The sequence below is a fragment of the Bacillus sp. AK031 genome (genome assembly GCF_053903065.1).
Window position 1 is genome coordinate 1950644 of the sequence record NZ_CP096424.1, and the last position, 115343, is coordinate 2065986.

General features: G+C 37.2%; 116 protein-coding genes and 4 pseudogenes (1 of these 120 cut by a window edge). 101 read left to right on the forward strand and 19 right to left on the reverse strand.

Translation table 11 applies throughout. From position 1 onward, the window contains the following. The first annotated feature begins 18 nt into the window (after positions 1 to 18). The 3 genes from M1E09_RS09925 (at position 19) to M1E09_RS09935 (ending at position 2600) form a co-directional block, all read left to right on the forward strand. On the forward strand, positions 19 to 897 hold the full coding sequence (locus tag M1E09_RS09925) for a carbohydrate ABC transporter permease (RefSeq protein WP_456274668.1): 879 nt from the start codon (positions 19 to 21) through the stop codon (positions 895 to 897). An 18-nt stretch (positions 898 to 915) separates the two neighbouring features. Continuing rightward, positions 916 to 1821: a carbohydrate ABC transporter permease gene (locus M1E09_RS09930; RefSeq protein ID WP_456274669.1), complete on the forward strand. Its 906-nt coding sequence runs from the start codon at positions 916 to 918 to the stop codon at positions 1819 to 1821. 509 nt (positions 1822 to 2330) lie between these two features. Beyond that, positions 2331 to 2600, forward strand: a complete 270-nt coding sequence (locus tag M1E09_RS09935) for a hypothetical protein (protein WP_456274670.1) — start codon at positions 2331 to 2333, stop codon at positions 2598 to 2600. A gap of 640 nt (positions 2601 to 3240) precedes the next feature. On the opposite strand, the gene M1E09_RS09940 is transcribed toward M1E09_RS09935, so the two are convergent. Both M1E09_RS09940 and M1E09_RS09945 read right to left on the reverse strand, forming a co-directional pair. Beyond that, positions 3241 to 4002: a DUF3891 family protein gene (locus M1E09_RS09940; protein ID WP_456274671.1), complete on the reverse strand. Its 762-nt coding sequence runs from the start codon at positions 4000 to 4002 to the stop codon at positions 3241 to 3243. A 60-nt stretch (positions 4003 to 4062) separates the two neighbouring features. After that, a complete protein-coding gene (locus M1E09_RS09945; protein WP_456274672.1) occupies positions 4063 to 4296 on the reverse strand; it encodes a hypothetical protein in 234 nt (77 codons plus the stop codon). A 148-nt stretch (positions 4297 to 4444) separates the two neighbouring features. On the opposite strand from M1E09_RS09945, the gene M1E09_RS09950 reads away from it, so the two are divergent. After that, the gene (locus M1E09_RS09950) at positions 4445 to 5089 is read left to right on the forward strand and encodes a uridine kinase family protein (protein WP_456274673.1); all 645 of its coding nucleotides are present in this window, start codon (positions 4445 to 4447) and stop codon (positions 5087 to 5089) included. Positions 5090 to 5162: 73 nt separating this feature from the next. On the opposite strand, the gene M1E09_RS09955 is transcribed toward M1E09_RS09950, so the two are convergent. Beyond that, a complete protein-coding gene (locus tag M1E09_RS09955; RefSeq protein ID WP_456274674.1) occupies positions 5163 to 5558 on the reverse strand; it encodes a hypothetical protein in 396 nt (131 codons plus the stop codon). Between the two features lie 189 nt (positions 5559 to 5747). Between M1E09_RS09955 and M1E09_RS09960 the strand changes: the two genes are divergently transcribed. The 3 genes from M1E09_RS09960 to M1E09_RS09970 all read left to right on the forward strand — a co-directional run bounded on the left by M1E09_RS09960 (position 5748) and on the right by M1E09_RS09970 (position 7497). Continuing rightward, complete coding sequence (locus M1E09_RS09960; protein WP_456274675.1) at positions 5748 to 6224, forward strand: SRPBCC family protein; 477 nt, start codon at positions 5748 to 5750, stop codon at positions 6222 to 6224. Positions 6225 to 6240: 16 nt separating this feature from the next. Continuing rightward, entirely contained in the window at positions 6241 to 6948 is a 708-nt protein-coding gene (locus tag M1E09_RS09965) for a DNA alkylation repair protein (protein ID WP_456274676.1), read from the forward strand. 153 nt (positions 6949 to 7101) lie between these two features. Then, positions 7102 to 7497: a VOC family protein gene (locus M1E09_RS09970; protein ID WP_456274677.1), complete on the forward strand. Its 396-nt coding sequence runs from the start codon at positions 7102 to 7104 to the stop codon at positions 7495 to 7497. 77 nt (positions 7498 to 7574) lie between these two features. On the opposite strand, the gene M1E09_RS09975 is transcribed toward M1E09_RS09970, so the two are convergent. Then, positions 7575 to 8177 carry a TetR/AcrR family transcriptional regulator gene (locus M1E09_RS09975; protein ID WP_456274678.1) on the reverse strand — a complete coding sequence of 201 codons (603 nt, stop codon included), beginning with the start codon at positions 8175 to 8177 and terminating at the stop codon, positions 7575 to 7577. A 196-nt stretch (positions 8178 to 8373) separates the two neighbouring features. Between M1E09_RS09975 and M1E09_RS09980 the strand changes: the two genes are divergently transcribed. The 4 genes and pseudogenes from M1E09_RS09980 to M1E09_RS09995 all read left to right on the forward strand — a co-directional run bounded on the left by M1E09_RS09980 (position 8374) and on the right by M1E09_RS09995 (position 10858). Further along, positions 8374 to 9132, forward strand: coding sequence for an SDR family oxidoreductase (locus M1E09_RS09980; RefSeq protein ID WP_456274679.1), 759 nt, complete (start codon positions 8374 to 8376; stop codon positions 9130 to 9132). A gap of 150 nt (positions 9133 to 9282) precedes the next feature. Then, on the forward strand, positions 9283 to 9465 hold the full coding sequence (locus M1E09_RS09985) for an SE1832 family protein (RefSeq protein ID WP_456274680.1): 183 nt from the start codon (positions 9283 to 9285) through the stop codon (positions 9463 to 9465). Between the two features lie 278 nt (positions 9466 to 9743). After that, a complete protein-coding gene (locus M1E09_RS09990; RefSeq protein ID WP_456274681.1) occupies positions 9744 to 10220 on the forward strand; it encodes a hypothetical protein in 477 nt (158 codons plus the stop codon). A gap of 13 nt (positions 10221 to 10233) precedes the next feature. Next, positions 10234 to 10858: pseudogene (locus M1E09_RS09995) on the forward strand (YdcF family protein). Between the two features lie 56 nt (positions 10859 to 10914). Here the strand turns inward: M1E09_RS09995 and M1E09_RS10000 are convergent. Further along, complete coding sequence (locus M1E09_RS10000; protein ID WP_456274682.1) at positions 10915 to 11445, reverse strand: hypothetical protein; 531 nt, start codon at positions 11443 to 11445, stop codon at positions 10915 to 10917. Between the two features lie 765 nt (positions 11446 to 12210). On the opposite strand from M1E09_RS10000, the gene M1E09_RS10005 reads away from it, so the two are divergent. The 3 genes from M1E09_RS10005 to M1E09_RS10015 are packed head-to-tail and all read left to right on the forward strand — an operon-like array spanning position 12211 to position 14093. Then, positions 12211 to 12825, forward strand: coding sequence for a TetR/AcrR family transcriptional regulator (locus M1E09_RS10005; protein WP_456274683.1), 615 nt, complete (start codon positions 12211 to 12213; stop codon positions 12823 to 12825). A 54-nt stretch (positions 12826 to 12879) separates the two neighbouring features. Next, a complete protein-coding gene (locus M1E09_RS10010) occupies positions 12880 to 13290 on the forward strand; it encodes a Spx/MgsR family RNA polymerase-binding regulatory protein (protein ID WP_456274684.1) in 411 nt (136 codons plus the stop codon). Positions 13291 to 13346: 56 nt separating this feature from the next. Further along, the gene (locus M1E09_RS10015) at positions 13347 to 14093 is read left to right on the forward strand and encodes a GTP pyrophosphokinase (protein WP_456274685.1); all 747 of its coding nucleotides are present in this window, start codon (positions 13347 to 13349) and stop codon (positions 14091 to 14093) included. A 94-nt stretch (positions 14094 to 14187) separates the two neighbouring features. Here M1E09_RS10015 and M1E09_RS10020 read toward each other — a convergent pair whose 3' ends face one another. Together M1E09_RS10020 and M1E09_RS10025 are read right to left on the reverse strand one after the other, a co-directional pair. Further along, positions 14188 to 14823 carry a pentapeptide repeat-containing protein gene (locus M1E09_RS10020; protein ID WP_456274686.1) on the reverse strand — a complete coding sequence of 212 codons (636 nt, stop codon included), beginning with the start codon at positions 14821 to 14823 and terminating at the stop codon, positions 14188 to 14190. A gap of 225 nt (positions 14824 to 15048) precedes the next feature. Beyond that, a complete protein-coding gene (locus tag M1E09_RS10025) occupies positions 15049 to 15222 on the reverse strand; it encodes a hypothetical protein (RefSeq protein ID WP_456274687.1) in 174 nt (57 codons plus the stop codon). Between the two features lie 232 nt (positions 15223 to 15454). Here M1E09_RS10025 and M1E09_RS10030 point away from each other — a divergent pair. The 5 genes and pseudogenes from M1E09_RS10030 to M1E09_RS10050 form a co-directional block, all read left to right on the forward strand. After that, positions 15455 to 15631, forward strand: a pseudogene (locus M1E09_RS10030) (DUF1648 domain-containing protein); the annotation flags it as partial. A gap of 32 nt (positions 15632 to 15663) precedes the next feature. Further along, a complete protein-coding gene (locus M1E09_RS10035) occupies positions 15664 to 15816 on the forward strand; it encodes a hypothetical protein (protein WP_456274688.1) in 153 nt (50 codons plus the stop codon). Next, complete coding sequence (locus M1E09_RS10040; protein WP_456274689.1) at positions 15813 to 16223, forward strand: sensor histidine kinase; 411 nt, start codon at positions 15813 to 15815, stop codon at positions 16221 to 16223. Before M1E09_RS10035 ends, M1E09_RS10040 begins: the two co-directional genes overlap by 4 nt. Before the next feature lie 531 nt (positions 16224 to 16754). Continuing rightward, positions 16755 to 17093: a hypothetical protein gene (locus tag M1E09_RS10045; protein ID WP_456274690.1), complete on the forward strand. Its 339-nt coding sequence runs from the start codon at positions 16755 to 16757 to the stop codon at positions 17091 to 17093. Positions 17094 to 17320: 227 nt separating this feature from the next. Continuing rightward, positions 17321 to 17413 carry a hypothetical protein gene (locus M1E09_RS10050; protein ID WP_456274959.1) on the forward strand — a complete coding sequence of 31 codons (93 nt, stop codon included), beginning with the start codon at positions 17321 to 17323 and terminating at the stop codon, positions 17411 to 17413. Between the two features lie 171 nt (positions 17414 to 17584). Here M1E09_RS10050 and M1E09_RS10055 read toward each other — a convergent pair whose 3' ends face one another. Then, positions 17585 to 18022: a hypothetical protein gene (locus M1E09_RS10055; protein WP_456274691.1), complete on the reverse strand. Its 438-nt coding sequence runs from the start codon at positions 18020 to 18022 to the stop codon at positions 17585 to 17587. 326 nt (positions 18023 to 18348) lie between these two features. On the opposite strand from M1E09_RS10055, the gene M1E09_RS10060 reads away from it, so the two are divergent. From M1E09_RS10060 to M1E09_RS10070, 3 genes are read left to right on the forward strand one after another with little or no spacing between them, the layout of a single operon-like run. After that, on the forward strand, positions 18349 to 18642 hold the full coding sequence (locus M1E09_RS10060; RefSeq protein ID WP_456274692.1) for a hypothetical protein: 294 nt from the start codon (positions 18349 to 18351) through the stop codon (positions 18640 to 18642). Positions 18643 to 18673: 31 nt separating this feature from the next. After that, complete coding sequence (locus M1E09_RS10065; RefSeq protein WP_456274693.1) at positions 18674 to 19165, forward strand: hypothetical protein; 492 nt, start codon at positions 18674 to 18676, stop codon at positions 19163 to 19165. Positions 19166 to 19198: 33 nt separating this feature from the next. Further along, positions 19199 to 19855, forward strand: a complete 657-nt coding sequence (locus tag M1E09_RS10070; protein WP_456274694.1) for a hypothetical protein — start codon at positions 19199 to 19201, stop codon at positions 19853 to 19855. 104 nt (positions 19856 to 19959) lie between these two features. Here M1E09_RS10070 and M1E09_RS10075 read toward each other — a convergent pair whose 3' ends face one another. After that, on the reverse strand, positions 19960 to 20733 hold the full coding sequence (locus tag M1E09_RS10075) for a TerC family protein (protein WP_456274695.1): 774 nt from the start codon (positions 20731 to 20733) through the stop codon (positions 19960 to 19962). A 505-nt stretch (positions 20734 to 21238) separates the two neighbouring features. Here M1E09_RS10075 and M1E09_RS10080 point away from each other — a divergent pair. The 6 genes from M1E09_RS10080 (at position 21239) to M1E09_RS10105 (ending at position 24763) form a co-directional block, all read left to right on the forward strand. Beyond that, complete coding sequence (locus tag M1E09_RS10080) at positions 21239 to 21772, forward strand: HAD-IIIA family hydrolase (RefSeq protein ID WP_456274696.1); 534 nt, start codon at positions 21239 to 21241, stop codon at positions 21770 to 21772. A 105-nt stretch (positions 21773 to 21877) separates the two neighbouring features. Further along, positions 21878 to 22375 carry a DUF4825 domain-containing protein gene (locus M1E09_RS10085; protein ID WP_456274697.1) on the forward strand — a complete coding sequence of 166 codons (498 nt, stop codon included), beginning with the start codon at positions 21878 to 21880 and terminating at the stop codon, positions 22373 to 22375. 403 nt (positions 22376 to 22778) lie between these two features. Next, positions 22779 to 23267, forward strand: a complete 489-nt coding sequence (locus tag M1E09_RS10090; protein WP_456274698.1) for an N-acetyltransferase family protein — start codon at positions 22779 to 22781, stop codon at positions 23265 to 23267. Beyond that, positions 23260 to 23454: a hypothetical protein gene (locus M1E09_RS10095; protein WP_456274699.1), complete on the forward strand. Its 195-nt coding sequence runs from the start codon at positions 23260 to 23262 to the stop codon at positions 23452 to 23454. The genes M1E09_RS10090 and M1E09_RS10095 overlap by 8 nt, the downstream gene beginning before the upstream one ends. Positions 23455 to 23727: 273 nt before the next feature. Next, the gene (locus M1E09_RS10100; RefSeq protein ID WP_456274700.1) at positions 23728 to 24042 is read left to right on the forward strand and encodes a hypothetical protein; all 315 of its coding nucleotides are present in this window, start codon (positions 23728 to 23730) and stop codon (positions 24040 to 24042) included. Positions 24043 to 24283: 241 nt separating this feature from the next. Beyond that, a complete protein-coding gene (locus M1E09_RS10105) occupies positions 24284 to 24763 on the forward strand; it encodes an NUDIX domain-containing protein (RefSeq protein WP_456274701.1) in 480 nt (159 codons plus the stop codon). A gap of 345 nt (positions 24764 to 25108) precedes the next feature. Here the strand turns inward: M1E09_RS10105 and M1E09_RS10110 are convergent, their stop codons facing one another. Continuing rightward, positions 25109 to 26263 (reverse strand): NADH:flavin oxidoreductase/NADH oxidase family protein, encoded by a 1155-nt coding sequence (locus tag M1E09_RS10110; RefSeq protein WP_456274960.1) that lies wholly within the window; start codon positions 26261 to 26263, stop codon positions 25109 to 25111. Positions 26264 to 26641: 378 nt separating this feature from the next. Between M1E09_RS10110 and M1E09_RS10115 the strand changes: the two genes are divergently transcribed. Together M1E09_RS10115 and M1E09_RS10120 are read left to right on the forward strand one after the other, a co-directional pair. Continuing rightward, entirely contained in the window at positions 26642 to 27109 is a 468-nt protein-coding gene (locus M1E09_RS10115) for a redoxin domain-containing protein (protein ID WP_456274702.1), read from the forward strand. A 364-nt stretch (positions 27110 to 27473) separates the two neighbouring features. Then, entirely contained in the window at positions 27474 to 28574 is a 1101-nt protein-coding gene (locus M1E09_RS10120; RefSeq protein WP_456274703.1) for a metallophosphoesterase, read from the forward strand. 156 nt (positions 28575 to 28730) lie between these two features. Here the strand turns inward: M1E09_RS10120 and M1E09_RS10125 are convergent, their stop codons facing one another. Together M1E09_RS10125 and M1E09_RS10130 are read right to left on the reverse strand one after the other, a co-directional pair. After that, positions 28731 to 29291: a chloramphenicol phosphotransferase CPT family protein gene (locus M1E09_RS10125; protein WP_456274704.1), complete on the reverse strand. Its 561-nt coding sequence runs from the start codon at positions 29289 to 29291 to the stop codon at positions 28731 to 28733. 386 nt (positions 29292 to 29677) lie between these two features. Further along, the gene (locus M1E09_RS10130) at positions 29678 to 30052 is read right to left on the reverse strand and encodes a hypothetical protein (protein ID WP_456274705.1); all 375 of its coding nucleotides are present in this window, start codon (positions 30050 to 30052) and stop codon (positions 29678 to 29680) included. 211 nt (positions 30053 to 30263) lie between these two features. Here M1E09_RS10130 and M1E09_RS10135 point away from each other — a divergent pair, with 211 nt between their 5' ends. The 5 genes from M1E09_RS10135 to M1E09_RS10155 all read left to right on the forward strand — a co-directional run bounded on the left by M1E09_RS10135 (position 30264) and on the right by M1E09_RS10155 (position 34367). After that, positions 30264 to 30809: a DUF7010 family protein gene (locus tag M1E09_RS10135; RefSeq protein ID WP_456274706.1), complete on the forward strand. Its 546-nt coding sequence runs from the start codon at positions 30264 to 30266 to the stop codon at positions 30807 to 30809. Positions 30810 to 30895: 86 nt separating this feature from the next. Beyond that, on the forward strand, positions 30896 to 31306 hold the full coding sequence (locus tag M1E09_RS10140; RefSeq protein WP_456274707.1) for a DUF2306 domain-containing protein: 411 nt from the start codon (positions 30896 to 30898) through the stop codon (positions 31304 to 31306). A gap of 369 nt (positions 31307 to 31675) precedes the next feature. Continuing rightward, positions 31676 to 32056: a GntR family transcriptional regulator gene (locus M1E09_RS10145; protein ID WP_456274708.1), complete on the forward strand. Its 381-nt coding sequence runs from the start codon at positions 31676 to 31678 to the stop codon at positions 32054 to 32056. Positions 32057 to 32060: 4 nt separating this feature from the next. Continuing rightward, positions 32061 to 33179 (forward strand): DUF1648 domain-containing protein, encoded by a 1119-nt coding sequence (locus M1E09_RS10150; protein WP_456274709.1) that lies wholly within the window; start codon positions 32061 to 32063, stop codon positions 33177 to 33179. A 408-nt stretch (positions 33180 to 33587) separates the two neighbouring features. Continuing rightward, positions 33588 to 34367 (forward strand): nitroreductase family protein, encoded by a 780-nt coding sequence (locus M1E09_RS10155; RefSeq protein ID WP_456274710.1) that lies wholly within the window; start codon positions 33588 to 33590, stop codon positions 34365 to 34367. Positions 34368 to 34462: 95 nt separating this feature from the next. Here the strand turns inward: M1E09_RS10155 and M1E09_RS10160 are convergent, their stop codons facing one another. Continuing rightward, the gene (locus tag M1E09_RS10160; RefSeq protein ID WP_456274711.1) at positions 34463 to 34954 is read right to left on the reverse strand and encodes a hypothetical protein; all 492 of its coding nucleotides are present in this window, start codon (positions 34952 to 34954) and stop codon (positions 34463 to 34465) included. 356 nt (positions 34955 to 35310) lie between these two features. On the opposite strand from M1E09_RS10160, the gene M1E09_RS10165 reads away from it, so the two are divergent. The 8 genes from M1E09_RS10165 (at position 35311) to M1E09_RS10200 (ending at position 42049) form a co-directional block, all read left to right on the forward strand. After that, positions 35311 to 35877 (forward strand): RNA polymerase sigma factor, encoded by a 567-nt coding sequence (locus M1E09_RS10165; protein ID WP_456274712.1) that lies wholly within the window; start codon positions 35311 to 35313, stop codon positions 35875 to 35877. Next, entirely contained in the window at positions 35855 to 36661 is an 807-nt protein-coding gene (locus M1E09_RS10170; protein ID WP_456274713.1) for a hypothetical protein, read from the forward strand. Before M1E09_RS10165 ends, M1E09_RS10170 begins: the two co-directional genes overlap by 23 nt. Beyond that, complete coding sequence (locus tag M1E09_RS10175; RefSeq protein ID WP_456274714.1) at positions 36645 to 37529, forward strand: ABC transporter ATP-binding protein; 885 nt, start codon at positions 36645 to 36647, stop codon at positions 37527 to 37529. The genes M1E09_RS10170 and M1E09_RS10175 overlap by 17 nt, the downstream gene beginning before the upstream one ends. Continuing rightward, positions 37526 to 38656 (forward strand): hypothetical protein, encoded by a 1131-nt coding sequence (locus M1E09_RS10180; RefSeq protein ID WP_456274715.1) that lies wholly within the window; start codon positions 37526 to 37528, stop codon positions 38654 to 38656. The genes M1E09_RS10175 and M1E09_RS10180 overlap by 4 nt, the downstream gene beginning before the upstream one ends. A 259-nt stretch (positions 38657 to 38915) precedes the next feature. Beyond that, positions 38916 to 39449, forward strand: coding sequence for a hypothetical protein (locus M1E09_RS10185; RefSeq protein ID WP_456274716.1), 534 nt, complete (start codon positions 38916 to 38918; stop codon positions 39447 to 39449). 666 nt (positions 39450 to 40115) lie between these two features. Beyond that, positions 40116 to 40508 carry a hypothetical protein gene (locus M1E09_RS10190; RefSeq protein ID WP_456274717.1) on the forward strand — a complete coding sequence of 131 codons (393 nt, stop codon included), beginning with the start codon at positions 40116 to 40118 and terminating at the stop codon, positions 40506 to 40508. Between the two features lie 216 nt (positions 40509 to 40724). Then, a complete protein-coding gene (locus M1E09_RS10195) occupies positions 40725 to 41204 on the forward strand; it encodes a hypothetical protein (RefSeq protein ID WP_456274718.1) in 480 nt (159 codons plus the stop codon). Positions 41205 to 41764: 560 nt separating this feature from the next. Then, positions 41765 to 42049 carry a hypothetical protein gene (locus M1E09_RS10200; protein ID WP_456274719.1) on the forward strand — a complete coding sequence of 95 codons (285 nt, stop codon included), beginning with the start codon at positions 41765 to 41767 and terminating at the stop codon, positions 42047 to 42049. Between the two features lie 268 nt (positions 42050 to 42317). Here the strand turns inward: M1E09_RS10200 and M1E09_RS10205 are convergent, their stop codons facing one another. Beyond that, a complete protein-coding gene (locus M1E09_RS10205; protein ID WP_456274720.1) occupies positions 42318 to 44012 on the reverse strand; it encodes a DUF2207 domain-containing protein in 1695 nt (564 codons plus the stop codon). A gap of 256 nt (positions 44013 to 44268) precedes the next feature. Here M1E09_RS10205 and M1E09_RS10210 point away from each other — a divergent pair, with 256 nt between their 5' ends. From M1E09_RS10210 to M1E09_RS10225, 4 genes are all read left to right on the forward strand, one after another. Then, positions 44269 to 45072 (forward strand): aminoglycoside adenylyltransferase domain-containing protein, encoded by an 804-nt coding sequence (locus M1E09_RS10210; protein ID WP_456274721.1) that lies wholly within the window; start codon positions 44269 to 44271, stop codon positions 45070 to 45072. Between the two features lie 74 nt (positions 45073 to 45146). After that, positions 45147 to 45797: a lysozyme inhibitor LprI family protein gene (locus M1E09_RS10215; RefSeq protein ID WP_456274722.1), complete on the forward strand. Its 651-nt coding sequence runs from the start codon at positions 45147 to 45149 to the stop codon at positions 45795 to 45797. Positions 45798 to 45970: 173 nt separating this feature from the next. Further along, positions 45971 to 46159 carry a hypothetical protein gene (locus tag M1E09_RS10220; protein WP_456274723.1) on the forward strand — a complete coding sequence of 63 codons (189 nt, stop codon included), beginning with the start codon at positions 45971 to 45973 and terminating at the stop codon, positions 46157 to 46159. A gap of 159 nt (positions 46160 to 46318) precedes the next feature. Continuing rightward, positions 46319 to 46528 carry a hypothetical protein gene (locus M1E09_RS10225; protein ID WP_456274724.1) on the forward strand — a complete coding sequence of 70 codons (210 nt, stop codon included), beginning with the start codon at positions 46319 to 46321 and terminating at the stop codon, positions 46526 to 46528. A 508-nt stretch (positions 46529 to 47036) separates the two neighbouring features. Here the strand turns inward: M1E09_RS10225 and M1E09_RS10230 are convergent. After that, positions 47037 to 47915 (reverse strand): LysR family transcriptional regulator, encoded by an 879-nt coding sequence (locus M1E09_RS10230; protein ID WP_456274725.1) that lies wholly within the window; start codon positions 47913 to 47915, stop codon positions 47037 to 47039. A 115-nt stretch (positions 47916 to 48030) separates the two neighbouring features. On the opposite strand from M1E09_RS10230, the gene M1E09_RS10235 reads away from it, so the two are divergent. From M1E09_RS10235 to M1E09_RS10380, 30 genes and pseudogenes are all read left to right on the forward strand, one after another. Beyond that, positions 48031 to 49113 (forward strand): citrate synthase/methylcitrate synthase, encoded by a 1083-nt coding sequence (locus M1E09_RS10235; RefSeq protein ID WP_456274726.1) that lies wholly within the window; start codon positions 48031 to 48033, stop codon positions 49111 to 49113. A 340-nt stretch (positions 49114 to 49453) separates the two neighbouring features. Then, complete coding sequence (locus tag M1E09_RS10240; RefSeq protein WP_456274727.1) at positions 49454 to 50203, forward strand: GNAT family N-acetyltransferase; 750 nt, start codon at positions 49454 to 49456, stop codon at positions 50201 to 50203. 163 nt (positions 50204 to 50366) lie between these two features. Next, positions 50367 to 50918 (forward strand): GNAT family N-acetyltransferase, encoded by a 552-nt coding sequence (locus M1E09_RS10245; protein ID WP_456274728.1) that lies wholly within the window; start codon positions 50367 to 50369, stop codon positions 50916 to 50918. A gap of 161 nt (positions 50919 to 51079) precedes the next feature. Then, the gene (locus M1E09_RS10250) at positions 51080 to 51586 is read left to right on the forward strand and encodes a GrpB family protein (RefSeq protein ID WP_456274729.1); all 507 of its coding nucleotides are present in this window, start codon (positions 51080 to 51082) and stop codon (positions 51584 to 51586) included. Between the two features lie 161 nt (positions 51587 to 51747). After that, the gene (locus M1E09_RS10255) at positions 51748 to 52107 is read left to right on the forward strand and encodes a nuclear transport factor 2 family protein (RefSeq protein ID WP_456274730.1); all 360 of its coding nucleotides are present in this window, start codon (positions 51748 to 51750) and stop codon (positions 52105 to 52107) included. A gap of 141 nt (positions 52108 to 52248) precedes the next feature. Continuing rightward, on the forward strand, positions 52249 to 53079 hold the full coding sequence (locus M1E09_RS10260; protein WP_456274731.1) for an alpha/beta fold hydrolase: 831 nt from the start codon (positions 52249 to 52251) through the stop codon (positions 53077 to 53079). Between the two features lie 190 nt (positions 53080 to 53269). Beyond that, on the forward strand, positions 53270 to 53557 hold the full coding sequence (locus M1E09_RS10265; protein WP_456274732.1) for a hypothetical protein: 288 nt from the start codon (positions 53270 to 53272) through the stop codon (positions 53555 to 53557). A 121-nt stretch (positions 53558 to 53678) separates the two neighbouring features. Next, positions 53679 to 54098 (forward strand): hypothetical protein, encoded by a 420-nt coding sequence (locus M1E09_RS10270; RefSeq protein WP_456274733.1) that lies wholly within the window; start codon positions 53679 to 53681, stop codon positions 54096 to 54098. 122 nt (positions 54099 to 54220) lie between these two features. Continuing rightward, a complete protein-coding gene (locus M1E09_RS10275; protein ID WP_456274734.1) occupies positions 54221 to 54613 on the forward strand; it encodes a hypothetical protein in 393 nt (130 codons plus the stop codon). Between the two features lie 139 nt (positions 54614 to 54752). Continuing rightward, positions 54753 to 55037: a hypothetical protein gene (locus M1E09_RS10280; RefSeq protein ID WP_456274735.1), complete on the forward strand. Its 285-nt coding sequence runs from the start codon at positions 54753 to 54755 to the stop codon at positions 55035 to 55037. Between the two features lie 129 nt (positions 55038 to 55166). Further along, positions 55167 to 55427, forward strand: coding sequence for a hypothetical protein (locus tag M1E09_RS10285; RefSeq protein WP_456274736.1), 261 nt, complete (start codon positions 55167 to 55169; stop codon positions 55425 to 55427). Between the two features lie 366 nt (positions 55428 to 55793). Beyond that, complete coding sequence (locus tag M1E09_RS10290) at positions 55794 to 56315, forward strand: GNAT family N-acetyltransferase (RefSeq protein ID WP_456274737.1); 522 nt, start codon at positions 55794 to 55796, stop codon at positions 56313 to 56315. 724 nt (positions 56316 to 57039) lie between these two features. Further along, positions 57040 to 58842 (forward strand): group II intron reverse transcriptase/maturase, encoded by a 1803-nt coding sequence (ltrA, locus tag M1E09_RS10295; protein WP_456273309.1) that lies wholly within the window; start codon positions 57040 to 57042, stop codon positions 58840 to 58842. 255 nt (positions 58843 to 59097) lie between these two features. Further along, entirely contained in the window at positions 59098 to 59655 is a 558-nt protein-coding gene (locus M1E09_RS10300) for a shikimate kinase (RefSeq protein WP_456274738.1), read from the forward strand. 110 nt (positions 59656 to 59765) lie between these two features. Then, on the forward strand, positions 59766 to 59930 hold the full coding sequence (locus M1E09_RS10305; protein ID WP_456274739.1) for a hypothetical protein: 165 nt from the start codon (positions 59766 to 59768) through the stop codon (positions 59928 to 59930). Between the two features lie 116 nt (positions 59931 to 60046). Next, positions 60047 to 60805, forward strand: a complete 759-nt coding sequence (locus M1E09_RS10310) for a serine hydrolase (protein WP_456274740.1) — start codon at positions 60047 to 60049, stop codon at positions 60803 to 60805. Between the two features lie 124 nt (positions 60806 to 60929). Next, complete coding sequence (locus M1E09_RS10315) at positions 60930 to 61481, forward strand: GNAT family N-acetyltransferase (protein ID WP_456274741.1); 552 nt, start codon at positions 60930 to 60932, stop codon at positions 61479 to 61481. Positions 61482 to 61889: 408 nt separating this feature from the next. Beyond that, the gene (locus M1E09_RS10320; RefSeq protein WP_456274742.1) at positions 61890 to 62030 is read left to right on the forward strand and encodes a hypothetical protein; all 141 of its coding nucleotides are present in this window, start codon (positions 61890 to 61892) and stop codon (positions 62028 to 62030) included. A 159-nt stretch (positions 62031 to 62189) separates the two neighbouring features. Then, entirely contained in the window at positions 62190 to 63056 is an 867-nt protein-coding gene (locus M1E09_RS10325; RefSeq protein WP_456274743.1) for an alpha/beta hydrolase, read from the forward strand. Between the two features lie 119 nt (positions 63057 to 63175). Continuing rightward, on the forward strand, positions 63176 to 63304 hold the full coding sequence (locus M1E09_RS10330; RefSeq protein ID WP_456274744.1) for a hypothetical protein: 129 nt from the start codon (positions 63176 to 63178) through the stop codon (positions 63302 to 63304). A 164-nt stretch (positions 63305 to 63468) separates the two neighbouring features. Continuing rightward, a complete protein-coding gene (locus M1E09_RS10335) occupies positions 63469 to 63711 on the forward strand; it encodes a hypothetical protein (protein WP_456274745.1) in 243 nt (80 codons plus the stop codon). Positions 63712 to 63764: 53 nt separating this feature from the next. Then, positions 63765 to 64067, forward strand: a complete 303-nt coding sequence (locus M1E09_RS10340) for a hypothetical protein (RefSeq protein ID WP_456274746.1) — start codon at positions 63765 to 63767, stop codon at positions 64065 to 64067. A gap of 354 nt (positions 64068 to 64421) precedes the next feature. After that, positions 64422 to 64620: pseudogene (locus M1E09_RS10345) on the forward strand (helix-turn-helix transcriptional regulator). 133 nt (positions 64621 to 64753) lie between these two features. Continuing rightward, complete coding sequence (locus M1E09_RS10350; RefSeq protein WP_456274747.1) at positions 64754 to 65182, forward strand: hypothetical protein; 429 nt, start codon at positions 64754 to 64756, stop codon at positions 65180 to 65182. 485 nt (positions 65183 to 65667) lie between these two features. Continuing rightward, entirely contained in the window at positions 65668 to 66441 is a 774-nt protein-coding gene (locus M1E09_RS10355; protein ID WP_456274961.1) for a nucleotidyltransferase domain-containing protein, read from the forward strand. 580 nt (positions 66442 to 67021) lie between these two features. Beyond that, on the forward strand, positions 67022 to 67354 hold the full coding sequence (locus M1E09_RS10360) for an HIT family protein (RefSeq protein WP_456274748.1): 333 nt from the start codon (positions 67022 to 67024) through the stop codon (positions 67352 to 67354). A 353-nt stretch (positions 67355 to 67707) separates the two neighbouring features. Beyond that, positions 67708 to 68073: an N-acetyltransferase family protein gene (locus M1E09_RS10365; RefSeq protein WP_456274749.1), complete on the forward strand. Its 366-nt coding sequence runs from the start codon at positions 67708 to 67710 to the stop codon at positions 68071 to 68073. Positions 68074 to 68201: 128 nt separating this feature from the next. Further along, on the forward strand, positions 68202 to 68546 hold the full coding sequence (locus tag M1E09_RS10370; protein ID WP_456274750.1) for a hypothetical protein: 345 nt from the start codon (positions 68202 to 68204) through the stop codon (positions 68544 to 68546). Between the two features lie 407 nt (positions 68547 to 68953). Further along, a complete protein-coding gene (locus tag M1E09_RS10375) occupies positions 68954 to 69289 on the forward strand; it encodes an ArsR/SmtB family transcription factor (RefSeq protein ID WP_456274751.1) in 336 nt (111 codons plus the stop codon). Between the two features lie 42 nt (positions 69290 to 69331). Then, on the forward strand, positions 69332 to 70330 hold the full coding sequence (locus M1E09_RS10380) for an NADP-dependent oxidoreductase (protein WP_456274752.1): 999 nt from the start codon (positions 69332 to 69334) through the stop codon (positions 70328 to 70330). Positions 70331 to 70544: 214 nt separating this feature from the next. Here the strand turns inward: M1E09_RS10380 and M1E09_RS10385 are convergent, their stop codons facing one another. Next, the gene (locus M1E09_RS10385) at positions 70545 to 72089 is read right to left on the reverse strand and encodes a metal ABC transporter solute-binding protein, Zn/Mn family (RefSeq protein ID WP_456274753.1); all 1545 of its coding nucleotides are present in this window, start codon (positions 72087 to 72089) and stop codon (positions 70545 to 70547) included. A 1564-nt stretch (positions 72090 to 73653) separates the two neighbouring features. Here M1E09_RS10385 and dcuS point away from each other — a divergent pair. The 5 genes from dcuS to M1E09_RS10410 all read left to right on the forward strand — a co-directional run bounded on the left by dcuS (position 73654) and on the right by M1E09_RS10410 (position 79600). Further along, positions 73654 to 75261: a DcuS/MalK family sensor histidine kinase gene (gene dcuS / locus M1E09_RS10390; RefSeq protein WP_456274754.1), complete on the forward strand. Its 1608-nt coding sequence runs from the start codon at positions 73654 to 73656 to the stop codon at positions 75259 to 75261. Next, the gene (locus M1E09_RS10395) at positions 75254 to 75955 is read left to right on the forward strand and encodes a response regulator (RefSeq protein WP_456274755.1); all 702 of its coding nucleotides are present in this window, start codon (positions 75254 to 75256) and stop codon (positions 75953 to 75955) included. Before dcuS ends, M1E09_RS10395 begins: the two co-directional genes overlap by 8 nt. Positions 75956 to 76102: 147 nt before the next feature. Beyond that, complete coding sequence (locus M1E09_RS10400) at positions 76103 to 77293, forward strand: NAD(P)-dependent malic enzyme (RefSeq protein ID WP_456274756.1); 1191 nt, start codon at positions 76103 to 76105, stop codon at positions 77291 to 77293. A gap of 36 nt (positions 77294 to 77329) precedes the next feature. Further along, positions 77330 to 78664, forward strand: a complete 1335-nt coding sequence (locus tag M1E09_RS10405; protein WP_456274757.1) for a 2-hydroxycarboxylate transporter family protein — start codon at positions 77330 to 77332, stop codon at positions 78662 to 78664. Positions 78665 to 79255: 591 nt separating this feature from the next. Further along, positions 79256 to 79600 carry a hypothetical protein gene (locus M1E09_RS10410; protein ID WP_456274758.1) on the forward strand — a complete coding sequence of 115 codons (345 nt, stop codon included), beginning with the start codon at positions 79256 to 79258 and terminating at the stop codon, positions 79598 to 79600. A 225-nt stretch (positions 79601 to 79825) separates the two neighbouring features. On the opposite strand, the gene M1E09_RS10415 is transcribed toward M1E09_RS10410, so the two are convergent. Further along, a complete protein-coding gene (locus M1E09_RS10415; protein WP_456274759.1) occupies positions 79826 to 80014 on the reverse strand; it encodes a hypothetical protein in 189 nt (62 codons plus the stop codon). A gap of 309 nt (positions 80015 to 80323) precedes the next feature. On the opposite strand from M1E09_RS10415, the gene M1E09_RS10420 reads away from it, so the two are divergent. From M1E09_RS10420 to M1E09_RS10510, 19 genes are all read left to right on the forward strand, one after another. After that, complete coding sequence (locus tag M1E09_RS10420) at positions 80324 to 80707, forward strand: hypothetical protein (RefSeq protein WP_456274760.1); 384 nt, start codon at positions 80324 to 80326, stop codon at positions 80705 to 80707. A 157-nt stretch (positions 80708 to 80864) separates the two neighbouring features. Continuing rightward, positions 80865 to 81206 (forward strand): hypothetical protein, encoded by a 342-nt coding sequence (locus tag M1E09_RS10425; RefSeq protein ID WP_456274761.1) that lies wholly within the window; start codon positions 80865 to 80867, stop codon positions 81204 to 81206. Between the two features lie 194 nt (positions 81207 to 81400). Next, positions 81401 to 82114, forward strand: coding sequence for a GntR family transcriptional regulator (locus tag M1E09_RS10430; RefSeq protein ID WP_456274762.1), 714 nt, complete (start codon positions 81401 to 81403; stop codon positions 82112 to 82114). Further along, positions 82089 to 82709: a sterol desaturase family protein gene (locus M1E09_RS10435; protein WP_456274763.1), complete on the forward strand. Its 621-nt coding sequence runs from the start codon at positions 82089 to 82091 to the stop codon at positions 82707 to 82709. Before M1E09_RS10430 ends, M1E09_RS10435 begins: the two co-directional genes overlap by 26 nt. Positions 82710 to 82875: 166 nt before the next feature. Next, positions 82876 to 83067 (forward strand): hypothetical protein, encoded by a 192-nt coding sequence (locus M1E09_RS10440; protein ID WP_456274764.1) that lies wholly within the window; start codon positions 82876 to 82878, stop codon positions 83065 to 83067. Positions 83068 to 83111: 44 nt separating this feature from the next. Then, positions 83112 to 83432, forward strand: coding sequence for a nucleoside triphosphate pyrophosphohydrolase (locus M1E09_RS10445; RefSeq protein ID WP_456274765.1), 321 nt, complete (start codon positions 83112 to 83114; stop codon positions 83430 to 83432). A gap of 1138 nt (positions 83433 to 84570) precedes the next feature. Further along, entirely contained in the window at positions 84571 to 86316 is a 1746-nt protein-coding gene (locus tag M1E09_RS10450; protein WP_456274766.1) for a hypothetical protein, read from the forward strand. Positions 86317 to 86333: 17 nt separating this feature from the next. Further along, positions 86334 to 87845, forward strand: coding sequence for a hypothetical protein (locus tag M1E09_RS10455; RefSeq protein WP_456274767.1), 1512 nt, complete (start codon positions 86334 to 86336; stop codon positions 87843 to 87845). 4 nt (positions 87846 to 87849) lie between these two features. After that, the gene (locus M1E09_RS10460) at positions 87850 to 93156 is read left to right on the forward strand and encodes an ATP-binding protein (protein ID WP_456274768.1); all 5307 of its coding nucleotides are present in this window, start codon (positions 87850 to 87852) and stop codon (positions 93154 to 93156) included. 1 nt (position 93157) lies between these two features. Next, positions 93158 to 93982, forward strand: a complete 825-nt coding sequence (locus M1E09_RS10465; protein WP_456274769.1) for a DUF4007 family protein — start codon at positions 93158 to 93160, stop codon at positions 93980 to 93982. Between the two features lie 11 nt (positions 93983 to 93993). Further along, a complete protein-coding gene (locus tag M1E09_RS10470) occupies positions 93994 to 98253 on the forward strand; it encodes a hypothetical protein (RefSeq protein ID WP_456274770.1) in 4260 nt (1419 codons plus the stop codon). A 292-nt stretch (positions 98254 to 98545) separates the two neighbouring features. Continuing rightward, complete coding sequence (locus M1E09_RS10475; protein WP_456274771.1) at positions 98546 to 100228, forward strand: hypothetical protein; 1683 nt, start codon at positions 98546 to 98548, stop codon at positions 100226 to 100228. A gap of 13 nt (positions 100229 to 100241) precedes the next feature. Next, positions 100242 to 101828, forward strand: coding sequence for a hypothetical protein (locus M1E09_RS10480; RefSeq protein WP_456274772.1), 1587 nt, complete (start codon positions 100242 to 100244; stop codon positions 101826 to 101828). Further along, positions 101825 to 106888: an FtsK/SpoIIIE domain-containing protein gene (locus M1E09_RS10485; RefSeq protein WP_456274773.1), complete on the forward strand. Its 5064-nt coding sequence runs from the start codon at positions 101825 to 101827 to the stop codon at positions 106886 to 106888. The genes M1E09_RS10480 and M1E09_RS10485 overlap by 4 nt, the downstream gene beginning before the upstream one ends. Before the next feature lie 105 nt (positions 106889 to 106993). Then, positions 106994 to 107872 (forward strand): DUF4007 family protein, encoded by an 879-nt coding sequence (locus tag M1E09_RS10490; protein WP_456274774.1) that lies wholly within the window; start codon positions 106994 to 106996, stop codon positions 107870 to 107872. Further along, positions 107869 to 111297, forward strand: a complete 3429-nt coding sequence (locus M1E09_RS10495; protein WP_456274775.1) for a hypothetical protein — start codon at positions 107869 to 107871, stop codon at positions 111295 to 111297. Before M1E09_RS10490 ends, M1E09_RS10495 begins: the two co-directional genes overlap by 4 nt. 11 nt (positions 111298 to 111308) lie before the next feature. Next, positions 111309 to 112109, forward strand: a complete 801-nt coding sequence (locus M1E09_RS10500) for a hypothetical protein (protein ID WP_456274776.1) — start codon at positions 111309 to 111311, stop codon at positions 112107 to 112109. Between the two features lie 266 nt (positions 112110 to 112375). Next, a complete protein-coding gene (locus M1E09_RS10505; RefSeq protein WP_456274777.1) occupies positions 112376 to 112738 on the forward strand; it encodes a hypothetical protein in 363 nt (120 codons plus the stop codon). 629 nt (positions 112739 to 113367) lie between these two features. Next, complete coding sequence (locus M1E09_RS10510) at positions 113368 to 113655, forward strand: hypothetical protein (RefSeq protein WP_456274778.1); 288 nt, start codon at positions 113368 to 113370, stop codon at positions 113653 to 113655. A gap of 61 nt (positions 113656 to 113716) precedes the next feature. Here M1E09_RS10510 and istB read toward each other — a convergent pair. After that, positions 113717 to 114480, reverse strand: a pseudogene (gene istB, locus M1E09_RS10515) (IS21-like element helper ATPase IstB). Beyond that, a protein-coding gene (istA, locus tag M1E09_RS10520; RefSeq protein WP_456274779.1) for an IS21 family transposase crosses the window boundary here: on the reverse strand, positions 114477 to 115343 show its 3' portion. The gene runs 576 nt beyond the window's last position; only the last 867 of its 1443 coding nucleotides appear in the window; its start codon lies off the right edge, out of view; it ends in the stop codon at positions 114477 to 114479. The pseudogene istB and the gene istA overlap by 4 nt, the downstream one beginning before the upstream one ends.

The following is a 115343-nucleotide window of genomic DNA, read 5'->3' on the forward strand; positions in this document are numbered from 1 at the left end:
TAGAAGGGAGTATAGAAAATGAGAAGTGTAATGTCAAATAAATGGGTCATCAGCCTTTATGTACTTCCCGCCTTAATCCTGATTCTTCTATTGATTTATATTCCAATCGTCCTGACTGGTTATTACGGGTTAATGGACTGGAATGGCATCGGCCAAATGAAGTTCACCGGGTTGGACAATTACATAGAGCTGGTCAAGGACAGCATGTTCTGGAAGAGTACATGGCATTCGATCCTGCTGGGACTATTCTCGACTTTAAGCCTTGTCGGATATTTAGTGTTATCACTGATATTGGCAAGCAAGATTAAAGGAGCCAATTTCTTCAGAAAGATCTATTTGATCCCAATGCTATTATCATCCGTTGCGATCGGGCAGCTTTGGGCGAAAATCTTTGACCCGTCAAACGGTATGTTGAACAAATTCTTAACGAACATAGGATTTGAAGATCCGCCGCTCTGGCTGGCAGATTCGAACATCGTCTTGTACGCATTGTTCCTTCCGATCGTATGGCAATATGCAGGATTTTATATCATCATTTTCTATGCAGCATTAAAAAATGTGCCTGAAGAACTGATTGAAGCGGCGAAAATCGATGGAGCGAATCCGATCCAAATTGCTTATAAAATCAAGGTGCCACTTATTTCCGGCGTCATCAAAGTCATGGTCATTCTGGCGATTGTCGGTTCACTGAAATACTTCGATTTGATCTTCGTCCTCACAGGCGGTGGGCCTAACGGCGCGAGTGAGGTGATGGCATCTTATATGTATAAGGAAGCATTCAGTAAATACAACTTCGGTTATGGAAGTGCCATCGGCTTCGGATTATTGGTGATCTGCCTGGTCATGACATGGATTATCCAAAAACTATTAACTTCAAAAGACGAAGTTGAATATTAAGAAAGGGGAGAGGAAGAGATGAGCAAGGTTGCCTATCAACAACCATCAACACCAACCAAAACGAGCCTCCCGGCGTCTTATAAAACGAATAAATCATTAGGAAAACGAATTGGATTTGGAATCCTTTACCTCATATTGGGTATCATTGCGATCGTTCAAATTTATCCGCTTGTTTGGTTATTCATGTTTTCTCTGAAAACCAATCAAGAGGTATTCGGAATGTCACCATTCGCATTGCCGCAGGATCCGCAATGGGGCAACTACGTCAAAGCCTGGACGACCGGTAATATTGATACCTACTTCTTCAACTCTGTCATTTACACAGTTGTTGCCGTAATTCTAACCGTAATCCTGGCAAGCTTTGTAACCTTTGCAATCACAAGAATGCATTGGAAGCTAAGCGGTGTCGTTTTGGCGTTGTTCATGGCAGGGTATATGATCCCGCTTCATTCCACCCTGATTCCATTGTTCAATATCTTTAAATCCGTCAATCTGATTGATAATCCAATTTCAATCATTATCTCTTACGTGGCGTTCAATCTGCCGATCACCATCATGATCCTGACCGGTTTTTACAAATCGCTCCCAAGGGAGATCGAAGAAGCGGCCGTAATGGACGGCTGTTCCATCCACCGAATCTTCTTTCAGATCACGCTTCCGATGACGGTGCCGGTCCTTTCGACAACGGTCATCATCAACATGATCTATAACTGGAATGAATTCGTATTCGTTCAAACATTCCTGAGCTCTGACAAATGGAAAACGATCACAGTAGGGGTCAACAACTTTGTCGGCCAGTACCTAACCGATTGGGGCGCCATCGGGGCGACACTGATGATCAGCATCATCCCGGTATTGATTGCGTATTTCATCCTTAGCGACCGAATTGTAGAAGGAATTGCTGCAGGATCGGTGAAAGGGTAAAGAATTAATTGAATATCCCCCTCTTTAGATCGAGCATGAACCATTCATGCTCGATCTTTTTGTCTAAATAGCAACAAAGTTTAAGAAAAGACCATTACAAAAGAAGATTATCATTATTCGAAACATTAATAACCCTGTTTTCGTCTTATTATTAAAGACAATTGTAAGGGTATATGGCTGTTTGCCATTCACTTTGAAAAAGAAGGTAAATAATTTTTGGGAGGAGAGATTTGCTTTGGAGTTTTTTATTATGTTTTTATTTGTCTTTATTTTATGTATGTTTATTGGTTCACTATTAAACATTTTCTTGAAAATGACAAGAAAAATAAATTGGCTTATCACATTTTTTATAAGTTTATGTACAGCAATCTTAGCTCAATTTATGAATATTATGTAGGGGAATAAAAGGGTGTCACTCTCTTATTCAATAAACGGGCAGAATACTTTACTAACAAAATTGATATTTAACTGAATTTATATCATTTTTACTAGTGGAAGAGGGATAATGAATGGTCCTTGAGATAATTACAAATATACTTATGTCGATGGTTATGTTTATTCGTGGGAAACCAAAAGAAGAGAAAGTTAATAGAAACATTGAATTGCTAAATAGAACAGGATGGTTTAAACATATTTATTCTAAGCATGAAGAATTGTTTAAGAAGGATGAACATTTACGATACATAGTTGGATGGGCGAAAGTTGAGAAATCATTAAGAAGCGAGAAAAGCACAGATAAATTAAAGGAGGAAATCCTGGAAGCGATAAACAATAGATAACTATGTAAATTATAGGGCTTTTTATGTAAGTTGCAGATTACCGGGGACAGCTATGAAAAAGTCAAAGAGACTGGGACATAAGTTGAAAAATTAATTGTTTCAAGTAGAATTACCGAAAATAAAGCCGCATGAAATCAAGGTTTATATACTTAACCTCATGCGGTCATTCATTTTATTAGAATCTTTTCTAAAAGATTGTTCTTTTAATGCTATTTTACCCTTTACCCTATTACGTAGAGGGATTGGAGCGGAAGCCGTGCGACCTCCTGCGGGACTAGCGGGACAGGTGAGACCAAAGTTACGTACCCACCGGAACGTAACCCCACAGGCGAATCCAGCTCCAGCGGCCAGCGACTAGCAGATTTCGGTCTCTCTCCTTGCGATAAGTCAACATCAACTCACTACGTTCGTTGTGTTTCCTTTATCTCATGCGATAGCCCTCCAATCTGTACGTCGCTGAACGGCCGCTTCCGCTTTTTAATCAGCCGAGGAGGCTCACCGCCCGCCCCGCGGAGTCGTAAGGCTGGAGCGGAAATCCAATACTTTTAAACAGCCACACTCAATGCGAAAAGATCCTTTTATTAAGGTTTTGTCCCAGCCTCTTTTTAGCTCTTGACGTTTTTATATTTCTTTTGAACTGCTATTTCCTTATAAAGATTAATTGCTCTTCCCAAGCGCTGTCTTCATACGCCTTTGCAATGCCCTTATCCGCCACAGCACTTTTTGAAACACTTTTGTACGGTAAGGACAACTGAAAGCCATTCTGAAAGGGAAACCCATTTATTGATATTTCTTTTTCATTAATCCACTGGGCAATGAGCGGCTGGTTATGCGGGCTGAACATTTCAGTGTTACTAAAACCCTTTTTAAACCATGGGTGCTCATGATCCTTTTCAGCACCAGGCTCATTCAAGCAGATATATAAGGAAAGGTTATCGGAAAATTGAAGCAGGTAAAAATGCTGCAGAAGCAGAGCTTCATCAAGACCGGGCAGGGTTTTCTTGATGTTGTTTTGGCGTGTTTTCTCTTTTTCTAAAAAAAGAAGACAATCTTTGTCTTTTGAATGAGAAAAGAATGAACAGAAATGCATGCTGCATAGGAGACAGGAATAGGGATTCATTCTTTCAATCTCATCCAATCCTATTCGATAGAATGCTAATTTAGGGAGAAGAGGATAATCAGAAAATGAGTAGGGAAGGCTTGCATGGTCATCCCAAATAGGAGTATCATCCAAACCGATCCAACTGCGGTCATGTTCATAGGAGGCCAAGACAACATCTTCGAACAAACGGTCTGATTGCAGGAATGTATGCTTAAAGTGTTTCGTGATTACTCCAGATAAATAAGCATGGTCATGCTGCTTAATCATTATAAAGGAATCGGTGGTTTCACGGATTATCATATTTCAATGTCCCCTTTTCATTTCCGGCTATGTATTCTAAACAAATTCCATAAAAGGTTACTAGTCTGCAAGGTTTTTCAACGCTTTGATATCCTTACGAAAGTAAATGGCATTGCCAACTCCTACAATGATTGCAGCAGCTGCAAATGGAACTGAAAAATCAGCCGTGCCAATACTATCGAATACGATCATCAAGATTAAAATAACGGCTGATATAGAAATCAATCCTATTTTAGCAGCCATCGAACGCTTTATTTCATTCCTGTTCGTAAAATCTTTTTTCCATTTACTCATACAAAATCAGTCCTTACATTATTTTACTCTCTCAGGATAACATACTCATAAACTTTAAATTAATAAAAAGACAGAGATCATTAAGAAAAAATTTCCAATTATGAATGAGTATTTGTATAATTATTTTGATGACGATAGGGGGAGAGTTATGGATAAAATCATACAGGACATAGCTGATTGGATAAGAAATCAAGAGGAAAGAATCATCGTTGGTATTTCAGGACATGGGGCTTCCGGGAAGACGACGTTTGCGAGCAATCTGGTCAACCTTTTGGGGCAGGAAGACGTGAATTATATGAATACAGACCCATTCATCATCAGTTCTGCCGTCCGGAAGAAAATAGACTACGAATATAAAAATGAGAACCACCATTATAAAATGACGGCCTGCCATCCCTCAGCCCACAACTTGAATGCTATGGAAAGAGATATCCTGATGATGAAGGATGTACTCGACTTTTATAGTGTCGGTACCCATTACGCGAAGGATACATTAATCGCCTCCCGGAAAAAAGTGAATATAATAGACGGGATGAGTATTGCCTTCATTGATCCTGATTTGTTCGATTTGAAGATTTATTTATATACGGACGGGGAGACGGAATTCAGCAGAAGAAGTATCCGTGACATTTCAGAAAGAGGTACCGATTTGAAGGATTTACAGCACTCTCATCATGAAAGAAGGATACAATATGAATTGTTTATGCATCCGAGAAGTGAGCAGTTCGATATTGTCATCAAAAATAATAATGAGGCGTTCATCCTGAAAAAGGCTGAAGTCATTACTGGGTAGTAATGAAGGATAGAACGCCCTTTTTTTACACAGGGCGTTTTTCTTTTCACTTAGAGTAACCACCAAAGGAAATTCAGCTATTCATAATAACAAGTATGCAAGATAAAAATGTTATCCCCGCAATTGGAGTCATTACAAATTTCTCTTTTTTACTTTTAGAAACTAAATTTCCTAATGTACTAAAACCCATGAAAATAGTAATGATGATGACCAAAACAGTTGTAGGTATATAAAACCCTACTGAAATGATATTGGAGTGAACTAAAAAGATAAAGCTGAAAAATAGCAATAGGAAAGCTGAAAGCAAACTCATGATTCTTACCTTCTTTGGCAACACCCCTTTATACTTGCCCCCCCAGCTGAATTCTGCCAATGGGAATCCCCAAAAGAGCAAAACTTGAAAAATAGCAATTCCGCATGATGTAGCCGCCACAATGATAGAGGCTGTTTGTACTAAAAATCCCTCCATAACTATCAACTCTTCTCTTTATTATATTTATTCTCAGCATTTCTTATTTTATTTCGTTGACGGATATTTAATTCATTTAATAAGTTCCACACCGCTACTCACATTCCTTCTTTTACCACACGGCAGGATTATAGAACACCCCTGTTGAAGTTATAATACTAATAACAGTAATGTAAGGAGGATATCAGGGTGAGTATCCAATTCGAGATAAAAAGAAACTTCCCGGTTTCAAAAGAGGAGACGTATGAAGGGTTGCTGGATCTCGATTCAGCACATCAATGGATGCAGGGCTTAGTGGAAATAGAGAGAACGGATCAAGGGCCATTGCAAGAGGGCAGCCAGTGGAAGGAAACCCGCAAGATGTTCGGGAAAGAGGCATCAGAATACTTTGAAGTCACCAGCCTGGAAAAACCGGATAAAATCGTCCTGCGCTGTGATGGAACAAAGGGATCGATGGGGAAAGGCGAATATATCTTTACATACTTTCTTTCCTCAACAGGTGATCAGACCGAAGTGGCCATGCAGGGTGAAATAAGAGGGCTTACCGGTCTCTCTAAAGTTTTCGGCAAACTGATGATAGGTACATTTAAGAATGCCTGTGCGAAAGACTTGGATTCTTTGAAGGCCTATTTGGAAAAAGAGAGCAGCGGAACTACCGTTAAATGAAGGAGGCGAGTCTTGTATGACCTATGAAGAAATCATGCAGAAGCTGGAAGAAATGGGTTCAGAGCAAACGAAACGCATTTATGAGAATCACGGTGTTCAGGAGCCTTTTTTCGGAGTGAAAATAGGTGATCTGAAAAAGCTGGTAAAGTATGTGAAGAAGGATCATGATCTGGCTCTTCAGCTCTACCGGTCCGGAAACCATGATGCCATGTATCTGGCAGGTCTCTCGATAAACCCGAAGAAGATTTCAAAAGAAACCTTACAGGAATGGGTAAAAGGGGCGTATTGGTATATGCCAGCAGAATACACGGTTGCCGGAGCAGCAGCCGAAAGTGACTATGCCCTGGAATTGGCACGGGAATGGCTGCAGTCAGAAGAGGAAATGACAGCGGTCTGCGGCTGGAGTACCTATTCGAATTATCTCTCGATTACTCCTGATGAAGAACTGGATAAAGAAGAAATCAAAACCCTTCTATCACAAATCAAAAATACCATCCATGAGGAACGGAACCGGGTAAGATACGTCATGAATGGGTTTGTCATCTCTGTAGGCTCCTATGTTGCAGAACTGACCGGCGAAGCAAAGGAAGTGGCCGACCAGATCGGCAAGGTCCAGGTGGATGTCGGGAATACGGCTTGCAAGGTCCCGGTGGCTGCTGCTTATATCCAGAAGGTAGAAGCGAAGGATAGAGTTGGGTTGAAGAGAAAGACCTGTATTTGTTAGGTAACATTTTCTCTTCTGCAAATATGAAAAAGATCGGGAAATTACCATAGGAATATAGTAGACTTTTGGTTAGAAAATGAAGGGTTACATGACTTCTTGAAGAATACATAATAGGTAAGCAGGAAATTAATTCGTACAAACCAGGAGGGAAATATGGGAAGATTAGTTCATTTTGAAGTTCACGTGGATAAGATGGAACGAGCTACTAAGTTTTACGGTGAGGTATTTGGCTGGACATTTGAAGATTGGAGCGATTTCGCGGGCATGCCTTATATGGGGGCGGTGACCGGCGGAGAAGATCAACCGGGCATCAATGGAGCCTTAATGCAGCGCCAGGGTCCTCCTCCAGAAGCAAACCAGCCGATGAACGGATATGTCTGCACTATGGGCGTAGAAGATTACGATGCAACGGAAGCGAAGATTCTTGAAAATGGCGGACAGGTAGCCATGCCGAAATATGCACTTCCTGGAATGGCCTGGCAGGGGTACTATAAAGATACTGAAGGAAATATCTTTGGTATTCATCAACCGGATGAAAATGCGAAATAGAGAGTTTCTGTTATCATAAAAATAGACCTGTTCCCGGTCGTAAGGATTTGCTTACGCGGGAGCAGGTCTTTCTTTTATCATTCATTGTGTTTAGAGACAACAACCGATCGATTATTCTTGATAATTTCCAGCAGCTGCTCTGCCATAAAAGTGGGGGTGTATTTAAAGCCGCCATTGATCCATTCAATGATAAGGCCGAAAATCGCATAGGCCTGATAACTTGCATGCAGTTCACGGTTGATCTTGCTGTTTGTGATTTGATCTTGGAGATCAGTCAAGGTCAGGTCTTTAATAATGGAACAAAACTTATGCTGGAAACCAGCCAATGTATCGGTCTTGAATATAAGAGTGTAGAACTTAGCGTACTTGCTGACATGATCAAATATTTGAATAGCTGAAGTCGTCAATTCATGAAGCTCCAGGATGGCCTTGTCCTTATATGGTTTTCGATACGACTCAATCAAGTCTTCTATGACCTCGTCAATGATTTCATTCAAAATATCCTCTTTAAATTGATAATGCTTATAAAATGTCCCTCTGTTTAAATCGGCTGAACGCACGATATCGGAAACGGAAATTGCTTTGAAATCTTCCGCCTCCATCAATGAAATGAGGGCATCTTTCATCGCTCTTTTGGATTTCACAACTCTCCTGTCAACATAATCATTATTAATAGACATATCACGCCTCCATTGTTCAATAACATAAACTAATGCACAATTGCTTGTCCCTCTGTTGGTTAATGGACAATTCCCGTCTGTTTTGCTGATTGAACGTTGCTTTTACCAGTCATTATACTATAGGTACGTGTTGAATAATCAACACCTGTTGAAAAAGACAAAAAATTTAATATTCTTTATATTAGGAGGAATGAAAATGAGACTGGAAAACAAGGTAGCAGTCGTAACAGGAGCAGCTTCAGGAATGGGGAAAGCCATTGCCGTCCTTTATGCAAAAGAAGGAGCGAAAGTGGTCGTTTCTGACATCAATCAGGAAGCAGCCAACGCAGCAGTTGAGGAAATCAAAGCAAGTGGCGGTGAAGCTGTTGCCGTACTGGCGAATGTCGCAAAAGAAGAAGATATCCATAACCTTATTGATAAAACAATCGAGACCTACGGCACATTGGACATCCTGGTAAATAATGCAGGAATCATGGACAACTTTGAACCTGCAGGTGATATCGTCGATGAAAACTGGGAGAGAATTTTTGCCGTCAATACGACAAGTGTCATGCGTGCAACGCGCAAAGCATTGCCGGTCTTCCTTGAAAAAGAGGCGGGTGTTATCATCAACATCGCATCAGCCGGTGGCCTTTATGGCGCAAGAGCAGGAGCAGCTTATACAGCTTCCAAACATGCTGTTGTCGGCTTCACGAAGAACACAGGTTTCATGTATGCCACAAAAGGGGTGCGCTGTAATGCCATTGCCCCTGGGGGAGTGGAAACCAACATCCAATCTTCCATGACAGGCTTCAATCAATCAGGCATGGAACGAATCCAGCCGGGATTGGCAATCAATCCTCGTGTCGGTAAGCCTGAAGAAATCGCCAATATTGCCCTTTTCCTTGCTTCAGAAGAATCCAGTTTCGTGAATGGAACAGTTATTACCGGGGATGCGGGCTGGACAGCCTATTAATAAGTTTTATAAAAGCCGCTGAGATGATGTCTTGGCGGTTTTTCAGTTATGACACCTGCAAATAGAAAGGATTCAAAACAAAACATTCGCATCAGCCTATTTTGATTGTTTATACTAAATGGAGATAAATCAAGAAAGGGTTGTACCAACATGACGAAAAAAGAGTTAGAATACAAAATCAATGAGGTAAAATCGGATTACATACGCATTCAAGGAGATCTCGAGAAGCTGGAGTCGGTCGGAAGGAATACTGAAAAGTCCGAAAAGCGGTTGGAAGCTTTGGAAATCGAATTAGCTGAATTAAATAAGCAGCTTGCAGTGCTTGAGAAATAATTCACCTTATTAATACCTTATTTAAACCCTAAAGAAGAAGGGAGCGTAAACTACATGGTTTGCGCTCTTTTTTTTGTTTCATGGGATCTGTAAAGAATCAAAAGCGGTGTCTTGAGATTCACATGAAGAATTTCGGTTTGTTTGCAAATAATGGATATACAGAAGGTTATTAGTAATTTAAAATGGAGGGTAAGAATCTATCTTAAAAATAACCGGATTTCTACATAACATCGTTGGCCGGCTTGTGTTGGTTTATTTGCAGAAGAGAGGAAAAGGACATGAAAAAAATAGTATTGACCGTATTGTTTCTCATTACTTTAATCCTGGCAGCCTGTTCACAAGGGGAAGAAGATACAGGGGGATTTTCTGGAGTGATCAGTGATGGAGATGTTTTGGGGTATGAATATACCGTCACAAAAAAACAGGATGCATTTTTCTGGGAGGTCGGATACAAAGGAAATACGTCAATCATCCAGGAAAGCCAGGAGAACGAGAAAGATCTGGATATCTTTATGAGAGCCGTCGGAGATAGTCAATCGGAATTTGTAAAACTCGTTCTATCGTTATCTTATTTATTCATTAGTGTGGTACTAACGCTCTTCCTTTATAAGAGAAACAAAAAGGTATTGAAAGAGAGCGGTCCCTTTATTGCCGTATTTGCAGGTGTTGCCATATACGTTGCTCTAGGTGCATCTCTGGATTTAAACAGTTCATTGCAAGATGCCAAATATTATTATTACAATTTAATGAATTAAGTACTTGCTCTACATTTTTGTTTTAAAAGGACTGAGTGAATTGTTGAAAAAATTCAGTTTTAGATTTGTGATAACCCTGCTCATACTTTTTCTTATTTTCGTTTGCTATTCAGCTTTTACTATTTGATCTTTTAGTGACAACGTCCAATTAGTCAAGACGGATGCGGCCGTGGTACTTGGCGCTGCTGCCTGGGGATGATGAACCATCTCCTGTTTTACGAGAGAGGATCAATCATTCCATCTGGCTTTACAAGAATGATTATGTAGAGAAAATCATTTTCACAGGCGGCAAGGCTGAAGGCGATCAGTATGCAGAGTATGAGGTTGTAAGGGAATATGCTATAAAACACCATGTTGATCCTGAAGATATTTTGCTTGAAACAAAATCAAAAATCACAGAAGAGAACTTGAAATACGCCTATGAAATTGGCGAAGAGAAAAATATCGACACATTTACCATCGTCAGCGACCCTCTGCATATGAAAAGAGCGATGCTGATAGCAGCAAACACTGGAATGGAAGCCTATTCATCACCTACGCAAAGTTCCGTATATAAGACATTGAGTAGTAAAGTTCCTTTCTTCTTGCGTGAATTGTTTTTCTATATAGGCTATATTTTCAGTTTGCCGTTTAGGTAAATTCAGGGCGCTGGCCAGTCCTTTTCATTTGGCGAGTTTACAACATTAAAAACATACTAGCCTCCATCAAATCGCTTTACCAATATTTTTTCTATCAGGTGGCCTATCACTCCAAAAACAAGGCCGAGAACACACCCGCTTAAGACCGGACTGACTAAGAAGGTCCAGTGCAGCCCAAAGAACATTCCCAGAAAAAGCCCAATGAAAAAACCTAAAAGGTGTGAATATTGCTTTGGCGTGGGAACGCCTCTTTCCTGAAGTTCACTATTGATCACCCTGGCCCGGTCATATGCATGCCAGATGTTAAAGACGTAAACGGATGGGTAGAACAAGCCCCATCCCCAATCTACGACATCAAGCGATTTTTGCAGTTCACCGGTGAATGAGAAATAAATGGACCAATTGATTTTCGCCAATACATTTACAGCGATTTCCCAGATGACTAAGATGATGCCAATAATATAATCCCTCACATAAAATTGGCCAAAACCGGGCAGGCACGCAGACCAGATAGCGGCTGCTACAGGGGATTTATATACATTCACTTTGAAATTTTTACTTTTGATATCCTCGAAGTACTGATTCATGGATACATCCTTTATAAACCTATTTATACATAAAATCCCCAAAGAATTGCTAATTTATCCTTGCAGATTTCTTCTCTTTTCACTTTGTTTCATTTTGTCATTGGCGGTTATGGGGGTTTTGGCCAAGTGGGTTTGTGCAGAGACGGATTCATTTGCCCGATAATTCCGTTTGCGGCCCAATGAAACTTCGAAAGTGCAAGCTCAATGGGCCGATAATCTCGTTATCGGCCCATTGAAACTTCAAAAGTGCAAGCTCAATGGTCCGATAACCCTGTTTGCGGCCCAATGAAACTTCGAAAGTACAAACTCATTGGTCCGATAATCCCGTTTGCGGCCCAATGAAAACTCGAAAGTGCAAACTCAATGGTCCGATAACCCTGTTTGCGGCCCAATGAAAACTCGAAAGCGCTAACACAACGGCCCGATAAACCCTCTTACGGCCCAATGAAACTTGGAAAGTGCAAACTCAATGGCCCGGTAACCAAAATTGCGGCCCAATGCAAACTCAAAAGTACAAACCCAATGGTCTGATAACCCCGTTTCTGAGCAGATTTTCCTCAAAATAACCAGCTGATAGGAGCTAATGAACAGCTTAAGGAACCAACTTACTGCCCACCAAATACCAGATTCAATTAACCCAATCCATAGGTCTGAAATAGGATGAATCAACAAATACTAGAGATAAGCTTTGACATATGACACCGTGTCATATAAAATGAAGATATTAAAAAAGTGACACGGTGTCATATTGCTGGAGGGGTACTTTTGCCAAAGATAACATTCTTTAATCTGCCAGAACATAAAAGAAAAGTATTAATCCAAGCCGCTGAGAATGAATTTGCAAGGGTACCGCTGCATGAGGCTTCCATTGCGAATATAGTTAAAACAGCTGGTATCCCGAGGGGGAGCTTTTATCAATACTTTGAGAATAAAGACGATCTCTATTTCTATTTATTAGATGAAAAGCTGGAAGAAGGAAAAGTCCACTTCCTTACCATGTTGGAGGCACATAACGGTGATATTATCGAAGCGGTGATCAACATGCATCACAATTTCCTGGTCATGATGCCGGATGAAGAGGAAGAAAATTTTATAAAAAATGCATTGCTCTATGCGACTCACAAAGTGGAGAACTCCTTCACCTACATGATTGATTCTACTCATGACCAAGTCCATTTTCAAAAGATGATGGATTTAGTTGATAAACAATTAGTGAACGTGCGGGAGGACACAGAATTGGTCCCTATCTTGCAAATAATTGCGGCTGTTGCTTTCCACAATTTAATTGAAAAGTTATCAAGAAAATTATCAGATGAAGAGGCAATTAAACATTTCAAGGTGCAAATGGAGTTAATCAAACACGGGATTTACCAAAGGTAATATTACTTTCGTCAATGGTTTCAATAGTGAAATTAGAGGTTAGGAGAGAGTCAGATGACTGTTACAGTATATGGGCGCAGCTGCAGTTCGACTAGGAAAGCGAAGCAGTGGTTGAAAGAGCATGGAGTCCCTTTTGTGGAAAGGAATATTATGCAAGAGCCGATTACGATCGGTGAACTCCTTACGATCTTACGGTTAACAGAAGACGGCACAGATGAAATTATGGCAGTGAAATCGCAAACGTATAAAGAGATGAACTTCAATCTGGAAGAATTATCTCTTCAGGAAATGATTGAGCGAATTAACCAGTATCCCAAATTGCTTAAGAGCCCCATCATTATCGATGAAAAGAGGCTGCAGGCTGGATACAGCGAGGATATCCGTCAATTTCTTCCGAGAAAGTCCCGTCTGAAGTGGAGGGTGAATAATTTGGACTTTAATAGACTGGGAGATATTACGAACTGACCCTATAGCTGCTTGATAGAATGGAACAGGCATAATGAAAGGATCTATGAATCAAAATGAATTCCACCGAAACCTTCATGATCAATAAAGAAACACTGGATAAAATACGCAAGGAAATCACACGCTTCAGCATGGTGTATAAGTTTGCCTTGGATGAAGTGAATACGAAAGTGAATATATTGAAAGAAGAGTTTCGCTTAACACATGATTACAATCCGATCGAACATGTCAACTCACGGGTAAAATCAGCAGAGAGTCTTTATAAGAAGCTGCAAAGCAAGAACCTTGACCTAACGATTGAAAATATCCAGGAGAGCATAAAAGATATTGCAGGAATACGTATCATTTGTTCATTTGTTTCCGACATCTATCGAATCAGTGAAATGATTCAGGCCCAGTCTGATATAGAAGTGGTTGAAGTGAAAGACTATATCCAGCACCCAAAACCAAATGGATATCAAAGTCTGCATATTATCATGAAGATACCGGTGTTCATGTCGGATCGGACAGCGCATGTGTATGTAGAAATGCAGATTCGCACAATCGCCATGGACTTCTGGGCGAGCTTGGAGCACAAAATTTATTATAAGTACAATAAACAAGTGCCCGAGCATTTGACAAGACAACTAAAGGAAGCGGCCAGTACGGTGGCGGAGCTCGATTTAAAGATGGAAACGATTAATGATGAGATCAATATCCTGAAAGACCAGGACACAGCAAATGATCGGGAAGAACTGCTGTTTGATCCCAGCAAAATCATGGTCCAGATGATGGGAAAAGCTAATCTTTTTAAGAAAGAATAGCCATACACTAAACAAAATATCCATGTGCAAAAAAGCCGCAGATATGATAAATGCGGCTTTAACATTATGTATTCGAACAAACGCACCGGGGAACTCAATCAACAATAATAAGCTCCAATAGGGCCGCAAACTGAATAGCCTGGTTCGTGGAAACTTTGCAGCCCTTAAGATCCGAGGCAGAAACAGAAAGTGACTCGAAAGTCGAGGTACTGATGTCGACTCCTTTAAGGGAAGTACTTTCAAAGCTGGCTTCATTCAGATTGCTCACATTAAACTCCACTTTTTTAAATTTGCACTGGTAAAAATCCGAACGCTCTAACGAAGTCTCCTTCATGACCACTTTTTCAAGTTTTGAATGTCCGAATGATGCCAGGTTAAGCAATGATTGATCAAATAGAACATTGCCAAAGCTCGACTCCGTAAAATCCACGCCCAATAATTTGCAATTTTTAAAAACAGTGCGGTGGATGGAAGCCCCACTCATATTAACATTTGAAAGATCACAGTTCTCAAACACGACATCAGTTAGATCAATACTAGAAAAATCCGTGTTCGTAAACTTGCAATTTCGTAATGTCATCCTATATAAACGGACTCTTGGCAAGACTTCATTTTCAAAAACAGAATCATGAATTTGGCAAAATTCCAGTTCGGGATCTTCCTCATAAAAAATATCGTTGAAATTCCGTAAAGGTAAATCTTTTGGTATAGCCGGCGATTCGATCTTCATAAATATTACCCCTCTGACTTTTTGTTTACATACTCTCTGTATTAACTATAAGAAAGAAAGGCTTTCATTAAAAGTCTTTAATTTTGAGGGAGAGTGTGTACAAAGCAATGCAATTTAGCAGGGGATCTATCATGTGTTAAATATGTTTCTCGAAAATATTTTTTCTTTCTTTCCATTTTTAAGATATATATTATCAGGGGCAGGGCCCCCAGGTTAAGTGAAGAATTATTCGTGGATGAGTTGTTGAACCTGCTGTATCTTCTGTTGAGCTTTTTCGAGTTCTTGTTGAGCAAAATGACAGGCTTCTGCATCAGCACTGTTTGAATTGACTTGTTTCAAGTGAAGATGGGCTTTATGGATTATATCCTGAGCTTCTTGCAATTCGCTTTTAAAGTTCAAAGCAGTTCACCTCCTGGTTTCGAGTATTCTCATTTAACATGCTCAAGTCCTTAGTGAAATACACATTGTAATGTTAAGTATAGCCTCTGAAACTGCAAATACATGGACCATTGGATATTTCATTTAGATGAATGAATTTTTTTGAAACTTCTTTCATGATTAATCCTATTTAAGTTAATATAAAAGTTCAGGTAAGGCGGGAGAGCGGTGTCAATTTTTTGAGGCGGCCCAAATAAAAATTGCCAAAACCAAAAGCGAGTGGGTTTGGGACTTCATTGGCTACTCATTTTACTTCGTTGCGGCACTCTTTTTAATGATCAATTGGAATACACTTCCGGAAGAAGTTCCTGCACATTACAATGCACTGGGCGAGGTGGATCGTTGGGGATCTAAATGGGAACTGCTCATTAATTTCTGGAATCGGAAGAAATAAGTAATGAGATGAAAAAGGAATACATAGAAACGATCAAAAATAGTGCGGGAAGATTGAAGGTTTTGCTTGAGGAATTCTTCGAGCTCTCGATTATCGAACAAGCAGATTATCCACTTAACATGGAGAGGCACAGATTGAACGATGTATTTGAGAGGCATTGATCGGATTTTATGAAGAATTTAAGAAAAGAAACATAGAGCCTGATATAGATATCCCGGAAGATGACATGATGCTGTTGCTCGACTCTTCTGCAGCTAAGAGAGTGATAGAAAATTTAGTAGTCAATGCAATCAGGTATTCAACCGGAGATGTTGCCATCAGGCTGAAGAAAATGGACACAGCCATCCAACTTACAATTTCAAACTCTGTTGAGAAACTTAGCGAACAGGATGTAAAGCAAATGTTTGACCGGTTTTATAAGGCAGATCAGACAGGGACGGGAAAAGGGACCGGGCTGGGTTTGCCGATTGCAAAAAGCTTAGTGGAAAAAATGAACGGGAGTCTGGTTGCAGAGTTAAAAGGGAATCAATTATGTATGATCTGTGAGTGGCAACTAGATATAAATTAAGTTTTATAATCGTTATGTGGTGGAGCAGAGGGAACGTTTGGTACTGATGACCAGACGTCCCTCTTTTTTTAAATAAGATAAGGAAGAGAGCCGCTCCTAAAGCGGTTGTTTTTTTTATTTACAAGGGGAAGGGGTTAGAGAAATATTGGCAAAAAGTTGAAACCTATTGATCCCCCCAAACGTATTTAATAGATACATAGGGGTAGATAAAACAAAAAAGCATTCTTCGTTATTATCACCGTGTTAATGAAAGGGGGTTTGCTTTGGGGGTGGCGGAAATTTTCCCAGTGGTATATCACGGAGGGTTAATTCCAGGAGGTTTAGCTATATTTGGAGCGTTCTGGCTGTTTTTGCTTTATACCAATCAAATACATAATGAGATGAATTTAGGGTTCACAGGGTAGGATGGAGGAGGAGTCAAGTTATTCAAGTTTCGTCTGTTATCCTTCTCGTTTGGAATCGTCTTGTTTATGCTGTTAAGTTTCAGTTTGACAGTCATTTACTATTTCATCTGATGGGAGTACAGATAGAATGAAAACTAATCTAGTTTTTCCTTTTATTTTTATGTGGGGAATCCCTGCCTTTATGGTTATAAGAGAATTCTTGAAAATGAGTGAGGAGGACAAAAAATCGGCGTTGAATGATTTTATGTCACTCCGCTTCATATTCACTTTAGGGTTGATGATTGCTGGCACCTTCTTTGTTCATGCTGGGACTCTGATCAATAGCAGCATGGTGAAAGGGATTGGGATAATATTTTTAGTCGTCGGCGGATTCTTTTCAGCATTGGACTCTTGGAGACGGAGCAGGTTCAGAAGTATATTATTAGTCGCCATACTAGTGCTGATTGTTCTTGTATGGGCCGTCTAACTTATTTAATGTGAATGGCCAGGTTTGTCGACACCTTGTTACTATTAACATTGGTCTTTTGTATATCTTTCTTTTAGCCTCTAGTTTTTGAAAGGGTGTTTATTATGATAAAGGTTTGTTCTGGGCTGATATCCTTTAGTTTATCTTTATACAGTTTAATTTCAGGTAACAATGATTTATTGCCTTATATGATGTTTTTCTTGGGAATTTTCATGTTTACTCTGGGAATGGATGAACTAAATGCAAAACGGAAATATTCTTCACTATTTGTTTTCTTTACTTCTGCATTTCTCCTTTTTGTTTCCGTTTATATTTTTTAATGCACATGTTCCTATTGCAACACGTTAAATAATGAAGAAGCTTTTCGGTTGTTGTAGTTAAGAATCCTACGGATGTAAGTCCGCCCCCATTCACATTCCGGACGTTTTGGAAAGGAAATAATTCAAACTTCTCAAAGGGAAGTTCCCACCTTCAAATAGTAAGGAGAATTCTCAAAATAATACATTGTGATAAGCTTCGTTCAATAACTCATAGTAGAGGAATAAAAAAATGATCGATGCAGCAATGGCAACCCCGTTCAGTGCAAGTGTCCAATATAGATATTTCTTTCTTTTTCTTTGATCCTGAGACCATTTGTCACTTAACAGCATACGGTAAGTTGCAATGAAAGCTGAGGCAATCAGTATGCCAAACAGTATCCAGTTGTTGTAGGCAGACATGTGATGTCCGAGTACTTCCAGGCTTTCATGGTCTATGACGACATCAGGGTTCGTGACGGTCATCAGATTGCCGGGACCATCATGGATAACGAGTTGATCCTTGTTATTCATTTCATACTTAAAGTATTGAAAGTCCATCATGCCGTAAAGGGCCAGCATGATTCCGAGGCTGATGAAAAAAGTGATCCCCCACGTGGATTTTTTGGACATATTTCCATCTCCCTTCCAATCTTTTATAACACTTATTATTCCAAATTAGGAGAATATGTCAATTGTAGAAATCAGGATGATTTAATCAGAAACCGAATTCTCCCTTGTCAGTACCCACTACGAAATTATTAAAAATGAAATGAAACCAATTAATTAGTATTCCAGCTTAGTAAAGTGTGGGATTTGCCATCAGCTTTACAGCTGCAAGCCAAATGGTGCATCCACCATTGGACTCGCCTTTTCGAAACCAGATATCCTGCAAAATCGTCTAACATGTAAAAGCTTCACAAGTTCTCATTTTGAGTGAATAGGAGGGTTCTGAAACAATGTCTGAAAAATACAGTAAGCCATCAGCACTATTAAGCATTATTTGTGCATTAACATTATTTCTTTCCTATGAACTCGCACCAGACCAGCCGGAAGGAATGATCGTGGTCGTTTTGCAGATTTTATTTTTCACTTCTGTCATCACGGGAGTATTGAGTTTGGTATTTACCTTTTTGGCCCATAGAAAAAATGAAAAAGGTTTTTTGAAAAATATTGCACCTGCAATTCTATTATCAATCCTGTTGGTGTTTGCACTGTCCATGCTGGGCATCATTGTGAGTTTCATCGAATAATTCAATTGTAATCTAAAGGAGATAACCAATAATGTTTGGTTTCGCAAAAAAAGATAAGTTAATAAAAGATGATTTAAAAGGGATTGCCAAGTTAATGTATCAGGATGTATCGAAGGATGCCTGGGATCAAGAAAACCTGACTAAAAACAACCTGGATTTCAGCATTGAAAGTGTCCGCTATCTTGATCAATATACAACGAGGTTAATCAAAGGCGAGTACGAATCGGATTTACTCGATACCTATTTTGATAACTTCGTCTCGCGCCTTGGTTCCTATATCGGGGAAGTGGTCAAAAGGGGTATGGACCAAGACTTCCAATGGTATGAGTCCGATTCGGTCTACCGCTATTCTTCCAATCCTGACGTTGAATATCGGGATGCCAAGATCCAGACAGTTCTTTATTCAAAAAAGAAGGATGTTGTCATTTCACCTTTATTGGTCGTGTTGCAATTCTTGAAGGGAGAATCTCAATATCCTGCCTTACTCCGATATGTTGAAGAAACAATCAAGAAACAGTCTTGATAATGGCAGAGGAAAAATGGAGAAGGGGATCCTATGATAAAAAATAAAACTGCACTCATTCTTTCCACTTTGCTTCTGATCATATGTATGCATTTATTTTTTCCATTTCCCGACTACGAGCTTTTACATGCACGTTCAACTTTTATGTCATTTCCGATTACCACCAATGAGGGGTATAATTTGCTTGGCATCTTCGGCAGCATCCTGTTTATTGTCGCCCTCATTCTGCTCGTTAAAGGCTTGGAAAAATATCGTTTCCGGATAACCTTCATCGTATGTGTGGCATATGCCTTCTCGCCATTGCTGCTCATAGCCGTGTATCAGGAAACAGCAGCCGATGGAATCGAAGCGATTTGGTACGACGGAGATGGCACGTGTGAATTTCAGCAGGCGGAGAACGACGGTCTATTAAATGCAGAATGTATCGTTGTGTTAAAAAATCGCAGCAATGAACCCGTAACATTTCAATTAGAGTTTATAGAGGAATATTATTCAGAGGATAAAACCCGCATGGTGTCGCTCATGAATGAAAATGGCCCCTACACGATTACAATCGAGGCAAACCACAGAAAAACTATTCAGTTTAAAGAACGGATCGATGTATTGGATATCCCAAATCATATTGGAGGAGGCACATCGAATTATATCCACTTTAAACTGATGGATGGGGAGACGGAGCGGGTCTTGTAGTCCAGTGCCCAACTCTATTTAAGTGAAAAATCCTGGATAAAGAGATGCATAAAAAAATGACCTCTTTATCATTGTAGAGGTCATTTCTTTTAGTCTGTTCAAAATCAGCTTTCGCTCTCACCGGAAGTATTATTACCTGGAGCAAACCAACCGAGTAAGGCAATCCCGACAAGGACTCCGTAGAAAATCAGTGTCCACACGGTACTGTGCGGGAAATGGTAATCCAATACGCCGATATCCTCATGGGCCAGGGTGATGACTGCCAGTTTGACACCGACCCAGGCGACGATGGCATAAGCGGTCGTTTCCAACGCAGGGCGTTTTTCAAGCAGCTGCACAAACCAAGTTGCTGCATATTTAATGAGGATCAGCCCGGCAATCCCTCCGAGCACCACAACGATGAACTGTCCGCCATCCATTCCTCCAAAATCTCCAAGAGGGGAATCAGGAAGCCCTAGTGCCAGGGCAACTGCGGCAAGGATGGAATCGATGGCAAACGCAAGGTCAGCCAGAGCGATTTTTCCCACTGTAGGCCAGAAGCCTTTTCCTTTCGCTTCTTCCTCCGTATCCTTATGAATATTTTCATTTTCTTTACCGAACTTGGCCTTGATCACGTGCTTCAATCCTAAGTACAGCAGATAGGCTGCACCGATGGCCTGTATTTGCCACACATTTGCAATGAAAGAAATCGCAAAGAGGGCAACAAACCTGAATGCAAAGGCCATAAAGATACCATATTTAATGGCCTTGTTTTTCTCATCTTCCGGCAAGTGCTTGGCTATGACGGCAAGTACGAGTGCATTATCTGCGGATAATAATCCTTCAAGCCCAATTAAAATCAATAAAGTCCAACCATATTCCAGCCAAATCGAATCCAATAATGATTCTCCTTTCTCACAAAGTTGAAATGTAATGTTCTTTTTTCGTTCTCGACAGTCAGCTAAGCAAGAATTCCAACCAATTCTATAAGTATGTTTACCTTCCTCTTTTTGGTATAAACTTTTTGTGTTCCCGATTATCTTATGTTTCCTCCTTATATCAAAATCATTCTTTATTTCGATTTTGAAGTGAAATCTCATACCCCTGTGGTAAAATGAGATTCGGTAATTAAGTGAATGTTCTGTAATATCAGTAGAGTTAATAAAATTTATAGGCATTTTGATAGTGAAGGTTTACAGGAGATCAATAGATTATTTGATTTTACTTTTCTTAGTGTCATTATTCGGTAGTTGCCGTATTTGGAGATAGATAAAAGAAGGTGAATTGAAAAGTTTTTATTGAATGTGGTGGGCATAATTGAAGATCAGCCAACTGATTCGGCTATTGGCGTTCTTTAATTATTGGTTTGTTAAAAAAGTTTAGAAAAAAGGGGAGCACAAAACCATGCCTATTGAAGCAGTTTTTGTTGACCGTGATGGAACTATTGGAGGGACTGGACACTTTATTCACCCGCAAAATTTCTCCCCTCATTCATTCAGTAGAGCTGCATTACAAATTCTAAAGGATAATAAAATAAAAATTTTTGCCTGTACTAATCAACATAGAATTAGTAGAGGCGAAGCTGCTCTCGAAGATTTTTACAAGGAATTTCAGCTATTGGAATTTGATGATGCCTTTATTTGTCCTCATCGTTCAGATCATGACTGCAATTGTCATAAGCCAAAACCAGGAATGCTTTTGGAAGCATCAAAGAAATATAAATTAGATTTAACAAAAACTGTATTTATTGGTGACGTTGGTTCAACTGATATGTTAGCGGCTCATTCTGTTGGAGCAATGAAGATTTTAGTGCTTACTGGATGGGGGCGTAGTTCGCTAAATAAATACAGGGATAAATGGGAAGGAATTGAACCAGATTATGTTGCTGAAAACCTTTTAGACGCTGTTAAGTGGGTCATAAGTAAAAGTAAAGAATAAACTATTGACTTATTGGCGATTGCTGGTCAGACTAGCGGTCCGTCCTGGATATTTAAGAGTATCTTCAGCTAACGGAATATGATCAACAGTATATGGGGGATAAAAGTGAGAAAAATAGTTACCTTTTTTTTCTTTTCATTATTGATATTACTTTCCTTGAATGGTTGTTACTCAAATGAGGTGCTTGAAAAGGAAGATTTATTTCAATATAAAAATTCTTTTGTAGGAGATGCAGGTGCTATTGGAAATATTACCAGGAGGCTGCCGAATCCTAGTGGCGAACAAATTAGTGGGTTGGAGTTGCAAACTTCGGAAGAACCTTATGGTATTATTCTGGATTATATATCAGTGGAAAATAGTGATGCAGTAGAGACAAATTACAAAGAACTGTCTTTATATAATGCCACATTCATACTTTCTTTGGTTAAAAATGCTGATTGGGTTACATTCAATTTTATTGAGCAGGAGGTTAGAATTAATAGAGTAGAATTACAAAATTTCTATGGGAAAGATATCAGAGAATTTAATAAGAAAGCAGAACTAAGCAGGTTCATTCAAAGTAAATTAGAAGATGAAAATGGTGTTAATGAGTTTTTTAACTAGACCAGCCTATGCTGAAGACTGAACAGTGCTTTTCCTTTTGAAGTCAGAGAGCTATAGATTGTAAACATGGGGAGCAAAGCTGTAATAAAAAAAGCGGTTACGGACCGGTATGCTTATTGTAGGGGGAGGAGAGCAAATGGGTTTCTTTGTGATTTTCGGAATAATAATACTATTCCTTGTCTTTCTGTCAATTGATGGTTCATTAAAAAAGCTAAATAAAATAAATGCTGAAATCCTAGAGGAAATACGAGGTAAGGATAAATGATTTGTCATTTAAAACAATAGTACCAAAGGGAACTTATCTAGAATAGGGTAAGCTCATTTTTGTAATAGTTTGTCTTGAGTAAGTAGCTTGCATTTGAAATAATTGGGATTAAGTTTAACTATTTAGGGGGGAAGAAAATTGGAATATAAAATCAGAACAGCAACATTAGATGATTATGATAAAGTCAAGCCGATACATAAAGAGGTTCATCACCTACATGTTAAGGGTAGGCCTGATAAATATAATCCTGCAAATAATACATTGGATAAAGAATATTTTGATGGATTAGTTAATAGCGAAGAAGCAAGAGTTTATATAATTGATGCGGCAAATGAAATCATTGCTTTTACTTTTTTAAGAAAGAACGATACCCCCAATCGTGACACTGTTGTTAAGCAGTCGTATGTTTTTATGGAGGACCTTGGAGTTAATCATAACTTCAGAGAAAAAGGATTAGGTCGGTTGTTATTTGATAAAGAAATTGACTTTACCAAAGAAGTGGGTGCAGCAAGTTTAGAACTGGGTGTCTGGGAATTTAATGAGACGGCTATAAAGTTCTATGAAGCTATGGGAATGAAAACACAAGCAAGAAAAATGGAAATTTGTGTTGGGGGAGATAATGAGTAAAAGTACATTGAAATATTTAATTCAATTCATTGGTAGTCTTTTTATTATACAAATTGCTATCAGTTTATGGACAGAGAAGGGGATAGATTGGACAACTTTTATTGCATTGAGTATAGGTGCGGTAATCGGGGTAGTGATTCTAGAGCTAATCAAGAAAGACTTGAAAAAAACGAATAGTGATTTGTAAATATTTATTTCCTTTGTATACTAACGGTGGCGTTTGCCGAACAAACAGCCGCCTGCCTTCAGGTACGTCAGCAAGCTCAACTACGGGCAGCATTCCTGTAACAAATGAAGACTATGGGTTATGTACTTTGGGGCGTTTGCTGAATATCAGGCTCCTCCTCTTTAGTTCCTTCAGCAAGAATTGGCATCTTCGGCTATCGGTGCAGGTTTGTGCAAGAACAGTGTTATTGTAAATATAGTTGAATTTGGTTATTTTTTGAGGGAGGATGGAGAGATGGCTATTTGGAAAATGTATTTAGTTACGGTAATTGAAATTATTCTATTTTTAGTTCTTGGATTTTTACTAACTGATAATGTTCTAAAAAATGTTTATGAAGGTGCTGGAATAAGATTTTCAGGCAATGTTTGGGTTGTATGGTTTGGTTTATCTTTTATGCTTTTTGGATTATATACAATCATACTCTCCTTTGTATCAAAAGAAAGTCGATTATTAAAGGAAAGGTTAACCTCAAAAACATTTTGGGTAATTGTAATTGCATCAACTGTTGGGGTTTTTGTTCCATTTTTTTTAGGAGAAATTCCTTTTTAATTCTTCAACAAACGGGCAGTTTTGTTGAATAAATACGTCATCATTTTTTAGACGCAGTTGACCCATACAACGCTCTAAAGAACTTCTGTTTTAGAGTATTTGGTGAATGATTTTACTTAACGGTAGGATCGTTTAACGGAAAACTTGAAATTTTATTGACAGTATCTTTTGTTATTATGGTCAAATAAGTACCATAATCTAAGATAATATTGGAATGAATAGAAAATAGGGGGAAGTTCTAATGGAAACGATCTTCCGGCATATTGCTAGAGCGGTGATTCCGTATAAAGGTAAAATTTTAATAGCACAACTTAAGGGAGCGCACTCTTTTTTACCTGGAGGTGGCGTTGAACTTGGTGAGACTTGTGAACATACACTAAAACGTGAGTTATATGAAGAACTGGGAATCCAAGAGATAATAATAAAGGGATTTATTGGAGTAATGGAAGATAGTTATGAGGAAAATAGTGTGGTGTTTCACAGTATCTCACATGTATTTGAGGTTCAAATTAATGAAGATGAAATGGATAAAATTTATCCGTTACCTCTCTCTAAAGAGGATCATTTACAATTTTATTGGTTAAATCATACAAAAGAAGAATTGGCAGTAAACAATGTTCTATCAAGATCCGTACCAGAACTAGTTGATAATTATCTTACTAATTATAAACCCCGTTTTTATACTGATATGCAACATAAATCATTTAGTAGAGTTTTGTGAGAAAAATATGATATTTTTCAAAAAAATAATAAGCTATTAAGCTATAGGTAGCTTATATTGAAGAACAATAACTAAAAATTCCAAGTCATTTGCTGCACAGTTCACCGATACTGTCACCAGGAGTTAAGGACGATACCATAAATTGAACGTCCTTCTTCAACTAAAGGGTTGCTTTAATTGAATATCGGTCTGCAAGGTCCCTAATCTTCAGACAAGGAAAAAGACTCGTCAATTGAAGAGTCTTTTTTGTCTATCGGCTGTCAAGTGAGGTGTCAATTAGTTTGTCATTATCGCCTAATAGTTGGCTTGATCAGGCTAGGTGGGACAATGGACGCTGCGTCCATATTACCCACGCCGTTTCTTAAATACAGAGGCCCCATTGGTCTTGATGCTATGCAATAACGCCAGCCAGACACTATGCTCAGGCTTGGGAGGTTTTGAATTTCCCATACGTGCCAGCTGCTGCTCATACCAAACGATTTCTAACATCGAGGCAGATTTATCGAGCCATTTCAATCCTGTTTTCATTGGCTTTAATTTCACAGTCTGATAGGTTCCCTGAAAGATTTGATTTGGCAGGTCAGGGACAAGTGCAAGAGGCTTGGCAATACCGACCATATCAATTTCACCCTGAGCAACTGCGTCCTTCATGGCTTTTTCAGAGCGAAAGCCCCCCGTAACAACCAAAGGAGTAGACACAATTTCTCTTACCTTTGCAGCGAATTCCAGGAAATAGGCTTCCCGTTTCCTGGTGCTTTCCTTGGCATTGACCCCCTGCATCAAGGGATTCTCGTAATTCCCGCCTGAAATTTCGATGAGATCGATCCCGGCTTCAGCTAGTTTACGAATGACCTCCAATGATTCATCTTCCGTAAAACCCCCTCGCTGGAAATCAGCAGAATTCAATTTGACTCCGATTGGAAATTCTTTACTGGTCTGTTTGCGAATTTCGTGGTAGATTTCTATTAAAAATCTCATTCGATTCTCCAAACTGCCGCCCCATTTATCACTGCGCCGATTATGATAAGGTGATAAAAATTGACTGATGAGGTAACCGTGAGCTCCATGTATTTGGACCCCGGTAAAGCAGGCTTTTTGGGCGATCTTGGCTGCGTTTCCAAAACGGTTAATCAATTCTTGGATTTCCTTTACAGTAAGGGCCCGCGGTTCATTAAAGAATTTTTTAAGGTTCCCAGATAACGGTAAAGCACTAGGGGCTACTGGTTTTTTGGATAGCGTTCTGGGTGACTGCTTTCCCGGGTGATTTAGCTGCATCCAAAGATGAGTTCCATTTCTGGTCCCAGCCTTTGCCCATTGACTGAGCATTTCAAGGTCCCTTTCATCCTCAATCACGACGTTGCCCGATTCTCCTAGAGCATTTCTGTCAACCATGACATTGCCTGTCACAACAAGGCCGGTACCTCCGTCTGCCCACGTATTGTAAAGGGTAACTAGAGCAGGGGAAGAGTCGTTATCTTTGGTTCCGAGGGCTTCACTCATAGCCGATTTGAAAAAACGGTTTTTAATACTTGCACCATTAGGAAGCAATAAAGGTTCTGATAGGGGATGATGGTTATTTTTCACTTGCCGCTCACCTACATTCTAAAAGTCTTTTTTGTATTACCTTATTATCAGGCTAATAGAAGTCGTTAATCAACTATTCATGCTCCTGAAGGACGGAAGGAAAAGTTCATATTTATATTGGCCGATTCATCGTCAAAGCATTTATCATATGAACTTCCTCCTTCATAAAGGGGTAGGGTGAGACAAAGGCAGCACAATCGAAAGTTTTAAATCCCTGCTGTAGGGAAAAGTGAAGGGGAGAAGGTGATTTCTTAAGAAAGAATAGTTACTATACAAGATTGGAGGGGAAATGACGTGGAACTTCGAGTCGGTGATAAAGCACCTGATTTTAAACTTTCATCTACCAGGAAAGAGAAAATTTCTTTATCGGACTATGAAGGAAAGAAAAATGTCCTTCTCGCATTTTATCCGCTTAATTTCACTCCTGGCTGAATTACGGAACTTTCCTCTTGGAAAGAGGATTACGAGGAGATTAAGAAAACAGATACAGAAATTCTGGCAATAGGCGTTGACCATATATTTTCGCACAATGTTTTTGAAGCAAGCCTTGGAACACTGCCATTTCCATTGTTGTCAGACTGGCATAAAGAAACGGTGAAGAAGTACCATGTATTTCATGAAAAGGATGAAGTGGCGATCCGTTCCTGTTTTCTAATCGATAAGAAAGGTGAAATCGTTTATAAGGAAGTTGATTTTAATCCGAGAGATAAACAGGTATACAAAGGCTTGCTAAGTGAATGCGGCAAGTTATCGGTCCAATAGGCGTCAGGATCTGTACATCTCTATTTACAGTTTTGAAGATAAGTTAATTCGGCAAAAGCAGCTGAAGATCTACCTTTAGGTCTTCAGCTGTTTTTTACTGTTCTCCAAGGGTTAAGAAACTGATCTATCCTGGAAAGATGGGTTGCTTCATTTTTCCTCAATATGGGTGAGATAGGGAAGACATACATAGTATCTTCAAAATAGTGCTTTCTTGAGTAATCTGGTACGATAACGAAGAGTAGTGTTCTTTCATCATGCTGGCGAGCTTGGGAAAATGTTCGAGTTTGTTTGGGACCGCTATGCATACTTCTTTCGGAGACTACTAAATAACAGAATATGCAGGAAAAGGAGCAAGGAAATACATATGTTCATTGTTGTTATCATCATCTCAATGCTGCTTTATGGCGGCCTCGTCTACTATATCGGGTGGCGCGGGTTTCGCTGGCTGCGCCCTGAAACGTCAAGCTGGCGTTTCAAGTTTCTCTATAGCCTTGTCGTCGTGCTGGCAGCGAGTTCGTTTATAGTTGGACGCATGACTGGCCTCACATTCATCAGTATCATCGGCGCTTACTGGATGGCCTGCTTTTATTTGCTCTTACTGCTGGTTCCACTTGCCCATCTGACGGTTATTCTCTTACGCCTGACGCGGCTGCCTCGGCATGGAACACAGAAGTGGACACGCTTCATCACGCTGGTGCTTCTGATATTCTTTATGGTATATGGATCCTATAACGCATTCAGCCCTGTTGTTCGCAACTATGACATACAGATCAATAAAGATTCTTCTACTCTCGACAACCTTCATATCGTGATGGCGGCGGATATGCACTTTGGACTGCTGTCAGGAAAAGGACATGCAGAGCGTTTGGTGGAGGAAACCAACGCACTCAAACCTGATCTGATCCTGCTGCCAGGCGATCTCTTCGATGATGATGTCCAGCCGTTTATCGACCAGAAGATTGATAGAGTATTAGCGGGGCTCCATGCACCGATGGGAGTCTATGCATCACTAGGCAATCACGACAGGCATGACGGCACAATGAAAGAACTAATCGAAGCCTTGGAGCGAAGTGGAATCACTGTACTGTATGATGAGGCTGAGGATGTTGGAGGGCAATTCACGTTGATCGGGCGCAAGGACCGCATCGATAATGACAGACTGCCTTTAGACTTGCTTATGAAAGAGATAGATTCTGCAAAGCCATTGTTTTTAATAGACCATCAACCATATGATCTAGACATTGCACAGCAGGCAGGCATCGACTTGATGGTGTCCGGCCATACCCACCGAGGGCAGATCTTCCCTGGCAGCCTGCTCACGGATGCCATTTATGAAAATGATTGGGGCCATTTGCAAAAGGAACAGATGCACTCGATCGTCACATCTGGTTTTGGTTTTTGGGGGCCGCCAATCCGCATCGGTACCCGTTCTGAAATCGCTAGTATTCACATTCAGTTCAAATAGGGGATGAATATTTCTTAAAAAGCCATCCACTGGGATGGCTTTTTATTATTTTGATTTTATACTTGAACTAGATAGGAGAGAAGTGGAGCAAGAATGGGCTTCATGTAAAAAATCAGGCTGCAAAAGTAGTCGTAAATATGGTAAACGATTTTCTAGTTAGAGGGCCTTTTGGGGCTCTTTGAATATCGTTAGTGATTGATGAAACCCTGTTAGTGGTGTATCACTATTCAATCGATTGACAATACTTTGCGCACAGTCTGCTAAACTTTGTCTGAACGTATTAACTTCAACATCGTAGATTTCACTTTGATGAACAAAATTAAGTTGTGAAAGGGCCTGGTCAATTTGGCGATCTCCTCTTTGTTGCTCTCTGCGTTTCAGTTCCTGTGCAGGACAATGCACACCAACGAGAAGAACAGGATACCCTTTCAATATTTCATAAAAATTTTCTGCTGTTAACGAATCATGCAGTACTTGATCTAAGATTAAATTAACCCCTCGATCTGAAAACATGGCAGCATTCTTATAATAAAAATACTCTGTTTCAATAGGTATCAGCCTCTGCGACTCTCTTTCCTCCATTTGCTCAATGACATAATCATAATTGTCTATACTGAAAGCAAAAAAGTCAGGCAGCAACTTTGTTAACTCCTTCGCTAAAGCAGACTTACCTGAACTTGAAACACCGTTTAAAACAATTATTAAGTTATTCTTCATGGTACTTCTCCTTAATGTTACACTAATTTACTTTATTTTCTTCAGAATATCATACGTGTATATTTATGGAAAGAGAGGGAATGCCAGTGGTTGTCATCTGCTAATGATAATCTCGCAAAATGGAAAAAGTGGACAGGTGGTCTGGCTCTTTTTGGCTGAGAGTGGGCTAAGGTATGCTTGTCCCTGTGTGTCTCTGCCTTTTTTCTATTAGGAACATTTGCTATGTTCATAAAATGAGCTGCAGTGGTAAGAAGGCAATAAGGCAAATATCAAGGGGATTGCTATACTAGTGTTTTCATTCAGGGGGAACTAGCTGCCTGTACTTGGTTGGTATACTTGTCAAAAGAGAATTCCGAACGGGAAGGTAGAGGGTAAGAAAGGAAGAGTTAGATTTTGTTTTTACTTTTTATAATGAAGACATCCTTCTCCAGCTTATTCACTTTTGCCGTAACGAAGTCAACGTCGTCTAATCTTAACGCATTGGTTTCTTCAAACTGATAACCTATTCCATCCAACTTAGCCTCCACTTTATCAAAGCGGTTGTCCATGCCATCGAAACGTTGATCCATATTGTTGAACCGTTGATCCATGCCATCGAAACGTATATCCATACTGTTGAACCGTTGCTCTATACCATCGAACCGATCATTCACCTCCGTTTTAAAACTCATCATCTCATTCTGAAAACCAATAAACTCTTCCCTAAAACCTTTCATATCCTGATTCATTTTGGATAGAAGATTCATTATTTTTTCTTCCATATTGTCACCTCCCACTCAAGTATACTAAATAATATAGGAGATATGTAAGTGATTTAGCAGTAAAAAAATGGACAAGAATAGGCACCTGGGCAGGTTCACTGTCCGGGTGCAGAGGATGCATAGAAGTAAATAAAAACTAATGATGGCATATTTCATAGAATGATTGTATATTAATTTTATGATGGAAAATTATAGAAAGAGAGGCGTGTTCATGTCTCAGACACTTGTAAACTTACATTCTGACATCAGTTCAGAAGCCAGGAAAGGATATCCGATTCTTTTATCAGGAGCGATTGTGTTCCTGGCATTCACGTTTCTCCCATTCTTTTTGCCTATGGAGACCGTCCATTTAGTCTGGATCTTCGGGCTGGGTGCAATCTTCCCGTTTGGTTTATTGCTTTGCAAGCTTCTTGGCATTAATATCTTATCTTCTGAAAACCCGCTGGCAACCTTAGGTGGAATCGTGGCAGCACCGCAAGCTTTCTTCATTCCGGTCTTCATCATCGTCTATATGAATATGCCGGAATACCTGCCTTTCACAATTGGATTGCTTGGCGGATCTCATTTCCTTCCTTACATGTGGATCTATAAAAGCAGAGCCTATTTAGTGGTAACATTAGGGGTCTGCCTGCTATCCCTGATATTAGGCGGGTGGTTCGTGGACCATGCGTTCACCATTGTACCCATTGCGATCTCGGCTGTATACGGACTCGGTGTTCTCCTGATTCTTAGAGAATTAAAGGCGGAGAATCGTTAGGCTGGAGGTGAAGTTTCATTTTTACTCTGTTATTGATTACCCATATTGTAACGGGTTTCATCTGTCTCATCAGCGGTGTGTCAGCAATGAGCTCAAAGAAGAGGAAAGGGCGGCATACGATCTCAGGTGAGGTTTATCATGCCTCCTATGTATTCGTCTTTATCACGGCAATCACGATGTCGTTCCTTCACTGGGAAGAAGGCGCCTATCTATTCTATATTGGGGTTTTCTCATATGCACTGGCGCTCCTTGGATACCTGGCGGGAAAAATCAGGTGGAAGAACTGGATAGTTGCCCACATCGGAGGGATGCTCGGTTCGTATATCGGCATTGTCACTGCTACGATTGTCGTCAATGTTCCGAAAGTTCCTGTCCTGAACGAAATCCCGGTACTAATCTTTTGGTTCTTGCCGACGATCATTGGAATACCTTTTATCTTCAAAACCGGAAATAAATATAAGCCAAGAAAACCAAAGGGAATATCAGTAAGAACTTAAATATAAGTGTAGAAGAACAAAATGCAAAAGCTAATGAAATTGTCGATAATTACACAACCTTAGAAGAATCGATTCAGACTTTATATAGAGTTGTTAAGTCTTCACACTCTCAAGAGAGGAACACGGGTTCAAAATAAAGTGAACTCAATCCCCGGACACATCAATCAATGATTGGTGTGTCTTTCTTTGTGTGGGAAAAAGACAGGGACAAAGGAGAGACCAAGTCCTATACTGTCTCAAAATTTGCAGTGCATAAATAAGCAACTAAAATCAGTTTTGTTATATACATAGTAGAACAGATTTGTTATAGTAAATATAGAACAAAAATTGTTATAGTAAGTGTAGAACAACAAAGTGGGAGGTGTTTAGGTGATCATCCTTGATCCTGAATCAACGTTTCCGATATACTTGCAGCTTCGCACACAAATTATCGAAGCCATTGTCAGGGGCGATTTATCAAAAGGCGATACGTTGCCATCTGTACGTGGCTTAGCAGGTGATTTAGGTATTAACATGCACACGGTCAATAAAAGCTATCATGAACTTGAGTCGAAGGGGATCATTGAAATCGTGCCCAAGAAAGGGGCCGTCATTATTGCAGATAAAGAAAATTCGGCTTCAACTAAGCAGTGGGAAGACTTAACTGAAGAGCTGAGGCCAGTTATCGCAGAAGGTCTGGTTTATGGCATGAATGAAGAGGAGCTTCATCAGTTAGTCTCAAACATTATTATGAAAATAAAGGAGGAGTAGCCATATGGAATTCACCATATTGTTTATCACCATTCTTTTCGTCAGTATCATTCAAATTTTTGTTCCATTCTATGTGAAACGGACCGTTGTCTTTGGCGTCACCATTCCTTATGAGAAAACGAACCATCCAAAGGTAAGGCAGTATAAAAAGACATATGCCATACTGACAGCCATTTTATCAGTCCTGATCCTGAGCGGATTTTACTTCTGGAACCAAGGAGACGTCATGGAGGAAAGACAATTGGCCCTGGCAGGTATGTTCATGCCGATTGGTGTCCTGTTGATTGGATTCACCCTTTATTTTTTCTTCCATTACAAAATGACACAGCTAAAAAAGGCTGAAAATTGGTATGGTGAAGTAAAACAAGTCCATTATACTGAATTGGCACTTCGTTCAAAGGATGAGATGCTTGCGTCCGTCGTCCACCTTTTCCCTGTGATCATTTCAGTGGGACTCATCATATTATCGGCAAACATATACGACCAGCTGCCGAACAGTATACCGACACACTGGGGAGCAGACGGCCAGCCGGATGCTTTCAGCGAAAAGAGCTGGATAGTCGTGCTCAGCTTACCACTCATTTTAGTGATCATGCAGCTGATGTTCTTCTTTATCAATCTGTTTACCAAAAGGTCAGGCATCAAAATCAACGCGGGAAATGTGGCTTCATCCAAGCTGCGTCAGCTTCGTCTTCGTAAATATACAAGCTGGTTCTTATTCGTTATCAACCTATTGATGACACTGCTATTCTCTTTTTTACAACTCAATTTACTCTATGAAAATCTTCTCGATGAACTGGTGCTGGCTCTTTTACCGATAGGCTTCCTGATCATCGTACTGATTGGGGTCATCTGGTTGACCATGAAGGTCGGCAGTGTGGATTCAGACTTAGAAGGAAAGGTGATCACGGATGGATCTCCTGCTAAAGGGCAAAAGGTAGAAGGAATGGATGAAGATCAGCATTGGAAAGGCGGCCTGTTTTACTTTAACCGAGAGGACTCGTCCGTGTTTGTTGAAAAGCGGTTCGGGATTGGGTATACCATCAACTTTGCCAATCCAATTGCTTATTTGATTGTGGTTGTGCCAGTTATTTTGATTTTGATTCTTCCATTTTTCTTATAATAGGACAAAGGGACATGGTGGTACCATTCCTTCCGTCCTAAAGGCATGGCACACTTAGTGTCATGCCTTTTGTGTTTCTTTTAGAATAGCAAAAAACAATGGAATATCTGCCAGGTACAATTTTTTAGCAGCCCCTAACAGAGCTGCTTTAGCGGCACGGTTGGATTAATGGAAAATGCTCATGAACACAGGAGAACACCACCTTATATATATAACAACTACTTTCTTTTCGGGTATGCCAATAAAAAGTTTCAACGATGACTGAACGAGTCTGCCTGATGATCTCCAGCATCTATTCGGTTATCCAGTCGTGTATAAGTTGTTTAAAAAATGAAAAAACTTTTTCGGGAGTATAGGATTTAATGTACAATACTTAAAAAGAAACTTTTACATAAAGGGGAGAGAGGTATGGAATTAAATGATGTGATTCATGGCCACAGGTCGATTAGGGAATATGAAGATAGGGAAGTGAGCCAGGAACTGCTGGATCATATATTGGACGCAGGGATACGAGCTTCGTCAAGCGGGAACATGCAGTCCTATTCGATTGTTGTAACAAGAGACAAAGAACTAAGGAAGAAATTATATTCGGCTCATATGGAACAATCGATGGTTATCGATGCACCTGTACTAGTAACGTTTTGTGCGGATTTCAACAGAATGAGGAAATGGCTTTCGCTTAATGATGCACCTGTCCATTTTGATAATTTCATGAGCTTCATGATCGGGGCGATAGACGCGACCCTTGCATCACAGAACTGTGCTTTGGCAGCAGAAAATGCAGGTCTTGGCATCTGTTATATGGGTTCTACACTTGCCAATTGTGATCAAATCGGCGAGATCTTGAATCTGCCTCCCAATGTCGTTCCCGTTGTGGGCTATTCTTTAGGATATCCTGCTGAGAACCCAGCCCCGCGTGACCGGCTGCCAAAGGCTGGACTTGTCCACTATGAGCAGTATCAGGATTATTCTGATGAAGACATTATGGATATTTACAAGGAGAGAAATGAAAAGGGCTGGGATCGTTACATGGCAAATCCGAAGCTGAAGGAGATGACAGAGCGGTTGGGGCTGAAGAATCTTGCTCAAATTTACACTATTGTCAAGTATACGAAAGAATCACATCATGAGTTTTCACAGACTGTTCTGGATTACCTGGAAAATCAGAATTTCATGAAAAATGAGTGATGTATAAAGGCCTGATCCCGTTGTGTTAACGAGGGATTCAGGTCCTTATTCTGAGCTTCCCAGTTGAAGATCTAACCATAGGTCTTCAACAGTTTTTAACATAAAACGATAATTCTATAGGGTGTAGTTTGAGCAGGGATACTCTTTGTAACAGGTCCGTAGATAGCAATTAAATTTCGGTTTGCAGGAGTACTTGAAAAAGGCTGCCCATTTGTCAATATTATTTGGGTATAAGGAGAAATATTTAACTGTAATTGGCCGTCATAACTCTTCAATTGACTATCAAAATAATCTATTTTCACATTTTGATTAGGTATATGTTTTACCATTACAATTGTCCGATATTGAGGAGGGTAAATGAAAGGAACAGGTGCATTCGCATCATAATATCCAGTTACTCTATCTCCTACTGCAACCACCAGATGATCTACAAAGTAAGTTGCAGGTGATACCACGAAATTTACTACTGCCCCAGAATCATTTTCCACGGTCATTAATTTATAACAACCTTTTCCTTCGCTATTTTGTCCTATTATAAAGTCGCTTATCATGGTAACGGTCCCTTGAAAAGAATTAAAATTTATCATATTAAGACCTCCATTATTTAAGGATGGCTGGGAAACCCAATGTAGTAAGTGAGTATTCTGTGTACTATATGTGGGTGAAAACCTAAATGACTGTGTGAATACCCATAAAGTTCAATAATGCCATCTATTGAAGAAGTGACTTTAATAATAAAAAAATTCAGATGGGAACCAACCGAATGATCAAGACAATCGAATAAGGTTTAGTTGGTAAATGCCTGAGTGATTCGGACAAAGGGGCAGGTGAGCTATCCCTTTTGTCTGTGAAAAGGACAAGGTACCTACTTAAACCATTTTTTTTTACATTACATTAAATCTTTATGAATTTTTTCTCGTCTAAAATATTGAGGTGATGCAACGTGTCGGAAGATCGGCAGCTTATTCAGGAAATCCTAAGCGGCAGCCAGGCGGCGATGGAAGTCCTGACGCGTAAATACTACAAAGATGTGTTTGCTTTTGTTTTTCGGAAAACAGGAAATAGAGATTTGGCGTATGACCTGACTCAGGAGATTTTTATCAAAGTGATGAAAAAAATCGGATCCTATTCAAACAGCGGCAGCTTCAAAAGCTGGGTGTTTACTATTGCGGTCAATCATTGCCGGGACTACTGGAAAAGTGCCGAACATAGACGAATTCAAAAGCAGTCCGAGCTCAAGGAATACCTGTCAAATGAGAAAACGAATGTTTCCTACATATTTGCTCAAAAAGAAACAAGGGAGAGGGTGAAGGCAGCGATTGGCGAGCTTCCAGAGTATCAACGGGATGCCATCATCCTGAAGTACTATCATGAGATGAAGATTCATGAAATCGCCACCGTGACAAATGCCAACGAATCCACTGTGAAGTCGAGGCTGAAACAGGGACTTGGGAAACTGGCCAAACTTTTAGGAAGAGGTGAGGAATATGGACAACAGCAGAAAAAATGACAGCCAGTTTGACCTGGAGTTAGAAGAGCTTGAAAGGGAGCTTGGGTTCAAGCTGGACGATTATGATGTCGAGTACCCAAGTGAGGCAGAAATGATGAGGACGATCGAAGCCGTCAGACCTTTTGTTCCCGTAAAAGAAAACCGCTGGAAGAGCTTTGCGGAAAACATTATGCCATTACTCAAGAATGCTTATCAGGAAATCTTTTATTTCAGTCCTTTGTTTTGGATATTGAACACTCTGTTCCTGTTTATTTGCACCTATGCTGTGTTTTTGGCTGATCAAGATCCGTATGTGACTCTGATGCTTTTTGCACCATTGCCAACCATCACCGGGTTATTCGAAATTCTCAAAAGCAGGCTGACCGGCATGGCAGAGCTGGAACTTTCCTTCAAATTCAATCTACAGGAGATCATCCTGTCCAAGATGATCATCATCGGCGGATTCAATTCCGGAATCAATCTGATGGCAATGGCTGCCCTATCTATTTTTTCTGAAGATGTATGGGCGGGGAAACTGCTGCTCTATTGGATGACTCCTTTTACCGTCATAACGGCAATTTCCTTGCTGATCGCCAATCGGGTTCGGCATATGCATGCTGTCACAGCCACACTTCTGGTATGGCTCGTGTCCGGTGTGTTTCTAAGCAGTGAAGAAGTTATTGGAAAGATCGAATCAGTTCCAGCCGGAGTCTATTTGCTGGTCATTACGACAGCTATTATTCTCATCATCCTTCAAGCAGGCAGGCTTTATAAAGGGGGCGTCAATTATGAACTTAACCATTGATGGAGTTTCGAAAATCTTTAAAGAAAGACAAGCAGAGAAAAAGGCGCTCGATGATCTTACATTGGAATTCACCACTGGTGTCTATGGAATCCTTGGTGCCAATGGATCCGGAAAGACGACACTGATGCGAATCATTGCCTCCGTGATGAAGCCCACCGAGGGAACGATTCTCCTGAATGGCAGGGACATTGACAGCATGGACCACGAATACCGCGACTTGATCGGCTATCTTCCGCAGCATGTGGGCCTGTATAAAAATTTCTCAGCGGAAAAGCTGTTACATTATATTTCTGCGTTGAAAGGCCTCTCGAAACAGGAAGCGAAGGATAAGGTGGATGAAACGCTGGCCTTAGTCGGCCTTTCTCAGGAGCGGAAGAAGAAAGTGGGAAAATTCTCAGGCGGGATGAAAAGGAGAATCGGCATTGCCCAGGCGTTATTGAATGATCCGAAAATCCTGATTGTCGATGAACCTACAGCGGGTCTTGACCCGAAAGAGCGAATCCGGTTCCGCAATCTGTTATCGAAAATCTCAGAAAACCGCATCGTCCTGCTATCCACTCACATCGTATCGGACATCGAATTCATTGCCAAAGAAGTTCTGATATTAAAAGAAGGGAAGCTCATTCGAAAAGAATCACCGAACCATCTTTTAGCAGGAATCGCACAGAAAGTATGGTCACTGACAGCAAAGGAAGAGGAACTGGAAAGGTTTCAAGCCGGATATAGAGTCGGGAATATCTCGCGAATCCAGGATGGATTTCAACTAAGGATGATTAGTGAAGAAAAACCTCATCCCAACGCAGTCAATGTGGAACCCAATTTAGAGGAACTGTATTTATACTACTTCGATGAAGAGGAGGGGATATGATGAGGCTGCTCAAGTTCGAGCTGTATAAGATTTTCAGCCAAAAAATGATTTATATTACCTTTTTGGTTCTCATCCTTTTCTCATCTATGTACATATTAAACTTTGAAAAAACAGATGATCAGACCAAGCAATTTTATCAGAAATGGGAAGGGACATTAACTTCTGAGAAAATCCAGGAGGCGGAAGCTTCCAATGAGCAATTAATGGCGGAAACTGAAGAACGGATTCAGGAAATGATAGCAAATGGGACAGAGGGGGCTTTTCTTTCAGAGAGTGAAGCAATTAAGTCAGGCATCTTTGAAGATATTGTGTTTATCCAAAGGGTGCAAGAGACATTCAATAAAAGACTGCTAGAACTGGAGGGTTCAAATAAGTATAATGCAGGGCTCGAAAAGCAGATGTTAGAAAATGTGGACCTTTCCTATTTTTCTTTTCACAGAGGGCCGGCAGAAATCATTGATTATACCGCGACATTTGCGTTTATTATTACCGGGGCGATGCTGTTGATTGGACTTTCTTCAATTTTTACAAGTGAGTACAGTTCAGGTGTCGACAATTATATACTGAGTTCAAAAAAGGGAAGAACCGTTTTAACATGGGCGAAGCTGGGTGCGGCGTTGATTTATGCGCTAAGCGTCGTGGCTGCATGGGAGGCTGTAAATGTCATCAGCAAGCTTTATATTCTTGGTAATTTAGGCTGGAAAACACCGTTGCAATTTGTTTTCAAGTATTATTTTTCTCCATATGGGCTGAATATGCTCGAATTCCATTTGATTCAACTGGGAATCCATCTGGCAGCGGCATTTGGTTTTGCCATCCTGATCCTTTTCATTTCATCGATCAGCAAGAATTCACTGCTCTCATTTTTCATATCAGGGGCAATCTTCTCCATGCCGTTCCTGGCTGTGGAAATGATCCCAATGAAAGCATGGGTCATGGATACAATAATGTTCTCGTATCTCTATATCATGAGGGCTGAGTTCCTGTTTGCCCAGTTCAAAACCATCAACGTCTTCGGCTATCCGGTGTTATTCCCAGTTGCGGCAGTTTTGTGGATGGGTGTGCTTTCGATCATTTTGGCAGTTGGTACATTCAAGGTATTGAGAAATAAAGAGGTGAGCGTGTAAGGATATCGCAGTGCCCCAAATACAAGTCTTCTTCAACGTTAATAAAACAGAACCATATTTAATACAAGAGCTGAAGATCTAATCGTAGATTTTCAGCTCTTTCAACTCTGCTTTTTCCATGGTATTAAACTGTATACTAAACTGATAATTTGAAGCCCGATCAGAAATAAGGGTCTCTGTATTTTTACAATTTTGCTATGGCAGAACAGGTTGCAGGTGTTATAATAAATATACTTTATATGGGAAGGAGGGAGCTGTGGTGGAAGATATTCTAAATCAAATTTTAGGCCAACTGAAAGACATAAAAACAGATGTCGGCGAATTGAAAACAGATGTTAGTGGTTTAAAAACAGATGTCGGCGAATTGAAAACAGATGTCAGTGGTTTGAAAACGGATGTAGGCGAATTGAAAACAGACATCAGTGGTTTGAAAACAGATGTCGGCGAATTGAAAACAGATGTTAGTGGTTTAAAAACAGATGTCGGCGAATTGAAAACAGATGTCAGTGGTTTGAAAACGGATGTAGGCGAATTGAAAACAGACATCAGTGGTTTGAAAACAGATGTCGGCGAATTGAAAACAGACATCAGTGGTTTGAAAACAGATGTAGACGAATTAAAAGCTGGACAAGCAAGACTTGAAGATGGACAACAAAAGTTACAGCAAATTTTAAGTGACAGCCTTGGTAATTATGCAGATAAAATCACTGAACATGTAGATGATAAAACTGAAGTATTAAATAAAAGAGTTTTCAGAGTTGAATCAGAAATTGAGCGATTAAGCAGACAGTAAGGAGCTCATTCTTCTGTATTTTGAGAAAATGGCTTCAGATATTTCCCTGCTAATCCATATGTGCATTTTCCCCGTATTACACACTCACTCATAACACGCTTACTTACTCATTTCCTTTTCACATATAAAGTTTCGCAGAATTTTGTCTTTTTCTTTGATAAACACCGATAACTGGTCCTTGATTGAGATGTGCCTTCACTCCTTCACAATCGATACTTTCTCCTTCCAACAGTTAACCTAAAAAACCTACACATAAGGTCACTGACTTCTCTTGCAAAAAACATATTTCCTTAAATGTACAAAAACTAATCTCTTTGAAATCAGCCAAAATAAAAACAACCTCTATTCTCCGAGAAATAGAGGTTGTTTCAGTTTCAGCAGTGGGACACAGAGTGAGGTGAAATGTCCCGTTTGTGAAAGTAGGAAAAGATTGCACAATCAAATTTCTGCTCTGGATGGAGAGCCTTCTGTTAAGAGGGAAATGGGAACTATATGAAGACGGTCCTGCGGAAATCTATGAGTCTCAAATTGATAAAATAATACATTAAAGAAGACCACAAATCGGTTGTGGTCTTCTTTAAATCCGTGCAAAAAAGTGTGCCGAATGAAACTAAGATGAAATTTACACGTCTAAGTTACAAAGAGGGAAATGGGAGGCTTCATTCCATGAAAAAGCTTCATTTGGTTTTATCCTTATTGTTTGTATCAACGGCTTTATTTAGTTGTCAGCAAGGTAATGAAATACCTGCTGATACCGAGAATCCCAACAGCAGCAGCTTAGAAAAAGTAACGATATATTTTATGGACAATCAATTAGAAAAGCGAATCATTAAGGATACTGAAACAATTGAGATGATCAATGATGCCATTCATAATGCAGAAAAGCAATCAGGTATTGTCGATATGGCCGACCCGGAATACAAAATTTCTCTTGGGAATGATACGTATTTCCTGTGGATGAGCGAGAATTCCGGAACAATCATGAATAGCGAAGATACACATTCAATTTATACTCTATCCGAGAACTCAATCAATCAGGTTAACGAACTTTTGAAGTGATTTTAGAAAAACAGTCGATGATCTCAAGCTATTGCCTTCTTCAATTATGGGAGTTTAACAGAATAAGCTGCATTTCGAAACCTTATCCATATGCCCATCGTCAAACCTTCAGAGTGAGCATTAGTTCATGAAACCACAGAAGTAATTAATTTTATTTTTACTCGGGCAATTGAACAAATTTTATATGGTTTACAAAAGTTGAAGGGTGAGGGAAAAGTGAAAAAAAAGAAAATAATTATATTTACACTATTATTGGGGGCAATATCTTTAATATTGGTTGGCTGGTCGGTTTCAAGAGGAAAGATGTACGATTATAACTATTCAGAAGTAGCTGAAAAAATGGGAAGTACACCATTTAACGCAGGATTTCCCACTAAAGTACCTTTTGAGGAAATGCATCTTTACGATTTTGGTTCTAATAATCAGGAAGTTGAATTTACCCTATTCAATGCGGATAAAGAGTTCCTAATAATAAAGATAACGAAAGATGAGATTGAGTACCCAGAAGAAATAAAGAAAGAGGATATTAAAATAGGAAGTGATTTAAAAGGTAAGTATATCCCAGAACATTCTGGTAGTAGAGTCATCTTATGGAAAGACGAAGAACTCAATTATGAAATTACCTTTAGGTATAAATTCAGCCCAATTGAAGTTAGTAAAGGGCAGTTAATCAAAATGGCGGAATCGTTCAAGTGAAAACCGATTTATCAGGTAGCATCCCTGGCTTAATATGCCTATTAACAGTCTTCAATTATAGGGGACATTAATGATCAAACCATCTATGTATGCGAGAAAAGAATTAGCTGGTAAATAAAAGAAAGATAAAGACCACCTGAGTCATCGTATAGAGAGCCAGCTGGCAAATAACTGAGTGATAAACGCCATCTATGCGTTCAAGAAAAGAAACAGCTGGTAAATAAAAGAGAGATAAAGACCACCTGAGCCATCGTATAAGAAGCCAGGTGGCAAATAACTGAGTGATAAACACCATCTATGTATGCGAGAAAAGAATTAGCTGGTAAATAAAAGAGAGATAAAGACCACCTGAGCCATCGTATAAAGAGCCAGGTGGCAAATAACTGAATTTTGGGGTGGCTTCCTATACATTTTAAGAGACAAATATAAAAAAACTAAGGATGATTTGTATGATAAAATAAAAAGGACAGAATCTTCAATTAATGGAGAAGTTTAGTTTAATAAGAACATAGTGTACCTATCACTCTATTTTAAGCTTGAAAATAAGAGGGAGAAAAAATATGAATAAAATAGCCTCTATGTTAATTGTTATACTACTTATAGTATTAGCTGCTTGTGGGAATTCTCAATCTAAAATTACTCATGCAGAAGCAGAGTCAATTGTTGTGCAGGATCTCATTGAAAACTTCAACAAAGACAAAAATAAAATTAAAATTAAATCTGTCAGTAAGGGCTGGGGAAAGTATATCGTTGAATGGGAGATAGACAAGGATTGTGAATTTGGTACTGTTCAAGTAGATGACGAAAACGGTAATTTGCTTGAAGCTATGGAATCGAATTGTTAGGAAAATGAAAATAGTTTAAGGTACATTCGTCAGGTAACGGAGGCGTTTGCAGAACAAGCACCTCCTCCCTTCGCTTACGTCATCAATCCGAAGCATCTGCGGCTAATGGTTAACGGAAACGATAATATGTGTTGAAAGGTTTTTTTCATTGGAGAGAGGTACTGTTTATTTTGGGGGAAGGGGATTTTGAGTTATGATACGGTTTTACTGCGAAGAAGAGATAGGTGAAGTAGAAAAGGGGCAGATTTACTTACTGCCCCTTTGTCTGTTAAAATGCGCCAGATCCGCCTCCGCCGCCTCCAACGCCGGCACCTCCGCCAGCCGCAGAACCAGCACCGGTCGCTGCAGATACGGTTTGTTCAGCGTGGTTGAACCTGTTCGTCACAGTGGTTGCAATGATTATAAACATAACCATATCAGTGGATGTATTGTCAGGTTCACCGAATGTATTTGAGTTTCTGTTCGCGAGTTTTTCATTCTTCTTCAACATGGCTTGATTGTTCATGCCGATGGAGTAGATGAATGCCTGCATTTGTTCATCGCTCATCCATTCACTCCATCTTTTAGAATCAATGGAGTGATAATTGGAACTGAACTGACTCCATTGGTGCCTGATCCTGGCGCCTTTTACAGTCCTCGGCTTGTATGCAATGGCAAATATGAGTAAGAAACTGCTGAGGAGCAATGAAAAGAACATCCACATCAATAAATCATGTAGACCAAACAAGATGGTGAACGCGAGAAGCAGCATCCCGCTGATTGAGACTGTCCAGCGCAATCCTGCCTTCTTATCCACTAATGAGTGCTGTTTTACTTCTGCTTTTACGGCTTCAGCCCATCGCGTGAAGTCATAATGATAGGTCTGTTGATTCTTTTCCTCCTCTACATACTCATCAAGTGTGTCAACCGAGAAACGTCCATCTGTTCCTATTTTATAAAATAGCCATTGAATCAATAGTTTTTCATGAGGATGATCGCCAGTACGATTGACTGCCCTGAACTCACTTTCACTTTCCCGCTCAACGAAGCCTTTTCTGACCAGGTCCATTAAGGCCGCGGAGAGAAGGTTACCGTTAGGAACCATATGATTCATATGAAGAATCGTTGCCGGCAGGCTCATCTCGTTCTTTGGCAAAAGGGAGTGATGTATCGTGTTACGCTCTGCCTCCTGCAATACCGTTTGCTTTTTTCTCCAGGCTGTGATGATGATCAGCGTAAAATAAATTGCGAATGCACCTACCACATAAGGGGCGATACGGCTGAAAAACTCCTGCCTATTGTTGAATGCCTCCACTCTTGCATCATAGGCTGCAATTTCATCAAGTATCTCACTGCGGATCGTTTCTCCATCAATAGGTATTGCACTTGGAAACAGGGAAGCATCATAAGCGACCCGTATATCTCCATTTTCGCCACTGTCGACTTCTCCCATTGCAAAGTGGGCAGTGCCATCACCCGCTATACTGGAGCTGCCTTCAGCTTCATCATATCCGATGGCCAGCACTTCATCGGTTGGCTGAGGGGGATGAACATAAACGTCCATATTCTCATAGGCCGATTCATTGCTGCTGTCAAAGAATGGCCAGTAAAACTGTCCTAAATCAGAGTATACTTCCATCCCGTTATCAATCGTATAAGAAAGGTCGATGGTGATGGTTTCATCAGAGCCTCCTCGATAGACCTTATATAGATTTTTCTCTTGTTCCACTTTTAAAGGCGCGTTATTTTCAAATGCCTCAACGTTTTGTATAAGGCTATCCTCTTTAGGAATCAGCGTGCGGGTGATGCCATTGAAATCCCCGTCGAACTGGTAGGTATGCTGCTCTTTCACAAGGACATCCCCATTTTCCTGTAAGAAAGCATCGATCCGGGTAGTATCAATGGTAAAATCAACTGCCAATGCTTGAACAGGAATGAATAATAAAGAAATAATAAATGCCAGCAGTATCGTCCATTTTTTCATAATCTCAACTCCTCTTTTATCTATATACGGAAATAGTAAGTAAAGGTTTCATTTTTCACACCAGCCAACTGTTAGTTCGATGGGGAGTGATCCATATTAATTGTATTAAATTTACATTTAAGTTATCGTTTTCTTAATATTTAACGCAGGGAGTGAATGAAAGGGAATTTCTTATACGGTGAGTAACAGGGGGCCTTATTGGATTTTCTTATAACTTTAATTACTTAACTTAGCTCAGGAGTTGATTATCATAGAATTGTACAGTTCAATTAATGAGGTTTTAAATGAGTATATACGCCTCTGGACAGAAAGATTACCGAACCAAATGGAAGGATTGTATTTACACGGTTCGATAGTGCTCGATGCCTATATTCCGGGTTCCAGCGATATAGATTTTGTTGTTATCACAAAAAATCGCTTAACAGAAAAAGAGATACATATACTTACAGATATTCATGAAATAATCGCCAGAAAATTCGTCAAACCAGAGCTGGACGGTTCGTTTATTGTATGGGAAGATTTAGGGAAAGACCGCTGTGAAGATAATGAATTCTACCCTTACTACAATGGGGGCAAGATTGAATCTACTACACATTTTAACCCAATTACCTGGTGGCTTTTAAAAAGGAAAGGAATTAGTTTCCTTGGTCCTGATATAACAGAAAGACCTTTTAATAGCGGCACCCGATTACTAACTTCTTATGTAGCAGAAAATATGAATTCATACTGGGCAGGCAGGGTCTTGAAACTTGAGAAGTCAATAGAACCAATAAAAAAATGGTCAGACAATGATATCGATGAGGAAGTTGAATGGACTGTTCTAGGTTTGCTGCGCCAATACTACACTTTAAAGGAATACAGTATAACTTCAAAGATTGGAGCGGGGGAATATGGTTTGATAAATCTTCCGGGAGAATGGCATGACATCATTCATGAAGCATTGCATATTCGAAGAAAAATAAATGATAGAGTTTTCAATTCTGCTGAAAACCGGATCAACGAAACAGTGAAATTTTCCAAGTTTTTGATTCAACATTGTAATCGCATTCAACAAAAATAGTGATAGGATGGGTTTCATTTAAATGTGTGTTAGTCAAAAATAGAAGGGACATAAAAAAGATTGGAGTTTTAAACATGAAGAGAAGTAAAGGTTTAACAACGGCAGCCCTTTCAGTTATGCTGTTGGCCGGGCTGTCTGCTTGCAGCAATACAGCTGATCATTCATCCTCAAGCAACAATCAGTCTGTACCTGCCAATACCTCTGAAAGTACAGTAGCTCAAACACAAGCGACTGATCAAAACTCGGATGAACCAATGAATGAAAATAGCAACACAAAGGAAGGCAATCAGGAGCAAGATGAGACGACAACTAAAATGAATGAAGATAGCCAGGAAGACAAAGCATCAAAAATAGAAGGAAGAAGAACCGAGTTTATTGAGAAATTGGACCACATCCAAAAAGAACTTGATGCCATGCCAGTAAAGAAGGATTCAGATAAAGGTGTTACAAACGCTATGAAAAACTACTATGGAATTTCATACGAAAGGTATGACAAAGCATTAAATGATATTTATGCTTTACTGCAAAAGGAGTTATCTCCCGAGGCAGCGAAGGAATTAAAAACTGCACAAATTAAATGGATAGAACAGAAAGAAGCGAAGGCTAATGAAGAAAGACTGAAGTATGAAGGGGGAACGTTTGAAAACGTAGCCTATTATATATCTTTATACCAATCGACAAAGGACAAAAGTTACGATTTAGTGAATACATATATGACAGATTAAAAAATACATGCTGAATTCGAACAGTGATTTTAAGAAAATACCGATAGTACTCGATATGCTTAATAATGACTCTTATCTGTTTTTGACTGAACGGGAGATGAAAAGCATAACTGTAAATTTCAGATAATAAAAAAGTTTCCAAAGGTATTTTGGAAGATTGGGGAATAGCCAGATTGAAAAAGTTCACGAAGAAAGTTTTAAGGTATGCAGTTACGATTTTACTAATCGTATTATATTTGAACCTATTACCTTACCTAGTTACGTCGTTTAACCTGGAATACACTGTATATGAATTCATTTTAATAATAGTGGCCATTGCTTTGGCTGTCATCACCAGCGAATGGATCTTCAGGTCAAAATGAAAATAAATGTGTTCATCCTCAGACTTAGGGGGCATAAAACGCCAATGAGAAATGGAGAGCTGCTGCTTAACACTAAAGAGCTGCGATTGCTGAACATCCTCCCATTGATTGTTGCAAGGCAATTACCATAATAAAAATATCAATTGAAGGATGTTAAATATGAAGAAGAAAAAACGGTTAGTAATGAGGACGATCATACTCTTGATTCTTTTGAGTGCGGTGACCTATACACTTTATGCAAACATATTTTATAAAGAAGAGAATAAAAGAGTACAAGTTGGAGATACAGTTCCTGACTTTACCCTCACAAATTTAAACGGGGAAACATTTACGTTAAGCAGTCTCCGTGGAAAGGCGGAAAGTGATTGATAGAATGCCGGTACCGGTCTGGCTAGATACTTCTCATATATGTTTTGTGGAAATATGTATCGGTCAAAGGGACGGGTGGAAATGTCACGGTGATCAATCAAGTGATTGAACTTATTTTACGCTCATTTTAATTTAGGTGCTGAAAATCATTCCTCAAATCTTATGTGCCTTGAAATTGGTTATTTTATAAACGGAAGCTGAAGACACTAGAGCTGAACTTCAGCTTTTTTTTTGTTGTGTCGAATGCTAAACAAACAAGATGATCTTGTTACTTACACCACAGAATGTGACCGCTTAAAGGATGTGCTGGTTTTAGTGTATGGCTTTATTTTTCTGCATATTAAAGGAGAAATCTTATTCATGTAAAGGGCCATTTAATAGAAGATCACCATTACTTAAGTCTGTTTATGCCCCTCCTGAATCAGATAAAGATAAATTATCTGAAATAAGAGCAGGATAACAAGAAATTATCAGCCCTCTGGGTTGGAGGAAATTATAATAATCTAAGTTATAATCTAAAGCCTGATAAAAATCTTAAAAACTCTTTTTGTTCTTTATGTAAGTACTTAATGTTTGCATAAATCTTCGCCTGTGGTAATTCAAAAGCATGATTCCTAACTTCTAAAAGTCTCCCCTCCAGCAATTCCCTTCTTACTGTTGATGATGGAAGGTAGGAAACACCCAGCCCTTCTATGATAAACCGCTTAGTAATGTGGATTTGTGAGACCTGCATCATTTTTGTAGAAGGATAATACAGCTTTATAGTATTACATAATTCATTCCAGTATTCCGGGTGGTTATGTGTTAAAAGGTAATTAGAGGTTAATAGTTCTTCCTCTTCTAAAGGAGGTGCTGATTCGAAGTCTCTTCCATCATGTGGAGCTACAAGTATCACCTTATCAGTATAAAGCAGTTTACTCTCTAGTCCAGGGTGATATGTTGGCAGACAAGATAAGCCTATATCCACCTGTTCATCAAGGACTTCCTTTTCGATCTCCTCAGATTCTATAATTTTCACCGATATCTCTACCTCAGGGTGAATCTTTAAATATTGCTTTAATACAAAGGGAAGCACATTATCTGCTATCAAAGGAGATATAGCAATAGTTAATTTAGAAGTATACCCCTGACTAAATGATTGTAATTTTATTATCCCATCTTCATATAGATTCAGTAACTGCCGGGCATGGGTTAAGTAAAATCTCCCTGATTCTGTTAGCTTGATTTTTTTTCCTCTTCTTTCAAATAGTGAAACACCCAGCTCTCTTTCTAATTGTTTGATATGTACAGTAACAGTAGGTTGGGAAATAAAGAGCATATCGGCTGTTTTTCTAAAATTATTGCAATTGGCTGCTGTTATAAAGGTTCTTAGTAAGCTCAATTCCATAATAAAACACACCTTCTTATTAATGTTTTTAATTGATTTATTTAAAAATATTTAATTTTCCTAATAATTATCTTATTGTACAATAATTGTAATTACTTAAAAAGGGGTTGAGGAAATGTTTGAAGAGGGATTAAAAGGAATCGTTGCTGCCCGAACGAAGATTAGTCATATTGATGGAGAGAAAGGGGTATTGATTTACAGAGGACATGAAATTCGTGACTTAACTAAAAGCTTAACCTTTGAAGAAGCGGCATTTTTACTGTGGTATGGATACTTACCTTCAGGAGAAGAAGCAAGTGAATTAAAAATCCAACTGTCCAGTAATCGATACATTTCAAAGGCAACGAAAGACATTATTAGTCGCCTTCCAGTCGATATGGATATGATGAGTGTATTAAGGACTGCAATTTCAGCTGAGGGTTCTAAAGAATACTCTTGGGAACCTACAATTAAGCAAGCAATAAGACTGACTGCAATCATACCCACAATCATTGCCTTCAGAAATAGCATAGTAGAACAAAAGCCCTTTATTGAACCCAATAAAGAGCTTGACCACGTAGCAAACTATTTATATATGTTAACTGGCGACATTCCTTCAAACGCAGTGGTCAAAGCGTTAGAGACTTACATGATATTAACTTTAGAGCACGGAATGAATGCTTCAGCTTTTTCAGCCAGGGTGACAGCTTCAACTGAATCAGATATGGTTTCAGCGATTACTTCAGCAATAGGAACGATGAAGGGTCCTTTACATGGAGGTGCTCCTTCAGGGGTTATTGATTTACTTAATTTAATTGGAACTGTTGATAGAGCTGAGAAGGTTATAAGAGAAAAGTTGAACAATGGTGAGAAATTAATGGGATTTGGGCACCGGGTTTATAAAACTCACGATCCGAGAGCAATTGCTCTCAGAGAAAAGCTTTTAGAATCTAGGGGGGCAGATGACTCACTTGATCTTGCCATTCATGTTGAAAGGACAGCAATAAAAATACTTGAAGAAATTAAACCAGGCAGATTACTATACACTAATGTAGAATTTTACGCAGCGGCAATAATGAAGTCGATAAATCTAAAAGCAGATCTATTTACTCCTACTTTTACTGCAAGTCGGGTAGTCGGTTGGACAACTCATATATTAGAACAAGCAGAAAATAATGTAATATATCGTCCCAAATCGGAATATATTGGAGAATTGTAAAGCTAGTGTAATACAATAATCCAACAGTATTAGGATCAAAAATTGGACAATATTTTCAAGCCATTAATAAGCCGCATGGAATCAATTTTTATACTTGGTTTCATACGGTTTTATTAATATATTGTTCTTATTCCATCATAGAGGTTGATTGCTATGGGTAGTGACCTCTGGCATATTCAAGTAAAGGTTAACCGAATATGCTAAGATTGCAATGTAGGGAAACAGTTAGACAACCATTATTCTGTTAAAGGTTAATGGAACACTTATGTAAGTTAAGCCGAAATTAAGTTACGGTAGGATTACGAAAAAATTATTAAAGAAATATAGCGAGGTTTTTTAGATGAGAAATAAATATAAAGTAGTCACATTAAAAGAGCGTCTAGATTTAAAAGATGAATTTAGTAGATTGCATAGCATCGGCTGGGTTAAATTTATGAGAGAAGACCCCATTGGAGTTAAAAACTGGGGGAAGTTACTCACTTATTTCCCTGAGTTTCAATTTCTCCTTTTGAATGAAGACTTAAAACCTGTTGCCTGTGGCAACTCAATACCTTTTAAGTGGGATGGTAACGAAAAATCTTTACCCACAGGTTGGGATGGAGTACTAGAAAAGGGAATAGGGGATTTTGAAAATAACGTACCATCCAATTCGGTTTCAGCATTAGCCATAGTCATTCATCCAGAGTATAGAGGACAAGGACTCAGTGATATTATGGTCAGGGAAATGAAGGGTTTAGTTACAAAAAACAAACTTGATAAGATGGTAGCACCTGTCCGCCCTTCTTTAAAATCAAAGTACCCACTCATTCCGATGGAGGAGTACATTATGTGGAAAAGAGAAGATGGAACTCCATTTGACCCTTGGATTAGGACTCATTGTAGAACGGGTGCATCGATAATAAAAGTGGCAGCAGAGTCTATGGTAATACCAGCTTCGGTTGAAACTTGGGAGAATTGGATTGATATGGAGCTTCCTTCGTCGGGTGCTTATATTATCAAAGAGGGCTTAGTGCCATTAAAGGTCGATAAGGAAGCAGATGTAGGAACGTATATTGAACCAAACGTGTGGTTAGAACATCAGCTAACCTAATGAAAACAATCTTCCGTTAAAGGGGGCTTATCCGGAACAGGATGAGCTTCTTTTTTGTTTAAAGTTCTTCTTGAGTATGCTGCTTTGTTTTGAAATAATTGGTATTAAGTTAAAGGAGTAACCTAAGAATCTTACTTTATGGTTACGGCAGGGAGGAAAATAAGTGGAATTATGTAAAACTTCTTTAAATAACGAGAGAATATATTTAAGAGAATTTATTGAAAGTGATTGGGTGGGAGTTTATAAATACGCATCTCAAAATATAGTTAGCAAATTTCAAGTTTGGGAGCCAAATTCCACAGAAGACTCCAAAGAGTTTGTAAATCAAATACTGATAGATAAATCAAAGAGTCCTAGAACTCGTTATGTTTATGCAATTATTCTTAAAGAAACAGATGAAATGATAGGTGCTGGAGAAATTAATGTAAGGGATTTCTTCAATAAATCTGGCGATATTGCATACATAATAAACCCAAATTATTGGGGGAAAGGCTTGGCAACAGATGTTGCAAAGATTCTAATTCGTTTTGGGTTTGAGGATTTAAACCTACACCGAATCTTTGCTTATTGCAATCCGGAAAATTTAGGTTCATTAAAAGTCCTAGAAAAAGCAGGTTTAACTCAGGAAGGAAGACTCCGTGAAAATTTGCTAATGAAAGATGGCTGGCGTGACTCATTTATTTATAGCATTTTAGAAAGCGAGTGGCCAAAATAAGAGATTTATTCCATTAAAGGTGACAATAACTGGAGATCAGCTAATTATCCAACTATTGCTTTTCTTCAATTATTGGGGCAGTTTAGTGCAACAAGACCATTTAAATATGGTATGATATTCCAATGTCTAAAAAACGTAATCACGTTTCAAGGAGGAATACGATGTTAGGATTGCCAAAAGGAGAGGTCTTTTTAGTTCAATGGACAGAAGAATGGAATAAGGAATTTTTATCAGAGAAAGAAAAAATTCTAAATGAAGTTGGTGACTGCATTGTAGAAATTCACCATATTGGTAGTACGGCTGTAAAGGAGCTAAGTGCAAAACCAATTATTGATATTGCAGTGGAAATCAATGATTTTAGCGTGGGTGAGAATTGTGTTTCTCCCTTAGAACAGATAGGTTACTCATATAAAGGGACAAATATTTTACCTGACAGACACTATTTTAGTAAAGGTGAACCAAGAACTCATCAAATCCATATGTACCAAAGTGGAAACAAATTTTTACAGGAACAGTTGAAATTTAGAGATTATTTGAGAAATAACGATAAAGCAAGAATTGAATATGAAGAACTTAAATTTAAACTATCAGAACTAAATAATAATAATAAGCACAAATACGCAGAGGAAAAAACTCAATTTGTTAAATCAATCTTAGAACAAATCTAAGGGTATTTCTTAAAAAAGTAACGGGGCTTATCCTGAGAAGGATGAGCTTCTTTTTTGTTTAAAGTTTTTCTTGAGTAAGCAGCTGGATTTTGAAATAATTGGTATTAAGTTAAAGGGCAGGTTTGTAGAAGAAAGTATTAGTTTAAAGGTGGTTACAGGTTTTGAGTCATTCAACTCTAAAAGAACAATTATTGAACCTAGAAGAACGTCTATTGAACTCCGAAGTACGTGTAGATACTAAAGAACTCGAAAAAGTGTTAGCGGAAGGTTTTTTTGAGTTTGGTAGTTCAGGAAATGTGTGGTTAAGAGAAGACTGTCTAAAAGATGGCGGAATAAGTGTTAGAGATATGTCTGTTAATGATTTTGAGATACATCCTTTAGCGGAAAATGTCGTTTTAACAACATATCGTGTAAAAGATAATACAAAAAAGCAAGTTACCTTACGTAGTTCAATCTGGAAATTATTAAATGGTAAATGGCAGATGTATTTTCACCAGGGAACAATTTCTAAGTATGAATAAGAGTCCTTAAATTAACGGGGCAATAACAGAAGATCAGCTTATTGATCCAGATATTGTCCATCTTCAATTATTGGGCAGGTTAATTGAACAATTCATTACTTAAATTCTTTGGTTTATCGCATTTTTATGATGGAGGATACGATGCAAACAGAAATTATTACTTTAGATAACAAATTGAAAGTATTGGTTAATATGTGGGGATTAGAAAACAGAACAACCTTGATTTTGTTACACGGATTAGGCAGCACGGGGAAAAGTTTCGATGAACTTGCGTCGACTTTAAGTAAAGACTTCAAAATATTAGCTTTCGATTTACCTGGACACGGCAAGTCATCATTCTTTAGCGATGAAGAATTTTTTTCAATGGAATCCCTAGCAGACTGGGTTATGGATATTTTAAATTATTTTAACATTAGAGATTATCACATTATTGGACATTCTCTAGGTGCCTATATAGGTCTTACATTTGCTAAAAAATATTCTCTAAAATCATTAATCTTGCTGGATGGGGGATATATTCAGTCTTCCAACTTGCCAAATAACTCACTTAAAGAAGAAATAAGTTTAATACGGCGGCATATAGAAACATATACCTTCAGAAACTGGGAAGAGTACGAACAGGAACAGTACAATAATGGACTAACTAATATGTTGGTAGAATTATCAAAAAATAGTATGAAGTGTGAAGATGATAAAGTAAAATTAATTATTCCGCCTGATGTGGCAGTGCATCTAACTAAGCAGATGTTTAGAGAACCCTCAGAAGCTACGTTGTCAAATATTGATACATCAGTTTTGCTTTTAAGAAGTACATTACCAGATGATTTTAACTCAATTAGAACAAGTGAAACCGACCGTTTGAAAAAGCATTTAAAAGTACGGGTTAAAGAAGTAAACGAAGCTACCCACGATATTTATTGGGACAAACCTCGTATTGTATGCAATGAAATACTAAAATGGATTAATAGTTAAACAATAATATGGGACTTATCGTGATATGAGAAGCTATTCCATTATAGGGGGCAATAACTGAAGATCTGCTAATTGATCCGGCTATTGCCCTTGTTCAATTATTGGGGCAGGTTAATTGAATAACCCGAAACTATTTTGAATGATTATTTGTCTAATTACTAAAGTGTTATATAAGGAGGGCTGACTAAAATTGAAAAAATTCTCTTGGTTAAGCTACTGGTCTTTAATATTAAGTATTTTACCAATACCATTTTTATTTGCAATGATGTATGAGCTTATAAGAATTCATCCTCAATTCGGTTTGTCTCTTGTGTGGTTATCCATTATTCTTTCTTTGGTTTTTGGGATTATGGCTATCGTAAAAAAGACAGAAAAAAATATACTTGCTGGAATAGCCATATATATCGCACTATTTAGTGCGGGAACTGTGATTTTTCTCTTTATGATGGCTCAAACATTTAACCCACCGAATGTGTAATTTTCTATAAGTTTTTGAAAAGAAGCTGAACAAGCAGCGGTCTCAGTACTGGTCTCTGTATTGTTCAATTATTGGGCAGGTTAATGCAATAAAGCCAAAATCATTTGTTCGGGGGTGGGAGATGGTTATCAGGAAAATTATTGTATCTTTGCTAACAGGAACGTTTATGATAGTTGTTTTTTCAATATTAGCTGAGAGACTGGCTATTGGGTTAGCCATTGGGATGTATTTGTTGCCAATTCTTTTAATATATGGTGTCCCTTCTTCAGTATTGTCAGACTTTACTACCAATAGATTAAAAGGTTTCAAAAGAATTGGTGCGTCTTTTCTCGTTCATACTTCTATGGGTGTACTTTTCTTAGCAGCCCCTATATTACTGACAGGGAGTCAAAGTGGAATAGAAAATTTCTTTTCTCCTTTTGTGGTTTTAACAGCCATTATATTTTGGCTTATGGATGAAGTTATAAGAAGTGATAAATTCAGAAAAATATTGATTAAAGTCAAAATATTTCTAAGAAAAATTGGAGAACTGAGAATTTGATTTCCCTATAAACATACTTAGCATAAAGGGGGGCAAGCAGCCGCACTCTGTTCAAGTAAAGGGAGGTTAATTGAAGAAGGATTTTCTTTCTTAATATGTATATTTTTGAAGGGGGAGTTAACTTGAAGAGAAAGCTTCCGACTCTAATTATTGTTTTGGTTGTTTTATTAGGAATATTACTGATGTTCTATCAAACTGAAAAAATGGAACAATCAAGGACTCTAGAAGCTAAAAGACAAGAGGTACTGGATAAATTGGCTAATGATTTAAACCATTTTAATCCTGTTCTTGATGCTTTTGTTGATAACGATTACAACACTACAATTGCTTCTAAAATTAGTTCGGAGGGTATAGTTGAATATGATAGAGGATTGGCGAAAAATAAATCTCCTTTGGGGAATTATCTAGTTAGATATAATTTAAATAATATGGAGATTGTTTCTGAAGAAATAGAAATTACTAATCCCGATTACTCTGAAGAGTGGCGAGAATTTCAAAAAGAAAACAAAAAGTGATTTTTTATTAACAGTGGCGTTTGCTGAGCAAGCAGCCACCCTCTGTTCAAGTAATGGAGCAGGTTAATTGAATAACCCGAAACTATGATGAATGAGTATTCGTCTAATTACTAAAGTGTTAAATAAGGAGGGGACTAAATTGAAAAAATTCTCTTGGTTAAGCTACTGGTCCTTAATACTAAGTATTTTCCCAATACCTTTTTTCTTTGCGATGGTTTATGGTCTAATAATAATTCATTTCTATTTTGGTTTATCCGTTGCTTTTCTGTCTATTATCCTATCTCTAATTTTAGGGATTAAGGCTGTCTTTAAACAGACAGAAAAAAATATACTTGCTGGAATAGCAATTTATATCGCACTATTCAGTGCGGGAGCCCTAGTCATTCTCTATGGATTGTCCTTCCTTGGTAATTCACCAAGATGAAAATTGTCTTGAAAAAAAGACGTAAAAGCATCCGCCCATTGCTCAATTAAAGGGCAGATTAGTTTAACAAAGACTAATCTAAAAAAGTGAGAATAAGTAAACAGAGATATACAACTAGGAGGAGAAAAATTGAAGGAAAACGATAGAGGAATTTTATATTTTAATATGTCCATTGGTACACTAGGACTCCTCATTATTATAGTAGGATTAATCAAATATGTTGAAACCGCTGGTGGGAGTTCTTCATTTGCATTGTTAGGTTTTCCTTTTACAATGATTTACTTAAATTATCTTGAAGGGAAAGCTGGTATAAGTAAAAAAATATTATGGATTAAATCTATCATAGCGATTTCTTTACTGTTCATAATTTACGTCTTCTTATTAAGCTAACGGGGCGTTTGCTGAACAGGCAGCCGCCCTTTGTTCAAGTAACGGGCAGGTTGATTGAACAGGACGAAACACTAAAAGGGGGAAGAAAGATGGGGTGGTTAATCATTGTTGCTGTTGCATATCTTCCAATCATTATTAGCATTCGTAGACGGTTAGACAATTTAGAAAAAGAAGTGAAAAGGTTAAAAGGAGACAAAGATTACTGAACATTGCAGTTCCTGTGCTATTCAACAATCGGGCAGGTTAACGTAATAAAACATAATCTGTAAACTGTTTCTTTTTATGAAGGAGAGGTATTGATAAAGGTTTTATTTATTGAAATAATTGGTAGGGAAAGAGGAAAGAGGAAAGGGGGATGGGGATTTAATGATTTACAAAATTGAAGATGAACTAATTATTCGTTCTATGGTGAAAGAGGATATTAATAAGTTTGTAGATGCATTCGAAGAACAAGGGTGGCATAAACCGTCTGAATTGTTCGAAGATTATTTTGAACATCAAGAAACAAACAAATTAAAAGTAATCGTAGCACAATTTAATGATGATATTGCTGGTTATGTGACTTTATTTCCTAATGCTCCTTCTGGACCTTATAAAGAAAAAAATGTCCCAGAAATCGTTGATTTAAATGTTTTAATAAAGTTTCAGAAAAACGGTATAGGTAACAAAATGATGGATATTGCCGAAGATGTTGCAAAAGAAAAAAGCAGCCTTGTTTCTTTAGGAGTTGGTTTACATTATGGGTATGGTTCCGCACAAAGAATGTATATCAAAAGGGGATATATACCAGATGGTTCTGGAGTTTGGTACAGAGGAAAACAGTTAGAACAGTATGCTGATTGTGCAAACGATGACGACTTAACGCTATATTTGTTAAAGAATTTATAGAACATCTTGTTCAATTATAGGGGGCGCGCGACAAGTTCTGCTATAAGCGCTATCAAGCGTGAAAAGCAGGGGATTTTTTTAATTGAAATTCTAACTTTACAACCGAGGATGGGAATGACGGTTCCATGTTACCCGAAACCATCCCGTCAATACTCCTGCATGCGTTATAACTGACAGGTTATAGGGTTTGAAGCACAGGTAGATTCGGCAGAACGAAGGCTGAAGCCAAAAGGTATGCCAACGGATATGCCGCACGGCTGAAAAACTAGAAATGGTGAGAATAGTTCTGTTAGCTAAAGAACTGACGAACTTCCGAAGGTAAGGGTCTAGAGCTACGAACATAGGGAAACTTATGTCCCATCTTCCGATGGGGTGAGTGGTGTGGAGTAAAATTGCCCCCTCTGAAAGACGCTATACCGGACTACGGCGGTATCAAGCTCACAGGCTTAAAGGAAGCACCCAACTTTAGAATGGAAAGCTACGTTGTAAGGTACTTGGAAAGCAAGGAACGTTGAACCAAGAGCTGTCACTCGAAGCGTTTGCTATAAGGTTTACGAAAGGCATTTATCCTTGTGAGGGTAGGGGAACGACTGAAGAAACTTTTGTAATGAAAGTGGAGGAACAGCCCCAAGTCTACTGAATGAAACGATTATTTTCCTATACGTGAATGGTGCCGGTCGGGTAAGAATGTGGGGACATCACTTCTACAAGGAGGGATGCCACAGTGCCAACACTGCGATATTGGGATTACTACAATATGACGGAGACATTCACGGAACTATATGAGAAAGCCCAGGAAGGAAACAACTTTTCCTTCCTTTATAATGTCATCATTTCAAGAGAAAATATCTTACTCGCTTATCGTACCATCAAATCCAACAAGGGTTCAAACACACCTGGGACCGATGGGAAAACGATAACGGATATCAAGAAGTTATCCGAAGATGAACTCGTCTTGAAGGTGCGTACAATACTGAAAAGCTATCAACCTAAGAAAGTCAGAAGAAAATGGATTGAAAAGGATAATGGGAAACGAAGACCGCTAGGTATTCCCTGTATTATGGACAGGATTATCCAACAGAGTTTCAAGCAAGTTCTGGAACCCATTGCGGAGGCTCATTTTTATAAGCACAGTTATGGCTTTAGGCCTCTCCGGTCCGCCCATCATGCGATGGCAAGGATTCAATACTTGATTAATCAAGCCTCCCTTCATTTTGTTGTTGATATTGATATCAAGAGCTTTTTTGATAATGTAAACCACACACGGTTAATGAAGCAGCTTTGGAATTTAGGAATACAGGATAGGAAAGTAACAGCTTGTATTTCTAAAATGATAAAAGCAGAAATTGATGGAGAAGGAATCCCCGACAAAGGGACACCTCAAGGTGGAATTTTATCTCCCCTCCTCTCTAATATCGTGTTGAATGATTTAGATCAGTGGATTGCTGATCAATGGGAGTTCTTCCCCCTGCACAAATCATACAAATCAAAAGAAGGTGAAAGATACGCAAAGAAAAGGACTAATCTGAAGGAAGGATACCTCGTCCGCTATGCGGACGACTTCAAAATTCTTTGCCGTGATGGAAAGACCGCTCAAAGGTGGTATCATGCGGTCCGTCGTTATTTGAAGGAACGGCTCAATCTTGATATCTCGCCAGAGAAATCTAAAATCCTTAACCTACGCAAACGGGAGTCTGAATTTCTAGGATTTACGATACAAGCGAACAAAAAAGGGAAGAAACGAGTAGCGCATACCGGTGTTATTCAAAAGAAAAAGAACCAAATCAAACAAGAAGCTAAAAGGCTAATCCGTCGGATTAAAGCTTCACCAACTTCCCAAAACGTTCTGCGCTTTAACAGTTTTGTACTGGGCATCCATAATTATTTTAAGCGAGCGACACATGTGAACCCGGTGTTCTCACGTCTTGCCTACGACTTAAAGCCGTTCATATACAATCGACTACAACCGGTTGGGAAGCAAGAACACCCAAGTAACCCGCCGCCTCTGTTTAAAAGATTTTACAGTGTAACCATGAAGACTTTTAAAGTAGCTGAAGTCTACCTTTTCCAACTAGGAATTGTTAAAACGGTCAACTCGTTGAACTTCAGTCCAAAGGTGACACCCTATACAGAGGAAGGTCGAGAGATGTTATACAAGAAGCTTCGTCCTGATATCCAAAAGGAAATCAGTGAATTGTTGAACTCCAACCTTCCTAATCGGTCAGTTGAATATGCGGATAATAGAATAAGCCGATACAGTATGAAAATGGGGAAATGTGAAATCACAGGCTGGGATTTACAGGCGTTTGAGGTGCATTGTCATCACTATCTCCCAAAATCACTAGGTGGAGACGATAAGTTTCATAACCTGCGAATCCTTCACCAGGATATTCACCGGTTAATCCACCTAACTGACATGGAAAAGATAAGGTCAATCCTCAAAAAGCTCAACATCTCAAAGCCCATTTTAAATAAAATTAATCAATACCGAAAGGTATGCGAACAGGCAAATATCGTATTATCCTAATCGTCAAAGTAACGAGGAACTTATAATCTATTACATATCAGTAGATGGAGCGCCGGATGCTGGGAAACTAGCACGTCCAGGTGTGGAGCAGGGGAAAAGCCGGAGATAACTTCAAACGCTTACCTATTGCTAACTATAACTTAAGATCAACAGGTGATCTCAAATTATGACCTTATTCAATTATTTGGCAGTTTAGCTGAGTAAGAATAATTGTTGAAAACAAAGGATAATAGACATCATTTATGGATGAAATTTATGGAATTTGTACTTATATTCGGACCTCAAGCAGTTGGTAAAATGACAGTTGGGCAAGAACTTGAAAAAGTTACTGAATTGAAATTGTTTCACAACCATATGACCATAGAATTACTGCAACCATATTTCGGCTTTGGTCCAGAAATGTGGAGATTATCAACTCTATTTAGGACGGAAATATTTAAGGCGGTAGCTGAGAGTGAAGAGGCAGGGCTGATATTTACTTATGTTTGGGCATTTGACCAACAAGAGGATGGGGACTTTGTAGACAAGATATGTGAAATTTTTGAGAGTAAGGGTTCAAGTATTTATTTTGTTGAATTAGAAGCAGATATTGACGAGAGACTTGAACGGAATAAAAGTCCTCACCGACTTGAACACAAGCCTACAAAACGAAACGTTGAATGGTCAGAAAATGAACTAAAGGAAACAATGAAGAAATATAGGTTGAACTCCAACGAGGGTGAGATTCAAAAAGAAAATTACATAAAAATAAATAATACTGACTTGAGTGCTCCTGAAGTAGCTAAGATAATTTCTGAAAGGTTTAATTTATGATTATACGCATAACTATGCTCTGCAACTAAGGGGAGGTGCTGAACAAGCAGCCGCCTTTTTTTCAAGTAAAGGAGCAGTTAACTGAATTAGTTAGTGAGGAGGGTTAATAAATGAATAATTTAGGACTGATGGTCTTTATCCTTCTACTAGGTGTAATAGTTGAATTTATCGGTACAAGAGTCCTTAAACATTCTAATAAGAGAAAAACTTTCCCATTTATTGTATGGGGTGGTGCAGCAATCACCTTCATGGTACTTTGGTTCTTAGAAAATTAAATTTAGTTCACTTGAACTGGTGTCATGCTGAAAAACAAGCGGCCCTTTGTTTAAGGAAAGGGAGGTTAATGGAATCTTTGGGTAAGGGTCACGAATAAACTAAGCAGGTGAATAAAGTGAGTAAAGTTATAGAAAAGATTGAAGACATAAATGTTGGAGAAGTAGGAATAGTTATATATTCCACAAAAGAAAAGAAACAACAAACGTCTTTAAATAATGAACTTATAATCCCCCTTGCATCAGCAGCAAAAGTAGCGATAGCATTTTGTATAGCGAAATGGGTAGAGGATGATTCGATTAATTGGGATGACATTGTTGAAGAAGTGTCATTTAACCCTTTAGAAGATAGCAAAGAACTTTATCCTCATTTACAAAACCGACAAACACTTCCTTTAAGGGAAGCGGTTGAAGTAATGATTGCTTGTCATGATAGCTATATTGCTGGATGTATTGTTAATTTTTTTGGTGGTTGGGAGAAGGTAAACAAGTCACTCCAGTCTTATTTTCCTTCAATAAATGTTACTGAAAATCCAAGGGATAAGGAAAATAAGTCTCAGCTAAATGAAATGCTTGATATGATGATACATATATACCAAGGGTACAAAACACATCCTCTCTTATGGACACCAATCGTTATTGGTTTAGTAAGACAAAGGGGAGATATCAAACAAATACCCGTACACCATCTAAACCATATGACAGGTGGACTAGAAAATGTAGTTGTTGATATCGGCATAATTGGTGACTTTAATAAAAAGCCTTATGTCTTTGCATTAGGAGCGGTTAATTTACCAACTAGGTTAAGCAATCAGGATGCAGACAATAAGATTAGTGAAGCTATGGAGTTGCTTTATGCTGAATATTTAAAACAGTAAGCAGCATTATTTCAATTATGGGGCAATAACTGAAGATCAGCTAAATGATCCAGCTATTGCCCTTCTTCAATAATTGGGCAGGTCAATGGAATATGGCGATAAATCAATGTAAAGGGTGTTTTTAATGGGCGAGAAAAAGTTTTTCCCTGACTTAGAGACTAACAGATTAATATTAAGAAATGTCAATGAGGCTGATACTGAGTTTATCTTTAAGCTTTTCAGGAATGAAAAGGTATGTAAATTCCTATATGATGAAGAGATATTTACTGAAAAAGAGGATGCATTTGAATTTATTGAGTGGAATACAAACCCAGAAGATAAGGGATACAATAGATGGGTTATTGAGAATAAAGACAGCAATGAAAAGATTGGTACCTGTGGGTTTGATTTATGGGACAGGACCAATAATATAGCAGAAATAGGGTACGATTTATGGCATGAGTTTTGGGGATACGGATATATGAAAGAAGCATTGATTGCAGCAATAGACAGTGGCTTTAGTAATATGAAACTAAATAGGATAAATGCATTTGTAGCTTTGGAAAACAAAAAATCATTAAATACATTAGAAAGCTTAGGTTTCAAAAATGAAGGGATTTATCGAGACAAACATTTGTTTAGAGGCAAATACTATGACCATTATTCGTATTCATTACTAAAGAAAGAATGGAAATAAGAATAGATCTTTAATTGAAGGGGGCTAATCCTGAACAGGATAAGCTCCTTTTTCAATGAAAGTTTTCCTTGAGTAAGTAGCTGAAATTTGAAATAATTGGAATTAGGTTTAAGGTCAGATTTATTTGCCCAGCTTTTGCTTTGGGAATTTTATTGGTATCTCTTACTAGCTTAGGAGCCTTTTTCTTGAACTAAAGGGGCCTTTGCAGAACAAGCAGTCGTCCTCTGTTCAAGTAAAGGAGCAGGTAAACGGAAATAGAAAGGAGTGCATGGTGTGTCGGGTCAGTTGATTGTGACTCTTTTGTACCTATCAGTATCAGTGATTTGGCTAGCCACAAAAGGACGGTCATTAATAAAAAGGAATAGTGGCTATTATCTCCCTATTATTGTCTTTGGAGCAGGCTCGGCAATGTTGGTTCTTGGAACAAATTATGCACAAGGTTGGGAAGGAATGGGATTCATGTTCTGGGGGCTAATCGTTACAACGGTAAGCCTTATTATTTTTCTCTTTGTCTTCATTTTCGAAGAAACAAATGCACGTAAACGCTAATTGAGGAACTTTACTATTGGGCAAAAGGATAAGAAGTAAAATACGAAATTAATCTTGCAATTTCAATTAACGGGGCAATAACGGAAGATCAGCAATTGACCTGGCTATTGTCCTTCTTCAATTATTGGGACAGTTTAATAGAACAGGAATATCAGAGAGGTGAGAAAAATATCAAATAATACTTGTGAATATTTTGTTGAAAAAGTTGGGTTCGGGAAACCAATTATTTTCCTGCCTGCTGGCGGTTTTTCAGGAAAGGCAGGTTTAAATATAGCAGATCATTTAAAAGAAGAGTTTGAAACTCATCTAATCGATTTGCCTGGATTGGGGAAAAGCCAGGGTTTAGGAGGAAAAATAACATCTTTGAAATTAGCGAATTGGATGAAAAAATATTTAGACCAGATGAAAATTGAAAAAGCAAATTTAATAGGACATTCTTTGGGTGGAGCTGTCTCTTTAGCTTTTGCTGTTCACTACCCTCAACGAGTAAATAAACTGATCTTATTAGACCAAGGGCATAAACCTTTTCCTCGAATTCCAACATCAGAATTTGGTCCATTTGCATATGCATTTCCCATCTTGAATATAGGTGTCAAGCTATTTGGAGAACGTTTCCTGAGTAAGTTAGGTCCGTTCTTTACCCAGGAAGGTGAACAAAAAACTAACGATGTTAGTTTTGAAAGTGAAGTGAAGCGTTTTTGTGAGCGTGTAAATATAAAAGATAGTAAATATGTTCGGACCGCTTTAAAACACCAAGCTGATTTTTCCCTTAGAGGACTTAATCTGATGTTTGGATACTATAATCTTAATCTTCCTAGATTGCTAAAAAAAATAGATGTACCAACTTATTTATACTACGGAACCTTCGAAAATCTAGATGAGAAAGAGAACAGAAAAACAAAGCATTACATACAGAAGCTCAAGAATTATAACCTTCCGATAAAATATCAATCAGTACAAGGTGGGCACTATGTTCATTGGAATGAATATTTTTCGATGAGTGATTTAGAGAAATTTCTTAAATAGGCTTCTTTAAGAAAGGGGGAGTTTGCTGAATAAGCAGCCGCCCTTTGTTCAAGTAACGGGCAGGTTAACAGAAGATTAAGAAACTTAATTTGTACGGTTTTTATTAGGAGGACTTTATATTGGATTGGTATTGGGTTTTGGCAGCGTTTGCTCTTGCGTCAGGAGCATTTTATAACGCTTATGAAGCGAGAAAAACAAGTAAACAATTAGAAGAACGAATAAGATATTTGGAAGATAAAATCAAGTGATTTATTCCATAAACGGGGGCAATATCTTAAGATCAGCCAATTGATCCAGCTATTGCCCTTCTTCAATTTTGGGGCAGTTAACTGGAAGAAGATTGTATGAAAAATGAAGGAGCTTTGATGAACTTTATCGAACCTAAAAGGGTAGTGAAAAGGAGGATATTAAATTGGGTTCGAGAATAATGCACTTAGTTATAGCAAATAGAATAGCAGATGACTTATCAATAAAAGATAAAACATCATTCCTTTTAGGAGGCATCGCAGCTGATGCAGTTTCACCTAAAGACTCATCACATTTTTACAAAGGTAATGTTAAAGACTATTCACGATATATTGATTACAAGGAATTTATACATAATATAGCCACATTAAAGATAGCCACTTTATACAGGGGTACTATACCCACTTAATTGCTGATGACATTTGGTTAAAAGGTTTTTATTTACCTTGGTTAAAAAACCGAATGGAGGCAGATGAGAATATATTCAATAGATACCATAATGATTTTCGATTACTTAATGGGAAACTATTAGATTACTATGGCTTTACACACCAATTAAGCGAGGCATTAAGTGAAAAAGGGACAATCATTGACACAGAAGAAGTGAAAATTAACGATATAAAGATTATTCCCTATGTAATAGGCGATATTGATTATGGTAGAGACGAAGTTGAACAGCCGCTAACAGTATTCACACTTGAACAGATTATTGGGTATATAGAGACTTCCGTAGATAAGGGCTTAATCTACATAAAATCTTTATAAATAGTTAAGGGGTTCATGTTGAACTAAACCAGTCATATAGAAGTTTGGCCTTGGTACCTTAACGGCGATTACAGCCAAGAGATATTACCACTCTTGCCATCTTATTTACCACTTTACGCCAAGGAATTTACCAGGCTACGCCATCGTATTTACCATCTTCTTATATTCAAAGGGCTGCAACAAGTGCATTTTTTCTGGGCTTAATTTTCACAACAATAGCCATTACTTTTTCTTTTGTTGTCGATAAAGTATCGTTGCTAAGACCTCTATTTGTTATCTCTTTTGCTGTATCTCTATTAACGTTCGTTATCAGCTAACAAATGATTGAACGAAGGGAACAGAAGGAAATGCAAGATGACTTTAATTACTAAAATCAACGAATATCGAGCGAAGTATAATTTATCTCAAGAAGATCTTGCGAAGGCAAGGTGTCAGACGTGAAACCATTGGAAAGCTCGAGAACGGTAAATATAACCCTTCTTTAAAATAAGCTTATGATATTTCGAAAACCTTAAGGGTACCTGTTGAAGAATTATTTAAGTTTGAGGAATAATTCACCCAAATTCATACTAAGTTAACCGGTGACGTTTGCTGAACAAACAGCCGCCATCTGTTCAAGTAAAGGGTTACCTCAATTTAGTTCTGGATATTTATGTTTAATTGAGAATATGAAGGAGGGGAGCAAATTGGTTTACAAAGCAAAAACACAAAGAGGAATATTAGTTTTTCTCTTATTGTTAACAGCAGCGTCAATTCCGATAAAAGACTTTTCTAATGGATTGCTCTACTTCCAAATTGGACTAGTTGTATTTATTCTATTAGCACTATTGATCCAATTTATGATTAAGATTGATGACGGTTATTTGGTATATCAAATATTATTCATGGCGTTGCCTATTTACAAGAAAGAAGTATCTCCTCATCAAATAGATTTGATAAAATTTAAACGTGTCGGTTGGATGACCAAGGGTGCCATTATACAAGTGAACAAAGGATTTAACATTCAAGTTGTTCATTTTTTTCCCGACAACATATTTGTAGATTTAACTGATTTTGCAAATGAAAATAGTATCTCAATATCTGAAACGAAGGATTATCGGATTTTAGAAAAATAATTTCGTTCAACCCACGGGGGCAATAACTGAAGATCAGATAATTGATCTGGTTATTGTCCATCTTCAATTGGGCAGGTTAATTGAATATCTTCGTTAGTAAAACTTTTTGAAGGGGGAAATATTATGGTGGTTCTTGGATATATAATACCAACTATAATAGCAATTTTTTTCATTGGATTTTACGCACCAATAGTTGGTATTGTAGTTGGTTTTTTTATTCACATCTTCATATTGCTTTTAAGGATTACAAAAAAAATAGACGAATTTTCGGCTAGGTTGGAGGATAGTGAATATAAAAGTTCGTGAAATATTTCACTTAGAACGGGGGCGTTTGAGAACAAGTAGCCCCCGCCTTGGTTAGTTCAGAGCATCTTCGGCTAACGGGCAAGATAGTGAAAAAAGCAATAAGAGAAAATTTTATAAAAGAATACGATTTTTAAACAGGGGGAGATAAAATGATTTTAGAAGATAAAAGGAGACCAGATATGGTTTTGGAGAAGGTTATAAAGAAGATCAATATTCAGAGTGAGTACAAGACTTTTGTAGAGGAGTATACAGCTAGCTTGCTTTCAGAGTTCAATGGGAAGATTCACAGTATTTATATGTGTGGCTCAATTCCTAAAGGTACTGCTAAGCCATTTAAGTCTGATGCAGATTTTACAATAGTATGCGAAAGACCAGAAGATATAGATTATGATAGAGTATCATGTCTAAAGGACCAAATTTTACAAAAATATCGATTCGTGACTAAGGTGGATACGGTTATTTGTTCATTGGATGATATAAGAAGTAAGCCCCATGAATGGGGATTTTGGATCAAGATCATCTGTGTTTGTATACATGGTACTGATATTGGCGAAGAAGTACCGCCTATTCTTATTTCACCTGATTTCATATTAGATTTGAATTCAGACACGCAAGAGGCAGTGGATCGTGTTCGCGGTTTTCTATCTAATGCCAATGATGACACACTGAAATCCAGATATACCAAAGGTTACTCAAAGAGATTAATTCGTGCATTATACTCTTTGGTATTAGAAGATACAGGGGTTTGGCAAGATGACATTACTAAGATGAAGAGTGCCATATCAGATTATTGCAATATTGATTCAGCTTTAGTTGACTATCTATATGCGTGTTACTTGGATAGTAATGTAGATGTTGAGGAATTTCTGGCGATTGCAGAAGAAGTATATAGTTATATTGAGAAGGCCTTAACTGCATTGGCTGCTTCCAGAACTATTCCTTCAGAAATATAAGTTTTTCTCGTGCATACTCGCTTATTCGCAGATAATTATCGTTGCATTTATAGCTGGATTTTTATTGGGTTTGAATAAACATAACAATTATCACGATGAATATATATTAGAGAATAAAAAATTGGCACAAACATTTTCAACTAGATCTCAAAACCAAGGATTCTCTATCCACCGTTTAGATAATTACACCTATATATACTATAAAGTTGACTCCGTAGAAAATGAGTATATTTCTACTGACCTAAATGCCCGAAAGGAAACAGATGAATATATCATCACATCGGTGGTGGACTGGCAACTAATGATGATTTAATTTCATATGAAAAAGTCATTAAATTAGAAAAGGTCTCTGAAAATGATATTGTACTAAAGGAAAAAGATAATAGATAAACCATTATAAGAGGGCTGCAAAAATCGGTATCATTTATTTTAAATCCATCTATCAACAATAAACATAAAAGAGTGCCAACTTTCGTTAATGAATCTTCCATTATAAGGGGCGTATGATGAACAAGCAGCAGCCTCCTACAACTACGCCAGCAAGCGTTAGCATATTTTATCCGAAAACGAGAGTTGTTACTTGTTACAGCATAATAACCAACAAGATGTTTTAGAGGGATGTGCAGTAATAGTTCCCAAAAAACATCACACAAATGCCTTTGAGTTAACTAAGCAGGAATGGAATGATACATATGACCTCTTGCAAAATGCCAAAGAATATCTAGATAAAGAATTTTCGCCTGATGGTTATACACTTGGGTGGAATGTTGGTGAAGTTTCTAATCAGTTTATTTTCCACAGTCATTTTCATGTAATCCCTAGATATAACGATGAGCCGTTAGCTGGTAAAGGAGTACGGTACTGGTTAAAACAGACTGAAAATAAAAGAGAAAAGCTAAAGGTACAAAAATAGTCTTATTCAACAAACGGCAGCGTTAATCTCAGAAGGATTAACGCTTTTTTGTTGAAGTTATTGGATTAACGGAGCAGGATTATTGAATAAGGGTTAATTAAGAAAAGCGAAAGAAAAGGATAGATACAAAGTGAAGAAGGTTTTTAGTGGTTTTATTCTTATTATGGTTATTCAATAATTTTTGCTTTGGGTTGGTTTGTTCTCGGAAATGGGATTTTGTTGAACAGATCTGTTCAAGTGAAGGGCAGGATTTTTAACAAGAGTTTGTTTAGTTATGGTCATAACAAATCGAGGATGCAGTCGACTTAATTAATCTAATAAAGAAAGTTGAGAACACTTCAGATTATATGCTTATGGAAGCAGGTGAAAGAAACACAACGCCTGAACAGCAACGAAAACAAATAGAACGAATTAAACAACAAAGAAATTCAACCATTTTTGTTGCTGAAGAAACTGGGAATTTAATTGGATATTTACTTGTTATAGGAATTCTAAAAGAGCAAAGGGGCAAAGGAATTGGCACGAAACTCTTTGAAAGCGTATCTGAATGGGCTAAAAAGAATAATATATCCCGTTTAGAGCTTACTGCTGTAACTAATAATGAGGTTGGTGTCGCTCTTTACAAGAAAAGCGGCTTTGAAATAGAGGGGACAAAAAGAAATTCACTTATCATAGATGGTAGAACATTTAGTGAGTTTTATATGTCTAAAGTTTTGTGATTTTATCTTCCATTAAGGGCGCATTAACTGAAGATCAGCTAACTTGGAATGGCTAGTGGAAAAAGATATAAACTTTTTTCAGTGAAGGAAGTAGGTGTGGAGATTTGAGACAAAGTTGTGAAGAAATAATGAACAGACTATTAGATACTCATTACACTGATACCAAGTTAAAAGACTTATCTTATAATCATACATCACACACAGTAGTTTTAAAGTATGGCGATTTAATAGGCAGCAAAAATGACTTTATTATCAGGTTCAAAAGTTGTTTTTCAGCAAACTTTAACACCTGGCTTGAAGGAATGAGTGGCACAGTACCCAATCGGCCAGGTGAATTAGATTTTTTTCTCCACCATATTGAAGTAGAAGACATTGAAGTTAACGGCGTTCAACTATATAAGTGTTCATTAACAATTCCAATGATGGATTGCCAAGTTACTTGTGTATCAATTGAAATCCATTATCCTTATTAAAGATGGCGTTAATTAATGGACACAAACGTCCCAAGCCCACTTACACAATTTTCGTCCATGAAATTTGTGTAAGTGGGCTCTTTGTATCTCTACTTTATTGTAAAAAATAAGGACGTTGTTTGCCGGATGTCCTGCTTTAATTACTGCATTTCAACTTAAACGGCAAAGATAATGACCAGGAATGGGTGACAATTAAATGAGCAGATGCTGTTACAAATGAACTGGCTGTATTCAAAAAGCTGTAGTTGCCCAATCCTAGTAGTCAATGTTTCACACCCTCAAAGGTCCATCCGTCTCGATTTGCTTTCTCAATATTGCAGCTAACACGAAAAACGTTTATTGTTGTATTCAACAATATGGTTCATCAACTTAAACCATTAAACTGAAGAGGGGAGGTATTTTACATTATGAATAAACAGGATCAATTAGATAAGATCAAAGAGGATTTTATTAACAGCCAAAAAGTGCTATTGGCCATTGGGGATGAAACTCGGCAATCGATTTTGTTGGTTCTAATGGGAACTGATTGTCAAACCGGATTACGTGTAGGGGAAATCACTGAACAAACGCATCTTTCCCGGCCTGCTGTGTCCCACCATTTGAAGGTATTACGAGAGGCCGGTGTCATTTTGATGCGTAAAGAAGGGACGAAAAATTTTTATTATATCAACGTTCGCTCAGAAATAGGTTTGCTGAAAACGCTTGTGTCGGATATTGATAAGTTCATGGAAGACTTTTATTGACAGGAAGACATTCAATCACGCATAAATTTGGAGGGCTGCAATATGAAAGCAATGATGATTGATAAGTATGGGAAAGTGCCGATGCGTCTGGCAGAGGTACCCACACCTGAAATTGGTGAAAATGAAGTACTTGCAGAGATTCATGCAGCGAGTATCAATCCTGTTGATTTTAAGATACAGGGTGGGAAAGTGAAATTGTTAGTTAATTATAAAATGCCTATTATCTTAGGGAACGACTTTTCTGGAGTCGTTGCAAAGGTTGGCTCAAAAGTGACTCGCTTCCAAGTGGGTGATGAAATATATGCTCGTCCGCGTAAGAGTAAAATCGGTACATTTGCTGAATATATCGCTATTCATGAAGAGGACATCGCCTTAAAACCGAAAAACCTGAGCTTTGAAGAAGCCGCTTCAATCCCATTGGTCGGTTTGACCTCTTATCAAGCTCTAAATGACATTTTGCAATTACAAAGAGGGCAAAAGATTTTGATTCATGCTGGGTCTGGTGGCGTGGGAACCTTTGCAATTCAACTGGCCAAAATAATGGGTGCCACTGTGGCAACGACGGCCAGTGAAGCTGGTGAGAATCTAGTAAAGTCCCTTGGTGCAGATGAAATGATCAATTACAAAGCAGAAAAGTTTGAAGAGAAACTGAAAAATTATGATGCCGTATTTGACACACTTGGGGGAGAGACGCTTGAAAAATCATTCGAAGTGTTAAAAAGCGGAGGGAGAATCGTTTCTGTTTCGGGATTACCGAATGCTCGTTTCGGAAGAGAATATGGCTCCGGAATTTTTAAAACCTTATTGTTTTCAGTAGCAAGCCATAAGCTCACTTCGCTTGAAAAAAAGCATAAAGTTCAATATAGCTTTTTGTTTATGAAACCCAGTGGAGAGCAATTACGTATAATCGCAGACTATATTGAGTCGGGTAAAATCAAACCTGTAATTGATAGAGTTTTTCCTTTTGAAGATGCTCAAAAAGCGATGGAATATGCAGAGTCTGGTAGAGCTAAAGGGAAAATAATAGTGAAAATTAGATAGTTTTGGGTCACAGGGACAGGTGAACAATCAAAGTCATGCTCTGGACGGGGAGCATGCTGCTCAATGGAATTAGGCTGTGGTGCTTTCTTGTATCAGAGGCCAGGGCTGGGACAAGGAAGCTCCGTCCCGATAAAAATATCCGGTGCCAAAAATGGGGCACCGGATATTAGCTTTGTATTAATTTCTGAAATGTATCGGGCTCAAGGAAGGATGATCAATGTATCATCATTTCATGAGCGATTTCCTCACCGCTAAGATCAGAAGGGTAATAGGTTGGCCAGTTAGTGACTTCATCCAGCAGCGCTTCGCGGTCATCTCCCCAATACAAGTGATAATGATGTGAATCGGTTGGGGCAATGTTGTGGTCACTGAACTGGATATAGTTTGGCATCTTTCCTTCCTGCTCTTCAGCAAACTTGAAGATAAAGCGAACTCCACGGTTTCCAGCTTCATAGTTTAATATTTCATATCCGTCATATTCATAAGATCCAGACGACTTTTCTCCATTTTCAAAGAAGGTGAACGTATCTCCATCAATGATGATGCGCTCGACGCCTGTTTTGTATCCTATTGTATAGTACTCTTTATATTCTTCAGCTGTCTTATCTCCGTCTTCTGCTTTGTGAGCAAATACTTCATCGAGGGTGCCATCCAGTAAATAAGGGTAAACAGATTGCCAGTCTCCTTCCCAGTCAGATAACTCCCGGTCTTTAATTTGATCATCTTCAAAGTAACCATCATAAATCTTCTGTGCTTCTTCATCTAATTCATGGCTGTGATCATGGTCGTGTTCTTCAGGTTCTATAGCAGGCGCTTGCTCCAATGCTGTGAGAAGCTGGGCCAGGTTATGTCTCATCAGTGTAAAATAATCTTCATCTTTTTCAATATCTTCGTCTGTCAGTACAGAAAGGTTATGAAGCTTGAGTGTTTCCGCACCAATTTCTCCCTTTACGACTTCAGCTATTTTCGTTGTAATGTTCTGTTCAATAAAGACATGTTTCAATCCATATTCTTTCGCTGTCTCTACAAGTGTCTGCAGTTCTTTCTGAGACGGTTCCTGTGTCGGGCTCAAACCGGTAACAGCAAGCTGGTGAATTCCGTAGGCTTCTTCCCAGTAGCCATAAGCCGCATGAGAAACGATAAAGTGATTGCCTGAAGCTGCTTCCAGATCAGTGGCAAACTCCTGATTAAGCGATTCCAGGTCGCTCTTGAGAGTTTCAAAGTTTTCATTAAATAGTGTTTCTTGTTCAGGCTTTATATCTATTAATAAATCCTTAATGTTCTCTGCTAATTCAACGGAGCGGATTGGATCCAGCCAAACATGGGGATCATAATCTCCATGGTCATGATCATCTCCATGATCGTGGTCGTGAGATCCTTCGCTGAGCTCAATCCCTTCAGATGCTTCGATCACTTTCACATCTTCGTCCTCTACAGCTTCAGCGATTTTTTCTGCATATGCCTCAAGGCCAGCGCCGTTCATGATAAATGCATCTGCTTCAGCAATTTTCATGACATCCTTAGATGTGGGTTCATATGTATGCGAATCCGAACCTGGCGGCAGGATGGATTCAACCTCAGCTTCTTCACCTGCAATCCTTTCTGCAAAAAACTGAAGGGGGTATACTGTAGTGAAAATTTTCACCGGTTCACTTGAAGACGAACCCTGTTCTTCACTGTTAATCTCCTCATTTTCTCCACACGCCGCAAGGGTAAAGACTACTAATAAACTAAATAAAGCCAACCATTTTTTCTTCATATGTATCCTCCTTTTGATTTATCATAAAGTAATATATCGTAATTATTACGATTTGTAAATAGTAATGATTTTGATTTACGCGGAGAATGTAGATTCGTATAAGTGTTTTTCCTGTAAAGAAGAGGAACGAGAATTGGGAATTGCTGAACAAACGCTGCATAGCTGGATCAAAAAATATCAAGAAGAAGGAAAACCGGTTGCTTTGTTGGCGGAGGGAAGGTGGTACTGAAAAGCAAGAAAACACCTTGCACCCAAAACGAGTTAGAGCACTGGACGAGGAGCAACACAGAAGGACGAAAGACAGGTGTACCTTCGTCTAATAGGTGGTAAAGACCATCTCTGTGTTCGTAAAAAGAATCGGGTGGTAAATAAAAGAGGGGCAAAGAGCATCTAAGTCATGGGAGAACGAGCCAGGTGGTAAAAAAGAGTGCGGTAAAGACCATCTGTGTGTTCGTAAAAAGGGTCAGCTGGTAAATAAAAGAGTGTCAAAGACCATCTAAGTCATGGGAGAACGCGCCAGGTGGTAAATAAAAGGGTGATAAAGACCATCTAAGCCATGGGAGAACGCGCCAGGTGGTAAATAAAAGAGTGCCAAAGACCATCTAAGTCGTGGGAGAACGAGCCAGGTGGTAAAAAAGAGTGCGGTAAAGACCATCTGTGTGTTCGTAAAAAGGGTCAGCTGGTAAATAAAAGGGTGATAAAGACCATCTAAGCCATGGGAGAACGCGCCAGGTGGTAAATAAAAGAGTGATAAAGACCATCTGTGTGTTGGTAAAAAGAGTCAGCTGGTAAATAAAAGAGTGCCAAAGACCATCTAAGGCATGAGAGAACGAACCAGGTGGTAAATAAAAGAGTGCCAAAGACCATCTAAGTCATGGGAGAACGAGCCAGGTGGTAAATAAAAGAGTGATAAAGACCATCTAAGCCATGGGAGAACGCGCCAGGTGGTAAAAAAGAGTGCGGTAAAGACCATCTGTGTGTTCGTAAAAAGGGTCAGCTGGTAAATAAAAGAGGGGCAAAGACCATCTAAGCCATGGGAGAACGAACCAGGTGGTAAATAAAAGAGTGATAAAGACCATCTGTGTGTTGGTAAAAAGAGTCAGCTGGTAAATAAAAGAGTGCCAAAGACCATCTAAGTCATGGGAGAACGAACCAGGTGGTAAATAAAAGAGTGATAAAGACCATCTGTGTGTTCGTAAAAAGGGTGGGCTGGTAAATAAAAGAGTGCCAAAGACCATCTGTGTGTTCATATAAAGGATCAGCTGGTAAATACCCATGTGATCACATTGGGACACAGGGACAGGTGTCCTGCATGCGAAAGTGTGAAAAGGTTGAGCAATCAAAAGTTCTTCTCTGGATGGAGAGCATGCTGCTCAAAGGAATTTGGCTGTGGTGCTTACTTCTATCAAAGGCTCTGAATGGGACAAGGAACCTCAGTCCCATCTGTCCTGGAAATTAATCGTTTTGACACATGAAATTCCAGATGATTAGCAAATAGTGGGGATTTTTTATAGAAAAGCAAAGAGAAAGTTTTGCTATAATGTTTAAAGATTGGAGGGATTCAATGTTAAGAAAACCGTTCAAGTTGTCGATGATCATTATCTTTTTTGTATGTCTGGTTGTATTATCTTCCTTACTAATAACCGACCTGCTTATAAGCAATACCACTACGGAGAGAATCCGCAGCAATCAAGAAGAAAAAGCTCAAATTGTTTCCAGAACCGTAGCCAAATCTCAAATTGTAAAAGAAGGGTTACAGGCAAAAGGGAATGCGCAGGCTATTCAGGATTTTACGAGCGAAGTGCAGACCATTACCGGCATGATGTTCATTGTGGTGATGGATATGAAAGGTGTAAGAAAATCCCATCCCAATCCTGAACTGATAGGAAAGAAGTTCGTAGGAGGAGACGAAGCAGAAGTCTTAAAAGGGAATGAGCACATTTCCACCTCTAAAGGGACACTTGGCCAATCATTAAGAGCCTTTACCCCTGTATACGACAATGAACATAATCAAATCGGAGCTGTCGCAGTAGGGATTTCCTTGGAGCAAGTGCAGTCATCACTATCTGAAGGCCATCAAAATATCATAAAAGGTACGTTGTTTGGAATATTAGCCGGGATAATAGGGGCTTTTCTTTTGGCAAAGTACATAAAGAGAATGCTTTTTGGACTCGAGCCGCATGCGATATCGAAGCTGCTCGAGGAACGAAGCACCATGCTTCAGTCAGTTCATGAGGGGATAGTGGCAGTCGATAAAGAAAAGAATATTACACTGGTTAATAAATCCGCACTCAGGGTTTTTAAAATGGCCGGATTATCAGATGAACCTGTGGGCATGAAGATTTCTGATTATATGCCAAGCAGCAAATTGGACAGGGTCTTACAGACCGGAAAGCCCGAACGTGACGAGGAACAGATTCTTAACGGAGTCTCCATCCTCGTAAACCGGGAGCCTCTTATTGTCAACAACCAAGTCATCGGAGCGATTTCAACCTTCAGGGATATGACCGAAGTGAATCATCTGGCAAAGCAATTAACGGGGATACGTACTTATGCTGAAACGCTCCGTGCCCAGTCACACGAATTCATGAATCGGCTTCATGTCATATTTGGAATGGTCCAATTAGAAGCGTATGATGAATTAATGGATTTCATCCGCAAACTAGTCGATCATAATAACCAAGAAATCGATATGGTTGCGAAAAGCATAAAAGACCCGGTGCTTGCAGGCTTCCTAATGGGAAAAATAAGTTATGCACGTGAAGAAAATGTACAATTGATTGTAAAAAGTGATTCAACTATAGAGCAAACCTTTGAACCTGAAATCACTCATGAATTGATTACAATCATTGGAAATCTAATTGATAATGCAATTGAAGCATTTACAGAGAACGAAAAGAAAGTAATAGAATTAAGCTTGACAGCGCAAAATGGCCGTCTGTCCATTAAAGTCGAAGATACTGGGCCAGGCATTGAGGATGAAAAAAGGGCAGCCATTTTTAAGAAGGGATATTCGACAAAGGGAGAAGACCGCGGATTCGGCTTGTACTTGGTCAAGAAAAGTATTGAACGGCTAAACGGTAGTCTGTCAGTTAAGTCGAGTTCAACAGGGACTGCTTTCAATGCTGAAATAATATATGAAACAACGAGAGATGGGATAGAAGATGATTAAAGTATTAATAGTTGAAGACGACCCAATGGTGGCAGAGTTCAATAAGCGGTATCTGGATAAAGTAGAAGGGTTCTCATTAGTCGGTGTGGTTCATACAACGAGAGATGCTAAATCAGTATTAGAATCAGAAGAAGTGGACTTGCTGCTCCTGGATGTTTTTATGCCTGGAGGCAACGGCCTCGAACTGTTAAGTGAAATAAGGGAAAGAGGAATGGCTGTGGATGCGATATTAATTACAGCAGCATCAGACACGGAAAAAATACAGTCCGCGCTTCGATTCGGTGCCGCAGATTACTTGATCAAGCCTTTTGAATTCGACCGATTCAAACAAGCTCTTTTGAGATTCAAAGAAAAATTCACAATTTTTCATAAGAGTGTAAATCTCAGTCAGGAGGAGATTGACCAAAGGTTATTTGAACCTGAGAGCCCCCAGAGGAAGATGGATAAATCACTGCCTAAAGGGCTTACCAAAAGCACCCTCCAAGTTATCGTTGAAACAGTTAAGAGATTGAAAAATTTTTCAACAGATGAAATTGCGGAGCAGACGAACATTTCCAGGGTCTCAGTCAGAAAGTATCTTGTTTTCCTGACTGAAATCGAAGTTTTGGAAGAAACACTGGTGTATGGAATTGGCCGGCCGGTTTATCAATACTCATACAAAGAAAATGAAAAAATAGTAGAAGGATATTTGTAAGACTGACTCAAGAATCTTTACTGGTTCTTGAGTTTTTTGCTTTTTTTAATTTCAAAAAGAATGCATTAATTTCATAACCTATTTATCTCTTTGAAATTTCTCTAAGATGAAAATACATTATGAAAGCGATTACTTGGAGGAGATAGAATGTCCAGACGAAACCTGAGAGATGAAACAATCGAACTTCATCGACAGCATTCCGGAAAAATTGAAGTAAACAGCAAAGTAGATATTAATAGTGAAGAAGACTTAAGTCTGGTTTATACCCCCGGGGTTGCCGATGTATGTAAGGCAATCGCGGAGAATGAGGCTGAGGTGGACACACTGACTTCCAGAGGGAACATGGTAGCGATTGTCTCTGATGGAACAGCTGTATTGGGCCTAGGCGATATAGGTCCAAAGGCGGCGATGCCAGTTATGGAGGGGAAGAGCATTCTATTCAAGAATTTTGCCGATATCGATGCTTTTCCGCTTTGCCTGGATACAAAAAATGTAGATGAAATCGTCAATATCGTGAAAGCGCTTCAGTCAAGCTTCGGCGGAGTGAACTTAGAGGATATCTCAGCTCCCCGCTGCTTTGAAATCGAAGAAAGATTGAAGAAAGAGCTGGACATCCCTGTATTCCATGATGACCAGCATGGCACAGCGATCGTCGTTTTGGCCGCGCTCTATAATGCTCTTAAAGTAGTGAACAAAGTTCATAAAAACATTAAGATTGTCGTCAATGGAGCGGGTGCTGCAGGTATTTCAATTGCGAAACTCTTATTGCATGCAGGTTATAAGAATATCACTCTGGTAAGCTTGGAGGGAGTCGTCTGCAAAGGTGAAAAATGGCTGAACCCTGCACAAGAAAAAATAGCTGAACAGACCAATTTGACTGGTATAACCGGGACATTAGACGAAGCAATAAAAGAGGCTGATGTATTTATCGGTGTTTCCGCTCCCGGTGTTATGAATCCTGAACATATCAAGGCCATGAACGAAGAGCCGATTGTTTTGGCGATGGCAAACCCTATTCCAGAAATCTACCCGGAAGAAGCACTGGAAGCCGGTGCAGCAGTAGTCGGAACAGGACGCTCTGATTATCCTAACCAGGTAAATAATCTTCTGGCATTCCCCGGCATATTCCGTGGCGCTTTGGATGCTAAAGCAAAAGATATAACGATGGAAATGAAAGTGGCAGCTGCTTATGCAATTGCCGGTGTTATTTCAGATAAAGAACTGAGTGCGGATTATATCATTCCAAAAGCACTGGATGAAAGAGTGGCAAGGCTCGTAGCAAAAGCAGTGAGAGTAACTGCGATTCAACAGAAAAAAGGGCGGAGTTCGGTTTCATAAACCGGGCTTCACCTGACACAGAGGAGGAAAAAGATAATGGGAGAAGCAGCAAGAAATTATAAGAATGGTTATGAAACAAAAAAGCAAGTAAATTCCAATGTACAATCAATGAATGCTGGTAAGATCGCAATCTTTAACACCCCCATGGTATGGTTCGGTATTTTCACAGCAATCACGCTGATCAGTATGTATACAGGAAATCTGCCAGGCGGAATGATTGGAAGTTTGCTGGTCATGATTGTTCTGGGTGAATTATTTGGTTATGTTGGAGACAGACTGCCGATTGTAAAAACATTCCTTGGCGGTGGGGCCATTGTCGCTATTTTTGGTTCCGCTTACATGGTATACAGTGGTTTACTTCCTGAAGAGATTACAACTTCGGTCACTGATTTCATGAGGTCGGGGGGATTTCTTAATTTCTATATCGCTGCATTGATAACAGGCAGCATCCTTGGCATGAACTCTAAGATTCTTGTGAAAGTCGGGCTCCGTTATTTCCTTCCTATTGGTGGAGCTGTCATAGGGGCAGTTGCCCTCACAGCACTGATTGGCGCAATGGTTGGATTCACACTCCAGGAAGCTGTACTGGTTATTGCAATGCCCATCATGGGCGGCGGAATGGGAGCCGGTGCTGTTCCTATGAGTCAAATTTATTCAGAACTTCTCGGTAACGAGCCAAGTTATTATATCTCCATGTTGGTTCCTGCTTTGGCACTGGGAAATGTTTTCGCAATTGTTCTAGCAAGTATACTGGATATCATCGGAAAGAAATTCCCATCCCTTACTGGAAACGGCCAATTGATTCAAGGATTCAAGTATGAAAAACCGGAATTAAAATATGATATTGAAAAAATGGGTGCGGGTCTGCTTGCTGCTTTAACATTTTTTACAGTCGGTACATTACTGGCTTCATTCATCCCATTGCACGCATATGCAATCATGATTATCCTGGTTGCAGCTGCGAAAGTGGCAAACGCGATTCCTGCAACAGTAGTAGATGGTGCCAGCCAATGGTATCAGTTCGTTGCAAAAAACTGGACTTTCGCATTACTGTTTGGTATCGGCGTAGCGTATACGGATCTCGGAACAGTATTGGAGGCACTGACTCTGCAATACATTTTAACTGTATTCGGTGTAGTGCTCGGTGCGGTTATCGGGGCTGCGCTGCTTGGCAGACTGGTTGGCTTCTACCCGATTGAGGCGGCAATTACAGCCGGCCTATGTATGGCAAACATGGGAGGAACCGGTGATGTGGCGGTTCTATCAGCTTCAAAAAGAATGGAATTAATGCCATTTGCTCAAATATCTTCACGTCTGGGAGGAGCATTGATTCTGTTACTTGCCGGACTGTTGATACCGCTGTTCACATAAAAATAGCCTTTTAAAAGAGGCTGGGACATAACTTGAAAACTAATTGATTTAAGCATAAATAATCAAAAATAAAACCGCATGAGATCAAGGGGTTATATACTCTTGACTTCATGTGGTTCATTCATGTTATTATGCTCTTATCTTAAAGAGGTTACTTTTAAGGTTATTTACCGCTACTTCCTGATCGTAAGCGGATTGGAGCGGAAGGTGCGCGACCTCCTGCGGGACTAGCGGGACAGGTGAGACCCCGCAGGCAAAGCCGAGGAGGCTCACCGCCCGCCCCGCGGAGTCGTGCACCTGGAGCGGAAATCCATTCTTTTTACTCAGAGACATTCTATGCGAAAAGAGCCTTTTTTAAGGTTTTGTCCCAGCCTCTTTCTCAGTAAAGATCAGGAGTAATAGGCATGAATTTCATTTTCTGTCACAGTGAAACCTCGGTATGACAAATGCTGGAATTATTGAAAATGTAGGAAAAAGAGTTCTAGAAAAAGAGATAAATAAGTATATAAGGATTATAATAAATTAAGCTATTCAATCTCCATTAAGTCCATCACTCAAAATAAAAACATTCATTTGCAGGAGGGTATGAACATGTATTTGGGACCTATAGAAGAACGTCAAATTAGGAATAATGAGATAAAACTTGTAACTGCCGCACTTTATGAAGCAAAGGTCAAGGATGAGGAAGTTTTGCGAGTATTGATGAAGGTATGCGAAATTGACCGCGAAAGAGCCATGTCTGAATTTCAAAATGAGAAGTTTTTGTTGGATCCTTGTAGAAAATTGCGTCAATACTTACTCCTGCAAAAAGGCTTTGACAGAAATGATACGGATGTATTTATTCATACCGCAAAAAAAGCACTAGCAAGAAATCCGGAATTAAGAAAATTATCCCCGGATAAATTGTTTGACGCTATTAATAAGACTAATAAATAGGCGAGAAAGTAATGGGCGGTACACGGGGACAGGTGATATGTCCCGCTTGTGAAAGTAGGAAATGGTTGCACAACCAAAGTTTTTCTCTGGAGGGGGAGCATGCTGCTCAATTGATTAGGCGGGGGTGCTTACTTATCCCTGAGGCTCGGGCTGGGACAAGGCTGTCCCTCCATCCCGGGGAGAAGAATGTAGGAGGCTAATCCAGCCATTTCATTTCTGCCTTTCCTACTTCCTCCATTGTATGCTGTACTCGTATACCATCAATGCGGTTTCAAGAGCTCCGAATCCTTCCGCCTCTACCTCACCACAATCACTCTTCGCATAGTATTGGCCGTCTTTAGTTTCCTCGACACTGACGGTAACTTTCGGTATTTCCTTTTCGCCTGGTACGATTAACATTCCAAACCACTTCATTTAACCACTCCCTGAATCTATATTTTACCATTATATTCAAGAGAATAAGAGAAATTCACAAAAAATTCCATGGGGATGGGGGGCTTTTATTTCTTATGGAATCGGGATACATCCATTGGTAAGGACCCCAGCCCTGAGGTACATGCGGTCTCCGACGCCTGCACAGAAAGCCACTCGTTAAATACAGTAATCATCAGGCTGCCTTTAGCCTTTTTTAAAATAGGAGCTATTGAAGTACTAAACAACGCCAGTTTGAATATCATGACAACAAACTATCTTTAGCTAATAATCACGAGAGGAGCCCCTCCCATGAAGTATAGTTTGTTTGACGGTATGATCAAAATTCCGATCGGCCCGGCCTCGAAGCGGAAAATTCTAAAAGCGGTGGTTGAAGCCCATATGGAAGCCTTCCTGGAACACGGGATCTTTCCAAGCTGGGAGAACTACGAAGCCTTTCCGAAGTACAGAGACAACATACAGAAATTCTCCTTAACAGAAAATGATATCAGGATGCTGAAAGATTACTGGATTGACAGGCAAATCAACGAAATGGAAAAAGCCAGCAGGTGGCTCCATTCATTTGAACGTTCTTCAGATAACTCAGATGAGGTTCACGATTTAATCGAGTTGTGGATGGATGACGAAGGGAAAGGGACCTTCCTTAAGAAAGCGCATGATTTATATAAGGATTGAAAAAAATGTCTAATTCAGTGGATACTTCCTTACCTGATATCCCTTTCATATTCAGCAGAAATCCATCCGAGTGTGCCGTATTGGTTTTATAAAAATACAGGCGGGAAAACAGAGAGTGACCGATATTGAAAATCGAGCACGACCCAGGAGGAATGCTATGAATATAAACGGAATGGTCCGAGGGTATATGAAGGAAATCATGAATGATGAAGACTTTCTGAAGCATGTCGCCGTCATCATAGAGCGGCAGCTGCAGGAATGGGATGTGAATTATGAAGTATTAGTAATGAAGTTCAAGGACTATGAATTGGTCGTGAAAAACTGGAATCAGGAATATCAAATAAACCTGACCGAGCAGGAAATCGATGTCCTGAAGAGCAAAGGATTATTCAAGCTCGACCAACGTATTTGGACGGAAATGATTGACCAGGGGCTGACCTTGCAAAAGGAATATGGAAATTATCTGAGTAAAGTTTTGCAAGGAAAAAATGAGCTGTGAACAAGAGCTATCGATAGGGATGGCTCTTTTTTTTGTTTTAAAAAAGTTCCAAGGCGAGATTTGTTGGAACCGAGGAAGGAAGTGATATAAATGGTAATTAACAGAAAAATTTGACAAATATATTTATAGAATCATATATTGGTAATACCAGTAATAAAATTGGTATTACCAGACAAAAAGGAAGTGCAGTTACCTTGAAAGAACGTTCCTCTGATAAAATCGAGAAACAAATCATTACAAAGATTTTGCGAGGGGAGTACGCAATCAATACCCCTTTGTTATCAGAAAGAGAATTGGCTGAGGCTTATAACGTGGGGAGGCCAACTATACGGGAAGTTCTACAAAGATTAGAAAGAGATGGCTGGATCACCATTCGGTCCGGAATGCCCGCGACCATCAACGATTATTGGAAGAAAGGGAACTTGATGACCATTGTGAAGATCCTCATGTCATATGAAGATATTCCAGACGCCTTTATAAAATATATGCTGGAATTGCGAATCTCGCTGTCTCCTTCCTATATTACGGATGCTGCAAACCATCAGCCTCTTAAAGTGATTTCCTTATTTACACACATGGATGAGTTAGAAGATGAGGCAGAGGCTTATGCACAATTTGATTGGAACCTCCAGTGCAGCTTGGCAAGTATGTCACCCAATCCAATGTATTTATTGATTCTCAATAGTTTCAAAGACGTTTATTTGAAAGTAGGGGAAAAGTATTTTAGTCACCCACAACATAGGCAAGTATCAAGGAACTATTATGACGCTTTTTTAGATTCGTTGCTTAAAAAGGATTTAGTGGAAATCGAACGGCTTACCAAGGAAGTGATGAAAAAGAGCCTGGAGCTGTGGAAAGAAAAAAATTTGGAGGGTGAAAACAATGAAAACGAAAGGCCAATTTCGTGATTTCTTTTTACATAGTGATATTGTCATACTGATGGCCATTCTCAGTGTACATGCTGTTGTTACAGTGCTCATGGGTCCAACTCTTTATGAATTATTATATTTTGGGATAGGATTAATAATATTTATGTTCAGTGAATATCTTACGCATCGATTCCTGTTTCACTTGAAAGCTCCCAAAAACCCTTACTTTCTGAAGTTTTTAAAGCGCATACATTATGATCACCACACATACCCCAATGATTTAAAGTTACTATTTTTACCTGTATGGTACAGCATTCCCAACTTTCTCGCATTAGCCATGATATTTTACTTCATTACCAGAACAGCAGAAGGAACAATCGCATTTGGCCTGGGCTTGATCTTTATGCTGCTTGTCTATGAATGGAGACACTTCATTGCACACCGGCCGATTAAGCCGAAGACAAGGTTTGGAAAATGGGTGAAGAAAACACATACACTGCACCACTATAAAAATGAAAATTACTGGTATGGAGTATCAACACCATTTGTAGACGCCATGTTTGGGACACTGAAGGATCAGAATGACGTGGAGAATAGTGAAACCGTTAAGGATTTAGAGAAGAGGGTGAATTGAGAGGCAGGTTGCTGTCTCTTTTTTGTATGAAAATCAAGATATTCTTAATTATGTTAAAATATAGAAAATGGAAATATTCAGCAGCATTGTGATATACCCCGAGTATGCCCGAGAGCCCATAACCATCACCAGTTATAATTGGAATGGAAGCATGGATGACTTCATTGTGGAGTACTACATAAACCAGCAAAAGGTTGTTTTTTACTATAGTATGGAACTGGCGGTAGGAACAGGGGAAGATTTGCAGAACCTGGACCCGTTTGAACAATTAGAAAAAGAAGTTAAATATGTTAAAAGAATGTATGAGAGAGGGATAGGTGCGAAGGAGTATTATCCTTTTACAGAGGCGGTCGATTGATACAAAAGCATCGTAACCAGTTGAAATGAATGGGAGGAGATCCAATGCCTGTATACAACAAACTAGTCCGTGATAAAATCCCGGAAATCATTGAATCAAACGGAAAGAAATTCACCACCAGAGTCCTTTCTGATGAAGAATACATAACAGAATTAAAGAATAAAAGCTTTGAAGAACTTGCAGAATACCGTGATGCAGAAACAAGGGAAGAGGCCTTGGAGGAGCTGGCTGATTTGATGGAGGTTGTTCATGCATTTGCAAAATCACATGACACAACTCTTGAGGAAGTGGAAGAGATTCGCCGGAAGAAAGCGGGAATACGAGGTGGGTTTGAGGAGAAGATTTTTTTGATTGAGGTGGAGTAAAGGATTAAGAAATAGTACCCAAAAAAGAAATTGTTAGAGATTTTTAAATGCCGGATAACATTTAATTATTTTATTCTTTGTTCCTGTAGTTAGTTACCTTAAAAGAAATTTAATCGGCTTTTGAACCTATAAGTTTTAGTGAATACTTAAAAAAGTTGAACTTACCTAAAACTAACTACAAGTTTTATTTCAATTAATTTACCAAAAGTATTATCTGAATTCTTTATAGAAAACTACTCAAAGTTATGCTACTTAGGTAGAGGGGACTTTGCTTTTGGAAAGGTAAAAGATAGGTTAGAAGACTTTTTTCTTAAGATAATCAGCTTTTTTCAAACAAGGGAGAGTGTTTTTATCCTGAATTGAAAATTAATCAATTGTTAAGAGTTAGATATTAATACCTCTATTTTTCATCCTGTTATATGTAGTAAACTATTTCCCTTCCAACTTCAAGGTCATATTTTAATTGGAAAAAGGTTAACTTAATCTAGTGGTCAGATGGAAATTTGATGCAATTTTTGTAGAAGAACGATAAGGTGGAAAAAATTTGTTGGTAATTGAAGATAAAAGTAAAAGTAGTGGTAGACATAAATCAATAAACTCTTAGATCCACTTCTTGGAATCACCAACAATGTTCATCCTGAAAGTGAATAATTCCTGTTTATATTAAGGTATTAAAGACACCCTTGGGAATACATTTTCATGTTGTTGAATGTTCTTATCCAGATTCAAGGTTAGAATTACAGCTTTAATGAACTGTCTGTAAAAATTTTATCATTTTATATCACCCGCTGAATTTTAAAGCAATAATTAGGAAACTTAATATCTAAATTAAGAGAAAGAAATTTAATTACCATAATATTTTAAGAAGATAAAACGTTTAGTTTAGCATTAACACTAGGAATTTTTGATACACATAACTAATAAAAAGGAAAAAGTTGACAAAAGGGAAATATTGGTGCTAATTGGTTTAGATTGTCAAATATGAGATAATAAAGTTACTTCTTTTCAATTGAATCTCCCAAATTTAGTGGTAGTTAAAATCATAATTTTCAAAAAAATAGTATATTCTATTTATTTCGCTTGGAATGTTAAAGTTTAGATAATTAAAAGAAGATCGAATAATTGGGGTGGAGCAATAGTGGGTAATGAATACATAAATTATTTAAATTCTTTAAATAATGCTAATAGTTCTAATGAAAATGCCTTGGCTGAAGCACAAATTACAAATCCTTTTTATGAAAAGATTAGGGTTGAACGTAGCCTAGGGATATATTTAGCAGAAAAGTTAAAAGAAAAGCCTGTCTCAATTATTTTAACAGGTCATGCTGGTGATGGTAAAACAAGTTTGGTATATCAAATTTTAAGGCAATTCAATCTTATTAAATCGAACGAAGATCTAAAAGTACATGATGAAATATATTCAGAAGAGTTATCAAAATCGATATTTTATGTAAAAGATATGAGTGAGCTTCCAAAAGATGAACAAGTTGAATTGTTACATAAATCATTAAAAGCAAGTGAAGAGGGGAACTCATCGTTATTGGTTTCCAATACAGGTCCATTACTTAATACATTTAATAGAAAATACAATAACGAAGAAGTTGAAATGAAACTTCTTAAATTAATGGATGAAAATTCAGGAGAAATATCTAATATCGAAGGAAATGAAATCCTCCTGATTAATATGGCGAGGATCGATAATGTCATTTTAGCACCAAAACTATTTAAGAATTTACTTGCAGAAAGTCTATGGGATAAGTGTGATGAATGTTCCAAAAAGCAGCATTGTCCTATTTTTAATAACTATAAAGCATTAAATAATAATCTAGAAAATGTTAATAATGTTATCACTTCTTTTTACAGATGGATGTTTGAAAACGATAAAAGGCTAACTGTTAGGCAGACACTGTCCCACCTTTCATATACTATTACAGGTAATTTGGCTTGTGAGGAAGTAGAAGAAAATGATACTTCATTTAATATCCTAAATAAATTTAAATTCCACTCATCCAACTTATTCTTTGGTTATGTCGGTATGAATGAGGACGAAGATGCAAAACAAATTAAAGCTATTAGAGAATTACAATACTTAAAATTAGACTCAAAAGAGTTAGAAAATGATTATTCCTTCTTTGTGAAACATAATTTTGAATTTTTAAACTTAGATGTCAGAAAAATTGCTGAACCGATTTGGACTAAATATACAAGACAATATTCATATCAATCCTTGAATCTGCTTACAGAAAAAGAGCCTTTTGAACTTCGTAAGGCTCTTAGAAGGATGCAAATACTTTTTGGTAGATATGATGAAGCAAGTATTTCTCGTTTACTTGCCAATTTATTTTCACCTATTTTTAGTGAATACCTTTCGAATAGAAGCAAAAAAATTGGAACTCGGGAGAATAGGGAACTTCGAAATAAGGTTATCAAAGCTTTATATTTTCTTTTTGTAGGAACATTTAATGGATTCAGTTCTAATGATGCAATTTATTTACCTTTAGTAAGAATAGGAAGTGGATTCCAAAACGTTCAATTACTTCAAGGAAGAATTGAAAAAAGGGACATAAAACTACAACAAAAGTTTATCAACTCAAAATTTGATGAAGAAGAAAGCCATTTTATTTTAGAACTGAAAGTAGCAAAGTTAGCAACTACTTTTCCCATTTCTCTTATGTTATTAGATTATTTAGATAAAATTTCAAAGGGTTCTGTTTCTACGAAAATAAACCCTTCTTTAAGCCATGGAATAGATACCATGAAGTCAAAACTTTATGAGGTTTACAAGTTTGAAGAAGCTAATACAATTGAAGTCCTGGTTCATACAAACCTGGGTCCAAAAGTAATTTCTCTCGAGGTAGACAATGATGAGATGTTTATCGGATAAAAAAAGGGGCGAACTTGATGGAGCATTCTAATGTTTTTCCACCTGGAAATTATCGGGATATAAAAACACACAATTTACAAATACAAACATATGGTCAAAGAATATTTAGAGACCAGACTTTTTATGAGTATCTTTTAGAATTTTTATTAGTATTTATCTCTGAAAAAGGTAATGAATCTAACAATTTGTCGGATAAGGGCTTTTCTTTTCCAACTAGTATCCAAGAAGAAAAGATATCTTATTTTCCTTATCCCCGTATGGGTTTAAAAAGATTTGTTTTTTTGAGTAGAAGTGAACCTGATAAGAGGTTTGATGTGGATACAGATGCGCTAGAAGATCATAGAGATTTCTTGAAGAGTAAAATTAATATTTCTGATCCTAATTTGGATAGTGGATTTATTATGGATATTCTTCAAGACCTGTTGTATGGATTTAATGCAATTATAGGAAAGCGCTCTTGGTTTGCTCAGTCATTATTACCAGTTGCACCAGAATTAATTTTCAGCGAGGCAATAGGAAGTAAAAAGCTGCGAGAGAATATGGAATATGAGAATTACGAGTTAGAAGTTGATTTTGGTTTTGAGTTTAACCGTAGGAGTTTCATGGCTCGCGGTGGAGAGGTTTATTATTTGCATGTATTGCAAGGGCTAGTTGGACAAGATGAATTAAAAAAAGAGATAGAATCACTACTTACTGAGCTAATAAAAGGTGTTCCTCAATTAAGTATCGTCTCTAATTTTATCCAGGGAGCATGGGAAGAGTACCATTACCCTGAAAATAGCCAAGAGCCATTATCAATAAAAAAGACAATGGAGTGGGTACCTAGTAACTATAGTAAACGTGCTCACTTTACAGTTGTAGAAATGAAAAATTTATTGAGTTCTTTAATTAATCCCTTAGAAAAAGTTGACCTTCTAGGTTCATTGATAATTTTACAAATAATGAGAATGATGAGCCTTCAGGCTGCAATAAAACTAGAAAATCAAGATAACATGGAATGGGTAGTTGACCTTACTGAAGATACCCATGGACAAATTAGAAAGATAGCAACCAGTTCTTATCGAAAAGTAGAAGAAAACGTATTTAGAGCTGTTCATACCGCTGACTTAAAAACATATATGGATAATTCTCCTAGAGAGAGGTCAGAAACAGAGATCTTGGAAGATGCTTCTAAGGATACAAACCGACTCATTAGGAAGCTAGGTAAATATATTGATTTCATTGTCCCTCCAAAAGGAGCGCAAATGAGGTTTAGTTTAAATGAAAATCTTGTCAAATTACTTGTAATTATTTTAATTAAACCAGGAGAAAGAATGTTGTTGAGTACTTTTTTAGAAAAATGTTATGAACATTTTAAGATTATCATTGGACCACAGGAAGCGAAAATACACTGGAGTCAAAATCAAGATTTTGATTTGTCTCCTTTTAATGAAAATTCAGATAAGTTACAACAAATGCTAAAAGACAGTGGTTTTCTGAGAGATATTTCTGATGCAACTTCTATCGTGGAAAATCCTTTTATGGGGTGAATAAATGAAAACGTATATTAATGAAATTAACAGTATATTAGACAATAAAATAAAGAATAATTCTGAGTCAAAACACTTATTTAGGTTAGATTATTTTGTTCACCCTGATGTTTATCTTAATATTTGTTCGATATATAAAAGAAAAGCTAAAACACTAGGGTTTAATTTTACAGCTAAAATATCCCCGGGACAGTTTGAAGAATATAAAGAATCCTCAATATATAAACAATACCTAGATGACTTTTATGATAACAATTATGTCGACTTAAGCAATTCACTTACTAAATGGCGAAACGAGTGGACGCAAGGGCTATCTGGTATAGTTTTTTTAATGGGGACAGAAAATGTCGAGGATAAAGGAGGACTACATGACTTCTATACTGTTTCTCCAAAATCGGTAGAGAAAAATTTAGGTGACAACTATAGTAAGTGGTTTTATGAGCTAATTGATATTAATGATCAAGATGAAATTATGGTCATTAATAATTTTTTCAGTCACTTATTTAGAATCGTACCAAAGGATTTATTTAAATTAAGTCAAATAATTGAAGAATTAAAAGGCGATTTTAAAATAGAAGTCAAAGAATTAATTAATATAATGTGCAAAAGGCTTTGGAGAGATTGGGGTTTACCTTCAATATACTATGTAGAGGATAAAGAGATAACAAAATTAAAAAAAGGCAGAAAGTTTGAGCTCTTAACAAAATCCACAAAGTTTATTAATAGAGAAGAATATAAAGATAGTTTGAGTAAGAGTAAATTTAATAAATTAGAAAAACAATTTCAGGGATTCATCGATGAAAATCCTGAAATAATTAATTCTAACTTAGATATGATAAAAGAGGAATTTTCTTCATTTGAAGAATTCAAAGATGGAATCTTCAAGTATTTTCAAGGGAAAGATATAGATACTTTAAGACCTAAGCTTTCAAGGATGGATTTTAACTTTATAAATGCCATTCTTGATATAAAAATTAAAAAGGATACTCCTAAAAAAGATAAGGTAATGTCTGTATACGGTAATCCATTACAAGCTTACTCCAAGATGATAATTAACACATTGAAAAATATCAATGAGAATTCCGATTTCCCTTTAGTTGAAGATGAATTTCTTTTTCTTGTATCTGTAAAAAGCATTACTTTTGCAGATACACTCAATAACGATGAGGATAAGTATGAAAAATGGTCAAAATTGTGTCAATTTACCAATGGTCTTTTAGATTACATTAATGCTGAAATAGAAGATAAAGTTTCAGTTCGATACTCTGCTGAAATGGAGTATTTTAGTTTAAATAACTTTCCAAACGTTAACAACATTAAGGTTGCGAGCTCTACACAAAAGCTTTCAAATGTAGTATTTGAAATTAGTTGTGGAGAATATATAAAATATTCTTTTAAGTGGATTTTTAGTACAAATGACTATTGGTTTCAAACATTTGTTCATTTAAAAGAAATTCATAAAAAAGTAACCGATTCACCTTCTTTACCAATATTCTATACAAAAAACCTAGGTAGCTTGCTTGAATCTACTGATAAAGAATCATTCCACTTCCAGTTAAGTGGTTCAGATTTAGAAGTAGTCAATATTCTAAATAGATTCCCGAACGAAATAAGAAATGGAATTTTGTTTTCTAAGTTGTTACATCTAATTAAACCTTTCGAAACTTTTATCCAGTCATTACATGAGAACGGATTGTTTAATACAATAACTTCAGCTAATAAATTGATTGGTGTTTACATTAAGGTAATAAATGAAATATCTGAATCAATTACGGACTTGAATTCCGTTGAGAAGGAGCACTTGAATCTCATTTGTAATTTATTCTACATAGTATCAAATGAAAATGCTGCTTACTCAAACCTAAAATTAGAAGGAGCTATTATTCCTCCTTATCACCCAGCATTTTTAGAAAAATTGATTGAGCAACAATCTTTTCAAAGAAGAGGCATTGGGCTGATAATTAATGAGTTGTTTGAGAATAGAGAACTTTCAACCTCTTTTATTGAAAACAAAATAAAAGAAGTTGAAAAGCAATCTACAATTTTATCTGCTGTAGATACCATAATTTCAGAAAATGAAAGTTCACGTACCCCAAAAAATGTTTTAGGTTATTATGCACTGCACGGTGAGATTACTTCGGATATAGCTATCTATAACCAATCCATGTTAGATACAGACCTTGTATTTGACGAGGATTTTGATACAAAAGAAATGCTTTTAGATACTGCGCTTTCTAAGCTAATTACTGAGCAAATAAATGAGTACGTAAAAATATACCCAGCACATACAGATTCCATAAAAATTACTTTTTTGAATTTTTCCAACTTGCAACCAGTTATTGCAGGTTTGCATAATTTTGTGAATGGTTTGCAAGGAATTAACCATAAAATCAATTTAAGATTGCAAATAATTGCTAAGAAGGGTTCTCATTTAGGGAGGAACTATATCAACTTTTGGTTAGATAACTTTTTTAATGAAAACGATCCTGTACTTATTGAGACATACTTTAATGTTATAAATCTTGAGGGAGTTCAGAGTAATGAAGTCAATGAAGAGCTGTTTGAAAGTGATATAACCTTTCTAGATAACATTCTGATGACAAGCGGCATTATATATGAAAGAACTGGAGAAAAAACCATTGAACCATCAGAAACACGTTTCCCAATGGTATTTCATCCAATTCCTGTGTTGAAAAAGAATCTTACTAAAAACATTTCAATCAGCCAAAAGCAATTTCAAGCCTCTTACAGTCATACCCAATTATCACATTGGATTGAAAGACCTCATAACATTAAAGATACCTATAGAGTTGAGAAAGAGTTAGTTTTCCCCGATAAAATGGATGAATTAATTGAAATTTTACACTTAAAATCTAGATGGCTGGTTACTTTAGATTCGGGATTAGACAAAGCTTTCTTAAAAGAAGAAAATGTAATAAGTTTTTCTACAGGTGAAGGTGCCTTTGGAGAGTTAAATATGACTATTTCTTCCTCTCCAGCAGTAAGGATGGACTTAGAAGAAAAGTTAACTAAAAGACTAAAAGCTTTATTTCCGTCCTGGTCGCAAGAGAAATGTGTTTTAGCTGCTAAATATTGTGTGGAAAAGTCACATATTCTAGACGGTTTGAAAATTATGAAAGCTCTAAATCCTCATGATTATGAAATTCATAGCTTCCTATCAAGCCTCCTATCTTATGAGTCGTTAGGTATAAATAATTCAGATGAAAACCATTTCATCAATAATTTTATATCTTTGGATTCCTATAAACACTGGTTTTATGGTGAGCCGAATAGACCAGATTTTCTTAAGATCGTTGTAAACAACACTTCACATGATGAAAAAGTAATAATAGATGCATCACTAGTAGAATGTAAAATGGGAAAGTTTAATGAAGTACACATTAATAAAGGAGTACAACAATTAAGTAATGGTATTACTCACTTAATGGAGAAATTCAACCCGAATTCAAAGGACCATAATAGGAGATATTGGTTCTCCCAGCTTTACCGAATGTTAGCTTTCTCTCCAATGAAAATTTCTGAAAGTGAAAAGGAGAGCATTAAGCTTAATCAACACTTACTAAAGGTTCTAGAAGGAAAGTTTGAAATTAATTGGAGTGCTAAATTAGTAACTTATTGGTTGGATTACAATAGTAAAACAATTGAAGAGAGAGAATTTGAACTTGAGTCCAGTGGGGTGAAATGCAAGCATCTCTCATATGGTCAAGTATATGTACAAGAAAACCTTTTACCTTTTGGATTAAGAGAGAACATCCAATTTGAAGATCCAACTAGTTTGGAGATATCTTTAGTGGCAGATGATGAAGTTGGAAATGATGTTGTGATTAGGGACAATCTTGATCATCTAAGTGAGCTTCAATTTGTAGATACAATAGAAGAATCTAATTCAAACGAATCAGATAAGAGAAAAGAATCTAAACAGGAGTACAATACTAATACTGATGTGAGTGTTGGGGATTCAATGAGTGTATTCGGATCTACTGATGAAACCGAGTCACCTAATATTAATGGGAAAACAATTTTTGAGAGCATAAAGGAGAAGAAAAAAGACACTACATCATCAGAAACAATAGAAGAAATAAAAGAAGAAACAACAGAAAAAACCTCATCAGAAACAATAGAAGATACAACAGTTGGAAATATCAACGAAGGCAAGGGTTCTTTGGAAAATATTAGAATATTGTTGGGTGAGGAATTAAGAACCAAGAGAAAGATATACTGGGAATACGGTCATTCTCAATTAGAGAATAGACACATTTTAATCTCTGGAAAATCAGGTGTGGGTAAAACTTATTTTATGCAGTGTATGTTACTTGAATTAGCTAGTAATAATATTTCTAGTATAATCTTCGACTATACTGATGGTTTTAAAAAATCAAAATTAGAACCAGAATTCAAGGAATATTTAGGAGATAAAGTTGAACAATTTCATATCCAATTAAAGCAGTTTCCTGTTAATCCCTTTAAGAAAAACCAAAAAGAGATAGATGAAGACTTATTCAAAGAAGAGGAAAATACCGATGTTGCAGAAAGAATGAAAAGTGTATTCTCTGCTGTTTATAAAGGAATGGGAGATCAACAAGCTAATGCCATCTATAGGGCCACAATGAAGGGATTAGAAAAATACGGAGATAAAATGAGTCTGAAATTTCTAAGAGAAGAGTTAGAGGCAGATGGTTCATCAAATGCTAAAACTGTTCTAGCAAAAATAGAACCTTTGATAGACCGAAACCCTTTTGATGCTGAATCCGAATATAACTGGGGAACCCATAGAGGTAAAGAAGGTATAGTGTTTATTGTACAACTTTCAGGATTCACTAGAGAGGTTCAGTTAATAGTAACTGAATTTATATTATGGGATTTGTGGAATTATAATTTATCTCATGGAGATAAATCAAAACCTTTCCCAGTTATCTTAGATGAAGCTCAAAACCTGGATCATAGTGAAAATTCTCCAAGTGCCAAAATACTGACTGAAGGAAGAAAGTTTGGATGGTCTGGATGGTATGCAACTCAATTTATGCAAGGTCAGTTAAATAAAGATGAAATACAAAGACTTCAAAATGCCAGTCAGAAAGTATATTTCTCTCCTCCAGAAACAGAAATTAATGATATTGCCTCTTTCTTGAGTACGGAAACACAGAAGAAGAGAGAGTGGGCCAAGCGATTGTCTAATTTACCCAAAGGTCAGTGTATCGTTTCAGGTCCAGTATTAAGGCAGGATGGTAATCTCGAAAGAATATCACCAATGATAGTTAACGTAACTCCTTTAAGTGAAAGGATAAAATAAAATGAATTTATCACTAAATTTTCATCAAACATTTGCTCCCGAAGTAGAAGCGATTGCACAACTTGTGCAATTTGCTTCTACATATAAAAATGAATTTTACACCAAAGAAGAAATTTCTCAATATACTTCAATTCCCACTGGTAAAAGTTCAGGAAAAGTAGTCCCGCATCTAGGGTACGCTGAAGCGATGGGGCTAGTTGAAATTGAAAGGAACGGAACGAAATACAAAATCACTCACACTTCACTAGGAGAACTTGTAAGTGAAGAGGATCCATACTTAATTGAAGGAATCACAAATCTATTATGTCATTATAATTTATCTGCAATTAACTCAAAAGCAGAAATGTGGTCTTTTATTTTCAATCAAATAATACCTAATCAAGGCGTCGAATTAACTAATAACTCATTGAAGAGCTCACTAATTAGAACTTTTGAAGTTAATGATATTAACTTAAGTCCTTTTCGTACATGTTACACTGCTGAACGGAGTTTTGGTAATTTAGGTATTTTGGAGATTGATGAAGAGAAATATTTTTTTAAATCCCACAAGGTTGATAGAACCTATAAATATTTATATGGCTTTCTTTTAGCCTCTGTCTGGGAAAAATTAGTACCTGAACAAAGTGAAATCACATATGATACACTCACAAGAGAGTTAGGGTTTGGCTTCCCATTCTTATGGGATGAGGCTAGTTTAACTGAAGTCTTAGAAATTCTCCAAGAAGAGAGGATTTTAGTTATAAACAGACAGTTAACTCCAGTAACTTATATAAAGCAAGTTTCATCAAAATCTTTATTAAATAAAATATATAGCCTTCTAATTTAGGGAGTGATTTAATGGAACATCAATTAAAAGATATAATTCGCTTTAAGAAGGAATTGTATTTCAATGGAGCTGTACAAGTAGATTGGTTCTATAATGATAAAAAACAGGAAGAAGTTTCAAAAAGTTTTGTCTTCCATGGTCCAGAGTATTTTGGAGTTGGCGAAGATGATATAACATTTAAAAGTCATCGATTAGTAGATACAGCTTCCTTTACAAATATTCTTGCAAACAAGCTTTATGGTGAAAGTACTGACTCCAATTTTTTTATGACAATAGCTCCTTATGGAACAGGAAAATCTCATTTAGCTGTGACCTTAGCAAGTTTATTTAGTAAACAAGACAATCTTCAAAAAACAATTTTAAATAATATTAAAAAAGTAGATAATAATTTAGCTACTGAAATAAAAGATTACTCTTTAAAACCAAATATTGTTTTAGTTCTGAATGGGATGAAGGATTTCAATCTAAATTATGAAATTCTTAATGCTACTCAGAAAGTTTTAAAGATGAATGAAATAAATGCTGAATTTTTAAAATCATTAACAAAATCATATGACATTGCTAAAAATTTTGTTAATAATACATTTGAAAATTATAAAGAATTATATGAAAAAAATGCCATTGAATTATTAAGTAATGCTGAAACTGGGAATTTAAAAGACTACTTAACGGAAAATATAATTCAAGACGCTAATGCTTTTGAAGTAATAAATAATGTGTATTTTCAAATTAACGGAATTTATATTCGATGGGATGAAGGCGTCTCTGCAGGTGATGTATTAACTAAAATTGCCGACACACTTTGTGGAGATAGGGGAAAATTTAATAAAGTTATAGTTTTATTTGACGAATTCGGCAGGTATATTGAGTTTGCTTCTTCCTATCCTACAAGAGCTGGAGATTCAGCATTACAACAAATATATGAATCTGTTCAAGATAGTGTAGATAAAATTATATTTGTAGGTTTTATACAGTCAGATTTAAAATCCTATTTAACTCGTGTGGATAGAACAGCAAACATTAACAGGTATATAGGAAGATTTGAGGCAAGTGAGAAGATACATCTGTCTTCAAATTTAGAAACAATATTTGCAAACCTTATTGAAAGGAAAGACATCAGTACGTTTAAGAGCTTAATTGCAACAAAGTTTGAAAAGCAAAACAATGAATGGAAGAAATTTCATGAAGATTTCTCTTCTTGGCAACCTCAAGCAATAACTTCTAGTGTTTGGGGGTCATATAATCATTTTAAAAAGGTAGTTCTAGAAGGCATTTTCCCTTTACATCCATTAACTTCATGGATGCTTTCGAACTTATCATCATGGTTACAACAGAGGTCCTCACTAACATTTTTGGAGAGACAAATAGATGAGTATGCTAATACGGAAATAAATGAGTTTGGCGACTTACCACTTATTCCAGCGACTAGGATTATCAGGTCAGAATTTTTCAAGGAGTTATTAGCAGCAGAACAAGAGGGTAGAAAGCAGAGTGAGTATTGTATTTTATATAATCAAATCCTTACCAAATATGGTGACAAGTTTGATGAAAGACATAAAGAAGTCCTTGCTGCCAATTTAATAGTTAGAATTGGAAGGTTTAAAACTAAGTCACTTAATGAAACAATACAAGCAATTAAATATACTACAAATATTAGTTTAGCTGAAATTGAATCAGTAATTAGTGAATTGGAACACGAATTTGGAGTAATTAGTTATGACGATAGTTCACACGTCTTTGACTTCATTGCAGATGCTACTGGGATAAACGATTTTAAAAGGTTAATCAATAGTAAACGTAGAAAATTAGATATTAATATCAATTTGGTATTAGATAATTTGTCAAATGAAACACTTCCCTTAGAAACAATGGAAACATCATTTGGTAGGAAAAATCAAATAAGTACACGTGAGTGGCAATTTGAACAACAAATTGTCCATATAGATGATGTTACTAATTCTTTCTTGTTGAATCTTAAAAACGATTTTGAATATTCGACTGCACCTGACAAACCCAAAGGTAAGTTATTGTGGCTATTCATCCCTTCTTCAGTAGAGTCAGAAAAGTTAACCTCTCTTTCTAAATTGCTAGAGAGATTTAATTTTGAGCATATGCCTATCGCATTCTTTGCACTAGATGATAAAGAAGAAAAATTTTCTAATGCTATCTTTGATTATCAATTATCGAATTTATTTACAGAACAAGAAAAGGTGAAATACAGCAAGTTTATTCCTGAATTTAAATATAAGGCAGAAGGGCTAGTAAAGGATAGGTTTAATGAACTTGTATCAAGTAGAATTATTTTAACAAAAAACGGGTTAGAAAAAGCTAATAAGAGACCAAAGCTCTACTTCGATGAACTTTTTGACAATTTATATAAAGATGTTATTCCCTTTCCTTTTACTGAGTTCTCCAATAAAACTTTGGGAAAAGGGAAAAAGAATCTTTCAAGGATTGGAAGATTAATATTGTCAGGTGCAGCATTTCAGTTTATTCATTCTGAAACAACGGAGATAAAAAACAGAATCGAAACTGTTCTTTTTGAAGGACGTATGGGATCTTGGGGAATTTTGAATTCTGACTATCAATTTGTTTCTCCTACAAACTTAAAAGTTAGAAGAATATTTGAAGACTTGGATAATTTATTAGAAATGTATGAAAGCCTTTCAATTGATAAGATATTTGAAAAATATCAAAAACCTCCTTATGGTATTAATGACTTTGCATTAGCATTACTTGTAGCTACTTATCTTATTCAAAGAAGAATAGAGGCGAGAGTGGATATAACTGGTCAACGTCTTAGATTAGAAGAATGGGGAAATCAAGTTTTTCAAGATAAGCAAGTTGACTTTAATTCTTTGTTTGAAACGACAATTACAAAAGTTGACCCAGAAAAGTTAGCAGGAAAGTATATTAATCTGTATAACAAGGTAGAGCGTAATAATGATATTGATAAATGTCCAGAATTATTAAAGGAATATGAAAAGCTAAAACTTGAAGAAGATGTTCCAGAAGAATTAGCAGATAAGTTAATGAATCTAGATCTTATATTAAGAGAAGGATTAAAATTGTACGACTCAAACACTCGTCTATTTGGAGAATTAAGATCAAAGTTATCAAGTGGTAGTAAAGAACCTGATTTCAAAAAAATATTTGAAGTATTAGATGGATGTAGTGAAATTGAGGGTGGCATCAATGATTCAAGCAGATATGTTTACAATTCTGTCCATATAGATGAAGCAGAAAAAATGACTGAACGATGTCATGGAATTATTGAACATAACTTCGATAATTGGCTAAGCCGTTTAAAATGTTTAAGTTATGCTCAAGTATCTGGTTTTGAAAAGTGGGTAAATCACTTGATTGATTCATTTTCCAGATATGGTTATAAGCAAGAAGGACGTAAATTAAGGTCTAAACTTCAAGAGATTCTTGACAATTTAAATGTAGTTAGACAATTAGAAAATATAAATGAAACAGTAGACAATTATTTGAAGAACAACAAACCAAGCAAGTTATCTGGTTATGATGAACTAATTAAAATGAAGAATTCAGGACAGGAAATACTAGACCTTCTTAAAAATGACAAAGCTGACAAAAAGTATAAGGCTGAATTTTTTGAAAAAGTAGAATCCCGTATCAAATTAATTGAGAGTATGCTTGATGCATTGGCTGAAGAAATTTCAAACATTTATGACTCAATGTTTGAGTTACAATGTGTTACTGATTGTGAAAATTTCCTACTTAATGCTAAAAGGATTTTAAGTAAGTCTATTAACGACGTAGATAGAGAAGGAATTGAGGAAGCAGCAAACGATATTCAAAATTTCTTAAATGAATATGCCACTTTTGAAATTTATAAAGATAACAGAAAAGATTTATTTATAATAATGGATAGTTTTTCCGAAAAGTGGTTAAACAAAGAGTCTGATATTGAGTTTTCACCTATAATTGAATCAATTAAAAATGAATATCTTAATCTAATCAACCACTCAGAAGAAAAATGGATTAAGAGGTATATAGAAATTAACTCACAAGTAACACAATGGGATGCATCCGAATGTTCCACTTGGTTAGAAACCACAAAGGTTATACCTGCTTTTTTGAAGGAGTCGACAAAGGAGGATTTAAAAGAAGTTAAAGTATTAGTCAATAAAAGATTAAATGAGCTTTCAATAGATGCAGTTATAAGCCTATTTGAAAACCTTTCAGAAGAGCAAAAAGTTTCTTGTCTGGATCAACTGAAAACTAAATTAAAAGTTCAACAATAGGTACTGTTATATTTAAAATTAAACACCTAGCTTCTACTAGGTGTTTTTTCTTTTTAAGAATAACCAATTTTCACTTGAAGTTGTTCAGTGTATCATCCGATCCTGAATAGTAGTGATCGGTAACAAAATACTTAAGGAATAATGAAGATGATAAATTTCTGTAAGGTGCTGGAAATCATTTTACATAAAGAATTATTGAGAATAAGTGAAAAAAAGGAAATTCTATATTACAATAAAGAGACAAATATATTAATGGTAGGTTTCGTTGTAAAACCATTAGGAGGGTAAATTTTTGAAAGGGAACTCTTTTGTTAATTATTTAGATCAATTCAACGTATTGTCTCCAAATCATGCAAAAATTTATGATGAATACACAATTGATCCAGGTAGTGAGAATTCGTATACATTTAAAATTGACACTAAAATCGAAAAAACTCTTGTAACTCTTTTTGAAAATGATCCACAGAGCATTATACTGACGGGTAATGCTGGTGATGGAAAAACGAGACTATGCAGGATAGTCTATGATTACTTTAATGAAGATAACTTAGAAAACTGGCCGGAAGATGGTATTGTGGAATTCTCTTATAATAAAGGGAAAATCAGGATTGTTAAGGACTTATCTGAGTTAAAAGAAGATATTATCGAAAAAGAATTATTATATCTTCAACGACTTATTGCTTCAGAGAATCACGAGAATGTTTATTACCTTATAGCAGCAAATGAGGGGAAATTGACTAAATTCCTTTCGCAATATCCACAGCTAGATCCTTTACAGGATCAGGTATCTGCACGCTTTAAATCTCATAAGAATAATTCACACGATTTCAGTATCTTTAACTTGTTGGATGTTACATCTTCTGTATATGTAGAAAAGGTCTTAACTGAATGGAATAAAGTTGAGAATTGGGAAGAATGCCAGGAGTGCCCATTTAGTAATCGATGCGTTATTCATATGAATCATGAAAGAACTTCTAAATCGCACATTCAGGACAAGATCGTTGAACAATATAAGTTACTGGACTATTTAGATACACATATCACCATGAGAGAAATGTTGATTCATATCAGCTACATGCTTACTGGCGGATTTACATGTGATGACATTCGAAATGCTAACTATAAGGAAATTGAAAATCAAACCAAAAAGCCGTATTATCAAAATTTCTATGGGCATGAGTTGGATGAAAATGCCTTTTCTGAAATGAAGGCTCTAAAAGTATTTAAAGCTTTAGACCCAGGTGTTTATTCCCATTCTTCAATTGATGATTTTATTATTAATGGAGATATTAATGGAGATGCTGAATCAGAAAGAGCTCACAGCTTATTGATAGGTGACTCACTTGACCTACAGTTAGGTTATTTCAAGAAAAAGTTAACTTTGTATCGTGACTATGATGTAGATAAAGATCATGCGATTGTTAATGAGTGGATACCTAAATTAAGAAGGAAGTACTTCTATGAATCAGAAAGTGATGATTCTAATCAGCTTCTTCCTTTTGAATATGTTGATGAATATATTAAGTTATTTGATAATCCTAAGGCACAGACACTAACAAAGAAAGAAATTGTAAATGGTCTAAATAGGATTTTTTCCGGCAGGCTTACGGAAACCAACACCAAGCATTTATTTGCAACCAATAAGAATCTGATGATTTACGAGCAATTCAGGTTAAAAGAAGTGGATATTGAACAAGAAAAAGAACGGGCAGATTTAGATAGGATTCCCTCCAATTTTAAAGTATCGGTTCGGGATGAAGTTTCTTTAAGTATGAATCTAGCAGTTTTTGAATATCTGATGAGGGCAAGTGGAGGCGGAACTCATAATGTGCTGCAACAAGAAGCAGAAATCCTGATTGATACATTTAAAAACGAATTGATTAGAATTAGTGAGCCCGAAGAATATGTATTAAACATCTTAAGGTACGAAAACAAAACAGGACTCTTTATAGATGGCGAAATAAGTTTGTTATAAAGGAGACATTTATATGGTAACAAAGAAACAAAGTGTTGAAGAGTTCTCCACGCAGTTATCTGCGCAAATTTGGGGGCATCGGTTTAAAGATGGACAAAAAGGTCCAGAATACGTACTTGAATTTTTGAATGTATTGAAGGGGACTGACTATGATTTTAGCGCAAATGAATACTCCCGTGTTCGCTCAACAGGCCTAAGACAATTCATCTTTGAAGGAGATAAAGAAGGGGCAAAAACGGGAGTTGTAAGCCTGACAACTGAACAGAAGGAGTCCCTCTATGAACTTGTAGGGAACAAAGATGAAATAAATGTAATAAGAGATTTTTTTAGGAATCTTGAAATTCCCCTTACAGATGGGACAGGTAAACCAGCGAACCGTTCCTGGTATGCCAAGACTTTATACCCTCTACATGAGTCTCTTTTATTCTTTGAGCTTAGAACATTGAATAAAGGCAATCAAAAATCCTATAACTTTGAGCGGAACTTCTTTGCTCGGGGGGGAGAATTATATTTCTTAATGATCTCCTATGGTACCGAGAACGACATTGAATTAAGAAGAAAAATCCAAGAGAGATTAAAAACATTGCTTGGGAAAAATAAAGCGATTGAAAATATAGTTACAAAAATTTCTTTGCAATTAAATGATGAAAAAAATGGCAGCTCAGATTACTATCCATTGAAAAAGGAAGCAGATACTAATAGAGAGTATCCAATGCTCCCTGTAACAGATGATGTCATTTACTCTGAATTCGCTGAAGAGTTTTATAACCTGATTAGCTTAAATATTGATATTTATGAACTGTTTGAATTAATGACAAGTCTGATTACATTCCAGTTAGGCAGATACATGTTAAAGAGAGCCCAGATAAATGAACGAGATCAGGTAACTTTTTTCTTTGATTGTTTAGATGCACAAGTTGGCCCGATACAAAAGCTTTCAACAAGGTCCTTTAGTGATAATGAATTACTCATAAAAAATAAGTTTGAAGATTACTTCAAACAAACTTTTAACGAAAAGATTCCTTCATCACAATTCGTTATGGGAAGTTTAGAAAGCTGGCATGCTGACCCTGACTTATTAATTGATTTACTAGGATTAAGCCGTCTTTCAAAAGTAAGGAAAAATAAGATCGCAAAAGTCATTCAGAAATGTGATTCTTATGAGAAAGTTATGAGTCATTTATTCAACGTAGTAAAAGATATAGTTTCTGATCAGTTAAAGAAACATCAATTGAGCATCGTACGGGGACTAACAAGAGATGGCGGTTATGGAGGTTACAGAAGAGGCAGCAAATATCGCTACTTTATGTCTGATACTTTCATTCAGGCTCTAGTATATGCAAACCTTCAACCTGGGAAACAAATGGAGTTCCACAGTTTCTTGGAGAAAATTTATCTGAATTATGGTTTTATCATAGGGGAAGTACAAGCTAAAGAAAATGGAATCTATGAAACATCTAAATTAAATGTTAGTTACTTCCATCGAAATGAGTATGCGTTAAGAGAAAAATTGAGGCATAATGGACTTCTGATTGAATATTCAGATGCAACAGCAATGATTAGAAATCCTTATGAGCAAGCAGGGCAGGTGAGAGTATGATTACTTACAATGATCTTCTAGGCAAGTGGATCTTTAATATCTTGTTAGAGCACTTTAAAGAACAAAGCCAAGATGGGACAAATAAGCTATTTATAAAAGTAAATGGGTTAACAGATGAAAATGTTCATTCTCTGCTCAATGAATTGGACGAAAAGGAATCTAAATTAGAGAAGTATTATACTCCAATGATTCGTACAATTAAATCGGTTGATGGTTTTGATCAATTTAAACTGAAAGAAATTGAAACAAGTACGTGGTTGAGAAACTATACGTTCTCTGGTAATGCGCTTGTCATCATTATTAATGAACTTACTCCAGAAGCTCAAAGTTTGGAAAATCTGTTCGCAATCGATGAAGCTTACTTACTTTCTGAATTTGGGTTAGAAAACCTTTTTGCCTTATTGTCTGAAGAGTTTCAACTTGCAGCTGAAGAAATTGATACAATTAAAGAATTCTTTAGTATGTATAGTAGATTAACGGAACCACAACTTCGGTTTATTTTGAGATTTATCGAGAAAGTCTTGAATCAGGAATCCCCTTCAATAGTAGAAAAGCTTCAAACTAATTTACCGGAACTAAATTTATTCAAGGACCAAAGTTTGGTGATTGGGCCAAAAGGGAGAAAAAGACTCCGAGCGAATTTTTTACTAGCAAATCTCCAAAAAGCTAACGGTGATTTAGATACTGAAAAGTTGCAAAATAACCTATACACTTTTATTGAATCGGAAGAAAAAAATAATTTCGCTGATGAACTCTGGAGTGGTATTAACCCTGCGGAATTTGAAGAAAAAGTAATTGATTTTCTAAATCAGAAAGACCTGGATTTACTTCGTTATGAATTTAATGTTGTGGAAACTGTATTAAACTTCAAGACCAAGGTTGGCCTCTCTGATAAGATTAAGGATGCGCTTATCTTCAATGGAGAACCTACTAAGGAAGAGATCGAAAAAATAGAAGAAGGTATCTCCGAAATCGAAAAAAACCAGAACCCCGATGCCATGCAGGATTTTTTAGAGGAGTATGAGGAGCAGTTATCTCAAGCAAACAAGCTGGATAAAGTTATTTCCCGAAGGATTGAAAAGCTCCGTCACCCTAAGGACTATCACGATTTAATTAACGCTCTCCAATATGAATCTTTTTCCCTACTAGAGGAGAATGCAGAGAAGGTTATACAAAATACCTCCTTTGAATTAACGGTACATGCACCGAAGCTTACACAACAAATATTGGATTTATTAAAGTTATATTTAGAGGGTCTCTCTAATGTAGTTCCTCATATTGTCTTTAAGCAAGACTCCTTAAATTCTATTAATATTGATGAGAGTGCCAACGATGAAGTGACATTCAAGCTGCACTTATTGAACGATCGTGAGGTACTAGGGACTGAATCTTTCAAAGTAAGAGGATTTGAACAATTACAGCTACTTACCTTCAGAGAGGAGATAGAAGAAGGTAAAATCCCACATCTTAAGAGTTATGAGGAAGAAGAAGTTCAACTTTTAGATGTAAGAGAAATGCTATATGAGAGAGTGGATGGATACCTCTCGATTAATCAATCAGGGTTTGAAGAGCATTATAATCGCTTCTCTGGTTTCTTAGAAGAATACTCACTTATATTAAGGGATATTCTAAAATCTGGATTGTTTAATATTGATATTTACAAATTCAAAAATCATCTTGAAGAGATACTTTCTGGTGTAACGACTTCGGTTGATATTGCAAGTCATATTTATCAGTTCATTAACTATATTGGTACCATTGATACACTTGATGTTAAATTGGGTCAGAAAGGTTTTTGTAATGAAAGAATTGTGACTGTACTAAACCCAGTAAGGTTGGTCAGTTATATTTCTAGATACCAAATACTTGAAGATCAAATTTCAGAGTGGGTCGAAAGAACTATCAATGGTGAGCTTGAGGTCAATAATCTCGAGGATTACCTTGAGTTTGTCACTGAGAAAACTTTGAACTTGGCCCCTAGATATTTTTCCAGTGATGGGGACGATTCCTTCCTTATCGAAGTGAATGAAGTTTTAGGAGAAGGTCAGTTCATTTTAAATACAAAACGTTCGGATAATATGGACTACCTTTCAAACGAATTATCAGATGAGTTAGTAAAAAGTGTAAAAAGTTATTTTGAGGTTTACCCATATGCAAAAGATGGATTAGATATCTTATTCCTCTATTGTCAAAGTGCAGATATCATCACTAAGTCAATTGATGCTCTATTCAGTAAGCATAAATCTTTGAATAAAATAAAAATTACGGTTCACTCCACACAAGCTGCTAGTATCCATCAGAAAATCAATCAATGGATCAAACAGAAGGAAGAATATACCAATCCAGAAAAGTATAGCAAGTTTCCGACTGTAGAAGTGAACGTTATATCAGGGAACACTATCAATGAGATATCTACTCAAATAAATGCACACATGATTGATGCAGACCTTGTTGTACTGGCGGATTATTTCGGTCAGAGTAATCAAGTGAAGTATGAATTTGATAAGGTAGAAGTTAAACAATCGAGTGATTGGTTTAACCTTGTTTATAAGGAGCCCTTACTTGAAACTGAAAGTTTGAAAAGGATATCGTATGTCAGTGAACATTTACCTGACACACTTAAATCCTTTTATCAGCTGCAATACATCTTCCAGAAAAAAGAAATGCTTGAGGAAAATGAATTATACGTTCTGAAGAATAAGATTTCTTTATCAAACTTCTCAGACAATGCTCTTATTGATTATATGCATGAGAATTTTAACTGGATTATGTTTATGGATCGTTACCTTGATAAATCGTTATTGGAGAAGGCCTCATCGAAAGCTCAAATTATTCAATACAAATCAAAGGCTGGGGCGAACAAAAACTTTAAATTAATTGTTTCTTCTTCGGAATATATCAAGAAGCTGAATTCAAATAAGCAGGACTATGAATATTATGATAGGTTGACCAAAAAGCTGTCCCTCATTCTCAAAAATGAAAATGTCCAAAGAGAAAGTGTTAAAAAGGCAGTTAATGAAGTTAAATCTATTTCTGGTGCTCTTGTATTGAAAGCAATAGGACCAGGGAAGTTTTCTCATGAACTGGTAGCCACATATCTTAGCATGGAACGACGTTCAAGTTTAGAGTACGACCTTCAGGTATGGTCAGTCTGTGATGAATTGCCTTGGTTCAGAAAGAACAATAGGCGTCCGGATTTAGTTATTACGACTGTAAAAGAAAATGATGGGAAGGTCACTTTGGATTTTGAGCTTCTTGAGCTAAAATTTGTTAATCATGCTATATTTGAAAGAGAAAGATATGATGCTATCAAACAAATTCAATCAGGGCAAAATTTATATGAAAACCTATTTGATTTTAGTCAAGATAATGCAGATGCTGAATATTGGAGAAATGAGTTAGTCCATTATTTCATTGAAAAAGGAACTTACTCACCTGAAGAGGCATATCTCCTGAAGAGACTCCAAAATGCTCAACTTGACGAGGTTCAAGTAAATATCCATTCTTCTATTGATGCTTATTGCTACACTTCAAACCTATATCAAAATAATTTTGAACGAATAGAAGAGGATGTTTATGTAGATATGATTGAGGGTGAATTTAAAAACCTCATCTTCAACCGTGCTTATATCTTAAAATCATTGGGAGCATATAATATTGATGAGCCAGAGTATGCTGAACTGGAAAGTACTACGGCCAGTTTCTCTGAGAGCCTTGTTTTGGAAGATGAGAGAAAAGGTTTGGATGATGAAGAAGATGATTTAGAAGGAGATTCTGAAGAACTTGTTCGACCAGGAGGTACAGGTAACGGAGAAACAATCAAAGATGGCGATGACAAGGAAGACCAAAATGATCCAGATGAGGATAATGTTGTAGTTCTTCCTCCACAACCAAGCGACCCGGCTGACCGGAATTATCCTGAAGTGGAAGCATTAAAAGGTATTGAAACTAATCGATATGATAAAGCTGTAGACCATTCCGAACTAAAAAGGAAGTATGTCTCTACGTTAGAGACTCATTTTAATCGGAATGGGCTAAATGTCAAAGTGAATGATGTTATTGTAGGGTCAAGTGTGATTCGATTAACGTTAACCCTCCCTTCATCCCTTAGCATTGATAAAGTGTTGAAGAAAAGGAAGGACATTCAGATTTGGCTGGGTCTTGATCAGGAGCCACATTTATTTATAGATAAAAATGGCTTGAACATTGATATTGTTAGGGAAGAGCCTGACACAATATATTTTGAAGAGTTCATGGCGATCGCAAGACAGCAGCTAGGAGAAAAAATCAAGAAAACAAATTTAGTTGCACCTATGGGATTTGATCCCCTGAATGATGTCATAAGTATTGATCTCTCTGATCCTTCTACTCCTCATTTATTAACAGGAGGTACTACAGGTAGCGGTAAAAGTGTAACATTAAATTCCATTATCCTAGGGACAATGTGCTTTTATGAACCATCACAGCTGCAGTTTGTATTCATAGACCCTAAGCAGGTAGAGTTTTCAATATATGAAGGTTTACCACACACCGAGTCAGTCGTCACCGAGATTGGTGAAGCTGTAAATAAACTAAGTCTTATGGTAGAGGAAATGGAAAGAAGATACAGTATGTTCAAAGATGAATATGCAAGTAATCTTGACGAGTATACTCAAATGACACAAGAGGTACTTCCGAGGATTGTAATTGTCTTCGATGAGTTTGCTGATTTTATGAGCCAAGAAAAAGAAATTGCAAGCCAGGTAGAAAACGCAATATTAAGATTGGGTCAAAAAGCGAGAGCTGCAGGAATTCACTTAATCATCTGCACACAGAACCCAAAATCTGATATTATTAATACGAACATTAGAAATAACTTAGGAGCAAGATTAGCTTTAAGAGCTACCGATTCAACTGCCTCTTCAGTCATCCTAGGTGAAAGCGGAGCAGAAAATTTAGGTGGAAAAGGTGATTTCTTAGCTAAAACTGCTAGTCAAAAAGTGACTAGAGGTAAGAGTCCTTTCTTGACTCCTGAGGTTAAGAGAGCTTTACTCAAATATTTTAGTTCTAAGGGCAAATAATCTTTAATGCATCTAGATGTACATCTAGATGCATTATTATCGCTGTTTTGGACTTCTGGAAGGACATCTCCAGAAGAAATATATGTATTCGGAAGGCTGATAATTATGGCATACGGTCAACATCAAAGCTTTTATTTAAGAGATCGTTGGTTAAATAAAGCAATTAAACACTTAAGAGAAGATAGTAGGTTCTTTTATGATAAGGAAGCATTTGAGAAAATTGGATTAGGAAAAAATATGGTTCAATCCTTAAGGTTTTGGGTTGTTGCTACAGGAGTAGTGGAAGAGAAGTTTAATGAGGAACGGAAAAAGGTACATCTTCTAACCCCTCTCGGTGAATTGATCTATAAATATGACAAGTTCATCCAGTTTAGGGACACTGCTGCAATTATTCATTATAATTTATCCAAAGACAATGAACCTGCCACCACATGGTATTGGTTCTTTAATGAGTTTAGTGAAACAGCTATCTCTAAGGAAGAACTCAATTCCTCATTGAATGAATGGGTATCACTCCATGAAGATAAAAAGGTTTCACCTAAATCCTTAAAAAGAGATATTGATTGTTTGGTCAAGTTGTATACTGCTGGGCAAAGTATATTAGATCCTGAAGAGGTCATTCAGAGTCCAATTAATAAAATTAATATATTGAAAGAATCAAAAGGTACTATCATTAAAAAAGTACCATCAATTTCTGATATTGGAGAAACTGCATTGTTCTATACACTTCTAAAATATGCAGAAGAACAGGAAATTGATAATGTAAGTGTGGATGAGATTATAACTAGAAAAGGACTATGGGGAAATATTTTTAACATGAACAGGGCTGTTATTGTTAATGCGCTAGAAAAATTCACTTCCCATCCTAAATATCCAATTAAGTTCACTAGAACTAACAACTTAGATACCGTCAGACTACCATCTATTTCTTCGCTGGATTATTTGGAGTTTGAATATAAGCGAAAGGTTGAGACACTAGTATGAAAACCAAAAATAGAGAATTTAAATCTAGTGTAAATATAAAATTTGACTTAGGTAAACAGGAGTTTTTCCGGAATTATTTGCCCACTCCGTCTCATGCTGAATCATTACAAAATATTGTAGCGGGATTCAATGATAAAGAAGGTAAACATTCTCATATAGTGATAGGCCCGTATGGAACAGGAAAATCATTATTGGGTACATTAATAGCCGGAATGGCTTCAAGAACAGTTAGTGATTCTGCTTTTGATTTATTAAAGAAAAAATTTAACCAGGTTGACGATGAAATATATGATCAACTCAGTAAATTTCAACAAAATGATAAAAAATATTTGCAGGTGATCCTGAATGGGAATGAAGGCAGTTTTAGGCAATCAGTTATTTCTGCAATCATGAGAACCATTGAAGAAAACAATTTAGAGATCATTGTGCCTGGAATCATTAATAAAATTCTACTAACAGTTGATAAGTGGAAAGAAGAATTTCCAAAAACATATAAGGACTTCAAAAAACTATTAAAGGAAACTGACCGAAACATTGATGTTTGGAAAGTAAATGTCCTTAACTTTGAAAGAGAAGAAATTGATTGGTTTAAAGGAATCTTTCCTTCATTGTCTTCTGGAGCCGAATTTATTGTAGATTACAAAGAAGATTTTACTGAACAAATAAAGTTTGTTATTGATGAATTAGATAAACGAAACTTAGGTTTATTCATCGTGTATGATGAATTTGGTCGTTTTCTTCAGAGCTTACAACCAAATATGATTCATGAAACAATGCAGGATCTGCAAGATCTTGCTGAATTAAGTGACCACTATGCAAAACATTTACACCTTTTATTTATTACTCATAAAAATCTTCGTCACTATTTTTTTAAACTAAGTGAAGAATATCAAAATGAATTTCAGCGAATTGAGAAAAGATTTAATCTCTATCACATTGATAGCGATAGGTCTACTTTTATTAGGCTAACAGAATCAATCCTTTCTGAATTTGAAGAAGTAAAGAAGATACCTGAATCAATAGAATCAAGTGTTAAAAGTGAATTAAGGAAGTATCCTCTTTTTTCTAACTTGAATCAAGTAGAAATAGAAAAGCTAGTCATTAAGGGAGCGTTTCCAATCCATCCGGTTGCCATTTTTGTGCTTCCTCACTTATCTAGTCAGTTTGCTCAAAATGAACGAACGCTATTTACATTCTTACAGAGTAAGGAAACAGGCGGGCTTGTTAATCATATTAAAACCGATTCTGATTATTATTTGACATATAAATTATTTGACTTTTTCTTCCCAGAGATTAATCAGGAAGAGTACCTTGAGAATAAGGGATTGGAAATATTTAAGAAGCTTGTTCCGAGAATACCAATAGATAGAAGTGAATTAACTAATCTCTTTAAATTCATTTCAATATGGTCTATTACAAATTTGTTTTCCAAACAAAAATTAACTTCAGACTTTATTAGTTTTTCAATGGGGTTAAGCAAAGATGTAGTTGAAGAACAACTTTACCAATTATCAAGATTGAAAGTAATCAGGTATAATAGAATTCAAGGGAACTGGGAGCTTTTTGAAGGGAGCTCCATTGACCTGGACCATGAAATTCAAGTAAGAAAAGAATACAGTAGTATAACTTCAAAGCAGAAAAAAGGCATACTAGAAAAAACACTGAGTAAAAAGTATTTCCTTGCGAATGATTATAATGATCAAAAGAGTATGACAAGATTTGCATCCGTAAATCTATTATTGAGTTCTGAACTCTTAGAACCTAATTTTGATAGTTCGAAGATTAGAAATGACATGAATTCAGATGCAATCGTTAATTATGTCTTATTAGAAGATCTAAAAGAGCGAGAATCAGTGTTAAATCAGTTGAAGACGTTAAAAGATAAGTATTCCTACTATTGTATTACATTCAAATGCTTGGAAGATATTAGAGAAGAACTTATACAGTACCATATCTTGAATAACTTAAAGTCAGATCCCGACTTCATGAAAAATGATAAAGACTTATTGAATGAAGTTACAATCAAGTTAGAGGATATTTTCTACTCACTAACAAATTTCATGAAATCATATACTGACTTCACTAGTGAGCTTGATTGGTTTTTAAATGGTGAAGAAATTCAAATTAGGAATGAGATTATTTTTGAGAAAAACCTTTCTAATCTAATGTTTGAGATATTCCCATTAACTCCAGAAATCAGAAATGATTCTTTTGTTAGAAGAAAAATAAACTCGGTCCAACAAAAAGCAGGTTACAAAATAGTCGATCATATTATTGAGGATTACAAGAATGATGGTATTTATATTGAAGGAAACGGGCCTGACTACCTTATCTATGCAACCATATTTAAAAACAATAAATTAGACCTTATTAATTTGAATCATATCCAGTCGATAGAGTTCAACCGTTTAAGACTTGATTTAGTGAACGAGCTAGCAGAAAATGATTCGGGGAAATTGAGTAATTTGACCGATATTTTGAAAAGAGAACCATATGGCATTAGGGCTCCTCTTATTCCAATAATCCTAATAAGTCTTTTAAGAGATAAATGGGATCAATTAATGTTTTACCGAAACGATATGTATGTTCCTGGAATAACAGGAGAAAAGCTTTATCAAATGGTTGAAGAGGATACTGAGTATGAATTCGTCTTTTACGATTTTGATGAAAGATATAAACCTATTTTCCGTTCTCTTACAGAAACCTTCGGTGAGTATGTCTCCGAAACGGCCTTAAAAAGTGCTACACCTATTGTACTTAGTAGCGGATTGTTAAACTGGTTAAGATCGTTACCAAGATTTACTCAAGTTACAAACAACATGAAAAAGGAGCTTGTTGAGTTCAGAGACCTTATCAAGAGAAGCGAGATTGATCCACGCTCTACTATTGAGATATTGTATTCAACATATGCCTCCAACCTAAGAGGAATTACAAAGAATAAAGCAAATTTAGAAAGTCACTTGTGTGATTACAAAGAAGAGCTAGAGAATAGAGTATTAGGCTTGATTGGGTGTAGAGATTTCGAAGAACTATACCATTGGGCAAATAACAAAAATCCAGTCGTTAAGAAGAATAATTCTCTAGTAAATGGCATAGTTAGTGCTTCTACAGAGAATTGGATTGATTCTATAATCCTAACAATTGTAGGGGTTAGGCTTGAAGAATGGTCAGATACAACAGATCAGATGTTTGAACAATTACTTCTAAAGGACTATAATTCAAATGAAAGTGAGTTACCTCAAGGAGAGTATCTGACCATTAATTTAAATGGATCTGATAAGTCTATTACCAAGGTAGAAATGTCCACAAAGACTCAAACGATCTATAAGAATGTACATCGTATGATAAAAAATGCCGGCAGGAATGTACCCAAAGATGAAATTGAGTATATGATCTATCACTTGGTAAAAGAGTTTGTTGAATAGGGGATGATCAAATGGAAAGAAAACCAGTCCATGTAGCAATGTTCAGCGGAGGTGCAGCAAGCTCCTATGTTGCTTATAAAATGGTACAAGCTCATGGAAAAGAGAATAGCATTTTATTCTTCACGAATACCTTATGGGAAGATGAAGATAACTATAGATTTATGGACGAAGTAGCAGATTATATCGGTATAGAAATTACTGAGAAAATAGACGGTAGGACACCTGAGGAAGTATTCTATGACTATCGCTTCCTAGGTAATTCACGGTTAGCAAAATGCTCAGAAGAACTTAAAGTGTATCAAACCGTTGTTTTTCTTGAAGAATTACGAGACAAGCATAACCTAGAGCCTATCCTATATTTCGGGATAGGACCTCATGAATCTCACCGTGCAGACAATTTAAGAGAGTTCTATGCCCATTATCCAATAGAGCCGATTGAAACTAGATTTCCTATGATTGAAACATTCAGGGAGGACACTGATGCTAAATCCATCATTCAAAATGAATGGGGGATTAAGCTTCCAAGAATGTATGAAATGGGCTTTTCTCATGCCAATTGTGGAGGCCGTTGTGTTCGTGGTGGTTTTGGACACTATGCTTTACTGTATAAGATTTGGCCAGACCGTTACCAAGAGCAAGAAGAAATGGAAGAAAATTTCCGTAAACACTTTGAAAAGGATGTTTCCATACTTAAGAAAAATGGAGGTCCTTATACATTAAAAGAATATCGTGAACAGATGGAACGAGAAGGGGTAGACAACTTTGTGAATATCAAAGATGAAACTGTTCCTTGTGTTTGTTCTTTCTCATAATTAATTTATAAAGTCCGACGGAGATTCTGTCGGACCTTTTCTATTTGATGGTATAATAAAGAAAAAATTGTTAACAAGATAATATATTAAAAGATTCTTATAAAAACATATTATAATAGAAATCATTTTTAGATATGTATAATTATAGAGTTATAATTTCTAAAGCAATCCCAAAAATCTATTTTATTATTCAGTTGTAAAGAGCTGCTATAAAACTACCAGCCACTTAGTTAGAGAAAAAATCGTTTAAAATAGGGGTGGGAAATTTGTCCGTATCGACTAAAGAGATGATCAATATATTAAGAGAGTGTCAAATAGCTAGGTGTTTAGAAGAGCAGGAATATTCATATGGTGTCAAAATTATTGATGGCGGTTTCTATTGGACTGATGGAATTGGAACTAAGGCTAATCTATTTTCTCTAAGCGAAGAAGCAATACACTACCGTTGGGAAATAGAACAGGATTACGTCAATTTTACTGACGCTATCGAAGCTTTTATGGATGGAAAAAAAATATTCTGTTTTGATACAGAAGGAGAGCTTTGCAATCAGTATGATCCCAAAAGTGAAGAAGAAGAATTTATTGCTGTTAGTGAAATTTTAACCTATTATTGGTCTATAGAGATTTAAAGAAATGGTTTGAGAGAATTTAGTGCTTCCTCATATATTCGTTTTCAATCTTCTGGTATTTGGAATTCGATAGTATAGGGTAGTATATAGTTCTATTGTTTCTGCCTGTAATATATGGGATGTTCTCTAGTTTGAGTACATCTGCGATTTTAAAGAGGGTGATTATTTTGGTTTTGATCTTGCCTCTCTAGTTATTTCTAAGGTTTAAGGAATTAACTCGACAAAATAACAAGGTGTTAAATCGGCAAAAGAATGTTTTTTAATAGAACTGGAAAACGATTTAATAGGTGGCTATTTTTCATTATTAAACTGCCCCCTATGTACCAGTTTAGGAATCTTGGAACAATGAAATACTGAAAATAACCTCAGTTATTTAAATAAAAATAATTATTAATCGCAAAAAGCCACCGTTAAATGGCTGCCTTTTAATAAGTTATTAAATTATGTCGTAATAATTTTTTCGGGAGGTAATATATATAATATTATCACCACCTCGCTTTGGCGACTTGGAGGTATTTAACAATGAAGCTAGAACAGGTTCTTTGTCTAGTATTAACCCAGCATATCAAAAGGAAATAAAAGGAAAAACCTTCTATCTTGTCGAATGTACTAGAATAGGAGGTGTTTTTATGTATTTTGTCAAAAGTTTTAACGTTGAAAACAACGAAGAAGTTGACGATGCATTTTATTTTTCCACCATGGATGAAACGGATCACTATGTCCGTGAGATGATAGGCTGCACACTATCAAGGTTTCAACCTGGCTTAAAAGTGTTTCTCGACTATGTGTATGTTCACCACACGCCCATGTTTTCTGAAGGTAAAAAGGGCTATCACATCTACTATAAAGTAGGAGAGTCTGAGTGGAAAATTGAATTTACTAATCAAAAAGCAGTCATTAAAAGGCCTGATTCTTGATGAAAGTTTGAAATCATTGAACTGCTGTGACCGTCAAGTAGAATGACACAATTTCTGCTGATTAATTTGAAACACTTTGTTCACCAAAAATTGTTTTTCGATGTTTCATTCTCCAACTATCTTCATTTAAATGAACTATTTCCACTCGATGTAAGATCCGGTCAAGAATAGCTGTAGTAATGGCTTGGTCGCCCAAGAGTTCACCCCATTCCTTGGGTCCTTTATTGGACGTAAGTATAATCGAAGATTGATTATAGAGGTTATTAATGAGATGGAAGAACATATTGGCTTCCTGTTTATCCATGGCCATAAACATCAAATCATCTATGATGACCAGATCTGCTTCTCTAATTCGCTTCATTCTTGTTTTGGATTTCCTTGTTATTTCCTCTGTCTTTAATGCCTGAATCAGATCTCCCATAGTGGTAAAGATCACTTTATATCCCTGGTTTAACGCTTCAATCCCTAGACCTATCGAAAGATGGGTTTTACCTACACCTGGCGGTCCAAGGAATATGATATTATACAGCTGTTCAATCCAGGTTAAGTCCTTTAACTGGTTTAACTTCTTGCTGCTTAAGGATTTTTGCTCATTTACGTCATATTCATCAACGGTACTATGGAACGGAAACGTTGCCCACTTAAAACGCTTTTCCAGTTGTTTTTCGTTCTCCGTTTTTGTTCATATGCTGCTACATCTAGTAGAAACTGAGTGAAGGACAAGTCCTTTTTCTCAGCTTCTCTAATCAATTCAGGTAATCGATCAGCTGTCTCAGCTAACCGTAGGAACCTCAATAAGTTTTGGACCTCCTGAAGCTGAGTCAACTTTGATCACCATCTTCCAAAAAGACAGTATAGGCATCTACATTTCTTTTTTGTGCTTCTGTGTCCATAATCCAGCCAGATATGCTATTTAATGGTGAAACAGTCTCAGCTTTGTCGTTTGGTGTATCACGAACCTGTCGTTGTCGCTTGAGGTATAAAATGATATCGCTGAAATCTGTTGCACTATATAAGTTTCTCTTGATACATTCCGAGAGGGCTGCTGTTAGAAGCTGCTCGTTATTTTGTTTTGTTTCTCTTAGTATCATTTGTAACTGATCACGAATATACCGTGGGTACTTCTCACGAAGTTTATCCAAGTAATCGTAGGCCATTTCTGTTTCTTCGAATCGGTTTGCTACAGTATTAATGAATGCATCGATTCCTTTTGTGCGATCTCTTGTATGCTTTCTGTCTTTGATTAATTGTCCTTTACCATCCGGAATCTGATGTTTAGCCAGGAGTTCTCCTGTCTCAGAGTTATAGATTAATAGTTCTCTGTCTTTTGTTTCTTTTATTGAGACCATTTCATGCTTATGAAAAGTTCCAAGTGGAAGGGAGTACCTATTGGATAAATACCGTATGGTATTGTCCTTATGGACGCTTCTTGTTATACTATTTTCATGATTGTTTAGGAAATTAATGTTTCCTGAGACTGGTCTTAAGTGTTGCTTTTCCAAGGAGAACACTTCGACCGGTCTTTTTTTTGTTGTGTTATGGATTTTTCGATTACCTGTACGATTTAACCATTCCCATCCTTGCTCATTCCAAGAATCAATATTATTGAACACTCTATACTTGGCGAAATTGTACTTAATAAATCCTACAACGTTCTCTATTTTTCCTTTGCTTTCTGGATCGGCTTT

Bases quoted from the DNA above. Each gene is read 5' to 3' on its own strand.
- M1E09_RS09925 (WP_456274668.1), top strand. From the start codon at position 19: ATGAGAAGTGTAATGTCAAATAAATGGGTCATCAGCCTTTATGTACTT.
- M1E09_RS09930 (WP_456274669.1), top strand. From the start codon at position 916: ATGAGCAAGGTTGCCTATCAACAACCATCAACACCAACCAAAACGAGC.
- M1E09_RS09935 (WP_456274670.1), top strand. From the start codon at position 2,331: ATGGTCCTTGAGATAATTACAAATATACTTATGTCGATGGTTATGTTT.
- M1E09_RS09940 (WP_456274671.1), bottom strand. From the start codon at position 4,002: ATGATAATCCGTGAAACCACCGATTCCTTTATAATGATTAAGCAGCAT.
- M1E09_RS09945 (WP_456274672.1), bottom strand. From the start codon at position 4,296: ATGAGTAAATGGAAAAAAGATTTTACGAACAGGAATGAAATAAAGCGT.
- M1E09_RS09950 (WP_456274673.1), top strand. From the start codon at position 4,445: ATGGATAAAATCATACAGGACATAGCTGATTGGATAAGAAATCAAGAG.
- M1E09_RS09955 (WP_456274674.1), bottom strand. From the start codon at position 5,558: ATGGAGGGATTTTTAGTACAAACAGCCTCTATCATTGTGGCGGCTACA.
- M1E09_RS09965 (WP_456274676.1), top strand. From the start codon at position 6,241: ATGACCTATGAAGAAATCATGCAGAAGCTGGAAGAAATGGGTTCAGAG.
- M1E09_RS09970 (WP_456274677.1), top strand. From the start codon at position 7,102: ATGGGAAGATTAGTTCATTTTGAAGTTCACGTGGATAAGATGGAACGA.
- M1E09_RS09975 (WP_456274678.1), bottom strand. From the start codon at position 8,177: ATGTCTATTAATAATGATTATGTTGACAGGAGAGTTGTGAAATCCAAA.
- M1E09_RS09980 (WP_456274679.1), top strand. From the start codon at position 8,374: ATGAGACTGGAAAACAAGGTAGCAGTCGTAACAGGAGCAGCTTCAGGA.
- M1E09_RS09985 (WP_456274680.1), top strand. From the start codon at position 9,283: ATGACGAAAAAAGAGTTAGAATACAAAATCAATGAGGTAAAATCGGAT.
- M1E09_RS09990 (WP_456274681.1), top strand. From the start codon at position 9,744: ATGAAAAAAATAGTATTGACCGTATTGTTTCTCATTACTTTAATCCTG.
- M1E09_RS10000 (WP_456274682.1), bottom strand. From the start codon at position 11,445: ATGAATCAGTACTTCGAGGATATCAAAAGTAAAAATTTCAAAGTGAAT.
- M1E09_RS10010 (WP_456274684.1), top strand. From the start codon at position 12,880: ATGACTGTTACAGTATATGGGCGCAGCTGCAGTTCGACTAGGAAAGCG.
- M1E09_RS10015 (WP_456274685.1), top strand. From the start codon at position 13,347: ATGAATTCCACCGAAACCTTCATGATCAATAAAGAAACACTGGATAAA.
- M1E09_RS10020 (WP_456274686.1), bottom strand. From the start codon at position 14,823: ATGAAGATCGAATCGCCGGCTATACCAAAAGATTTACCTTTACGGAAT.
- M1E09_RS10035 (WP_456274688.1), top strand. From the start codon at position 15,664: ATGAAAAAGGAATACATAGAAACGATCAAAAATAGTGCGGGAAGATTG.
- M1E09_RS10045 (WP_456274690.1), top strand. From the start codon at position 16,755: ATGAAAACTAATCTAGTTTTTCCTTTTATTTTTATGTGGGGAATCCCT.
- M1E09_RS10050 (WP_456274959.1), top strand. From the start codon at position 17,321: ATGGATGAACTAAATGCAAAACGGAAATATTCTTCACTATTTGTTTTC.
- M1E09_RS10055 (WP_456274691.1), bottom strand. From the start codon at position 18,022: ATGTCCAAAAAATCCACGTGGGGGATCACTTTTTTCATCAGCCTCGGA.
- M1E09_RS10060 (WP_456274692.1), top strand. From the start codon at position 18,349: ATGTCTGAAAAATACAGTAAGCCATCAGCACTATTAAGCATTATTTGT.
- M1E09_RS10065 (WP_456274693.1), top strand. From the start codon at position 18,674: ATGTTTGGTTTCGCAAAAAAAGATAAGTTAATAAAAGATGATTTAAAA.
- M1E09_RS10070 (WP_456274694.1), top strand. From the start codon at position 19,199: ATGATAAAAAATAAAACTGCACTCATTCTTTCCACTTTGCTTCTGATC.
- M1E09_RS10080 (WP_456274696.1), top strand. From the start codon at position 21,239: ATGCCTATTGAAGCAGTTTTTGTTGACCGTGATGGAACTATTGGAGGG.
- M1E09_RS10095 (WP_456274699.1), top strand. From the start codon at position 23,260: ATGAGTAAAAGTACATTGAAATATTTAATTCAATTCATTGGTAGTCTT.
- M1E09_RS10100 (WP_456274700.1), top strand. From the start codon at position 23,728: ATGGCTATTTGGAAAATGTATTTAGTTACGGTAATTGAAATTATTCTA.
- M1E09_RS10105 (WP_456274701.1), top strand. From the start codon at position 24,284: ATGGAAACGATCTTCCGGCATATTGCTAGAGCGGTGATTCCGTATAAA.
- M1E09_RS10110 (WP_456274960.1), bottom strand. From the start codon at position 26,263: ATGAGTGAAGCCCTCGGAACCAAAGATAACGACTCTTCCCCTGCTCTA.
- M1E09_RS10120 (WP_456274703.1), top strand. From the start codon at position 27,474: ATGTTCATTGTTGTTATCATCATCTCAATGCTGCTTTATGGCGGCCTC.
- M1E09_RS10125 (WP_456274704.1), bottom strand. From the start codon at position 29,291: ATGAAGAATAACTTAATAATTGTTTTAAACGGTGTTTCAAGTTCAGGT.
- M1E09_RS10130 (WP_456274705.1), bottom strand. From the start codon at position 30,052: ATGGAAGAAAAAATAATGAATCTTCTATCCAAAATGAATCAGGATATG.
- M1E09_RS10135 (WP_456274706.1), top strand. From the start codon at position 30,264: ATGTCTCAGACACTTGTAAACTTACATTCTGACATCAGTTCAGAAGCC.
- M1E09_RS10140 (WP_456274707.1), top strand. From the start codon at position 30,896: ATGAGCTCAAAGAAGAGGAAAGGGCGGCATACGATCTCAGGTGAGGTT.
- M1E09_RS10150 (WP_456274709.1), top strand. From the start codon at position 32,061: ATGGAATTCACCATATTGTTTATCACCATTCTTTTCGTCAGTATCATT.
- M1E09_RS10155 (WP_456274710.1), top strand. From the start codon at position 33,588: ATGGAATTAAATGATGTGATTCATGGCCACAGGTCGATTAGGGAATAT.
- M1E09_RS10160 (WP_456274711.1), bottom strand. From the start codon at position 34,954: ATGATAAATTTTAATTCTTTTCAAGGGACCGTTACCATGATAAGCGAC.
- M1E09_RS10170 (WP_456274713.1), top strand. From the start codon at position 35,855: ATGGACAACAGCAGAAAAAATGACAGCCAGTTTGACCTGGAGTTAGAA.
- M1E09_RS10175 (WP_456274714.1), top strand. From the start codon at position 36,645: ATGAACTTAACCATTGATGGAGTTTCGAAAATCTTTAAAGAAAGACAA.
- M1E09_RS10180 (WP_456274715.1), top strand. From the start codon at position 37,526: ATGATGAGGCTGCTCAAGTTCGAGCTGTATAAGATTTTCAGCCAAAAA.
- M1E09_RS10190 (WP_456274717.1), top strand. From the start codon at position 40,116: ATGAAAAAGCTTCATTTGGTTTTATCCTTATTGTTTGTATCAACGGCT.
- M1E09_RS10200 (WP_456274719.1), top strand. From the start codon at position 41,765: ATGAATAAAATAGCCTCTATGTTAATTGTTATACTACTTATAGTATTA.
- M1E09_RS10205 (WP_456274720.1), bottom strand. From the start codon at position 44,012: ATGAAAAAATGGACGATACTGCTGGCATTTATTATTTCTTTATTATTC.
- M1E09_RS10215 (WP_456274722.1), top strand. From the start codon at position 45,147: ATGAAGAGAAGTAAAGGTTTAACAACGGCAGCCCTTTCAGTTATGCTG.
- M1E09_RS10225 (WP_456274724.1), top strand. From the start codon at position 46,319: ATGAAGAAGAAAAAACGGTTAGTAATGAGGACGATCATACTCTTGATT.
- M1E09_RS10230 (WP_456274725.1), bottom strand. From the start codon at position 47,915: ATGGAATTGAGCTTACTAAGAACCTTTATAACAGCAGCCAATTGCAAT.
- M1E09_RS10235 (WP_456274726.1), top strand. From the start codon at position 48,031: ATGTTTGAAGAGGGATTAAAAGGAATCGTTGCTGCCCGAACGAAGATT.
- M1E09_RS10240 (WP_456274727.1), top strand. From the start codon at position 49,454: ATGAGAAATAAATATAAAGTAGTCACATTAAAAGAGCGTCTAGATTTA.
- M1E09_RS10250 (WP_456274729.1), top strand. From the start codon at position 51,080: ATGTTAGGATTGCCAAAAGGAGAGGTCTTTTTAGTTCAATGGACAGAA.
- M1E09_RS10260 (WP_456274731.1), top strand. From the start codon at position 52,249: ATGCAAACAGAAATTATTACTTTAGATAACAAATTGAAAGTATTGGTT.
- M1E09_RS10270 (WP_456274733.1), top strand. From the start codon at position 53,679: ATGGTTATCAGGAAAATTATTGTATCTTTGCTAACAGGAACGTTTATG.
- M1E09_RS10290 (WP_456274737.1), top strand. From the start codon at position 55,794: ATGATTTACAAAATTGAAGATGAACTAATTATTCGTTCTATGGTGAAA.
- M1E09_RS10300 (WP_456274738.1), top strand. From the start codon at position 59,098: ATGGAATTTGTACTTATATTCGGACCTCAAGCAGTTGGTAAAATGACA.
- M1E09_RS10305 (WP_456274739.1), top strand. From the start codon at position 59,766: ATGAATAATTTAGGACTGATGGTCTTTATCCTTCTACTAGGTGTAATA.
- M1E09_RS10315 (WP_456274741.1), top strand. From the start codon at position 60,930: ATGGGCGAGAAAAAGTTTTTCCCTGACTTAGAGACTAACAGATTAATA.
- M1E09_RS10320 (WP_456274742.1), top strand. From the start codon at position 61,890: ATGTTGGTTCTTGGAACAAATTATGCACAAGGTTGGGAAGGAATGGGA.
- M1E09_RS10340 (WP_456274746.1), top strand. From the start codon at position 63,765: ATGGAGGCAGATGAGAATATATTCAATAGATACCATAATGATTTTCGA.
- M1E09_RS10355 (WP_456274961.1), top strand. From the start codon at position 65,668: ATGGTTTTGGAGAAGGTTATAAAGAAGATCAATATTCAGAGTGAGTAC.
- M1E09_RS10365 (WP_456274749.1), top strand. From the start codon at position 67,708: ATGGAAGCAGGTGAAAGAAACACAACGCCTGAACAGCAACGAAAACAA.
- M1E09_RS10370 (WP_456274750.1), top strand. From the start codon at position 68,202: ATGAACAGACTATTAGATACTCATTACACTGATACCAAGTTAAAAGAC.
- M1E09_RS10375 (WP_456274751.1), top strand. From the start codon at position 68,954: ATGAATAAACAGGATCAATTAGATAAGATCAAAGAGGATTTTATTAAC.
- M1E09_RS10380 (WP_456274752.1), top strand. From the start codon at position 69,332: ATGAAAGCAATGATGATTGATAAGTATGGGAAAGTGCCGATGCGTCTG.
- M1E09_RS10385 (WP_456274753.1), bottom strand. From the start codon at position 72,089: ATGAAGAAAAAATGGTTGGCTTTATTTAGTTTATTAGTAGTCTTTACC.
- dcuS (WP_456274754.1), top strand. From the start codon at position 73,654: ATGTTAAGAAAACCGTTCAAGTTGTCGATGATCATTATCTTTTTTGTA.
- M1E09_RS10395 (WP_456274755.1), top strand. From the start codon at position 75,254: ATGATTAAAGTATTAATAGTTGAAGACGACCCAATGGTGGCAGAGTTC.
- M1E09_RS10400 (WP_456274756.1), top strand. From the start codon at position 76,103: ATGTCCAGACGAAACCTGAGAGATGAAACAATCGAACTTCATCGACAG.
- M1E09_RS10405 (WP_456274757.1), top strand. From the start codon at position 77,330: ATGGGAGAAGCAGCAAGAAATTATAAGAATGGTTATGAAACAAAAAAG.
- M1E09_RS10410 (WP_456274758.1), top strand. From the start codon at position 79,256: ATGTATTTGGGACCTATAGAAGAACGTCAAATTAGGAATAATGAGATA.
- M1E09_RS10415 (WP_456274759.1), bottom strand. From the start codon at position 80,014: ATGAAGTGGTTTGGAATGTTAATCGTACCAGGCGAAAAGGAAATACCG.
- M1E09_RS10420 (WP_456274760.1), top strand. From the start codon at position 80,324: ATGAAGTATAGTTTGTTTGACGGTATGATCAAAATTCCGATCGGCCCG.
- M1E09_RS10425 (WP_456274761.1), top strand. From the start codon at position 80,865: ATGAATATAAACGGAATGGTCCGAGGGTATATGAAGGAAATCATGAAT.
- M1E09_RS10435 (WP_456274763.1), top strand. From the start codon at position 82,089: ATGAAAACGAAAGGCCAATTTCGTGATTTCTTTTTACATAGTGATATT.
- M1E09_RS10445 (WP_456274765.1), top strand. From the start codon at position 83,112: ATGCCTGTATACAACAAACTAGTCCGTGATAAAATCCCGGAAATCATT.
- M1E09_RS10455 (WP_456274767.1), top strand. From the start codon at position 86,334: ATGGAGCATTCTAATGTTTTTCCACCTGGAAATTATCGGGATATAAAA.
- M1E09_RS10460 (WP_456274768.1), top strand. From the start codon at position 87,850: ATGAAAACGTATATTAATGAAATTAACAGTATATTAGACAATAAAATA.
- M1E09_RS10465 (WP_456274769.1), top strand. From the start codon at position 93,158: ATGAATTTATCACTAAATTTTCATCAAACATTTGCTCCCGAAGTAGAA.
- M1E09_RS10470 (WP_456274770.1), top strand. From the start codon at position 93,994: ATGGAACATCAATTAAAAGATATAATTCGCTTTAAGAAGGAATTGTAT.
- M1E09_RS10480 (WP_456274772.1), top strand. From the start codon at position 100,242: ATGGTAACAAAGAAACAAAGTGTTGAAGAGTTCTCCACGCAGTTATCT.
- M1E09_RS10485 (WP_456274773.1), top strand. From the start codon at position 101,825: ATGATTACTTACAATGATCTTCTAGGCAAGTGGATCTTTAATATCTTG.
- M1E09_RS10490 (WP_456274774.1), top strand. From the start codon at position 106,994: ATGGCATACGGTCAACATCAAAGCTTTTATTTAAGAGATCGTTGGTTA.
- M1E09_RS10495 (WP_456274775.1), top strand. From the start codon at position 107,869: ATGAAAACCAAAAATAGAGAATTTAAATCTAGTGTAAATATAAAATTT.
- M1E09_RS10500 (WP_456274776.1), top strand. From the start codon at position 111,309: ATGGAAAGAAAACCAGTCCATGTAGCAATGTTCAGCGGAGGTGCAGCA.
- M1E09_RS10510 (WP_456274778.1), top strand. From the start codon at position 113,368: ATGTATTTTGTCAAAAGTTTTAACGTTGAAAACAACGAAGAAGTTGAC.